The sequence below is a fragment of the Algoriphagus locisalis genome, assembly GCF_900116615.1.
Lineage (GTDB): Bacteria > Bacteroidota > Bacteroidia > Cytophagales > Cyclobacteriaceae > Algoriphagus > Algoriphagus locisalis.
The window spans coordinates 109769-225111 of record NZ_FPBF01000008.1 but is presented as its reverse complement, the minus strand read 5'-3'; the positions used below and the strand labels follow the sequence as shown (position 1 = coordinate 225111).

The window sequence follows — 115343 nt, the reverse complement described above, 5'->3', positions numbered from 1 at the left end:
TACACCCCAGAAATTGGTGTCTGACGGACAGCTCGTTTCAATGCAAATAGATAGTCAAACATCGAATGTAAGCGATGGTCTCGTCCCTTTTCAGGATGAAAATGGCAGCTGGTTATTCAAACTGAATATGATGAATAATGAGATTCAGCTGTATAATCTTGATTCAAAAACGCTGGAGAAAAAAATGATATTTAATGTAGAAGGTCCTGAAGGTGTACCCAATCTTTCGGGAATCTACGTTCAGAATATGGATAGTATTTTTCTATTTGGCTTCCCCTTAGCCAACATTCAGTTGACAGATACGAGTGGGGCAATTAAAGCTTCCATCAAATACGATGCGCCTGCTGGTCATAGTGTGCCATTTGTACACAATGCATACTTTACTGCTGATCCAGTTTGGATAGACAATCAATTGCTTGTGAAGACAAGGCCGGAAGTTGAGGTCTCCAAGGTGACTACTGAAGATCTTGCAGATAAGAAACTTACTTATTCTATCAACCTTAAAACAGGTGAAACTACCCTTTCAAAAATAGGTTATCCGGCGGATTATCTTTCAGAAGGAGTAAAGCAATTGGATTTTAGCATGGCTAGAGCGGGCGACAAACTAGTTTATTCCTTTATTTCAGATCATAAGCTCTATGTCTCAGATTTGCAAGGAAATCCAGCAGATACAGTCCTAGCTAAAAGCCAATACCTGACCGCTGGATTTGAAACCCTTACCGATGTAACAGACAGATCAGCAACCCAAAGGTTTCTCTATGCCTCAGACCGCTACGAGCGCCTATTATACGACAAGTTCCGAGGAGTTTTTTACCGCTTTGTATTTCCCAAAGTAGAAGTCGAAAGTGACGAAGATCTCAATCAGCTAAGACGGTTCCCCCGGAAGTTTGCAGTAATGATTTTGGATAAAGACTTGAATGTGCTTGGAGAAGCACTGATGCCTGAGAATACTTACTATCCAGGCAATTCCTTTGTGAGTAAGGAAGGTTTGAATATTTCAATCAACCATCCTGACAATCCTAAAAACGAAGAAGATCTGATGAGCTTTGAGGTGTTTAAGTTGGAAGAAGTGGAGTAATGTAGGATGTTTGGTGTCCGATGCCGGATGTTAGGTGCGTAATGTAGGGTGATTGATGCCCTATGCACGATGTAATCAGCTTAGGTACTTTGGGTCTGAAAAAGCTATAAGAATATAGAAAATGCTTAAAACTTAAATTGAGGCTACACCGGTCACCCGACACCCGTCATCCAACATTTACCTACTTCAACTTCACCAGCGGATAATTCAATCCATTCACCAGGTTTTTCACCAATACGTATTTATCCAGATTCTTAAATAGCTCCGTTAGGTTGCGGAAGCCATAGGATCTCGGGTCAAAACTGGGGTCTATCTTTCTCAGTGATGCCCCGATCTTGGCAATGTGGATTTCCTCTTCCTCATCTGATGAGATCTCAAAAGCCTTGTCAATAATGCTCAGATCGAGCTCTGCAGTTTCTTTTTCAGGCTGCTCTTTCTTGACTTCCTCATTTACCACCACATTTTTGCGGGTGGTGCTGACTTGGGATTTATCCGCTTTCTTAGCCGTTGCTTTTGGTTTTTCTGCCGGCAAAAGGTTTTCCGCATAGGTGAAAATCTCACAGGACTGCACAAAAGCTTTTGGGGTAATCCTGCGCCCGATTCCCATCACAAACATACCTTCTTCACGGATTCTTTTTGCCAAACCTGTGTAGTCAGAATCCGAGGAAACGATGCAAAAACCATCCACAGAACCGCTGTGAAGGATGTCCATCGCATCGATGATCATGGAGCTATCTGTGGAGTTCTTGCCGGTGGTGTAGGAGAATTTCTGGATGGGGCTGAAAGAATGCAGGTTGATCATCTCCTTCCAGCTGTTCATATGTGGCGTGGTCCAGTCTCCGTAGATTCTACGGATGGTGGCCTTGCCGTATTTGGAAACCTCTTCGAGAATTTCCTTAATTAATTTTGCTTGTGCATTGTCCCCGTCGATTAGTACGGCGATATTGAATTTGTTGTTTTCCATGTAAAAATAAAAGTTGTTGCCCTTAAGGTAGCAATTAGTACGCCGAGGTTGGGTTTTGAAAAGGAAAATTAAGGAATGGTACCATGCGCCACCGTGGTCTGCGTCCCACAGACCTGATGGTGAAGGGTACTCGATAGTTCGACACCCTTCGGGCCTGCCTGTTGCAGACAGGGTCGTCTGAAATCATTTGCTATTCATTCATCCATGGCTCTCTTTCCTTCCCGCTAGATTTATCCAAAGGGATAAATCTTACGCTCGGCCTTACCCATGGCTATTGAGAAATTCGATCCTTTCAGGATCATAAGTTGTGCAAAGGCCTATATTTCCAAAATATGACCACGAAGCGACAGTCCCGATGAGCGAAGCGATTTCGGGTTGGTCCAACTTTTCAGTAACCGCGGGTGAAAGCCGTGGATAGGAGACTTACTCGTGATAAATGCCTACCCTGAAGGGGTTGCACTGGATAAGAATTAAAATTCTAGAGGTCACAGACCACGGTGAGACAATGTTTTGTCTATCGTCAATTTCTATAATCCTTGCTCCATCTGGTTTTTCCGGTAGCCAGCAACACAATGCCGCCCCCAAAAAGCGCTCCGGTAATAAAGCCGGTGAGGTCATTTCTTGGTGCAAGAATGACCAGTATTCCTATAACTATCATTACCAATCCAATTATTCTTACTTTATTCATTTTGATAGGTTTTTTGATTTGTTTCTAGATACTTCCGAATATATATGAAAGGTCATCCTATGCAGACTAAAATCTTACATTAATTAGAGGAAATAGCTACTCACCCCTGCAACTTCTCCTTAAAAAAACCAATCGTCCTTTCCCAAGAAAGCGTTGCCGCAGCCTCATTATATCTAGGAGTGGTATTGTTGTGGAAACCGTGATTGGTATCCGGATAGATAAATGCCTGGTATTCTATTCCATTTTCTTTTAGCACTTCTTCATAGGCTGGCCAGCCGGCATTGACCCGCTCATCCAAGCCTGCGTATTGTAGCATCAGTGGCGCTTTGATCAGGGCTGCTTCTTCTGCGGAAGGCTGACCGCCATAGTAAGGAACTGCAGCACCGAGTTCTGGGAGACGTACCGCCATCATATTGGAAATCCATCCTCCGAAACAGAAACCTACCACGCCCACTTCTCCGGTGCAATCAGGGTGGTTTTTCAGGTATTCATAGGCCGCAATAAAGTCCTCCAGCATTTCATTTCTATCCCGCTGGCTTTGCATGGCACGACCTTCGTCGTCATTTCCCGGATATCCACCTAATGGCGTTAGGGCATCTGGTGCCAAAGAGATAAATCCAGCTACGGCAGTTCTTCTTCCCACATCCTCGATGTAAGGATTCAGGCCTCTGTTCTCGTGAACGACTACGACTCCAGGTACTTTTCCTGAAGTTCCTGTTGGAGTTGAAAGCAAACCTTTGATTTTGCCTCCGCCTTTCGGAGAATCGTACGTGATGTAATCCGAGGCCAGGCGGGGGTCATCGGATTTAATTGTGCGTGTATCTAGGTAATTTGGCATCATCGCACTCATAAGCGCGGCGACCGTTACGCCTCCGACAGCATAGACAGAGAGCTTTTCGATAAATTGTCTGCGCTCCAGTTTATTGTGCGCATAGGCATCGTACAGGTCGAAAACGCCTTGGTCTATGTCTTCTTTCTTTAATTCCTTCATGGTATTGGTGTTATGGGTTGTTGTATTCTTTGGTTATCCTAAATGATGTCAGCAGCATAATTTTCATTGTTTAAAGAGACCGATGACCGAAGACAGGTGACGGAAGTAGCCTCAATGCTTTATTCTAACAAATCCTAAGTTGCTTTTGTCTTTTTGCAACTAGTCAGGCAGAAAGACTTGTTTTGTAATTTAAGGAAATGAAATAAGCAATAGTACACGCTCGTGTAAATTTTGGGCGATGTTTAGATGCTATGCATTAGAATCAAGATATTAGACAGAGGAGAAACTTTACAACCTTGCCACCTCCAACCTCCCACCTCCAACCTCCCACTTCCCACCTCCCACTTCCCAACTTCCCCCTTCCAACTTCCTTTTATTCTTCCGAACTTGCACCGACAAATCATCGACTACACTCTTGGCCTCGAAAGTTCTCTTTATTACTCCGCCTTTTACCCAGCTGAATACGCCTTATCCTGCCACGGCTTATCTGAAAGGATACCTCAACCAAATCGGTGTGGCTTCCAATCAAGTGGATTTGGGAATAGAGGTGATCTTACAGCTTTTTTCAAAGTCTGGCTTGACGAGAATATTTCAGGAAATAGAAGCCCAGGAAGCGGACTTGTCGGATAATGCTGCCCGGATTGTACGATTGAAAGCCAATTACCTGCAGACGATAGATCCGGTGATTGCTTTTCTTCAGGATAGAAATCCTACACTAGCTTATAGAATTGCCGAAGGAGATTACCTACCAGAGGCAAGTCGCTTTGAGCAGTTGGATGATCTGGAATGGGCTTTTGGGACGCTGGGGATCCGTGACAAGGCCCGGTATTTTGCCACACTTTACCTGGAGGATATCGGAGATCTGATCTCAGAGCAGATTGATTCGCATTTTGGTTTCAGCCGATACGCTGAGCGTTTGGGCATGTCAGCCAATTCCTTTGATGAGATGCAGGAAGCATTGAATCAACCTTCTGGTTTGATCGATGAAATGCTCTGTGACTTGCTTGAGCAAAAAATCCAGCAGTACCAACCTACTTCTGTTGCCTTTTCTGTGCCTTTTCCCGGAAATCTATATGGTGCTTTCAAGTGCGGGCAATACCTTAAAGCGCATCATCCTGAACTAGTGCTTTGGATGGGTGGAGGTTATCCGAATACGGAATTACGTTCACTCAAAGAACCTCGGGTTTTTGACTACATGGATTTTATCGTGTTGGATGACGGAGAAGCGCCAATCAGGCTTTTGCTCGAGCATCTGGACGGGAAGATTCCGGTTTCTGAGTTGAAGCGAACTTTTACCAGAATCGATGGTCAAGTGACGTATTGCAATAGTAATCCTGCCAAAGACGTACCTCAGCGTGAAGTAGGGACGCCAGATTACGGTGATTTGCTGATCCGTGATTACTTATCCGTTATCGAAGTGGCAAATCCAATGCATAGACTTTGGTCGGATGGGCGCTGGAATAAGATGACTTTGGCACATGGCTGCTACTGGGGAAAATGCACTTTTTGCGATGTGTCGCTGGATTACATCGGAAGGTATGAGCCGATCACGGCGTCGATTTTATGTGATCGTATTGAAGAGATTATCGCTCAGACGGGTGAAAATGGGTTTCACTTTGTAGATGAAGCTGCGCCTCCGGCATTGATGCGGGATCTGGCAATTGAGATTCTTCGTAGGGAGCTTTCTGTGGTTTGGTGGACGAATATCCGCTTCGAAAGCAGTTTCACGGCTGATCTTTGTCGGCTTTTTAGGGCTTCTGGCTGTATCGCCGTTTCCGGAGGTTTGGAAGTGGCTTCAGATCGTTTGTTGGAGATGATCAAGAAAGGCGTCACGGTTTCCCAAGTCGCTCAGGTGACCAATCATTTTACCCAAGCGGGAATCATGGTGCATGCCTATCTGATGTATGGTTTTCCTACCCAGACAGCTCAGGAAACGATTGATTCTCTGGAGATGGTTCGGCAATTGATCCAGGCTGGAGTGATCCAATCAGGCTTCTGGCATAGATTTGCCATGACAGCGCACAGTCCGGTTGGGCTGGATCCCAAAGCTTTTGGAGCGGTGAATCTCATGCCGACTGCAGGTACTTTTGCCAATAATGACCTTCCGCACGAGGATCCTACGGGTGCGGATCATGAGCTTTTTGGCGAGGGGCTGCGCAAATCACTTTTCAATTACATGCATGGGGTCTGCTTCGACGTGCCGCTTCAGGATTGGTTTGATACAAAGGTTCCGAAGACAAGTATTCCGAAAAATTACATAGCCAACGAAATCAGGAATGAGCCTGCTCCTGAATATAAGGATAGAAACAGAATTCTCTGGATAGGAGCACAGCCTGAACTTCAGATTTTCGAAGAGGATGAGCTTTCGGAGTTGATTTTCTCAGGGAAAAAGGAAGACTTCGCCATGGAGCTTCCAATCGATTTGGGGATCTGGGTGGCGGAAATGCTCCAAATAGTCGGTTATAATCAAAAGCTGAATACCCTCAAACCAATCCGTGAAAGCTATGAGGAATCTTTCGGAGACTTTGAGGAAATGCTGGAATCAGAAGTTTGGGAGATTTTAAGGGAGCAGGGATTGCTGGTTTTTTGAAAAGCTGGGAGACCGGAGACGGAAGTGGCCTCAATCTTAGTTTTAACTACTCCTAGGTTGCTTTTTTCTCTAATGTCTCTGCCATTTTCCCGCAGAAAAGAACCGCGGATTTTCGCGGATTTTTAGCAGGATATTGATGCTGTAGTAGCACTACTTTCTCAAAATGGGAAATAGTTACTGTCTCAATGTGAGATTTTTTTACTCGGTAAATTCATGTGAGAATTGGTGCTTGGATATCTTGAAAAAGCAATGTCAAATTTTCCATTGAAATTTTAAGGATCAATACTTGTGGTTCAGATTTGGTAATTCCCCCTTTTTTAAAGGGGGCAAGGGGGATTTTCTCAAAAAAAGCTAAACGCAGAAGACTTGGCTCAATGGCATAGTGATAAATAAAAACAGCTATGGCACAACTTGTGAATTGTTGCCATAGCAATCATTATAACCACTAAACTTTCCCCAACATGAACAATCTTTTCAAAGGACTAATCGCAGGCTACGGAGCATATAAACTAGGTGGAGGTTGCCTAGGAACAGTCTTGGTTTTTGTAATAATCTTTATGCTCTTAGGTCAATGTAGTTAAGACGTGAAGCCTAAATTGCTTTCCCCATCTGAGGATCTGAAATGCTGTCTTTTCCGGTTTCCAGTCTTCCTGCATAAGTGATTTCCATCTTCGGATCTTCCTTGGCAGAAAGTGCAATTTGGTACCAGCCTTTGTGCTTCTTCGTGTCTATTTTGAAAGTTTTTTCTGCCCCGTCAACGAGCTTGATTTCGGTATTTAATTTCAGGTAAATAGGATCTTTTGCGAGCAAAGTTACTGTGGATCCAGAAGTGTTTTTGAATTTTAACTCAAGCTCGTCACTGACTTTCTTGTTTTTCAAAACTGGATTTGCACCAATTTCAATTTTAGAAGAAATAGGCGAGCCTTTGAATTCTCTGAAGAAACCATTTGGGCCATATACTCTCAGGTGATACAGACCATTTTCGAATTCTTCGATTGGCCATTCGTAGGTGATACTGTCTCCAGATTTTACTGCGAACGCCCAAGTTTTTACAGGTTCAAATTGGTTGCTTTCTTGATTCAAATAGTTGCCAGGTGCATACACATTGAATGCAGAGCCTAAAGCCTCTTGTTCGAATAAATCCTGAGAAGCAGTAAATGTGATGATGAATTTCTTTCCATCTGAGCTTACTTTTCCATCTGCATGAAGGTCGTATTTCAATGCATTCGAAGGCTTGGTGCCTTGTTCCTGAACTGCAAAAACCGAGGAATTTGCTTGGTTTGCAGCTTCTTTTCTGGCTTCTTCCTCTGTTAGTTTTATAAAATTGGTAGGGACGTTTTTAAACTTCGCGTTGTAAATCTGTTTGACAAATTCCTCCTGATTGACAGGGGCAGCATGCTTTATTTTCTCATCATTATATGGACGGAAAGCTGAAGTCAAATCCCCACTGACTGCTCTTCTCCAAGAACTGATATTTGTTTCTTCGATTTTCTTTCCGGTCTTTTTAGATAGGAAAGTTTCCAGAAACTGTATGGTAGAAGTAATATCACAAACTTCAGAATTCACCCATCCGCCACGCGACCAAGGAGAGGCAATGATCAGTGGAACTCTATAGCCCAAGCCAACTGGGCTGGTTCTTGCCTCATTTGGTTTGAAGCCATCTTTTAATTCTTCTTCTGCAGTCACAAATTCTCCTGCACTGGAAAGTCCTTCAGACATTTTTCCATTTGGCGTATGTGGATTTGGCGGTACGAAAGGAGGGACATGGTCAAAATATCCATCGTTCTCATCGTAATTGATGATGAAGATGGTCTTTTTCCAAACCTCTGGATCTTCAGTCAATATGTTCATGACTTCCGAAGCGTACCATGCTCCATACCAAGGTGCGCTTGGATGATCAGAGAATTTTTGCGGAGCGACAAGCCAAGTTACAGTAGGTAAAGTACCCTCTTTGACATCCTTTCTGAATTGGTGAAAAATATCTCCTTTTGGAATCAAAGTTTCACGGTCTTCTCCATTTTCCTGGTAAGCAAGGGTTTCAGTTTGATGATAATCTGGGTCTCCTGTATTGGTTTGGAAAGCCTTTCTATGAAGACTCTTTGCTTTGTCTGAGAGTTTTTCGAACTCTTCAGCATTCCATTTTTGTAGGTAAACTTCCAGATACGCTAAGCCATCTTCTTTCTCCTTCAATTCTTTTTGTAGCTCCTCTAAATTGGTCGGGTTGCTGGCCAGTTTTACTTTGACTTCCGTTATTTCAGCAGGTAGAGCCTTTTGTCTTTTCTGTAAGAACAAGTAATGCTCTGGGTGAAAACGTACTCCGAATTGTGAGAACCACTCCAGGTTATTGTCAGTGAAATTTGCCAAAAGCGATTCTGCTTCGCCTTCTAGTTCAGTCGTGAGACTGATTTCATTTTGATATACTTTCCATGAGATATCGTTTTCCTCCAGCAATTCCGGAAAAGTTCTCCAAGTCCCTTCTTTGCCGTAAGTCAGTTCGCCATTTCTGACTTTGGCTTTATCTCCTTCAGAACCATGCGTTTTTCCAGTCCAGAAATAGCTTCTATTTGTTGTCGTTCCAGTCAGGGCTGCGCAAAAGTGTTGATCACAAACGGTGAATGCATCTGCAAGTGCATAGTAGAAAGGCAAATCTTCACGACTATAGAAACCCATAGTCAGTGGGATATTATAGTGTTTTTTACCAGGTCTTTTAGCCTCTATCCAATTGTTATATTTTCCGTCATTTCTGGCATCAACTTGATTTTCCCAAGAGTGAGGCGTGCCGCCCATCCAGGTAGCATTTGTGTCCTTGATGTCAAAGCGAAAAGGGGCAAAGCGATTTCCTTCTTTATCAGGCTGAAGCCAAACTGGATTTTGGTCAGGAAGAGAAATAGCTCTGGGGTCATTGAATCCGCGCACACCTTTCATGGTGCCAAAACAGTGATCAAAAGATCTGTTTTCCTGCATCAGCATGACTACATGCTCTGCATCATAAAAAGTTGTTCCCGGAGCAGCTGGAATAGCCATCGCTCGTTGTACTGCCATCGGCATGGAGCTCCAGATGCTTGCTCCACCAGTGACTAAAGCTGCTTTCTTTAAAAATTCTCTTCTTGAATCGTTCATTATTAACTTGTATTAGGGAATAAGTATAGGCACTTTTTCCTTGAGGTTGAGGCTAGTCTATATTTCCTTTTTGTTACGATATTACAATTGATTACTAATCGAAACTCTACCAAAGACTTAGAGTGTGGGGAAGAATTATTATGTAATTTAAGTGTTTATAAAAGTTGTCAAAATGGAAGAATTTTTAGAACCCAAGAAAAGTAAGGTTGACAAAACCGAAAGAGCCCAACAGACTTTTTTCAGGGTGACTTTTATGAATAATTGCAACCTGCTCCAAATTGCGGACAACAAAGCCAATATCGTGATCAGTATCAATGCGCTGGTGATATCCTCAGTTGTGGCAATTATTGGTTATGGCACTATTTCCAATCAGATAGATTATCAGGGGACCATAACACTGGTTCCTATATTGATTTTACTTACCACTTGCCTTACTTCTACCATTTTGGCAGTTCAGGCAGCTAGGCCAAAAGTATTGGGAAGAAGAAATTATAAGGTAGAAGAAGTGAAGTCAAGTATGATGTTTTTTGGAGTTAGTTCTAATTTTTCGCTTTCGGAATACTTAGAGGAATTGGACCGTGTGTTGACTAATAAAAAGGATGTGCAGGAGCAAATGGCGATTTCGCTTTATTATCAAGGAAAAGTTTTGAATAGAAAATATACCCTTCTTGCTCACGCTTATACGGTGTTTATTATGGGTTTGGCGATAGGTGTAATTACCTTTTTTATCTACTTGATGGTCTTGTAGCCCAGAGGAAATTGGCAGAGAGGCTTATTTCATTTTGCTCATCAAAATAATCCCGGTGGACCAATTCATCTTGGTCATGTTAAAGTCCTTCTTGGCTTCTAAGGTTCTGATTAGATTTTGTGCTTTTTCGGCATGACCATCTGGCCAGTTTGGCTGAGGATTCATATCATCGATGACATAAATACCTCCGACTTTAAGTAAAGCAAGGACTTTATCCAATTCACTATACTTGCCTGGCCATGCATCAGCAAAAATCAAATCGAACTTTTCTCCTGTATAGTTATTTATCCATTCTGATCCATCCTGGCAAAGGATATTCACTCTGCTGTCAAGTTTGAAAAACTGACTCACTATCGCGGTCAGTTTAGGGTCGTTGTCTATGGAAATGATACTTCCGCAATCATCCATACCGTCAGCCATCCAGGAAAGTGAAAGGCCAATTCCAGTGCCTAATTCGAGGAAGTTGCCGCAGGGTTTACTTGCTACCAAGGTTTTCAAAAGTGATCCTACAAAGAGGTCGGATGGCATGGTGAAGCCTATTTCCTCACATTTAGCCTTGATTCTGGCATGAGCAGAAGGTTTGATTTTGATGTCTGATTCTTTCATAGTTTAAAAATTCAGATAGTTAATAAAATTGGTGATTCGAAAAAAGTAACGTAAAAATCTGCTTGCGCAGATTTCAAGTTAATAAGTATATTTTACAAATACCCTTTTCTGCAGGCTTTGTTCATCTGGATTCAGCATTGGTGGTGCGGGAGCAGCATCAGCGCTGGTACGCATCATTTCCATTTTTGCATATCCAAAGCTAATTGGCTGAGACTCCAGATTCACACGGTGTACACGGATAGATTTAATTCCTAAAGTCTGTGCAATTAGTTGGGCTCTGCTTTCAGCATTTCTCAAGGCAGCTGTCAGTAATTCATCTTCTAGAGATTTCTGAGTGGCCTCTGAAATTTGAAAGTGAAGGTTAAAGCTCATGTCTCCGGAATTTTGAATAGCCTCGACGATTTTCTGCAAGTCTTCATTCTTGCTGTTTGTGACTATTCTTAGTCCTTGGCGAGCCACATAGCCAGAATCACGTTGTGTTCCGCTTCTGTAAATTCGATTAACATCCACGGAGTAATTGTCTGCAATCAACTTATAATCCTTGATTTTAGCTTTTTTCAAGGCATCGGCGAGCAACTGAGTTTTTTTGTTTAGCACCCCGACTGCATCGTTAACTTTCATAGCCTTTTCTTCTAGATTAATCTGGAATGAAGCTTCATCTGGGGCTATTTTCTTTTCGCTAAAACCTTCCACTTCGATCAAAGGGACGGTCATGTTGTCCTGCGCAAAAACGGGTACTGCAAATAAAAGTGCAAATACGATAGTTAAATAATTTTTCATTTTTGTGTTTGGTTTAGTTCTGCTGATAGGTATTCAAAATCGAAGCCAGCTTTTAAAATAATTTTTTCTGTTAAGAGAAATTAAGAGTGCTGAGAGGAATGATCAATGGTCAAGTTTCTATTTTCAAATTTCAAATCGCATTTCCCAAATCAGAAATTCCTACTTCCATTCCAACACTTCCATGGTATTCAATTCAGGACCACCACCACGCTTTGCACTTCCTGCTGCTACATAGAGCTTGCCCTTGTAGTAAATGACGCCTGTGCCATGTCGGCCTTGTTTCAAATCCGGTAATCTTGACCAGGTGCCGGTTCTGGTATCCAACACTTCCACCTCAGCATGAGAGGCCTCTTGAACCGTACTTTCACCATTCATTACCAGTAAGTATTTTCCATTTGCTATGGAGGAAGTTCCTCCTCTTGGGGTAGGCAATCCTGCTTCTACAGTATTCCATTGGTTAGTTTTGAAATCAAAGAAATCTACTTCAGGAATCACCAAATCCAATACTTTTCCTATTTCTGCATGGGAAGTTCTGCCTCCAGCAGCATAGATTTTGTCTTCTACAAGTACTGCCCCGAAGTGATCACGTGGTCTCGGAGCATCTGGAAGGACAGTCCATTCTCCAGTTTTGGTATCATACTCATCAAACCAAGGCACAAAATCTGCATAATGACCGTCCACGATTCCGCAAACCATGTAGATTTTGTCTCCACGGGTTAGCACTCCCGCAGAACCTCTGCGTCTATTTTCTGGTATTTCAGCTCCTTCCCTCCAGGTATTTGTTTTGGGGTTGAAAATCAGAAAATGTGTCAATGGGGTTTCGTGCGGATAGCCACCCGTGAGAGCTCCGATCACATAGATTTCATTTTTGAAGGAAATGGCCTGAAAATGATGAAACTCTATTGGAGCCATGGCCAGTGTTTTCCAGGTATTAGTTTTTGGATCGTATTCTTCGATAGGCTTGATGCCTCTTCCGCCTAGGAGATAGAACTTGCCATTGTTTTCTACGAATGAGTTTTCATGGCGTGGAAGAGGGTAGTTAGTGGTTTCAACTTCGGTCCACTGATCAGAAGATTGGGAGAATCCAGTTATAGAAATCAGTAGGAGTACTAGACTGAAAAAGTATTTCATAGGGAATGGGTTTTGGTTTAATGAAGATAAAAATAAGGAATATTGAGTTGTTTTACTTTAGTTACTGATAGTATATGCTATCAATAGTTACTTGGTTAAGCTCCTTCCTGAGGAATTGGTAATTACTTCGAGGCCAGTACGTCCGGAGATTGACTAGTCGAAAAAATATCAATAATTAAAATACGGGTATCCTCTTCCAAATAGAGAATTTTGTAATTTCTGACAATAATTCTATAGTATTTTGGGTTGATTTCGTCCTTCTGATATTGTCTTGCAAATAGGATCTTTTTGGGGGCTTGAAGTAAATCCGATCTTACATTTTTTGCGCCTTGTAATGATTTGCCTTTATAGTATTCAAAAATGCTCTTTAGAGATTCCTTAGCTTGTTTTGACCAAATGATGCGTAGAGCTGGCATTACCAATTCTCAATTTCTTTTTCTAAATCCTCTTGAGACAGAAACTCTCCTGAACTAATTTGTTTCTCTGCCTTTTCTAACCGGAGATTATATTCTCGTTTGGTCAAAGGGGAGCCTCCTGAGGTGTATGCGACAATTAATTCCTCCTCGAGCAAATTATCGATCTTCTCCAGCAATGATTCTGTAGAGATGTGCATGATTTTTTGAATCACCTCAAGTTTGGCTGTTTTTAAATCCATTTTTTTGAGCTTTTGTACAAATTAACGATTTATCAGAATGAATGGGTTCATCTTCATTTGTTTTCTGTTTTGTCAATAAAAAAGTCGTCACCTGTATCTCTACAAATGGCGCTCCTTAAACCCGAGATCAAAAAACCGAAACCCGAAATCAACCTATTTTTCCAAGTCCAGAATATCGCGAATCTTATTGACTTCAGTCATTTCATCAGATAGTCCAGATCCATCACTTGCTGCAATCTTTTCGCGAAATGCAGACAGATTCGAAATGTAACCATCCAAAGCAGTCAAGATATTGTCTTTGTTTTCTGTCAATATCGGTGCCCACATTGCAGGGCTTGACTTCGCCAGACGGACAGTAGATGCAAATCCAGAACCTGCCATATCAAAGATGTTTTTCTCATCTTCCATTTTCTGCAAGACAGTTTTACCCAGCATAAAGGAAGAAATATGGGAAAGGTGAGATACAAATGCCAGGTGACGATCATGTTCCTCAGGATCCATAAATCTCAATTTAAGATTCAGCGCATCAAAAAGCTCGTAAGCCTTTTCCTTCAGACCAAGATCCGTCTGTTCCAGTTCACAGATAATCATCACCTTGCGATCTAGCAAATCCCCAAAAGCTGCTTTTGGTCCAGAATACTCAGTTCCTGCAATCGGGTGAGCAGCTAGGTATTGCTTTCTCTTAGGGTGTTCTGCTACCAAAGCACAAAGTTTAGCTTTCGTAGAACCTACATCAAAAACCAAGGTGTTTTCACCTACTTGATCTAGCGTTTTTAGCAAAAGGTCATTTAATGTGTCAGCAGGAGTTGCCAAGATTACGATATCAGTATCTGCATCTGGGGCATCTTTAGCTTCTTGGATGATTCCAAGGTTAATCGCGTCCTGGAGATTCTTCTCGTCAGCATCCGATCCTGATATCAAAATGTCAGGAAACTTTTTGGCTGCTGCCAAGCCGAATGAACCTCCCAGAAGTCCCAATCCGATAATATGTATTTTTTTCATAGCTAATTCTTAATTTTTTTTCCAGCTTCTTTAAAGGCATAATTAACAAATATGCTTATCTCTATTATTGAGGCATCTTCGGTCTCCTGTCTTCGGTCTTCCAGCCTATTAACCAAAGAAATTAAGGCCAATAGTGTACCCTTGGATAGTAATTACTTTATCCTGTTTATTGCTTCCAAGATCTTAAACTCGGGCATGCAAAGCGAAAAGCGAACATAGCCTTCGCCTTCCGAGCCAAAGATTTTTCCCGGAGTTATAAATATATTTTTCTCGTAAAGTAACTCGTCCACAAGCTGATCCGCTGACTTTCCATCCGACACTTTGCACCAGACAAAAAGCCCCGCTGCTTTGGTATCATAGGTAAGGTTAAGCTTATCGGCAAGTTTCCAAACCAATTTCCTACGACTTTGGTAGGTGCTTTCAATATCGGTAAACCAGCTTTCTCCTAAGTTCAGAGCAGCAATTGCACCCTTCTGAATGCCCAAAAACATCCCGGAATCCATGTTGCTTTTCACCTTCAATACTTTAGTAATCCAGTCCTCACGTCCCGCAAGCATCCCAACTCTCCAGCCGGGCATATTGAAAGCCTTACTGAGAGAGTTTAATTCCATGGCCACTTCTTTGGCTTCTGGAATTGACAAAATACTAATCGGTTCCTTGGTCAAAATATGACTGTATGGATTGTCATGGAGTAAAACGATCTCATGCTTTTTGGCAAATGCCACCAGCTCCTGCAAAATTGCTTTGTTGCCAGGTGCACCAGTAGGCATGTGTGGATAGTTAATCCACATAATTTTCACTTTGCTCAGATCACGATTTTCCAATTCTTCCAGATTCGGACGGCCACTTTTTTCTAAGTCAATGGAATAAAATATAGGCTTCGCTCCCAGCAAATTGGTGACTGAGGTATATGTTGGATAGCCAGGGTTTGGTACCAAAACCTCATCTCCAGGATTCAAGAAAGTCATGCTGAGATGCATAATTCCTTCCTTCGAACCCATCATTGGTAAGATTTCCTTATTTGGGTCCAGGTTTACACCGTATTCTTTTGAATAAAAATTCGCGATGGAAGCCCGAAGCTGTGGAATTCCCTGATAACTCTGGTATCCGTGAGACTGTGAGTTGTCCGCGGTGCTTTTCAGTGCATCAATTACAAGTTTGTCAGGAGCCATATCCGGGCTGCCTATAGCAAGACTTATGATTGGTTTTCCATCCGCAATCATCTGGTTTACCTCACGGAGCTTGGAGGAAAAGTAGTACTCTTCTACACTGTTTACTCGATCTGCAAAACCCTTCATCTATGTGTTCTTATTTTATTTATTCTGATTATCCGAAATGATGCCAGTGACCTCTTTTACTTTGCTTATCAGGCTGGAAGACCGAAGACGGGTGACCGAAGTACCAGCAAAGCTAGTGTTTAACCTAAATTAAGTCGCATTTTACCTTTTACTGGTGCAATTGCGGATATACATATTATTTTTTTCTGCTTTTCTATCTTAAAAGAGACTAAAGCATTCTAGGATTTGTTTAACACTGGCATTTGGGCTACTTCGGTCTTCCGTCTTCGGTCATCAAACCTAGTGAGCATAGGAATTATGGCTAATAGCATCATTGCGGCCAAACCTAATTGCACTTCCTACTTATGTATTCTCCAAAAATTTTCACCTCTCCAAAGCTAGTTCGAATTTCTTCAATTGTTTGCGAGAAGATAGCGTGATCTTCAAAAACCAAGTCGATGAAAAATGCATACTCCCAAGGTTTTTCTATTACCGGAATGGACTGGATTTTGCTCAGATCAATTCCATTTTCTGAAATTAAAGTGAGCAACTTCGCCAATCCGCCTTTTTGGTTTTGAATGGTAACTTTAATAGATGCTTTATTCGCCTCGGTAGCTGGTTTTACAGATTCTTTTTGAAGAATGATAAAACGGGTGAAATTACTTTTCACCGTCTGAATATCCGGAGCTAGAATCTCCATTCCATAAATATCCGCTGCAATGCTGGATGCGATTGCCGCCACACCTTTCCAGTTTCCAGCTGCTATATCGCGCGCCACTGAAGCAGTGTCTGTGTCTTCTTTGAGTTTGATGTGTGGGTGCTGCGCAAAAAAAGCCTTGCACTGCAAAAGCGCCATAGGATGGGAGCGAACTTCCGTAATATCTTGAATAGTCTGGCCTGGAAGAGCCATGAATTGATGGCCAATCGGCAGGTAATATTCATCGCGAATGCTCAAACCGTAGCGATCTATCAAATCATAGTTGGGCAGAATTGCTCCGGCAATGGAGTTCTCTATTGCCATCACAGCAAAGTCTGCATCGCCATTTGCCACAGCTCTCGCGACTGGCTCGAAAGTAGTGAAATCAAGAATTTCTATGTCCTCACCAAAATTCCGCAAGGCAACTTGATGGTGAAATGAACCAAGGACGCCTTGAATGGCTACATTAAGCTTGCTCATAAATTAGGATTGGCTGACGATAGAAATTCCTGTAAGCTCACAATGCTTCCAAAAACTCGGATAAGATTTATTCACCACAGATGGATCTTCTATGCTCACTCGGGTTTTGGTGATCAAAGGCATAAAAGCCATCGCCATTCTATGGTCTTCGTAAGTGTGAATTTTTACTTCAGCCGGCATAGTAACTGATGGGATGACCTGATAAACTTCAGGTTCTACTTCTTTCAAATCCGCATTGAACTTCGCCAACTCTTGTTGAAGGGCGTAAATTCGGTCGGTTTCCTTGATTTTCAGACTTTCCAATCCTGTGAAAGTAGCATTTTGACCTAAGATGGCACAAGTCACCGCAATGGTCTGTGCCAAGTCTGGACAATGCGTGAAATCCCAATGTTTTAAACCTTTTACCGGCTGCTTTTCCAAGAGAACTCCACCGTCCTTAAAAGTGCTTTTTACGCCTAGTTGCCCCATGATTTCCACCACAGCAGAGTCACCCTGAAGACTGTTTTCTTTCAAACCAGAAAGAAAAAGCTCACCGGAATCGGCGCAGGCCAATAAACTAAACCAGTATCCAGCACCTGACCAGTCACTTTCTACTGCGAAGGTGGTTGGTTGATAGGCTTGATGTGCAACAGTGATTTTATTGTCGATCCATTCGTAGCTGATTCCAAAATGAGACATGGTGTCCAAGGTCATTTCTATGTAAGATCGAGAGCCTACTTTTCCTTCCAATTCGAGCTCCAAACCTTTTGGAAGCAATGGGGCGATCATCAGCAAAGCCGAAATATATTGGCTGGAAACGTCTCCTCGGATTTTTACTTTCTCGCTTTTTTGCTCCGAAAGGCCATGAATCGCCATAGGAGGATATCCTTCCACTCCCAGGTAATGAATTTCAGCTCCAATAGTTCTAAGCGCATCCACCAAAATCCCGATTGGACGATCACACATCCGAGGAGTTCCAGTCATGACTTTGTTTTGATTGGTGATCGCAGCATAAGCGGTCAGAAATCGCATAGTAGTTCCCGCGTCCAGAACATCGAAAACCGGTGGGTTTTTCTCCAGCAAAGAGATCATCGTCTGCGTGTCACGGGCCTCAGCAAGGTTGCTCAGCTTGTTTTCCCCTTCAGTTAATGCATCGATGATAAGAACACGATTTGATTCGCTTTTGGAAGAAGGAAGTGGGATATGGGTAGCCGAAAAATCTGATTTTTGGGCCAGATGGATGGTTTCCATTGTTTCAGTGGTCAAAATATTGGTAATTAGGTCTGAGGTAAATTTTGATAATAATGGATAGCTTCCCGGATTTCCTCACGGGCAACCGGAATATTATAGGTGCAATCGCCGATAGAACTTAGCAAAGAAAACATCAATTCTTTTCCTTCGTTTTTCTTGTCTTGCAGGCAATAGTCAAGAACCTCCGGAAGATCAGTTTCCAGAATTTCTACTTTGCCATACACTTTCAAAAAGGCGGTTTGAATTTGCATCACTTCCGCCATCGAAAGGTCTAATTTCTTGTGTGAGAGCCAGGCTTCGCAAATCATGCCAACAGCGATGGCTTCTCCATGTAATAAATGTCTAGGTCCATCCAAAAAGTACGTTTCAAAAGCATGACCTATCGTATGCCCAAAATTCAAGATTTTGCGCAAGCCAGCTTCCTTAGGATCTTCTTCGACCACAGATTTTTTGATCTCAACAGAATGATGGATTAGCGGAGTCCAATAGGAATTGCTCCAGTTTTCAAAATTCAGACTTTCGAAATAGCTCTTATCCCGGATCAACCCGTGTTTGATGATCTCGGCAAAGCCTGATCTAAGCTCTTGCTGAGGTAAAGTTTTTAGGAATTCTGAGGCAACAATTACCGTCTCTGGTTCATTGAATACGCCCAAGTGATTTTTTAATCCCTCGAAATCCACTCCTAATTTTCCGCCTACACTGGCATCTACTTGCGAAAGCAGGGTAGTGGGCATATTGATAAAGCGAATTCCTCTTTTGTAAATACTGGCGCAAAAACCACCCATATCGCCCAAAACTCCACCTCCTATATTCAGGAAAAGTGCTTTTCTATCAAGTTGAGCTTCCGTCATGGCAGCCCAGATTTGCATGCAGGTGGTTATGGTTTTGTTTTTCTCGCCAGAGTCAATGGTGAAAAAGGTACTGTTGGAAGGGAAAACTTCTTCGACCAAGGGGAGGCAATGTTCCTTGGTGTTTTCATCTGTAAGTATAAAAAGACTGGAAAATTTGATCTCACCGAGTACAGCAGTCAAATCCACAGATGCATTTTCAGAAAAGATAATTGAGTTCACGAGAACGGGATTTTATAGAGTCTGAAATTTGAGTAAAAATCTGAGGAGAAATATTCTCCCCAGATTTACTATAAGCTCAGTAATTATGGATTTACTTTTTCACCGGGTCAGCTTCTCTAAGCTGCTTTTCCTGGCGCTTTACTGACTCTTCATGGATACAATAAAGCAACTCACGCATGAATTTCTCGCTAAGGTTTTTGGCTACTCCCTTTTGGGTACGTCCTTCCATTACTTCTTTCCAACGGTCAGACTGAAAAACGGACAGGTGGTGCTCTCTTTTATGGGCTCCGATCTGGTCGATCACAGCAAATCTTTCCTGAAGAATGTCCAATAATTGGTCATCTAAGTGATCTACAGCTCTTCTCAGGTCGTTCAGACGCTCACTTGGCTGCTCAGATTCCAAAGGTTTTTTGAAATCGATAGCCGAAAGAATTTCTTTCAAGCGTGCCGGTGTTACCTGCTGTTTTGCGTCAGACCAAGCGTTGTCTGGATCGTGGTGAGTTTCGATCATCAAACCATCCAAGCCGAAGTTCATCGCCTTCTGGGAGATTTCAAGAATTCCGTCTCTTTTACCTACGATGTGAGAAGGGTCATTTATTACTTCCATTCCAGTCCACACACGTTTCAAGTGCATTGGCATAGACCAATTTGGCTTATTTCTGTATCTCTTGTCGTAAGCGTCTGAGAATCCTCTGTGGATCGCTGCCAGTTTAGTAAGTCCTACCGCATGGAATCTTTCCAATGCTCCCATCCAAAGATCAAGATCAGGGTTCATTGGGTTTTTTACCATCACTGGGATATCAGAACCTTTCAATGCGTCCGCAATTTCCTGAACTGCGAAAGGGTTTACGGTAGTTCTGGCGCCTACCCAAACCACATCTACCTTGTTTCTTAGGGCGATTTCAGCATGAGCTGCATTCCCCACTTCTACCGTGATAGGGATATTCAGGTGGTGACGAACGATCTCCATCCACTTTAGTCCTTCTTCTCCTATACCTTCGAAGCTTCCCGGTCTGGTTCTTGGCTTCCAGATTCCGGCACGGAACATAGAAGGAATTACATTGTTTTCCTTCATCTCGATACAGATCTGCTCGATCTGCTCTGGAGTCTCTGCGGAGCAAGGTCCTGCGATGATGGTAGGGCCTGTAAGTCCTAGGCCCCAGTCTTTGATTTGCTTGTGTTCTTTCATACTACTGAGCTTTAAATGAAAAAAGCCCGACTCTTTCGAATCGGGCTTTATGTGTTATATTTTGTTTCTTAGTTTAGGCAAGGCAATACACAACTCCGATTCGATTTTGTCTTCGAAAGTAAAAGTAAAAGAAGCTAAAATATGTCGCTGCTGTGTTTAACATGTGCCAAATGTAAAGTGGTGATTTTTAAAATCAAAATTAATTTTTTGCCAGTCAGATTATTTAATCGGCAATGATTCAGGCTTTTTGTTGAATATTTCTAAATCTTTACGGATTCTGACATGCTTTCAGAATTATATTTTGATTTTATTCTAAAAACCTTTCTTAATATCCGGAAAAAATATTTTGGAATAATTTAAAAATGTCTGAGATGGCAAAGGAGAAAGGATATTGGTTTAAGGCATTTCAAAACATCTTGAATTTGTCTTAAATCAAAATGGAATGTTGATATATCTCTAAGATTGACTTTTGTGATTTTCAAAATCTTTTGGATAAGATGCAGGAAATATTCCCGTAGAAACTCAAGGTAAATTACTAGTTAGAAATTAGCGTCAATGAACGGTTTACTCTTCTCAACTGACACAATACCCATGTCTTGGGTCTAGTGTCTCAGGCCTATTTTCACCCATTCAATTATCCCAACAAAAGGAACCCAAAAGCAGTTTTTTTAATATCTTTGCAGCTTTATTTCTGGAATATGCCCGCCAAACCCAATATTTCTTTTGAGAACTTAAAGGTTGCCTTTGCCTCAAAAAGTAATGCAGAACTCAGGAACATGTACCTGGTTTTTGCCATGTTGAATAATAAGTTCGTGTCTGATCTGGGAATTGCCCTGACCAATATTGGCTTTAAACTTCATCTACCTATTAAAGGGATCATGAAGAAGACGATGTTTGGGCACTTCTGTGGAGGAGAAACAATCGCAGAAAGTACTGAAGCTGCAAAGAAATTAGCTGAATTTGGCGTGGAAAGCACGCTGGATTATTCGGTGGAAGGTGAGGGAGATGAAGCGAGTTATGATCTGACCTGTGCTGAGATTTTGAAAACTATTGAGAAAGCGGAGAATCAGGATTCTTTGCCTTTTGCTGTTTTCAAAGTGACTGGCTTGGGTGATTACGAGATCATGATCAAAGTGCAGGCAGGCGAGACCCTATCTAAGGATGAAAGTCTGGCTTTCGAAAGAATGAAAAACCGAGTGGATCAATTGTGCAACGCGGCTTTTCAGAAGGGAATAAAAATATTAGTTGATGCCGAGGAATCTTGGTTTCAGGATGTGATAGATGACTTGGCATACGAGGCCATGGAAAAGTACAACCGTGAAACCTGTATCGTATATAATACCTATCAGATGTATCGGCACGATATGCTTGGGCGTCTCAAAGAAGCTGAGGCTGTTGCTAGAGCTAAGGGGTATTTGCTGGGAGCCAAATTGGTTCGTGGTGCATATATGGAGAAGGAAGGAGAACGTGCAGCCGAAATGGGCTATGTAAGTCCAATCCAGCCAAGCAAATCGGCAACTGATACGGATTATAATCTCGGTGTTGAGTTTTGCATAGAAAATGGCGTTTACTTGGTAAGTGGCTCGCATAACGAAGCAAGTAATCATCTCGTGGTGGAGCTGATAGAAAAGCATGGAATAGAGAAGGATTCTGACCGTGTTTTCTTTGCGCAGCTTTATGGAATGAGTGATAATATTTCCTTTAATCTGGCGGATGCGGGGTATCGGGTATTGAAATATGTCCCTTATGGTCCAGTGGAAAAGGTAATGCCTTACTTGATCCGTAGAGCTTCGGAAAACTCCAGTATAGCGGGGCAAAGCAGTCGGGAGTTCCTTTTGATAAAAAAGGAGATGGAGAGAAGGAAGAAAAAATAATTGCTTGATGTCCGATGTCGGGTGACCGGTGTTAGATGATGATAGTAAAATAGTGTGAGATAGAAAGCTGAAAGGTGATAAAGTTGCAAAGAAGTGGCTTACATCGGACATCGGTCACCTGACACCCAACAAAATAAAAAGAACAACAAATCTCAAATTAAAAAGAATGCAACTTTTGAGCGAACAGGAAATAGAAAGACGTAAAGATCGGGAAGAACTGATGAAACTGGGGATCAATCCCTATCCAGCTGAGTCATTTCCGATCAATGTCACTGCGGAGGATATTCAGCGTAACTATGAAAATCGCAAAAATGACTACAAGAGCATTTCGATAGCAGGTCGTTTGATGAGCCGTAGAATCATGGGTTCGGCTTCTTTTGGAGAAATTCAGGATGCCACTGGTCGTCTGCAATTCTATGTCCGCCGGGACGATATCTGCGAAGGCGAAGACAAAACTTTATATAATTCAGTATTCAAAAAGCTCTTGGGAATCGGTGATTTCCTTGGCTTGAAAGGCTATATTTTTACTACTCAGACTGGCGAGATTTCTCTTCACGTAACGGAATTGACCGTGCTTTCTAAGTCGGTGAAGCCACTTCCTGTGGTGAAAAGAGACGAGGATGGCAATGTGCACGATGGATTTACAGATCCTGAGCTAAGATACCGACAACGCTATGTGGATATGACGGTGAATCCGGAGGTGAAAAAGACTTTTATCACCCGCTCCAGAATCATCACCCAGATGCGTCGCTATTTCGACGACCATGGATGGCTGGAAGTGGAGACTCCTATCCTTCAGGCTGTGCATGGAGGAGCTGCCGCAAGTCCTTTCAAAACCCATCACAATAGCTTGGATATGCCGCTTTACCTGAGGATTGCGAATGAGCTGTATCTGAAGCGATTGATTGTAGGTGGTTTTGATGGGGTGTATGAGTTTGGGAAAATGTTCCGAAACGAAGGCATGGACCGCACGCACAACCCTGAATTCACTTCCATGGAAATCTATGTGGCCTATAAGGACTACATCTGGATGATGGAAATGGTGGAGGAAATGATCGAGCAGGTTTGTCAAGCGATTCATGGCAAAACAAAAATCAAAGTAGGTAAGAGCGAGATTGAATTTGCAGGGCCATACAGAAGATTGACCATGTACGATTCCATCAAGGAATATGCTGGTGTTGACGTCAGTAAGCTGGATGAGGAAGGACTTCGTCAAGTCTGCGCGGACTTGGGTATAGAGACCGATGCTTCTATGGGCAAAGGCAAACTGGTGGACGAGATCTTCTCTGAGAAGGTGGAGGCCAACTTGATCCAGCCAACCTACATCACAGATTATCCTATAGAGATGACGCCTTTGGCGAAAAAGCACAGAACGGAGCCAGGTTTGGTGGAGCGTTTTGAGCTGTTTGTGAATGGAAAAGAAATAGGAAATGCTTATACCGAGCTTAACGATCCTATTGATCAGCGTGAGCGTTTCGAGGATCAGTTGAAACTTGCTGAGCGTGGTGATGATGAAGCGATGGCGATGGATGAGGACTTCCTTCGTGCCTTGGAATACGGAATGCCTCCAACCTCAGGTTTGGGAATCGGTATTGACCGTCTAACTATGCTGATGACAAATAATACTACCATTCAGGAAGTATTATTCTTCCCTCAGATGAGACCAGAGAAAAAGCAGGTGGAAATGACTGAGGAGGAAAAAGGAATCTTCGAATTGCTGAAAGCAGAATCTCCAGTGGCTATAGCTGACCTGAAAGGAAAAGCTGGACTAAGCGGGAAGAAATGGGATGTAGCGATGAAAGGCCTTACGGGCAAGGGAGTTGCGAAAGTGACGAAGGATGGTGATGCGATTACTGTATCGCTAATAGATTAATTCCTGACTGATAGATAAGTGAAAACCGGGCTGAAAGGCTCGGTTTTTTTTATTGCCAACGTGAGTGTCCTCACTCACGACTTCCTATCTCCTTATTCATACCCTTCACTAAAGCCGATCAGCTTTCAAACCTATTCCTCTCACCCTTCCACAGGGAAATATATACTGATCTCCGTTCCTTTGCCCACTGAACTTTTGGCAGTGATATAGCCCCGATGGTTTTTTACGATTTTCTTACACAGCGCTAATCCCACACCAGATCCACTGTACTCTGTGGCAAGATGAAGTCGGGTGAATACATTAAAAATAGACTCAGCGTATTTCTGCTCAAAGCCAATTCCGTTGTCAATCACTTTTATCAAATAATACGACTCATCTTTAGTAGTGGGGTAGGCCACGGGTTTTTGCTTTGCCTTTATTTGGATTTCAATCGGCACATCCGTTTTTGAATATTTGATGGAATTGGAAATCAGGTTAGAGAAAAGTTGCTTCAGGAAAAAAGGTACACCCATTATCTGAGGCAGGCTTCCTACTTTTAATTCGATTGCTTCTGAATCTTCTGTAAGTTCATCCGCTACTAGTCCTACCAGTTGATTTAAACCGACAAGCTCAAAATCCTCCTCAGAATATTTCAGACGTGTATATTTCAAAATATCTTGAAGTAAAGTCTGCATACGCTCCGCAGAAATATTGAGACGTTTCAGCGATTTTTGCGCAGCTTCCGGTATCTCATCTTCGTAGAGCAAGTGCGATGAAATGAGTTGCATCTTACGAAGTGGCTCCTGCAAGTCATGCGAACTGATCCAGTTCATATTCTCAAGTTCGGCATTTGCCTCTTTGAGCATTTCACTGAGCTTGCGATATTTTTGCTCTTCCTGGGTGATTTTGATCAAATTGATCTGTCTCTGCAAGCCATTTGAATAGGCGGCGGCAGTATCCAGTTCAGGCTGAAGCCATGGCTTACTGGTACAATTCACTATTTCCTTCCACAATTCAAAGGAGTTTCTCGGAGACAATCCTTTTTTGTCCAGAATGATCGATTTGCTTGGATCGCCTGCCCAGTTTACTTCTGTCTTGGTCTCTGATCTATACCAAATGATGCAATTGCTGCCTTCCATGTCTAAGGAGTGATAGACTGCTCCTGCGGTGTTTTCGCAAAGGCTAGCGTAATCAGGTAAAATATCCAGAAGCTTGCTCGTACTGATACTTGAGTTTTCGGTGTATTCAGCAAAGTAGCCAGCAAGAAATTTCACTTCATCTTCTGATGGAGTCACACCATTTAGATAGACTTTGCCTTCAAAAACAAGCGAAACACCATTTGCATTGCAAAGTCCCAGTAGTTCTGGTTTTTTGATCAATTCGGCAAATGACGCTGGGTTATCAGAAAGTTCGAAAGCATCCATTTTATCAAAAGCCGCATTTACTTTTCTGGATACTTCATATTCCTCATTGGATTGCCTAACGTCGATCTGAGAAGTGATGAAATGTCCCTGAAGCTGAGCGGCAAGTCTCATTTCAGGCGTTAGATTTTTGGGTGAATAATGATGGCAAGCGATCAGTCCCCAAAGTCTTTGCTTATAAATCAAAGAAATGGTAAGCGTAGCCCCTACACCCATATTGTGTAGGTACTGCACGTGAATAGGAGAGGTGCTTCGTAAAATAGAGAGGCTAAGGTCTAGGGTTTTGTCCTCTTTATCGTCTAATGTATAAATCGGTACTGGCGAATAATCAATATCTGTGATTATCCTCAATAAGTTTTTCATGTAAAGCTCCCTTGCCTGAGGAGGGATATCCGTATGCGGATAGTGTAATCCCAAAAATGGCTCTAGGTCTTCGCGGCAGCTTTCCGCAAATACTTCCCCGTTGTAATTTCCATCAAATCTATAGATCATCACCCGGTCATAGCCTGTAATTTCACGAGTTCCTTTGGCCACTAGGCCACAGAGATCTTGGAGACTCTGGGTGGTGTGCATATAAGAAAGGAATTGGGAGGTATGATCATATACCTCATTTACTTGCTTCGCTACAGAATTGATAGGCTCAGCCTCTACGATAACGGTAGCGTTACTTTTGTGTACCGTGCAGAGAAATTCCTTTCCCAATAAGATCGTTTTGAGAAGGAGAGATGACAGCATTCTGTCCTTGGAGATGTAATCCAATAATTCGGTTTCCGCATCCTCTCCGAAGGCATCTCCAAAGGTTTTCCCCAATAAATCAGTATGGGTTTTCCCAATAAATACAGACGTATTGGCACTACAGTAGTCAATCAGAAGTGAATCTTCCTTAAGCCCCATAAGAAATCCGTTGGGCTGGATGCTTCCCGGAATGTGTATAGGTTCCTGCTCACAATTGGTTAGGTTAACTATTTCCCGGTTGACAATGTCTTTTACCTTCATAGATACTAAGGCTTGATTCCCCCTTCAAAGTGATTTTTTATTGCCTGAAAAGTATAGTTAGCTCCTGCGATTATCTCGTCGGGATTTGCATTATATTTTTCATAGGTTACGAGCGTAGTCATGAAATTTTTCCACAATAAGCCAGTTTCCTCTCCATATCCTGAGAAATAGGCTGCACCAGAATCTTTATCATACCCGAGTTGCTTATGAATGTGTTTGTAAATTACGCGTCCGCCGAGCGATGATCCTTCGATCACATAAAGTACTCCAAGTGCAAAAGCGGTGGAGATGTTCATTGCTAAGTTCTTGAAAACTGGAGTGCAGCAAGGCTTAGCGTAACCAAGCTGCATGAAATCTAGCTCGATTAGCTTTGTTTTGTGGCGCTTTTCCAAATCCTCAATCTCTGAGCTGAGCAGTGGGAATACGGTGGTTTCCACCTCCCTAATCACATCATGCATGAGATCCATATACTTCAGATAATCCTCTCTAGTGACCCCTGGCTTCAGAATGGATTGGGGAATTTGGAGATCTTCCAGTTCCTGATGCAGCCTGGCCGTGGCCTCTTTTAGTCTTTGGGGAAAAGAACTAGTGGAAACTGCGTTACTCATGCAGGCAAGCGATTAATTGTTATTATAAAGGTAATTGCTGTGATCGGCTATGAAATCACTCCAGTTAATATTGAGCGTGTGCTCAATGGATTTACGAAGAAGCTTAAAATTCTCTGCTTTAGGCAAGTAATAGTTCGCTCCCAACTCCCTCGTCTTTTCGATGATTAATTCATCTTTGGTGGTAGAAAACATAATTATGGGCAGTGTAGCATGTCTTTCTGACCTTCTTAAGGTCTGTAGTACTTCTAAGCCACTCATACCGGGCATGTTAATGTCCAAGAAAAGCAGGTGAGGATTCGGAGGAGGATTGTCTAGTGCATAGAGCAATTGATCACCGTTCATATGGGTCACTACGGCATAATCATCCGTAATCATCTTCACGATGGACTTGAAAAATTCCAAGTCATCAATGTCGTCATCTGTATAAAAGATTGTGAGCTTTTCGTTCATGGGCAGGTTTTACAGTACACACCTTACTGTACTGTAATGCAAAGATATTAGAAATAATATAGATATACTTTGGTATTGTGATCGATGGTTACTAAATAAACTAAACTTTGTTTAATCTATAAAATCAGTGAATTAGGCATTTTATTAACGAAGCTTAGTCGCCTTTAGCCTATCAAATCTGGAATTCCATCAATTAAGAACCTTGGGAATCAGCATAGCCAAATACTTTTTGCAATAAAAGTGTACTTCTGGCAGCTGCATTTTCACGGATTTTCAACTCCTCTTTTGCAATCTCATAGAAAAGTCCGTCGATTGCCTTTTGCGTAACATACTTGGATAGATCTGCTTCAATAGGAGTCATCAGCGGGATCTTATTGTATCTGGTGATCACATCAGACCAGTATTTGGTAGCGCCTACTTTAGTCAGGCTACTTTCGATGATCGGCTTGAATTTGCCCTCCAGCGAAGAAGTGGTTTTGTTCTCAAAGTATTGCGTAGCTGCATTGTCAGCACCTAATAGGATGTTCTTGACATCGGTAATACTCATGTCTTTTATGGCTGCTACAAATATCGGTTTTGCCTCGATAGCAGCATCTTCAGCAGCACGGTTTACACTAGTAATGACTTGATCACATAGACTGCCAAGTCCTACCGAACGAAGCGTGTTTTCCACTTTTTTGGCTTCCTCAGGAAAAACGATCTTGATAGCCAAATTGCCTAAATACCCATCTTCTTTTGATAGTCGATCTGAAGCGTAGCTGGTGCCATATTCCAGCGCTTGTTTCAGTCCGGAATTGATCTCAGAATCTGTAGGAGTGCCCAAGTCCAAAGATTTACTTATTTGGGTTAGCGTCTCGCAGCTTCCCAGGAAAAGCGCGCTGGTAATGGCAAAAATACAGGAAAGTTTTTTGAATATAGTATTTTCTAATTTCATTGGATTTGGCTTAGGTGATGCTACCTGTCTTCAACAATGATACCCAATTAAGATTTGGGGTTTTAATAGCTAAACTATCTGTTAATATGATGGAAAAAACACATGCTATTGTTTTTCATTTTTTTAATAAATAGCTTTTAATTTTTGAGATATGACAATAATTACTTAAAATAGATGCTAAAGTGTTAATAAAATGAATTTAAGACTTAATTCCGAATTCGGCACGCTCAAAGCTGTTTTGATGCATAGACCAGGGAAAGAAATTGACCGATTGACTCCCTACAACAAGGAGTTTTTGCTGTTTGATGATGTGCCTTATCTGGAGGCGTTGCAGCAGGAGCACGATACTTTTTCAAATTTAATCAAGGAATCTACCGGAGCAAAAGTCTATCAGTTGCGTGAGCTGTTGATTCGTGTGCTTTATGATCAGAAGATTTTACTCCAGCTGATGCAGGAGTCCTTGAAGCGCTCTGGGATGGTGCATCTGGCTGAGGATATTTTGGAGCGTTATTCCACTGCAGAATGTGCTGGGATTTTAACAGCAGGACTAAAGGTGCACGAACTGCGTCGGAAATTGCCCAAACTGAACGCAGGTGAACTGATGGAGTTTGCGTTTGTGATTTCGCCTTGTCCCAACTTGTATTTCCAGCGGGATCCAATGGCAATAACCCCTGGTGGGATTATTTTTTCCAGTATGCAAAAAGAAGGAAGGCAGCGGGAGGCAGATCTGCTTCGGACTATTTTTGAGAATCATATGGATTTTAAAGATAATATCCATCAATTGTATCCAGTCTTGGGACATGATAATCCGCCAAGTATAGAAGGCGGAGATGTGATAATCTTATCTCAGAAGGCAGTAGCAATCGGAAACTCAGAGCGTACCGAAGAAAAAGCAATCTATCATGCCGCTAAAGCATTGCTAGCTGAAGGGACTGTGGAGCGAGTTTATGAAGTGCATCTTCCTCAAAAGCGGCAATTTATGCACTTGGATACGGTGTTTACTATTCTGGATGAAAACTTGGTGCTCACCTATCCAGATGCGATGAATGCTGTTTTGCAAACCTCCCTATATACTCTAAAAGAGATCAAGGATGATAAAGTCCACATCAAGCGGGAGGTGCTAAAGGAGTCTCTTTTGACGATTTTGGAACGAGAAATTCCTCATTTGGAAATCCTGCATACTGCCGCGGGCAATCCGGATTATGCTATGCGTGAGCAGTGGTTTGATGGAGCGAATGTTTTTGCCATCGGCCCGAGAAGGGTGATTTCTTACAATCGAAATATCCACACAAACAGGGCTTTACGGAATATGGGTGTGGAGGTATTGGAGATTCCTTCTTCTGAACTTTCCCGAGGTCTGGGAGGACCTAGGTGCATGACGATGCCGATTAGTAGGTCGAGAGTTTAGGGATTAGTTGTCAAAAAACGACCTTCTCCTAGACACCTTCAAATCCTGTAGGATCGTGGACTTCACCCGAATGTCAATATTGTAAGAAGTAAATGCTCCGAAAGGAACCCAGTTGACATTCATCTGCCAGCAGTGAAGATCCCTGGCGATACCCACCATGGTCTGTGTAAGTTTTTTCGTTTGGGCATCAAAGCCCGTGTTGAAGTTTACCGCCCATTTCTCAGATAGTTTAAAATCGCCTCTCACGCTGACTGTTTGAGTGATTCTTTTGGTTCCTGAAACCTGATTGCTATAGGCTAGGACGTAGCCAAAAGACATATTCCAAGGGATATCCCAGTCTATGTACTGACTTGGATCAGTTGCAATTCTGTTGATTTCACTTTCTACAAATTCATTCATTACTCCACCTTGCTGCATAAATTCACTTGTCAGTTCATCTTTTACTTCTCCCGGGTTTTGCGCGTTGCTAGGATTGATGGATGCATTCATATTTAAAGAAGCAGTTCGTATAGTCCCGATTCCCTGTCCACTTTTCCAGGCATATTCGTTGATAGAACGGGTAACTTCCGCTCCACTTGAATTGATAAATCTGCCTGTAGCATAAGGGTCAAGTGAAGTGCTCATGTTTACAGAAAGCTTTCTGTCAAAAAAGCTAGTTCGGGCGCTGATCCGGATAGGAGCCAGGTTAAATGAATCTGCTGCGAAATTATAGCTGGAGTTCAGATCGATGTTTTCAAGGATTGGGATCTTTTTAGTGGCGTTTTCCTCAGTAGAATCGTTTTTGTCTAGGACTTTTGCTTCCAGTACATTTCGGATGCTGAATGCCATCGACCTGCTTTCTCCCAGCCGGGCACCTCCATAAGAGAACCCTTGGTAGCGGTCAAATAGCCGTGTGTCCCCTTCATTGTTGATTTGCACCTCTTGGAAATATCCCAAAGAAGGATCAGAGAAATCAGGCGAAAAGTTAAAACTTAAAGTAGGCTGAATGTGCTGTCGTATGGTTTGAATTTTACCTTTCTTGAAGTTGAAAAAACCATAAATATTCGTGTTCATAGCGAAGGAGGTGGAATACGACGTGACCCGATGAAATCCATCCTCCATGATTTTATCAACTCTTTCTTCAGCTGGATTGTAGAAATAATTTATTCTCTTGAGATACCATAGTTCGGTAAGATCGAAGGAGGTAGTAGCAGTGAAGTATTTGAATAACCTGAAACTAGAATTTAACGGAACTCTATTTCTTGCCCCATTATTCGCATTCTGCAAAAGGTAGCCAAAATTCGAAGGCGTAAATGGTACCAGTTCCGGTTCTTCTGTATTGTCCACCAAGTCAGGATCCACACCGAATTCCTGCGTCACTTTGTTGGTAATGGAATTTTGAAGATCAAAAGTGTAGCCGATGTTTAAGTTTTTCAAAGGCTCAAAGTTCATGTTTTTGAACGGACTCTGCCTATTCATACTTAGATTCATGCTAGGCAAGGTCAGCTGAACTTCTCCGGTCTGCACACTTTGCGAGTGTCTCATGCTAGCGCCAAAGGAGAAAGGGGTGCCAGTGAAAGTTTTGGAATAGGTAATAGTAGAAGATAAATCCGAGGTCACATTATTAGTGAAGTTATTCGGGTTTACGATGTTGTTGAAATAACTTGTGGAGCCTGCATTCACTGTGGCAGAGAACCGGCTGTTTCCCCGTGTTTCAGGATTATGAGACCACTGTATTCGGAAGGTATTGTAATCGACGGGATTCAGTTCTGTTTCTGGGGACCTGAACTTTTGAAAGTCAATATTAAAAGAACCGGCAAATCTGTACCGCTTTTTATACACAGCCTGTGACTTGAGTCCCCAGCCACCATTTGAATAAATATCGCCAGTAACTCTAGCATGAATATAATCGTTGATGGCAAAATAGTACCCTAAATCACGGAGGTAAAGCCCTCTTTTTTGCTCCTGACCATAGGAAGGAAAAATCAATCCCGAGGCCTTCTCTTCCGGTGTATTTGGTAAGATCCCAAAGGGCAAGCCTAGCGGGGTAGGAATGCCATTGAAGTAAAGGTTAAATGGCCCCGCAACTACCTGTCCGCCTTCTACAGATTTGATTTTATTAGCAGCTACATGATAATGAGGGGTAGTGAGTGTACAGGTAGAGTAGTAGCCGTTAGCTAAATAAACACTGCCATCTTGTGTTTTCTTGATGGTTTCACCACGCAGGATTCCGTCTTGCTGCTCAGTGACTACATCCTTGATGATGGCTTTCTGGGTTTTGAAATTATACTTCATTTCCTTTCGGATCTCATAACTGGAATTTCCATCCTTGAAGAATGGATTTCCGGTTATATTTCCCAAGCTATCGGTGACCCCGGAAGCATAGAGTTCGGAGTTTTTCCAATCAATGATAATCAGATCAGCTTCCAAGCGCATGGTCCCGTACTCAAACCAGGCTTGCTTGTGGAGATAGACTTTGTTCTCAGTGAAATCCGAGACGATACTATCTTCACCGTAATAAGTAATATCTGTGGTGATATCACTGCTGGGCATAATTTTTGTCGAATCAGAAAGTGCGAGCGTATCTGAAGGATTTGGGATAGTATCCAAATTGATCAGATCTCGCAAAGGCGGCATCAATGTATCGGGAAGCGTCAACGGTTTCTCCTCCGCTTTGCGAACGGGGTCTTGTGCAGTCGCTAGTAGCGGAACAATCAATAGCCCAAAAAAGCAAAATAAAAAGAGCCTGAATCCCTGCACTGTTGCTTACGCTTTATTTAATTTGAGTGAAATTTCGTGTAAAGTTAATTTTATTGCCCTCATGGAACGGTCCAAAAACAAAAAAATTCTTCTTAGTCTGATTTTATCTATTCCCTTTGTATTTGGCGGATTTATTACAAATGATTCAATGACGCCCTCTTTTAAAATGACAAAGATAGTTCTAGATGCTGGCCACGGAGGTAAAGATCCTGGCAATCTGGGGTCTAGGTCAAAAGAAAAGGACATTAATTTAGCAGTCACTCTATTAGTTGGTAAATACATTAAGGAAAATCTTCCAGATGTAGAAGTTATCTACACAAGGGATGACGACAGTTTTCCGACATTGAAAGAGCGACCTATGATCGCTAACAATAACAAGGCACATCTCTTTGTTTCCATCCACTCCAACTCTGCAGCAAATAAATCAGCGTTTGGGACGGAGACTTTTGTAATGGGTACAAAGCATTTTGATGCAAACTTCGATATAGTTAAACGAGAAAACTCGGTGATCCTTTTGGAAGATAACTACGAGGAAAATTATGAAGGGTTTGATCCCAAGTCTCCAGAATCTTACATGATGTTCAATTTAATGTCAAAAGTGCATTTCGAGAACTCTGTTACTCTGGCTGATCACGTGGAAACACAGTTCAAAGATCGGGTTGGTCGTAAAAGCCGAGGAGTGAAACAAGGGCCTTTCTATGTACTTTGGACGCCATCTATGCCCTCTGTATTAGTGGAATTGGGTTTTTTGTCTAATTCAACTGAGGAGCAATTCCTAATGAGCCAACAAGGAAAAGAATACATGGCTTCGGCGATTTATCGCTCTATTAGAGATTACAAAGAGTCAATTGAGAAAAATTGATTTTCATAATATTTAACATTTCAGAGCCCTTTTCTTTTTAGGAGAGGGCTTTTTTATGAGGTTTTCAAAATTCTGTTCTGAGACTGAATACTGAGACTGTCACCTTAAATACCACAACTGTTAGCTTTTTCTTTTTTAACTTGGAAGCGTAACCATTTGCAAAAAGCAAGGGTTATGATTTCTAAACCCAAATTTGACTGAAGACAATGACTACCGGAAATTCTAATCCAACGATGGACAGTTTACTCCATGATTTACAGGCAAAATATGAGCAAGTAAAGCTCGGTGGAGGTGCCAAAAGAATAGAAAAAGAACATGCCAAAGGCAAGCTTACCGCCCGTGAACGAATTGACTACCTGCGAGATAAGGGTACAGATTTTTTAGAAGTTGGAGCTTTTGTCGCTGATGGAATGTACCAAGAAGAAGGAGGATGCCCTTCGGGCGGAGTGGTCACAGGGATTGGCTATGTAAGTGGGAGAATGTGTATGATTGTAGCCAATGACGCGACGGTGAAGGCTGGAGCTTGGTTTCCAATGACTGCTAAGAAAAACCTACGTGCTCAGGAAATAGCCATGGAAAACCAGCTTCCTGTGATCTACCTAGTTGATAGTGCAGGCGTTTTCCTTCCCATGCAAAATGAGATTTTTCCAGACAAGGAACACTTCGGAAGACAGTTCAGAAATAATGCTAAAATGTCCGCGATGGGAATAGTGCAGGTGGCAGCGATAATGGGAAGTTGTGTGGCTGGAGGCGCGTATTTACCCATTATGTCTGACGAAGCGATGATTGTGGATAAGACCGGCTCAATATTTTTGGCAGGTTCTTATTTGGTCAAATCAGCGATAGGAGAGACAATAGATAATGAGACCTTGGGAGGAGCGACTACACACTGCGAAATCTCTGGTGTCACAGATAATAAATACGATACAGATCAGGATTGCCTGGATGCTATTCGAAAGATTTTTGATAAAATAGGGCATAATCCTACTGCAGTTTTTGACCGGGTGGAAGCTCAGAAGCCAGGATTAACTGGCGAAGATCTAATAGCTTCGTTTCCCACTGAGCGAGTAAAGCCTTACGATATGCTGCAAATTGTGAAGGGGCTTGTCGATGCTGGTGACTTCGATGAATATAAAGAAGAATATGGTAAAACATTGATTTGTGGAACTGCCAGAATTGATGGTTGGGCAGTAGGAATCGTAGCAAATCAGCGGAAGATCGTCAAAACTGCGAAAGGCGAAATGCAAATGGGAGGAGTGATTTATTCTGACTCTGCCGACAAAGCTGCCCGTTTTATTATGAATTGCAACCAGCGTAAAATCCCACTGGTATTCCTTCAGGATGTCAGCGGATTTATGGTCGGAAGCAAGGCAGAGCATGGAGGAATCATCAAAGACGGAGCGAAGATGGTGAATGCTATGGCTAACTCTGTGGTACCAAAATTCACTTTTATCCTTGGTAATTCGTACGGTGCTGGCAACTATGCCATGTGCGGCAAAGCCTATGATCCACGTCTGATTTACTCTTGGCCTACAGCTCAGATGGCAGTGATGTCTGGAGCGGCGGCGGCAAATACTTTGCTGCAGATCAAAGTAGCAGGATTGAAGAAGAAAGGGTTGGAGATCACTCCTGAAGATGAAAAGGAATTGCTGGACGAAATTACTTCAAAATACAATGAGGAATTAAGCCCTTTCTACGCAGCATCGAGACTTTGGGTGGATGGGGTAATTGATCCCAGAGAGACTAGGAAGGTGATCAGCATGGGAATAGAAGCTGCGAATCATGCGCCGATTACAGAAAGATTTAACGTCGGCGTGATCCAAACTTAAGCCGATTTTTAGTATCTTATTTTACAATTTTAAGCCATTATCCGTAGCCTTTTGACTATGAGTGAATTGACACCCGGAGAATTAAATGCCTTGGTTTCCTTATTGGATGATTCCGATCGGGAAGTGAGAATGCATGTACGGGATAGGATTATTTCCTTGGGGAATGACATCATTCCTTTTCTGGAGAAAAAATGGGAGAATAGTTTCAATCCTGATATTCAGAAAGAGATAGAGGAATTGGTTCACGATCTCCAGTTTTCTCTTTTGAAAGAAAGGCTGATAGACTGGAGAGATACCGATGATCGGGACTTGCTCACGGGGCTTTGGATCATCAATACCTACCAGTATCCTGATCTGGAATACGCCAAGTTGAATGCAGAAATGCATCAGATTTACTTCGACGTTTGGACAGCTTTCAAAAATGACCTGACTCCTTATGAGCAGGTGCGCGCGATTAACAATGTGCTGTTTAATACGCTTCGGTTTTCCGCAAATACCAAGAATTTTCACTCCCCCGCTAATAGCATGCTTTCCTCTGTGTTGGATTCCAAGCGTGGAAATCCACTCACACTTTGCTCTATTTACTTGCTTGTGGCAAAGAAGCTTGGGTTACCGATTTACGGGGTGAATCTTCCAAATCTTTTTGTACTCACCTATAAATCCGCAGATGTCACCTTTTACATCAATGCGTTTAACAAGGGTTTGATTTTTAGCCGAAAGGATATTTTTAATTACTTGGAGCAGCTGAAAATCGAGCCAAAGGATGATTATTTCGAGCCTTGCGCGCATTTGCAGATGATGCTTCGTATGTTCAGAAATCTGGAGAATTCATTCGATAAACTAGGGGAGTTGGATAAAGTAGGAGAAATCAAAGAATTAATCGCATTGCTGAACGATCAATAAGTACGCACATTACAGCCTACAGCTCGCACTTGACTTGGAGTTGGAGCTTCATCTTTTAAGATAGAATCAATAGCTCTGTCAAGGTAATTGGATGATGCCGCACTTTCGGCTTGAGGATTGTTGTCTATTGCCCCTCTGTAGCTAATTACTGCTCCGCTTGTGCCAGGAGTAAGTAAGATGACTTCTGGGATTTTGGTGACTTTCAGGAATTTGGTCAATACCTGATCTTCATCAATTAGGTATGACATATTGATGCCTGATTGATCGATGTAGTTTCTAAGTTCAGTTTTTTCTTCTTCCTGTACCCTCACTTCTGGATTGACCAGCATAAAAGTAAATCCCTGACTTTGGTATTTGCTTCGCAAAGCAATAAGTCGAGCCTCATACATTTTAGCAAAAGGGCAAGCTAAGCTATGAAAAACAAGCACCAAACCTTTGCCTTTCACCTCAGACTGCAAATTGAGAACCTTGCCGGTGACGGCATCAGTGAGATTAATCGTTTCCAGACTTTGAGCAGAAAGCGAAAAAGTCGCAGATAGAAGTATAAGGATTACTAAGCTTAGTTTTTTCATTTACCAAATGGTGTAAGTAAGTACGACATCCGAGATCACCCGAACTTGTACAGTGTAATGATGGTCGGTAAAATCCGTACCTCGGATTTTACCCTTGATGATTCCTGTGTTTTTGTCAAATGGATCCAATAGTATGTTTTCCCGGAATGAAACGCCTCTTTTTCCCTGACATTTAAAGATAGACTCCTTAGCCGACCAAGCCATGGTGTAATGTAATGGATCCTTTTCCAAAAAGTCTAATTCTGATTGATCCAGAAAGCGGAATCCTATTCTCAGGATTTTTTCCCGTATCAAATCCATATCAATTCCGACTGGATTTTCTCGGTGATAAATAGCTCCAGCAAATCCCATGGTATGGGAAAGTGAAATATATCCGTGGCCATTCATCGCTTGGGATTTGCCGTGCTCATCTTTGAAAAAACCAGGATAAGGAACATGAAGAACATCCAACGCATCTTTGATGGCAATGCGTGCAGTGGCCCATTCCCGTTTTTTCACCTGATGGGAAATATTGGCGTACCCAAGTTTTTCACGGAAGCTGAGGAAATCCAGTGCGTTTTCATCTTGAGTTTCGATAATCTTGATGGCCAAAGCCGAGGAAGAATCTATTTTTTCTATTTTTGTTTGCATAGCCAGCAGGGCAACCAAAGTCTCCAATATATGTCAAAAATAGAAGTTAATAAATTACAAACACTAACCGGTCACAATGACTGTATCTATGCGCTGGCAGAAGGTTGTGATCCTAGATTTTTTTACACTGGAGCTGGCGATGGAATGGTAGTCGAGTGGGACCTTGATCAGCCTAAAGACGGTAAACTGATTGCCAGACTTCCACATTCAGTCTATGCTCTGGCAACTGATCCGATTAGAAACTTGCTTTTCATTGGTCATAATTTCGAAGGAATTCACGTCATAGATCTGAATGAAAGTAAAGAGATCTGGTCTCTGAAGTTGACGGATCAGGCGATTTTTGATATCAAAGTCTTCGGCGATGAAGTCTATGTGGGCACTGGCAATGGAGTGCTGATTGTGGTGGATATCAATTCCAAAACGGTAAAAAAACATATCAAACTTAGCGAGAAAAGCATTCGAGTAATGTCTCTGGCAAAAGACAAGCGCCACTTAGCAATTGGCTTGAGCGACCATACGGTGAAGGTTCTGGATTTAGCTAATAATTTCCATCCTATTGCAAATTTGACAGGACATATTAATTCAGTATTTGCACTTTCTTATTCTCCGGACGAGTCCATTTTGGTAAGTGCGGGAAGGGATGCGCAGATGAAATTTTGGGAAACTGACAGCTATTCTTTACAAGAAAACATTGTGGCCCATATGTATGCCATTAATTATTTATATTTCAAGGAGGACGGGAATCTCCTAGTCACCTGCTCTATGGACAAGTCGATTAAGATTTGGGATGCAGGTGAAAAGAAACTCCTCAAAGTCATAGACAAAGCAAGGAATGCAGGTCATGGCACTTCAATAAACAAGGTAATTTGGAGTAGCTATCAAGGCAATGTAATTTCTGTGTCGGATGACCGTACTATTTCTATTTGGAAAATTGAAGCGAATTAACCCATGAAGATCACACCAGCAGCCATTCGGCAAAAAACCTTTGAAGTTGGATTCAGAGGATATGAGAAAAAAGAAGTAAGCCTTTTTTTAGATGAGATTTCTGAAGTCGTAGATCTACTTCATAAAGAAAATATGGAGCTGAAAACCAAGCTTCAAAACACAGAAGCCGAAGCAAAGCGATTGAAGGATGTGGAGGAGTCACTTTTCCGTACCCTCAAAACAGCTGAAGACACTGGTGCAGCAATTATCGTGGAAGCGAATGAAGCTGCTGATCTGATCATCGCTGATGCCAATGAAACTGCTGACAATGCGACAAAGCATATCGATCAGTTGGTAGCTGACTCAAGAAGGCAAGCTGAAGAGCAGGCTGCTGCGATAATTGGCGCAGCAGAAACTAAGGCGAAAGAGACAATTGTCGAGCTAAGAGAAAGCATGCAAGGGCTAGTACGATCTTATGAAGGGCTAGCTGAGCAACGAGAATCAATGGTGAAAAGTCTGAAGAGAATAGCTCAGGATACCTTAAATCAAATAGATCTTTCGGAGGCACATTACTCAAGAATCGATGCAAAGGCACATGCAAGAGCGATTGATGAACTGAGTAGATCGCAGACCTTTACCTTTGCAAACCTGGAGAATCTCGGATACGAGGAAGATGAGCTTGCCGCCGAAGAGATAGATGATAATCCTTTAGCTGAAATGGAAGTGATAGAAGAAGACTTGGAGTTAGAAGGACATGATTCGACTCCTGATTTGGAAATGGAAACTGAGCCGGATCCAGAGGAAGAGTTGGAGTTAGAAGATACCAAGATGGAGCTCGAAGATGAGGTTCTTGAAGAAGATATAGAAGAACTTGAAGCAGAGAAAGTAAAAAAGCCTTTAGAAGAACCTATGAAGCCTCAGGCATCTCAACCGAAATACACTGATGATTCAAAAAACCAATCAGGGTCATTTTTTGACCAATTTGACTAATGGGAAAAGTAAGTCTAGAAGGGATAGAATTCCATGCTTATCACGGTGCATATCCTGAGGAATCTATCCTTGGAAATCGCTTTACCTTGGATCTTGAATTGGAGACGGAATTTAGGCAAGCCATGCTTCACGACGATCTCAGTGCTACGGTGGATTACTCCAGGTTGTACAAACTCATCAAAGCCAGAATGGATGTGAAGGTGAAATTGCTAGAACATCTCGGGCATATGATTGTAACCGATATTCTGGGAGCGTATCCCAAAACCACAAAAATCAGATTAACGCTCAAAAAACATCACCCAGCATTGGGGGGATTAGTAAGTTTCTCCTCTGTACAGATTCAATATCCTGAAGATTATGCGTAATTCTATGATTCTTGCGTCAATAGGAGTTATCAAAGCTCATGACGAGGCTGAATAGTTTTTCACTAATAAAGGTAAAAAATTAGAGTTTCTGGACCTGGCAATTATGTATATTCACAGGGCGAGTCAGGATCAACTAGACGAGCTGGATGAAGAATATTCCAACGCCGACTAAATTATTCTTGTCCTTCCCAGCGACAGCCATACGACCTATTAAACGTGTACAACAAAGCTGAAACATCGAGAATCCGTTCGGAGTTTTGGATTGCCTTTGGGCAATACATGAAACCAATTCCGAATTCGGAAGGAAGACGAATCAACTGGCCGAATTATAAAACAGGTGTTCGCAACATCTATTTTAGAATGAAAGCAGAGCGCGACTTTGCATCAATTGGAATCGAACTTGGGCATCAGGATGAGGAGCTACAAGAATTGTATTTCGATCAATTTGCTCAATTCAAAAAAATGCTGGAGGCAACCATGGGTGAGGAATGGAGCTGGAAACTACATCAGGAAAATGAATTTGGACAGGCAGTTTCAAGGATTGAAAAGATATTGCCAGCTGTAAATGTGATGAATGAAAACGATTGGCCAGAGATCATTTCATTTCTGAAGCCAAGAATCATTGCCTTGGATGAATTTTGGAGTAATGTAAAGCCTGGGTTTGAGAGTTAAAGTTGGGTGTTTTTCCCTTTTATGTATTGATTCAAAGCAAAAACTTGACTTATAACAGTCGTGTCCAGTTATCTTGTTTTAGTCTAATTTTAGAGCAAAAATTTTATTTTAGAATTTCGTGAGGTTCTCAGATTTTCAAGTCAGCCCTGAAAGGGCTATATACCTAGCGATGGGTGAAGCCCATCAGCCTAATTGGATAGATATTTATCTAAGCCCTGAAAGGGCGTGATTAACCCATTATCCCCAAACATACCTCTCGTCAAAGTCCACCTTATATTTTTGCAAGAATCCTCTGTATTCATCTTGAAATGACTTTTTTGCGTGGTGTTCATGTTGTCTTTGAATATAGTTGACTACAGTATCTACTTGGCTAGGGTTAATAGAAAATGCACCATAACCGTCCTGCCAATAGAATTTACTCAGTTCAACTGCTCGCTTTTTCATCCATTTTGAAGAATCAGTTTTTAATTCTTCCAATAAACCTGCAACTGTCATCCTGCTAGAGATAAGACAAAGAATATGTACATGATCTAGATGCCCTCCAACCTGAATAGGAGTGCAATTATGTGCTTTGCAAACTCCGCCAAGGTATTTATAGAGTTCATCTTCATAGTTGCGATGGATAAATGGCTCTCTGTTCTTCGTGCTAAAAATGATGTGTACATAATTCTTTACGAGTGACTGTCCCATAGTTTATTACGCCCTTTCAGGGCTTTAAAAATTGATATTTCTTAAAACTTACAACGGCCTTGTGACCGTTGCTTAGTTATCTTGCCCTTACAGGGCAAGTAAATTGTTTTTGAACTTCCTGAGATCCTATGGATTTTAGGAAAGCTTAGATTATGCTAAATAACCTAGAGATGGATGGCCATGCAAATAAGCCCTGAAAAGGCATGTTCATTTAAAATTAAAACTCTCGCTTCACGTATTTCAATTCCTCAATTGTCCGAACACCATCTTCAGTCAAAGCCAGCCATAGGTTGATTTCATCACCCACTCGCTTCATGGTCAAGCCATGAAAATACACAGCGTCCTCAGCAACTTCCACCAAACGAAAGGTGGTCCACTTGTCTTTTTCCTCCCATGGAGATAGGTCTGCATTGAAATGCTTGAGTTTCAAAGAGAAGGTTTCTCCTTCCTGGACTATGTTCATGAATTCGGAGAAGACAAGTTTTCCCTCGCTCCAAAAGCGAAAAGTCCCTATCATATTTCCATCTACTGCTGGCATCCAAACTTCCTCACATTCGCCGCCAAAACCAGTGCCAGTCCAAAATCCTTCCAGCCAGTCAAGATCCTCGACATTTCCTTTGCCTGGTTCCTGATCTTTATCGAGTTGCTTCACTTGGGAAAAAGCGAAGAAGCAGGTGAATAATAGTATGGAGGAGAGGATGAACTTTTTCATAAAAGTGGGGTTTGAATTGTATGAATTTATTGAAAATTCTGTGGATAATCCTCCGATTACGAAGAGCTATATTATTCCAGCTTCTGGGGAAGCAGAACAACTTTTTCAATTTCGTCCTCTGCGAAAACCTTCGTGTCCTCCGCGGTTAAAAAAGAAAATTAAACATCATGACGTTTCGGGATCTCGGGATTCACGAAAGTAAATCCTCGCGCTTCGTCGCCTTCAAAAAAATCTATCTGCATGCCCATCAGAAACATGTAGTGTTTTTTTTCAATCAGTACAGGGATTCCCGCTAATTCAAATTTCTGATCTTCCTCCTTTGGTTTGTCAAATCCCAAAGCATAAGACATCCCGCCACATCCACCGCCTTTTACACCCACCCGCAAATGGTAATCGGCAGGAATGTTTTTATTGGCCATGATATTTTTGATCTCGGCTTCGGCCTTTTCTGTGATCTGGATAGGAATAATCATGTGGTGAAAATGATTTTGGCAGGGAATTGGTTCGCGAGAATACAAATTTACATTACCCCGAAGTTTTCTAACGGGGATAATTTGTGCAAATTCGAGTTTAATCCCCAAAAATGGAATACGCAGTCGATTTATTGAAAATTCTTTTGCCAGCTGGCATCGTCCTTTATGGCATGTATCTCGTGGTTGTTTCTTTCCTTTCCAAGGAAAGAGAAAAAACACTGGTAGAGCTGAAAACCCAAAATTCTCAAACTATTCTTCCCATTCGGTTGCAAGCTGCTGAGCGAATTTGTCTTTTTCTGGAGCGGATTACCCCAAACAATTTGGTGCGAAGATCTAATCCTGGAGGATTAACATCCGGCGAACTGCATTCGCTTTTGCTGGCAGAAGTACGTGAGGAATTCAACCATAATTTTTCACAGCAGGTATATTTTTCTGAGGAAACTTGGGAAGCGGTAAAAAGAGCTGTGGAAGAAGTGACGACGATCATTAATCAGAGTCGTCAACTGCTAAATGATGAGGCTACAGGGATCGATATGGCAAAGGCAATTTTCGCTCAGGCATTGGAGAGAAAAAACGATCCTATAGGTTATGCGTTGAAACAAATAAAATCAGAGATTCAGATCTACTTTTGATAATGAGCTCCTTCCAGTCTAAAACCTCCGCCACTATCGATAATGCCAAAGCGCTTTTTGGCAAGCAAGTAAATGCGCTCGGAAAGCAAAAGGATAAAGTCACAGAGCTGATCGCTGGTGTGGGAAATAAGATTTTGAGATTTGGAGATAATCCACGAGTAAAAAAACTCATTGAACCTGTATCGGTTTTTATCCGCATGATCAAGGCGCATTTTAGTGGCACGCATAAAATGACCAATAGCACACTAGGCTTGGTGCTTTTGGCATTGGTTTACTTTGTCTCGCCCATTGACATCATTCCGGATTTCTTGGGATTCTTTGGCTTCGCGGATGATCTAAGTGTTGTTTTAGCCATTTATGCCAAAGTAAAAGATGAGATTGATGATTTTTTGGATTGGGAGAGAACTCAAGATTAATTAGGTCTGTTACCTGCCAAAATCAAGAGCAATGCAAGAACTACAAGCTTTAGTAATTACAGATGAGCTCATCGCATCTGGCCAGACCTATTCGGAATACAGGGGGATGATTGATGCGCTTTTGGCAGAAAATAAAACCACTGGGAACAATCATTCCGAAAGCTATCTCGATTATACCAAAATGAATGTGCAGCGCATGAATCGCTGGGATAAGACGGCTAAAATCACTCCTAAACTAGTAGAATTGCTAGTTTCAATTTCCTCACCACAAGTGTGGCTGGTGATCACAGAGGCTTGGTGTGGGGACGCTGCGCAAAGCTTGCCGTTCCTTGCTAAGCTGGCTGAATTGAATCCTTTGATCAAGCTAAGATTTGTATTGCGGGATGAAAATCCAGAATTGATGGATGCCTACTTGACAGAAGGGGCTAGATCCATCCCCATTTTGATAGCTTTAAGTGCGGATCTGAGCAAGGAGCTTTTTGTATGGGGGCCTAGGCCAATATTTCTTCAAGACAGATTGAAAGCGTATAAACTCGATCCCCAGAATATTACTTCCAAAGAGTTTGCTGACGGCACGCATCTTTGGTACGCAAGGGATAAAAACAAAGCAATAGCAGAGGAATTGACCCCCATGATTGCTTCAACTGTATAAATTATGCGAATCGCACTGATATCCGGAGGTTCCGGTCTTGTAGGCAAGGCTATTCTTCACCAGCTTTTTAAAAGTGAAGACTACGATTATGTACTGAGCGTTGGTCGAAGGAAGTTGGCCATTAAGCAGCAGAAGCTTGTACAGATTGAAGGCGATATGGCGAAAATTGACTCTTGGGATTGGGAAGGTAAAATATCCTCACAGAGTTTGAGTGGAGAATATTTTCCTCTGATAGATGCTATTGGAAATAAAACTGCTGAAATACATGCTTTTTCCTCATTAGGAACCACAATCAAGCAAGCAGGTTCCAAGGAGAAGTTTTTTTCCATTGATCATGATTTGGTAATTGAATTTGCGAAGTGGGCTAAGACCCTGGGTGCATCTAAATTTCTTTATGTTTCTTCTTCTGGTGCAGATGCGGGTTCATCCATTTTTTACAGCCAAACCAAAGGCAAAACAGAAAGTGACTTGAAATCAGTTGGATTTGATTATCTGGGGTTATTCAGACCATCTCTATTATTGGGGAACAGACATGAATTCCGCTTGGGTGAGCAGGTGGCGACCATCCTCATGAAGCCTCTCGTATGGTTGAAATTGTTTAAAAACATCCGCCCGATTTACGACTACCAAGTAGCTAAAGCGCTAGTAAAAACTTCGCTGGGGCAAAAATCAAATTCTATAGAAATTATCTCCTCTGGAGAAATGCAAGATCTAAGCAAATGATAGTAGTTATCCAGCGAGTATCCGAAGCCTATGTAAAAATTGATGGACAAGTCAAAGCCGAAATAGGAAGAGGATTGATGATTTTGCTGGGAATAGAGGAGGCTGACACGGATGAGGACATCAGCTGGCTTTCCAAGAAAATCACAAACCTGAGAATTTTTCCAGATGAAAATGTGGTGATGAATAAAAGCCTTTTAGATATAGCTGGAGAGATTTTGCTGATCTCTCAGTTTACACTTCATGCAAGTACTAAAAAAGGCAACCGTCCTTCATATATCAAAGCGGCCAAGCCAGATATTGCTATTCCTATGTATGAGAAAATGATTGTAGCCTTGGAATTGGAACTTGGTAAAGCCATTGGAACCGGTGAATTCGGAGCTGATATGAAAGTGGCTTTAGTAAACGATGGGCCAGTCACTATCGTCATTGATAGCAAGAATAGGGTGTAAATAATTACTCAGTTTTCAATCCTTCATAGCGGACACATTCATCCAATTTTGTAATCTTTTAATCCCCACATTTTGCAATCCCTCATAAATATCTCATCCGCCAAAGTTGTTACCAAGGGAAAACAAGTTTTCGAGTCTCTGAATTTTAATTGGGAGAAAAGCCAAAACTGGGCGATCATTGGTACTTCAGGAGCGGATATGACTGCATTCATTGAGACTATTCGAGGGAATTCTGTAATTCCAACTGGTGAGATCGTTCGTCCTTTTGCCAAGGGATATACTGGGGAGAAAACCAGCTCCGGTGAAATCAACTCTTTCCGAGATCTGATTGCCTACGTTTCTCAGCGCTACGAAATTCGCAATAAATCCAATCAACAAAACTTCTATTTCCAGCAGCGATTCAACTCCTCAGAGTCAAATGACACCGCTACAGTTAGAGAATATTTACTGGAGGTGAACCCGAAAGTATCTGGACCGTGGACTTTGAAAAATGTATCTGAATTGCTGCATCTGGAGCACTTGCTGGACAAGTCTGTTCTTTTGCTTTCGAATGGGGAAACCCGTAGGCTTGCATTGGGCTTGGGGCTGATGAGGCAGCCGAGAATTTACCTGATGGATCAGCCAATGACAGGTTTGGATGTGAAAAGCAGGGCAGAGTTTGGAGAGATTTTGAAGGTTGTTATTTCGAAAGGAGTGCAAGTCCTATTGACCACTTCGGCAAATGAAATTCCGGAAGGAATCACACATGTTGCCAAGTTAAGTGGAAAAGGAATCGAGAAGAGTTGGGAGGTGGCTGACTTTCATTTGACTGCCAAGCATGAACAGAAGCTTTCCTACGATTGGGAGTTACTAGATTCTCTTTTGCCAAAAAGGCCAAATGAGAATGATGAGGTAATTCGCCTTGAAAACTTATCAATCAAATATGGGGAAAAGCAAATTCTAAAGAACCTGAACTGGGAAGTGGGATCGGGTGAGCGCTGGCTGCTGAAAGGTGCAAATGGGTCTGGGAAATCTACGTTGATCAGTTTGCTGATTGGGGAAAATCCTCAAGCTTATTCTCAGAACCTCTGGCTCTTTGGACGAAAGCGCGGAACTGGGGAAAGTATCTGGGATGTGAAGCGGCCTACTGGTTTTGTAGCTCCCGAGCTTAGCCGATTTTTTCCTGCGAACCAAACCTGTAGAAAAGTGATTCTTTCGGGACTTTTTGATACCATGGGCTTATTCAAAAAGGTGAGTGCGGAACAAGAGAATTTAGCTCGGGAATGGATGACATTGTTTCATCTAGAGGCTGTAGAGAATATTCCCATCAACCGACTTTCACTGGAAAACCAACGCTGGACTTTGCTAGCCCGTGCGCTGATCAAGCAACCTAAACTTTTGATCTTAGATGAGGCTTCTCAGGGCATGGATGAATTTCAGAGGAGACTTTTTAAAGAAACAGTGCAGCAAATCTGCGAACGAAGTGCCATAACTTTGGTTTATGTTAGTCATTATGCTGAGGACGTGCCTGAGGCGGTCGGGAAGGTGATGGAGTTGGATTAGGGAGATGAATTATGATAGTCCTACAAAACCTTCAAAATTTTCTCTTGAGATTATCGAAGTTTCATTGTTGGGATAAGCTTCAAGAAAAGAAGATGGGAACCTGACTTTTCTTTCTTTCCATTTGAATTCATATGCCTTTAAGATACCGTCGGTTTCTTCTAAATAATCTATTTCCGCTTGGTCATGTGTACGCCAAAAGTAGGTGTTAGCAAATCTGCCCTGGTATGCATTGGTTTTTAATCGTTCTGAAATCAGAAAATTTTCCCACAGGGCACCTTTGTCTTGACGCATTTCCGGAAGAGTGAAATTGCTGATCAATACATTTCGGATACCGTTGTCTGCGAAGTAATATTTTTTACCTTTTTTGATTTCGTTTCTCAAATTTCGGCTAAAGGCAGGGAGTTTGAAGATGACAAAAGCCTTTTCTAGCAGATCAAGGTATTTTTCTACCGTGGCAGTATCAATATTTCCGATGGTTTGAGCAAGTTCATTATAAGAGACTTCTGAGCCCACTTGAAAAGCAAGTGCCTTCAACAACTTTTCTATATGGTTAGGCTTTCGGATATAATCGAGCTGCAAGACGTCTTTATACAAATAGCTTTGGGCAATTTCCACGAGGATTTCCTTTTCATGACCGGGGTTATTAAGCACTTCGGGATACAGTCCATAAGTGAGTCTTGTGTCTAGCAACCGCTTTGCTTCCAATACTGATGAGGATTGGACAGTTTCTTTGAAACTCACGGGGTACAAATGGAAAGTCTTTTTCCTTCCAGTTAAAGGTTCCGCAGTTTGATCTTGAAGGTCAAAAGCAGAGGAACCTGTGGCAATAACCTGTATATCTGGTCGGGTGTCGTAGATTAATTTGAGCTTCCTTCCTATATCAGGTATTTGTTGGGCTTCGTCAATAAAGACCAACCTCTTGTCTTTGCCAATAAGTTGCAGTAATTGGGTGCTTGTAACAGCTGAGTCAAATGCCTGTAAGATATCAGCCTCATCGGCATTAAACCAAGAATAGGGAACTTGGGTCTGTTTTATGACTTCCCGAAGTAAAGTTGTCTTGCCTACTTGTCGTGCACCTAGTAACAGAATTACCTTTCCTTGGGAACAGGCATTTATTATCGTTTGACAGAGATCTCTGGAAATCATTTTATTGATTTTAGCTCCTTAAATCTATCAATTCTCAATAGTTAATCGAAAAAATAAGCTAAATATTTCGATTGTAATCGAAAAATTAGGCCTAAATATTCGATTACAATCGAAAAATTAGGTCTTATTATGGGGCTTTGGTGTGAATGGTCGATTAAAAATTGGTTAAATAGGACTGCCTTTGCTGACACAAAGCCTGATGTACTACTTTAAATTATTGCAGGAAAGTAGTAGTTGAAGTGGGTTAATTTCTTACAATTTTAATCCCCTCAAACATCACCTCATTCTCACTAATTCTCAATTCTTTTCCGATCGAAGTAGTCACATTCTTCAGAGTCACTTCTTTGGTAAGGACATAAGGGTATTTTTCTTTGTAAGAATCATCTGTTCTATCAGGATTGAAATTCCCAAAGATTGCTGGGCCTTTGTACTTTTCAGGATGATTGGAGTCATCGATTTTGAGGTTTTCAATGATGATTTGCTCCGGCATATAGCAGGTGTAGCCAAAGTCATGCTGTCCGGAATTGAAGCCATTGATCAAGGAGGCGCTGTATGTTTTTCCACCATTGGGAACAAATGTGCAGTTTCTGATAATGAGTTTTCCTTCCCAGGTACTACCATAATCTGAGCGAAGGTTGATTAGGCTTCTTCCTCTGATTTCTGAATTTTCCACGATGAATGTTCCAGTACCAATAGCGTTGATCCCCATGTGTCCAAGTGTGGAATTTCGGATGGTTGCATTGGCCACGCCCATGTGGGCATCAAATCGGGAAAAAGAGCACTTATCGAAGAGCAGATTCTTGCTGAAATTCGATCCCATAATTCCCCAAAAGGAGCTATCGTTGATGTCATTGGTTTGGCTGCAATTGATAAAGGATACATTCAAGGCGCGATTCACGATGATGTCATAAGTACCCATGGAGACGGGCTTTCCTGCATTGCCTATCTTTTTATAAATTCTATGTCCCGTCAGTACGGTATTCTGTACAGTCACATTGGTACAGGTACTTATGGCCAGAAACCCTCCGTAGGGAGATCCAAATTCACCCTCGCCTGTAATGCGATGTTCCAAACCATCTACAATTACATTTGATCTCTTGATGGCGATATTTCGCTGGTAATACTTATAAGTGGCGTCTTCCTGATTCGCAATGGTCGTAAATCTGCCACCAGTGATTTTTAGAGGAATTTCATCAATTGGTAAGGCGGTGATTTCTGTAATCTGATCAAAGTCCCAGATGATGGGCGCATTTTTATCCACATTTCCATTTTTGTCAACCAGGAAAATATCGGTTTGAGCAGCTCCGTTGTTTTGGTTTAATCCCATTCGGATGTATCGCTTTGTGGTCGAGTCTGTCACCGTAATTAATAATGGGCCAGGCAATTGAAAATCGATTTTCTTTTGATTTCTTTTCAGAGAGTTTACACCTTTTACCGGGTAAGGTGCTAAGCCTGATCGGACTAGAAATACGGGTGAGTTTCGGTTTTCTACGGCTCTGTCATCTATGATGAAATTTGCAGTGCCAAAGTCGGTATCGGTCTGGATAATCGCTGAAAGGTCTTTTCCACTGATGTAGTAAGTGGCACCATCTTCAGCTTTTACCGGTAATTGATGTCCATTGGCAAATTTATGAGCTGCCACGATAGCCTCTATGTCGTCGGTTTTGCCATCTCCTTTGGCACCAAAATCACTGTACTTGACTTCTTTTCTAACTGGATTTTGGTTTGCTATCTCATTTTGAAAATTTGGAAGCGAGCCTTCAGGTGCTGAGATAAAAAGTAGTGCTAGGATTAAATGGAACATGTTTATTACTGGGGTGATTAATTGCAATGAGGGACTAAGATGCAATTTAATCCACGTTTTTGAAAGCTAATCCCTTTTCCTCCAATGCGGCTTTCAATTTAGGAATGGAGCTTTTTCCCATACCGTGAAGTGATAGAATCTCTTTTTCGGTAAATGTGGATAGTTTATCTACACTATAAATTTGCTTTGATTCAAGAGCTCTTCGTGCCGGAGCGGAAAGTTTAGCCATAAATCCTGTGGTAGGTTTTCGCTCTTTTTCGCAAATGGGGCAGGTGGGACAATCGCTTGTTTTAAAGAATTGGTGGCCCTTTTCGCATATTTTTAGAGTCATGAAAGTAAAATTTCTCTTTAAAAATAACAATCTAAATGAAATAGTATGGTTTAATCTATCAAGCCAGTTTTTTCTCGAAGGATCATAAGCTTTGGGATTGTGGAATAGGCCTAATCGATACGGTAATTATTCATACTGCTGAAGAGTTCGATTTGCAAATCTGGACTTTGGTATAAGAAAATCATCAGCTTTTTAGGATATAGCCGTATTTATTAGCCGTAGCTTTATTCTCCGATCAACCTATTTTTTGACTTATTGGTATTATTTCAATTGATTTTTTCGTGATCATTTTCTAACTCATAAGACAGCCACAAACCTTATGAACAGTAGAAGATCATTTATTCAAAAACTAAGTGCCGGAATAGCTATTCCAGGATTGGTTTCATTTAATCCTCCAGCACCGCGTTCGAAAACCATTAATCACACGTTGCAGGGAGAGGAGTTTTGGGATGATGTGCGAAAGAAGTTTCCGCTGAAGGACAACCGGGTGTATCTAAATAACGGAACTTTTGGACCCTCTCCACAAGTGGTTTTGGATTCATTGCAAAGCTCTTTTGTAGAAACAAATACTTCTGGAGAATATGGTCATATTGGACCTGAACGGGAGAAGTTGGCTGAATTCGTCGGAATCAAAACCTCCGAGATTTCACTTACTCATAATACTACGGAAGGAATAAATATCATGTGCTGGGGACTACCGCTGAAAGCAGGGGATGAGGTGATTATCACTCTTCATGAGCATGTGGGAAATGCGTTGCCCTGGCTGAATCGAGCGAAACTGAATGGTGTCGTCTTGAAGCCTTTTGAACCTAAACCTACGCAAGAGGAGAACTTAGATCTGATCAAATCTCTGGTGACTTCCAAAACGAAAGTCATCGCCATTCCCCATATCACCTGCACGACTGGATTGGTTTTTCCAATAAAAGAAATTTCAGGGTTTGCGAGAAGCAAAGGGATATTCACAGCCATAGATGGAGCACATGGAGCTGGAACTTTTGATCTGAACCTTCACGATTTGGGCTGTGATTTGTATGCAAGCAGCTATCACAAATGGATGTTAGGTCCAAATGGAACAGGATTTTTATACGTTCGAGAGGAAATTTTGGAACAAGTTCAAGCCTACCAAGTTGGGGCGTATTCTGATTTAGGCTGGGATATGTATCAAAACCCACCAGAGTTGAAAGGCTATGTTCCTACTGCCCATCGCTTTGATTATGGGAGCCAAAGTTTGCCTATGATGCGGGGAGCACTGGCAGCTGCTGATTTCCATAAGGAAATAGGGAAGGGAAAAATAGAGGCCAGAATTAGGGAATTGAATCAATATCTTTTTGATGGTCTTGCTGAAATGAGGTCTCAATTAGATGTGTTGACTTCCAGTGAAGCAGCCTCTCGAATTAGCATGGTTACTATTAAACCGAAGAACATGAACTATCAAAAAGCTGCTACTTTGATCAGCAAGGAAGGGTTTCGAATCCGTCAAGTTCCTGAAAGCAAGTTGGACGCTATTCGTATTTCAACTCATATTTATAACAGCAAGGCTGAAATCGACAGTTTTCTAGAAGCTACTGAAAGAGTTTTGGGATAAGCTTTTTCCGAAAGGAGATATGATCCCCGCAAATGACCGCTGAAAAGGATGCAGATGTACGCAACTTGCATTTTGCTAAAGTTTCACTTTCCTCTCCGTTTATAAAGTTCTAATTCACGATTATTTTTTCTTTTTGTGATCCGCTTTTACCTCGGCTTCCAAATATCGGAACTGGCAAATGGCAGCAATCAGCTCAAGTGGCAATGGTTTATCCAAGTGGAATTGGATCGCCCCCTTGGAAGTTACGTAATTCTTAAGCTCAGTTTTAAATTCACTTACACCGCTGTTAGTCGGATAAAAGCCAATGTGTTTTTTCGCAGCTGCAAAGTAAACCAACACTTCTGTGGTTCTGTAAGCAGGCATACTGTAGCTGATGACCTCTTTTGATTTCGGAATGGCTTTCTGGATTGTCTCACGCATCTGTTGGAGCTTTTCTTTTACTTCGGGGGAGCACCAGCTAAGATATTCCTCTACAGAAGATGGTTTTGCGTTCATCATACTCTTGAGATTTTAGACGTTAGACACAAGATTTAAGACTTTTCTTCCATTACATATCAGTCGAGCTTATTAGCTGCAGGTACTAATTTAGCTTTCAAATCCGGTTCTGCCATATCCTTATCCAAGGGAAACATCGGGCGATTGATTCGCTTATAGCCTAGTCGCTCTAAATCCTGATCTACGCCGCCTGGAGTCAAAGCCATAATCCAATCTGCTCTCATGTCATAGAGTTCAGGTACCAGATACCCGATTTTCACAACTACTATATCAGCTTCTCTTGGCTTCAATCCAAGGTTTGTGAAATCGCTTTCATTATGATATGGCTTGCGCTTTTTGCTCACAATCACGTGTACAGAACCTACTTTCACCACGACTTCAACTTCAGCCGCACCATCACCTTCTTTGATTGCTTCCACAGTGCCTTTTAGCATTACCGGTGGAGCAAATCTATCATCGATTGCTGCTCCAGCTGTTCCTTCTACTTTTCCTCCTACACCTGCAGCCAATGCTTTCTCTACAAACTCAGGACCTGGAATAGAAGCATAAATCAAAGTAGGGCCATTTTCAGATTTGAATTCTGGTCTCTTTAGTATTTCGGTTAAGGTCCAAGTAACATCTCCAGCACCACCTGCGGTTGGGTTGTCACCCATATCAGATATCATGAAAGGCTTCTTGTCGCTGGCGATTGCCATGTCCAGACTTTCTTCCAAAGTAGCTACTGGAGCCACGAATTCAAACTCGTTTCTAACATCCCAAAAGCTCTGGGCAAGTGACTCAGCAGACTCAGTTACTGCTTTTTCGTCATCGCCAGTCACCATTACTACTGCGTGATTTCTTGGTTCATCTGCCCACGCATATCCAATCCAAATAGCTGCATCGATCACACCTTCTTTTTTGGTCATAGGATCCACTTTCGCATAGAGACTTTTTCCTGGGTCAATTCTCGTACTGGTCTTTTCGCCAGGCAGCAAAATTGGAACAGGAATCCAAGCTTTGTAAGCAGGCTTTCCTTTGCCACTTTCCAAGCGATCCAGCATATTTTCTACTGCCCGCTGTTTGGACTCCAAAGCATCCTCATGTGGAGCCATTCTGTAGCAAGTGATCAAATCTGTGTTTTCTGCCAATCTCCAAGAAACATTCCCATGTAAATCCATGGACGTGGAAATCAAAGTTTCCGGCCCAACTATCTCGCGAACGCGGATTATAAAATCACCCTCAGGATCATCCAAACCTACCACACTCATTGCTCCATGGATATCGAAGAAAAGCCCATCGTAGGGCAGGTTTTCTTTGAGCATTTCTAAAGTCTTTCCCACAAGCTCTTCATAGGCTTCTCTCGTAACGATTCCGCCTGGAATGGCATGTCCACGCAAAGTGGGGAACCATTCGGCTCTACCTCGGTCTTCCGAAGCAGAATCTAAAAATGGGTAATAATTGAAAATTTCCTTGCCTTCTCTAGTTCGGAAAGCAGCCACGTCACTAGTAGCTGGAGAAAAAGTGCTGGATTCAATCGCCAATCCTGCGATGGCTATCCTAGGAAGCGGTTTTGATTGCTCTTTTGGAGCGCAAGAAAGGTTGACTAAAATTGTGAAAAGTACTGCGATAAAATTTCTCATAGCGATGGCTAGTTTTTGTTTCAAGTGAAAAAGGCATATGCCATTAACAGCTTTCAATTTAAACTAACATCGCGAAACATTTCATAAATTTTTTAGAAATGGTCTTTTATTAACCCTAAAAAATTTAAAAAGAAGATTTATCTACCCCCTTCCTTTTTAGCAAGCACCTGTGTGGTATGGGCAAATCTATCTAGCCAGCCACGATGATCTTTTCTAATAAATGTGACCATAACTGTACCAACGAACCATATTGCCAAGAAAAGGAAGTAAAGGAATAGGTACAACCTGTCATCAAATCGCGTATCAATAAGGAATTTCGATACTTCTCCGACCAAGAATGGCAATATCAAAAAGATGCCATATCGAGCGATAAGATCTTTGTAGGTCAATGGTAGCCCATCCATTCTGATAATCCGAATACCTAGGAGCTTTTTGCCTATAGTCTGTCCGTTTGTCTTTTTGCTGACAAAAATAAAATAGAAGAAAATCACCCCAACTTTTAGTGCTGAAAGGATCCAAATATTATCACTTAGTCCCTCAATAATGTAGGAGGTGAAAAGAATTACAAGTAAGGAATCCAGGAAAATCGCCAAAAATCGCTGAGTCAAAGTCACACTGCTGCGATTCAAAAGCGGCTTGCTGGATATGTTTGGAAGAAAAACTGCATAAGAAGCTATTACAAAACCGATGTAGCATCCAAACGTATTTGTGATCAAATCATCCACTTCAAAATGTCTAAATCTGCAAGGGTACAATCCATAAATTGAGGTAAGCTGTGTGATTTCGAAAAAGAGTGAAGTGATGAATCCTATCAAAGTTGCAAGTGCTGCATTTCTCACTTGGAAAAGATACCTGAGAAAAAAGCCCAGTGGCATCAGCAGCAATACATTGAAAGCAGTAACCTTAAAAGTGGTGCTTTTCACTATGCTGAAAAGAGAAATATTACCCTGAACTTCTCGAAAAGTGTCTTTTACAAAGCGGAAGGGAAAATAGCTTGGAATAAATCTGCCTGACCTTACCTCACAGAAATCCGGTGTGATCTCAGGCAATGGTAACAAGGTCAGAAAAAAGGCCGCCATAGAATAGAATACAAACGTGTAGAAGACCAAGCTTCTATTGATTTGCACATAGCCAATTTTCCTATACTGAATAAACGCATAAGGAACCATGCTTAATAAGGCAATAAGCGGAAAATAAAGAATTGCAGTTCGTATTGCTTCGAAATAATCACCCATAAAAGTTGTGTCAATTCAATACTAAATCGAAATGGAAATGCTAAAGATTATCATAAAATTAAAAATGCTTTTACACAAGAACCGAACCTATTAACTCAGCATTTGCCAAATTGCATTCTTATAGATTGTTAATTTTAACTAATCAACCCAGTATTTATGAAGGACGAAATCACCATAAAGGAAGCTCAGGAGCAAGTCGATCATTGGATCAAAACAGTTGGAGTCCGATATTTCAATGAACTTACCAATATGACCGTCCTGATGGAAGAAGTAGGGGAATTAGCCAGAATCATGTCCCGAACCTATGGAGAGCAATCCTTCAAAGAATCAGACAAAGGAAAAGATCTAGGTGATGAAATGGCGGATGTGCTTTGGGTGCTCATATGTCTTGCCAATCAGACGGGTGTGGATTTAACTTTGGCTATGAAGAAGAACTTCGAAAAGAAGAACATTCGAGACATCGATCGACACAAGAATAATGAGAAGTTAAAGTAAACATATATTCAGTCGAATAATCCGGTATTTCCATTTTCCAGCAAAGGCATTAATTCAGCTACGATTTTAGGGTTTTCTGCTGCGATATTAATGGATTCCAGCGGATCATTTTGATGGTCAAAGAGCTCAATAGTTGGCTCGGCATCTCTGAAATATTTTGTTAATCGGTACCGATCAGTGCGCAGGGAAATTCCTTTGTGATAGTATGAGTAGGCAACATTTCCCACTTTAGAATCCTTCGATTTCAATAACCCTGCAAAGCTTTCACCATCCAAACCATTTGGACTTTCAATGCTCAATAACTCCATTAAGGTTGGGTATATATCCACGGACTCAACGATTGAATCGTCAATTTTGGAAAGCTTTGAACCTGGTATTTTAAAGATTAGAGCTGAGTTTAATGCATATTCAAACAGCGTATGTTTGCCCCAAATTTGCTGCTCACCCAGGTGCCAGCCATGATCTCCCCAGACGATCACGATGGTGTTTTGATCCAATTCAAGTGCCTTCAACTCGTCTAGAATCAACCCAATCTGTGCATCTGAATAGCTGGTAGCCGCATAGTAAGCATGCTTGATTTTTCTTGCATAGTCATCAGAAAGTTGATTATCCAAGCTCGCCTTTTCCTCACCTAAAGCATATTGATTAAACTCTCCACTTTCTAGTAAGCTTTGACGAGCTACATTTTGAGGTTTTGTTGGGTTTTTTGGCAAAGGAATTTGGTCTTCTTCGTACAGATCCCAATATTTTTTTGGAGAGGTAAAAGGCAAATGTGGTTTGAAAAAGCCCACTCCTAAAAAGAATGGTTGTTTCTGATCTTTCAGCTCCCGAAGCTTCTTGATTGCTAATTGTGTAGTCAGTCCGTCAGGATATCCCAAGTCATCCACATCCCCAGCTTCGTAAGGTTTGACCTGCTTTTTCATGCTTTGGCGGTTTTCACCATTAGCAAATCCAAAGAAAGCATTCCATCCTGTTCCCCATTTTCCACTGTCAAATAAAAACTCATCCCAGCTATAGGGCAGTTCTTTTTTATCCGAAACCTCCTCTTCGTATCCATAGACGTAGCCATCGACAGAGTGAGATATTTTTCCTATTCCTACTGTGTGGTAACCATTTCTTCTCAAGTGATGGACAAATGTTTCAGGTATTTCAGTTTCAGGTTTTGTGGAGAATTCATCCTGCATGATGTTGTTACCCAATTCAGCAGTTCGCCTGGGTCTTTTTCCTGTGAGAAAAGCAGCACGGGAAGCACCGCAGGTAGGTACTTGGACAAAATGATTGGTAAAACTTACGGCTTCAGCTGCTAGCCTGTCAAGGTTAGGAGTAATGATCGCACTATTTTCAAAATGGCCTAGTTCTGCTCTCAAATCATCCACTGCTATGAATAGCACATTAGGTTTATTTGATTGTGCAAATCCAAGAGAAGTGCTGCATGTAAAAAACAAGAATAAGAATGTGGGTTTGAAAAACTTAAATTTCATGGAAGGGTTATTTCAGACAGTTAATCTAGGCCGATTGTTCTACTATTAAAAATATTCCTGAGATGTTGTTATTCAATTAAAAGAAATGAGCTGACAATTACGGTCAGCTCACGAGAATTTAATTCACTTCAGTCCAGACAGATACTGAGCCTGGAGTGCAGTGGAATTCTGCCCAACCGGAGTCGTTTACCCAGACTTCATCCTGGATTTTACCCAGCATATCTTTGAAGCTTTTTCCAGCATAACGAGTCCCGATCTCCATAGAAATGGTAGCTCCATCCCCATTTGACAAAACCACGGCGCAACCGCTGTGTTCTTCATCACCCTCTCTAGTCCAGCCGATGGCATTGGCACTTTCGAAGTAATCGCGTTGCGTACCAAATGCAAAGTCCTTTCTGGCATAGAGCATAGGTTCTAATTCGTCCACCCGATTGATAAATATCTCATAGTCTTGTCCGTCTTCCCCTTTGTCCCAATAGCTGGCACCAAAAAGATCGGGATAAAAGACACATGGATAACCATCTTTGCGAAGCAAAATCAGAGCATAAGCCAAAGGTTTAAACCAAGATTCCACCGGTGCTTCCAGTGATTGTAGTGGTTGCGTGTCATGATTGTCCACTAAGGTTACTGCCAGCTCAGGACTATTTGCGACAAGTGAATTTTCAAATATTTTCCGCAGGTCATAATCACTTCCTGAGTTGGAAGCGTGATGCAAACTATGGTGTAAGGCTGAATCGAAAAGACTCATGGTTCCATCTGTGGCTTCCAGATATCTTGTCAATAATTCCAAATTACCTGGAGCCCAGTATTCACCTACTGCGAAAATATCTTTGCCAGTACGCTCTCGAAGTAAGTAAAGGAAGTCCTTAAAATAATGTGGAGGAATGTGCTTCACTGCATCCAGTCTGACGCCATCGTAATAGGTTAGCTCATGCAGCCAAGTAGCATGTTTGAGAAGCTCATCACGGACAGCTGGGTTTCTAAATTCAATGTCACAAAACATCAGGAAGTCATAATTTCCCTTTTCATCATCTATCATTTCCTCCCAATCATCGCCATACTCGCTCATTAGATTGAATACACCGTGTTCCTGATTGCGATGGTCATAATCCACTCCGCTGAAGCAATGCTTGTCCCAGATGAAATCAGAGTATTTGCCATTTCTTCCTGGAAAAGTAAAGCGGGTAAATGACTCGATTTCGTAGGGCTCTGAGAGGTTTTCAAGCCTATTTTCTTCATTCACCTTCACTACTTGCATGAGTTCGGATTCATCACCTCCTGTTTTGTGATTGAATACAAAATCTACTATCACCTGCACTCCTCTATCATGTAAGGCTTGGGTTGCTTCTATGAATTCATCCTTGGTACCGTATTTTGTCCGTACAGATCCTTTTTGATCGAACTCTCCCAGATCAAATAGGTCGTATGTGTCATATCCTGTACTCATTCCTCCTCTTTCGCCTTTAGATGCTGGCGGTAGCCAAACGCTGGTAATGCCAAGGTTTCCCAGATATTCCGCTTTTTCTTTTACTTCTTTCCATAGTGTGTCTTCCGGGGAATACCAATGGAAAAATTGCATCATTGTTCCGTTTTTCATAATTAAAAGTTGCTTAGTTAGTGGTTTAGATTAAACGGTAAACGCCAAATTCTAAAGATGGTTTAAACTATTTTTAAGCGGGATTTTGTGATTCAAAATGGGGAGAAATAGCCCTTAAAAACATCAAAACCCGATAGGATTTCTATCGGGTTTTTGAAGGTTTTTTAAAATGATGAAGAGAAGTTTTACCAATTCTCCACAGCTACTAATGTTTCATTTTCTACTTTTCCCACAAGAGAAAAAAGATCGAGTGTAAGACAAAAATCAATATCAGAATCTATGTTGTGATTTTGCAGTCGCTTGGCATGGGAAGCCTGAGAAAGAAATCCTTTCAGATCGTGGCCTTCTTTTTCAAATAGCGACTTCATCGCAATTGCACCGTCATCTTCAGCCTCATGAGTTGCTTCGAGTGCTTTTACCAAAGCTCCCGCATAAAGGGAATCTTCCAGGTTGAATTTGGCTTTCCAGCCAGCACAATGAATAAGTACATCTTTATCACGGGATTGGATGTAGCTTACAGTGGCTTGAAGATTTGGAAAAGCGCCAATCAGAATCTCGTCAGCTCCAGCAGATTTTGAAATTGCCAATGTGCCATTAGTGGTAGTCATCGCCAGCTTTTGGTTATGATAATCGCCAGAAAGATAGGCTAAAGGTGAATTTCCTAATTGAAAACCTTCTGCTTTAATTCCATTTCTCTCTCCGGCAATCAAATAGCCTGAAGATGCCATGGTTCTACACTCTTCAAGATCAGCACAGGTTTTTATTTCCGAGATTCCATTTGCCAAAGCTGCGACCATAGTGGAGGTAGCGCGAAATATATCGACTACGACCACAATTTTGCCCTGCAATTCGTGCAGTTGAATCAAGTCTGGGCTGAAACAGATTTCTACTTGTTGCATTTATTTTTTCAAAAGTGGAAGTTTTTCCACCTGCGCTTTAAGGTTCTTGTTTCTTACTTGGATGAAAATTTCAGTTCCAGCTTTGCTGAAATCAGTTTTCACATATCCCAAGCCAATACCAACTCCCATGCTTGGGGATTGAGTGCCTGAAGTCACTTCTCCGATCACTTCTCCAGCAGCATCCACAATAGGATAATGTCCTCTTGGAATACCTCTTTCCTGCATGATAAAGCCAACTAATTTCTTGGAAACTCCAGTTTCTTTTTGAGCTTTTAAAGCTTCGGAATTGGTGAAGTCTTTGGTGAATTTGGTGATCCAGCCTAGTCCAGCTTCAAGGGGAGAAGTGGTGTCAGTGATGTCATTTCCATAGAGACAATAACCCATTTCCATTCTGAGCGTATCTCTTGCACCTAGACCGATTGGCTTGATATCAAAGTCTTTACCAGCTTCGAACACAGCGTTCCAAACTTTCTCTGCATCTTCGTTTTTCACGTAGATTTCAAATCCTCCAGCTCCGGTATAGCCAGTTCCAGATATGATGACATCCTGAACTCCAGCAAATTCACCAACGGTGAAATGATAGAATTTTATTTCAGATAGATTCACAGGAGTCAAGGCCTGTACTGCTTCGATTGCTTTTGGGCCTTGGATTGCAAAAAGAGAGATCCCATCAGAGATATTGGTGAGCTTAGCGCCCATAGTATTATGCTTATTTACCCAATCCCAATCCTTATCAATGTTGGAAGCATTGACTACGAGCATATACTTATCATCTTCAAATTTGTAAACTATCAAGTCATCAACTATTCCACCTATTTCGTTGGGAAAGCAAGAATACTGCGCTTGTCCATTGACGATTTTGGAAGCATCGTTGGAAGTTACTTTTTGGATCAGGTTGAGCGCCTCAGGGCCTTCTACCATAAATTCACCCATATGGGACACATCAAAAACGCCAACGCCATTCCTCACGCAAAGGTGCTCTTCATTATCAGAACTGTAGCGTACAGGCATGTTATATCCTGCAAAAGGCACCATCTTACCACCAAGGGCAACGTGCAAGTCATTGAGTTGGATTTTTTTGATTTGCTCTTCCATAATCTGGGTTAATTTTCTAGTGGGCAAAGGTAAGGATTGAGGCGAAAAATGCACTAAAAAAGGCAACCTGATCAGGTTGCCTTTCAATGATTATCAAGATTTAACGCTTATACAGAGAAGCTTTCTCCGCAGCCGCAAGTTCTGCTCGCGTTTGGATTGACGAATTGGAAGCCTTTTCCATTTAGTCCGTCTGTGAATTCCAGTGTAGTTCCTGCTAAATAAAGTAAACTTTTTCGGTCCACTAGAATTTTCACTCCTTTATCTTCAAATACGTGGTCAGTTTCCACTTGAGCGCCATCAAACCCCAAGTCGTACATTAGACCTGAGCAGCCGCCACCTTTCACTGAAACGCGAATATTCTCATTTTCTGCGCGTCCTTCCTCTTTTTTGAGCTCCAGGATGCGCTCTTTGGCTTTGTCAGAAACGATTATCATATCTTTATTTATTACTTTGTCTTAAGTTGAAGTATTGGGAAAACATCCGTTTGCCCAAAAAGATTCAGTGCAAATATAGCAAATTTAAACATGAGGAAAATCGAGCATATAGGCATAGCAGTGAAGGATCTGGAGAAATCCAATGAGCTTTTCGCCAAGCTGCTGGGAAAAAAGCACTTTAAAACCGAGGAAGTGGATGGAGAGAAAGTAGCTACTTCATTTTTTCAGGTTGGGGAAACGAAAGTGGAACTGCTTCAGGCAACTGATGAAAGTAGCCCGATTGCCAAATACCTGGAAAAAAAGTCAGAAGGAGTTCATCATATAGCATTTGATGTGGAAGATATCAATGCTGAAGTTGAGCGATTGAAAGCAGAAGGGTTCGAAATCCTGAATGAAACGCCAAAACTGGGTGCAGACAATAAATTAGTGGTATTTTTGCACCCTCGAAGCACTAATAGTGTTTTGATTGAGTTGTGTCAGGAGATTTAGATACTTCATTATTCGATATCCTTTATTGAAATATTGGAAGATTGAAAAATTCAGCATAACGCAGGTTTTGTGTTGTAAGGTTGGAAAGATGAAAGGTGGTAAGGTTAGTAAAAGACATCGACTCTACTGTGCCTCTCGTAAATCGTACTTCGTAAATCCCAATTTCAGGATTTGCCTAAAAAGATAATAGAATTTTAAAATAGCGCCTTTGCGCCTTGGCGGGAGGTTATCAATATTATGTCAGAAAAGAGAACAGAAATAAGCGATTTGGGTGAGTTCGGTTTGATCGATCACTTGAATGAGAAAGTAATAATTAAAAATTCCAGCACATTAAAGGGTATTGGTGACGATGCTGCAGTGATTGAAGCTGGAGACATGGTCAAAGTTGTGACTACTGATTTATTGGTAGAAGGAGTTCATTTCGATCTTTCCTATGCGCCTCTACCTCACTTGGGTTTCAAAGCTGTGGCAGTGAATGTGTCCGACGTGGCGGCTATGAATGCAGTTCCTAAGCAGATCACTGTAAGTATCGCACTATCCAACAGATTCTCAGTAGAAGCTATTGATGCGCTCTATGAAGGTATTCATGCGGCATGTGAGCATTACGGTGTGGATTTGATTGGGGGTGATACCACGGCTTCCAGAAGTGGTCTGGTAATTTCGGTTACTGCTATCGGAGAAGCTAAGCCAGGGCAAATTTCCTATAGATCCGGGGCCAAAGAAAATGATATTCTTTGTGTGACTGGGGATTTAGGAGCAGCTTTGGTCGGGTTGCAGATTTTGGAGCGTGAAAAGGAAGTTTTTCTAGCCAATCCAGAAATGAAGCCTGACTTAGGGAAATACACCTTGGTGACTGCTCGGCAATTGAAGCCAGATGCTCGTGTGGATATTATCCATGAACTTCGAGAGATGGAAGTCGTGCCTACCAGTATGATGGATATTTCTGACGGTTTGGCTTCGGAGATTTTCCATATCTGCAAAGCATCTGGAGTAGGAGCGACGATCTATGAAGATAAGTTGCCAATAGATAAGCAAACTTTCGATACTGCTGTCGAATTGAATCTCGATCCGATTACCTGCGTGATGAATGGAGGAGAAGATTATGAATTGCTTTTCACGATTGATCAGAAGGACTTTGCGAAGCTGGAAAAGCATCCGGATATCCACTTCATCGGTCATATCACCAAATCAGAAGAAGGTAAGTTCTTAGTAACGAAAAGTGGAACTGCCGTACAAATCAAAGCACAGGGTTGGAAGCATTTTTGAATCAACCGTAACTCTTGGCCCAAAGTCTTCGGACCTGTCCGACGCCAGGCGGGCTTGGACCTTATTAAAAAAGCAAAAACCTCTTCAAAATCAATTGAAGAGGTTTTTTTATGATTAAGAATCTTTTCGGATAGTATCCAGGATTAAAGTTAAAGGACTATTTTTTTAGCATTAACCAACCCCTTGGATCCACAGTTGGCTCGTTGATGCTATTAATTAGCAGTGGTTTCTTGCCTAGCTTAAATTTCTCGATTCCCTTCTCTGTTTCCAGTTCTACAGGCAGTTCGAAATCGATTCCCTGTAGTGAAACTTCAAAGCCTTTGTTTCCCTTTTTAGAGATTTTTACCTCTGGAATATCAGTGGTGTAAAGATAAATCTGGAAAAAACCTTCCAAATCTTTTCCAGTATATGATTGGACAAATTCAATAAAATCGCGCGTGTTAACTTGGTTTTCGTAAGTAAATCTAGGGTCATTTGCGAAAGCTTTCAACATGGGGAAGAAAACCTCATCACCTAAAACCCCGCGTAAGGAATGCATGATAAATGCTCCTTTTGTATAAATTTCTGAGTGATAGGCTTCCTCTTCAGTACTATTTATGGGGCTGGCTACTGGCTTGGAATGACTGATAGATTTCAAAGTCCCATCTACTTTTTCGAAGTAAGCCTCTTCACCACCATGCTCTAAGTAGAACAACCAGTCTCCGTAGGCAGTAATTCCCTCGTGGATCCAGAAATCCGCCCAATCACTCACTGAAACCTTATTCCCGAACCACTCATGACCTAGTTCATGGTGCAATAAATTATCATAGTTGACTGAGCCCATCTTTACGAATCGATAATTGTTTCCATACGCATTGATGGTCTGGTGCTCCATTCCGAGATAGGGAGTTTCCACGATCGCAACTTTGTCTTTTGGCCAAGGGTAGGCTCCAAAATATTTCTCATGCGTTTGGGTGGATACGTCTAGCACTTCTAAAATATCCTGTGCCTTGTTTTTGTTTTCTTGCAAAACCCAGACATGCATCGGGATTTGTTCACCCGAAACAGAAGTGAAGTTTTTCTTTTCTTCATGAAAAACACCCATGGTAAAATTGATTCCATAATTGTTGATCGGGTATTCCGTAGTCCAATGATAAGTAAGTTTTTCGCCGTCCTGCTTGACTTGGTCTAGGATTCCGTTAGCTGCTACGAAATACGGTTTTGGAACGGTAATCAAAAGATCAACGCCCTCTTCGGCTTCTGAAGAAGGGTGATCCAATGCAGGCATAAATATCTTTGCCCCTTCTCCTTGCGATGATAGCCCCATCCAATCATTTCCTAATTGATCTTTTTTCCAAGTAAAACCGCCTTCCCATGGTGGATTTATCGCAATCGGGGTTATTCCCTCATAGAAAATATCCACCGCATCACATGAACAAGAAGTGATTAGAATATCTATGAGATCATTGTTATGTGAAAACTCCAGATCAGCTCCATTGGCCTGGACGCTTGTCACTTGATACTCATCGATAAGGTCTAGACGAAGAGTATCTAATTGATTGTTGGAGGAAAATGTGACCGTGCTTTTACCTTTGATTGATTGGCTCTCCGGGAGAATCTCAAATTCCAGCCGGTAATGTTTTACCTCAAACTTTGCTTGCAACGGATCAATCGGTCCTCCCCAATCCCAGTTTTGACCAAAACCTAAAGAGATCGAGGCAAAAAGGATTGTAATAACTAAAAGAAATTTTTTCATAAAATCTGGGGTATCGGTTTCAGGAGTAAAAGCTAAGATATTCTAATTTATTGCTTTTGGATTTAAGTGGTTAAGTTTTGTTTCTATTAAAAGGGATGAGATTTGTATGACTTTTCTATAGTGATGAGTCTAAAACCAAAAAACCTCTTCAAAATCAATTGAAGAGGTTTTTTTATGATTAAGAATCTTTCGGATTAACCGATAGAAACTCTTTTGAAAGCAGAAACAGTCATTCCCTTGCTTACTGAGTCAAGGTATTGAGCGATAGTTTTGTTGTTGTCTTTCACAAAAGACTGGCTCAACAAAGTGTTTTCTTTGTAGAACTTGTTCAGTTTACCCAAAGCGATTTTCTCAAGCATTTCTTCAGGCTTACCTTCAGCTCTTGCTTGCTCTTTGCCCACTTCGATTTCTCTTTCTACTACAGAAGAGTCAACTCCGTCTTTATCCAAAGCAACTGGGTTCATCGCTGCAATTTGCATTGCTACGTCTTTTCCAGCTTCTTCTACGTCAGTTCCGCTTGTGTTAGTTAATCCAACCAATACACCTAATTTACCATTAGAGTGTATGTAAGGAACAACAGTTTCAGCAGAAATCACTTCATAATGAGAGATCTCAAGTTTTTCACCGATCTTACCAGTCATCTCAGTGATTTTCTCAGCTACAGTGATGTTTTCGAAAGGAAGCGCAAGAATTTCTTCTACAGAAGTTGCTCCGTTTTCTACTGCAAGGTCAAGTAGTGTGTTTGCAAATGCACCGAATTCTTCATTTTTAGCAACAAAGTCAGTTTCGCAAGTCAAAGTAAGCAATGTTCCTTTAGCGCCATTTTCAGTCACTTTAGTTACAGCTACACCTTCTTTAGTCTCACGATCAGCTCTGGAAGCAGATACTTTTTGACCTTTCTTTCTGAGGATGTCAACAGCTTTTTCGAAATCGCCTTCTGATTCGGTAAGTGCTTTTTTGCAATCCATCATACCGGCACCGGTCATTTGTCTCAATTTGTTTACTTCTTGTGCAGTAATTGCCATTGTATTGTCAGTTTAAAATTAAACGGATTATGTTTTGTCTAAAAAACTTCGAAGTTCAAGAGAAGACCTTCGAGGTTTTTTCACTTTATAATTAGGAGCATTATCCTTACGGAGAAACCTCAAAGGACAAATGCAGGTAAAACAAAAAAATTGAACATAGGCCGAAACCTGATGTTCAATTTTTAATTTATTTCAAATCAAGGTGTGGATTATTCTTTTGTTTCAGCGTCCACAGCTTTCTTAGCTTCTTCCTCTTCAGAAAGTTTAGCTTCTTCTTTGTCTTTCTTACGCTCTGAAAGACCTTCTTCGATAGCTGTACCGAACGCTTTAACTAGTAAAGAAACGGACTTGAAAGCATCGTCATTAGCGGGAATTGCGAAATCAACCTCGTTCGGGTTTGAGTTCGTATCCACCAATGCGAAAACAGGGATACCAAGCTTTTTTGCTTCAGCAATTGCAATGTGTTCTCTTTTGATGTCCACTACAAAAAGCGCTGCAGGGAGTCTGCTTAGGTCAGCGATACCGCCTAGGACATCTTCCATTTTGTCTTTCTGACGGGAAACCATCAAACGTTCCTTCTTCGCAAGGTTCTTGTAAGCTTCCTCTTTCATCAATTTGTCCAAACCGGACATTTTCTTCAATGATTTACGGATAGTAGCGAAGTTAGTCAACATACCACCTAACCATCTCTCGGTTACGTAAGGCATGTTAAGTCTCTTTGCTTCAGTAGCTACAAGGTCTTTCGCTTGCTTCTTGGTAGCAACGAACATCACTTTTTTGCCGGAGCGTACGATTTGCTTGATAGCATTAGATGCTTCGTCGAGGCTAGCAAGCGTTTTGTTTAGATCGATGATGTGGATACCATTTTTCTCCATGAAAATGTATGGAGCCATTCTCGGATCCCACTTTCTCGTCAAGTGTCCGAAGTGAACACCAGCATCTAGTAAGTCTTTATATTCTAATTTGGCCATAATATAATTTGTATATTCTGAAGTAAATCCAGATTAACGTTTTGAGAACTGGAATTTTCTTCTTGCTTTTCTACGTCCTGGCTTCTTACGTTCCACCATTCTAGGGTCACGGGTAAGGAAACCTTCTTTTTTCAATGCAGGTCTGTGTTCTGCGTCGAATTCGCACAAAGCTCGGGAGATAGCCATACGGGCTGCTTCTGCCTGACCTTTGATTCCTCCTCCATCTACATTGATCTGGATGTCGTAGTTGCCTTCCACGCCTACTAGGGCAAGTGGCTGCTTCACTACGATCTGGTGAAGATCAAAAGGAAAGTAAACTTCCAGAGATCTGTTGTTTACGGAGATTTCGCCTTTTCCTGGAGCCATGTAAATTCTGGCTACAGAGGTTTTTCTTCTACCGATTTTGTTGATCATTTCCATAATAGACGATTAAAGAGTGATGGCTTTAGGCTGCTGTGCAGTATGTGGATGCTCAGATCCTTCATACACGTACAAGTTGCCGTATAATTTTCTTCCTAATCTGTTTTTAGGCAACATGCCTCGTACAGCTTTCTCGATCAGGATAGTTGAAGATTTGTCCTTCAATAATCTTGGCGTAGAAATACGCTGTCCGCCTGGATAGCCAGTGTGTCTCACATAAACTTTGGAGTCCCACTTGTCACCAGTTAGTCTGATTTTGTCTGAGTTGATTACGATGACATTGTCACCACAATCAGCGTGAGGAGTGAAGCTTGGCTTCGTCTTACCTCTCAAGATTTTCGCTACCTCACTAGCCAATCTACCCAAAACTGCTGCTTGGGCATCCACTACCACCCATTGCTTATCTGCAGTCGCGGCATTGGCTGATACGGTCTTATAGCTCAAAGTATCCACTGTGTAACTGTTTAATATTTAGCTTGTTAAATTTATTTCACCCTCAAAAAGGGACACAAAGATAGGAGTATTTTATTTTCGATGCAAAATATTTCCAATACTAAGTCCTAATTTTCACAGGCTTAGCGTTTTACTACCAATCAAAACCGGTCGTTTCTTACTCTTTTTCGATCTAAATTTCTTAGCTGGTTTTCTCTAGTTGATTGACCAAAACCTTGAAATCCTTCGGATAAGGGGCATTTACGAAAATTTCTTTGTCGTCCAAACCCTTAAATCCAATCGAATAAGCATGAAGCGAAACCCGCTGCATAATCGGTAATTCTTCTGTCTCTTTTTTTAAATTGAAGCGGCGCTTGATAGAAGAAAGGTATAAAGGGTTGCCTCCGTATAAGGTGTCACCACAAATAGGTGACTTCAGGTAAGCCAAGTGAACCCTAATCTGATGCAATCTCCCAGTGATGGGTTTGCACTCGACTAAGGTGTGCGCATAGTAAGTCTTCAATGTAGTGAAAACTGTCTGCGCCGGCTTGCCGTCTTTACTTACTTTGGCGATTCCTTTGTTGTTGGCCAAGAGATTCCTGTCCACCAGCTCATCGCTGAATTCCTTGATCCCTTCCACCACTGCATGATAGACCTTGTTTACTTTTCTGCTTTCAAACTGCATGGCCAAATGCCTGTAGGCCGCTGGATTCTTGGCAATCACTAGACATCCTGAAGTTTCCTTATCCAATCTATGGCACAGTTGGGCATCGGGGGTGTGTGCCTTGGCAAGGTCTAGGATGTTCTGCGCTTCGTGTCTGTCGTCTAAGCTTGATAGATACGGCGGTTTATTGATTACCAGGTAATCCTCGTTTTCAAACAGAATAAGATTATCAAAATCTACTTTCTTCATGGATTCTCCTGCCTCTTCAATTGAGGCTGCAAAAGTAAGGAAAAAAGGATGGGTAAAAAACTTCTCTGGGATTTATTCTTAGTGAGTTATCACTTTAAGTTTATCTTCTGGAGTATCTATTTTCACCAAAGGCAAAGAAAAACTAAAAATCGAACCCTTACCCACCGTTGAGCTAACGGAAATCTTGCTTTTATGGCCTTCCAGAATGTGTTTGACTATGGCTAAACCTAATCCCGTACCTCCATCTTTTTTGTTTCTGCTCTTCTCCACTCGATAGAATCGTTCAAATATCCGCTTCAGATCTTCCGGAGGAATTCCCTGTCCATCGTCTTTGACATCCACCTGAATGCTGTTTTTGTGGGTCGTCATGGATATTTTTACTTCTCCACCGTTGTGGTTATACTTCATGGCGTTGAAAATCAGGTTTTGGCACACCCGGTAGATTTTCTGTCTATCGCCATTGGTCAGGTAGGTTTTGCCAGGATCTACCTCGAACTCTAGGTTCATGTCCCGCTTGAAAGCTTTGTGTTCCAGCTCCTCCATCACTTCCTCTATCAGTTCCTTCAAGTCAAATTCTGTAAACGTGAATTTAATCACCCCGCTTTCCATCTGATTCAGCGTGAGTAGGTCCTGTACCAAAATGTCCAGAGAGTCTAAGCTTTTGGCAGCCCGCTTTAGGAAACGCATTCGGACTTGTTTGTCGTCGATCGCGCCATCTAATAGCGTATGGATATAGCCTTGAGTTGCGAAAATCGGCGTTTTCAGTTCATGGGAAATGTCCGCGATAAATTCTCGTCTGAACTCCGCATTTTTTTGCAGTGTATCGATTTCCTTTTGCCGTGCAATGGCGTAGGAATTGATGACTTTGTTGATTTTGCGAAGCGGGGAGATTGATCCCTTTCGGCTCTTTTCACTGATCTCGGACAGGTCTTTTCGCTGGATTTTCTCCAGAAGGGAATAGATGTCTCCGATTTCTTTGAAAATCAAAAACTCCAACATAAATGAGATCAGCAAATAGGCTGAGGAAAAGGAAACTCCCCAAGCAACTAAGAGCAAGAGCAGACCTGCTCCATCCATTAACGATAAAAATGCCACCACCAGAGCTGAGATAGCTAAAGCCAGGATCAAAGAAATACCTCTGGAAGTGGTGAACATTTATTGCCCTAATTCGAATTTATAGCCTACACCTTTGACAGTAGTGATATATTCTTCTCCGATTTTCTCACGCACTTTCCGTATATGTACATCGACCGTTCTTGCCAATACAAACACATCTGCGCCCCAGATATTCTGAAGAAGTTCATCTCTACTGAAAACGATATTAGGGTTTTTGGCTAGAAAATACAACAACTCAAACTCCTTCTTAGGTAAGGTGATCGTCTTGCCTGACTTGTCGATGGTGTAGCTCCCTCGGTCGATCACCAGGTCTCTGATTTTGATTTGGATCTGCTCTTGTTCCTTTTTTGACTCACGTCTGAACAAGGCTGAAATCCTACTCATCAGCGCTCTTGGCTTTATCGGCTTGGTGATGTAGTCATCTGCTCCCACATCAAATGCCGCCACTTCGGAGTATTCTTCCATACGGGCCGTAAGGAAGATAATAAAAGTATTTTTTAGCTCGGGGATTTGTCTAACCTGCAAGCAGGTTTCCACACCATCCTGATTCGGCATCATGATGTCCAGAAGGATCACATCCGGCAAAAATTTGGCAGCAACTTTTACTGCTTTAATTCCATCCTCGGCAGTAGCTACGTCGTAGCCTTCCTTTTGAAGATTGTATTTCAGGATTTCAACAATATCAGGTTCGTCATCAACTACCAGAACTTTGATTTTTTGCTTGTCGCTCATCAGTGGTTTCTTAATGTTTAGCTCAAAATTAAGGAATATTTAAGGATAGAAGCCAAATAAAAGATTGTCTTTGCTGCATGTTATTGCTTGAAATGATAGGATTATTTGGCAAATGCAACCGTATGTTACCGCTATGTTATGTGATTTTAGATTAATTGTTTTTCAACCCCTTTGCTGAGATGATGTCCAGATTCAATGAACCTATGAAGAGGTTTGCTTTGATTTTTACAGGTATTTTGTTCTGATCCTTTGTGACCCACACCTTCACCGGGAATTCCCCTCGGAAGAGTTTATTCTTCGGTAGCTGTGGAGAGAAAATATAGGTTTCTTTCTTGCCAAGGTTTGTTTCCAGTGTCTCGGTGCCCTCGTAGATTAACTTTATGTTATATATTTCTTTGTCAAAGAAACCTCTGATCACGATGGATTCTCCGGGCTTCAGATCCTTTAATTCTTGTAATCTCAAATAGTAAAACCCACTTACCAGGTCTTGAACTTGTCCGGGTAGATCGAAATCTTTCGTCTCTTTCAAGTTTCTATTCTCCTTGTCAAAAAGCTTCATGGTCGCTTTCTTGTTTTTCTGGTCAAAGTGAACGAACTCATGCTTTCTGTATTTTCCCTCCTCAATATGGCGGTAGGAAACAGAAGGCAGCTTAGTCTCCATATCTAAGTAGGTGCCCCAGTTATCATTCACTTTCCCAAAAATGGTAGCTGCACCTTTCGTCTTTCCATATACATCTATTTTATAGTGTGGTTTGTCATTCTGCTCTTGAGCTCGCTTGGAAACCTGCATTTTTGCGTCAGCAAGGTTCAGCCATCCATAAGACACCTCAAAGGATAATTCCTCTCCGAAAGTAAAGGGAGCATTGCCTGCAAAGCCCTGTGCCGAAAGATCAGAGAGGGTGAAGAATACTAAAAGAAGAAGTGATCCGAGGATTCTTTTCATAAATTACAATGACAATACCTGACGAAAAGGGTAATATTCTATAGGTATTACGAAAAAACGTGCCGAAAGGCGATTAAAATTACGAATTTAGGGTTCCGAAACAATAGACAAATCCACCTTGGTAATGGTCTGTTGTTTATTTACTTTCATTATACAATTGATTTTACAAATACAAAACACATGAGTAATAACGCCGAAAAACTAAAAGCCTTGCAGCTTACCATTGATAAGCTAGAGAAAACTTACGGGAAAGGCACCGTAATGAAGCTTAGTGATAATAAAGTGGTAGATATACCTGCCATCTCTACTGGTTCATTGGGTTTGGATATTGCCTTGGGCGTAGGAGGGATACCTCGGGGCCGTGTTATAGAAATCTACGGACCAGAGTCTTCGGGAAAAACTACGCTGACTTTACATTGCATCGCTGAAGCCCAAAAGGCAGGTGGCTTAGCAGCATTCATTGACGCGGAACATGCTTTTGATAAAAGCTATGCGGAGAAATTGGGGATCGATACAGAGAATCTTCTGATTTCCCAGCCGGACAATGGTGAACAGGCTCTTGAGATTGCTGAGCATTTGATCCGTTCTGGCGCGATTGATATCATCGTGATAGACTCTGTGGCAGCTTTGGTGCCAAAAGGCGAACTGGAAGGCGATATGGGAGATAGCAAGATGGGCTTGCAGGCTCGTCTGATGTCCCAAGCTTTGCGAAAGCTCACTGGAGCTATCAACAAGACTGGCTGTTCCTGTATTTTCATCAACCAGCTTCGTGAGAAAATCGGCGTGATGTTCGGTAATCCTGAGACGACGACTGGTGGTAATGCACTAAAATTCTATGCTTCTGTCCGACTTGATATTCGGAGAATTGGCCAGATCAAAGAAAGTGCTGACAATATTCTGGGTAATAGAACTAAGGTGAAGGTGGTGAAAAATAAAGTTGCTCCTCCGTTTAAAGTGGTAGAGTTTGATATCATGTATGGGCAAGGAATCTCCAAAGTAGGGGAGGTCATTGACCTAGGCGTGGAACTGGATATCATCAAGAAGGCAGGCTCCTGGTTCTCTTACAATGGAGAAAAGCTTGGTCAAGGTAGAGAGTCTGTGAAAACGCTGCTTTTGGATAATCCTGAATTGATGGAAGAACTGGAAGTGAAGATCAAAGCTGCCTCAGGTTTGTCAAAAGGTGCTAGTCCAAGTGAAGTAGTGGTCGAGGAATAACTCCTGTCACTTTTAAACAAAAAAAAGCGGTTGCCAATATTTTGCAACCGCTTTTTTTTGGATGAACCTATTATGTCGTCCGGATTGCTTCTACCGGGTCCATTCTTGCTGCTAAAGTCGCTGGGACAATTCCTGAAACTACTCCGATAATAGTAGAGACTCCAAGTCCCAGTATAATGTTGCCGATGGATAGTATGATTTCTAAAGTGCCCAATTGGATGAAGGTTAGGAAATAGACAATAATTATCCCCGTTATTCCACCAATCAAACTGAGGCATATGGATTCAAATAGAAACTGGAACAGTATAAAGTAATTTTTTGCTCCCAATGACTTTTGAATACCAATAATATTAGTTCTCTCTCGAACAGATACAAACATAATATTAGCAATACCGAATCCGCCTACAAGAATTGAAAATCCGCCTATTACCCAGCCTGCAATAGAAATGACATCAAATACAGAACCAATGGCATTTTGAATAAACTCAGTTTTGTTCAAAGCGAAATTGTTTTCATCTCTTGGTTTCAGACCTCTTTTTGCTCGAAGCAATCCAGTCAATTCGTTTTCTAGAGCGACTAGTCCTATATCTTCTTCCAAGCCTTTAACCGCGATTTCCGGCTCAAGGCCGTTTCTACCGGTGTAGTACATTTTGCTGAAAGCGCCATAAGGAATCAGGCAGGCTTCATCCTTGGAAGCACCACCAAATAATCCCTCTCCCTCTTCCTCAAACACACCGATTACGGTGAATTTCATCCCCCTGATTTTAATGGGTTTCCCAAGTACTTCTTGTTGAGGATAAAGAGTGTTTGCAATTTCCCTGCCTATGATAGCTAAGTTTCTGGAGGCATTGATTTCTGAGGCGGTAAAATACCTTCCTTCCTCTATAGAAAGTTCATACACATCCTGGTAGGTGTAAACGGCGCCGGTGAGAGCCATGCCTTGGTAAGCATTACTTCCGGCTTTTACAGTAGTAGATGCAGATGCTGAGATCGTTACTGCCTCCGCGGAGGTTAGTCTATCCTGAAGAAATTCATATTCGTCCAAGGTTCCTGGGGGTCTTCTGAAATATTTCCACCAAGGATAGTCCTGTGGGCCGCTGGCAAAGGGGAATCTATCCACCCGCATGACATTTGTGCCTAAAAATGAAAAGGAAGATTTGATATTATTTTCTAAGGAATCAACTAATGTGAAAACCGCAATGATGGCGAAAATACCAATCGTAACCCCCAGAAGGGATAAAATAGTGCGTGTAAGATTAGTTTTTAGTGCTGCAATCGCGAAGCGAAAACTTTCCCATGAGAGTTTGAAAAAGAGCATGCGTGTCTAGTTGGTTTAAAACAATTTGTCAAGTTAGCTGAAATTGCCTGATTTTGTTAGTATCTTTGCATTTTTTAGAGTTATTCTAAATCACTCAAGACATCTAAAACTTACATATGAAATTATCTGATTTCAAATTTGACGTTCCTAAGAAACTAGTAGCTCATTATCCAGCAGCCAATCGGGATGAATCCAGGCTGATGGTTGTTCATCGAAAAACTGGTGAAATTGAGCACAGAGTTTTCAAAGATATTATAGAATACTTTGGTGAAGGTGATGTATTCGTTACCAATGATACCAAAGTATTTCCTGCTAGACTTTATGGAAACAAAGAGAAAACCGGTGCTGAAATCGAAGTTTTTCTCTTGAGAGAGTTAAATGCGGAATTGAAACTTTGGGACGTGTTGGTAGATCCGGCCCGTAAAATCAGAGTAGGCAACAAGCTTTATTTCGGAGATTCTGATCTGGTAGCTGAGGTGATTGATAATACCACTTCTCGTGGACGTACGATTCGCTTCCTATTTGATGGTACTGAAGAAGAATTTCATAAGACTATTGATACCCTAGGTGAAACACCCCTTTTGAAGGAATTTATTGAGCGTAAAGTAGAGGCTGAAGATAAAGAAAGGTATCAGACGGTTTTTGCAAAAAACGTAGGAGCAGTAGCAGCACCCACTGCAGGACTTCATTTTACCCCACATTTGTTAAAAAGACTTGAACTTCAAGGTGTGGATGTGACTCCTATTACACTTCATGTGGGGCTGGGAACTTTCCGTCAGGTGGACGTAGAAGATCTTACCAAGCACAAAATGGATTCGGAGAATTATGAAATCCCTACTGGAACGGTGAATTTGGTCAATAAATCTCTGGATGCTAAAAAGCGTGTGGTGGCAGTAGGTACCACAGCATTGAAAACGATAGAATCATCAGTGACAGCGAATGGTCGTCTGAAAGAGAGCAGCGGTTGGACAGATAAGTTTATCATCCCACCCTACGAGTTTAAGATTGCAAATTCACTGATCACCAATTTCCATTTACCTGAATCTACTTTGCTGATGACAGCAGCAGCATTCGGAGGATATGATTTGGTGATGAAAGCATACAAAGAAGCCATCAAAGAAAAATATCGATTCTTCTCATACGGAGACGCGATGTTGATCCTTTAATACTGAAAGCTCCGAAAGGAGCTTTTTTTATGTTCACACAGATATAACTTTACAGTAAAATCAGAGCAGAATCGAATCTTTACTTTTGCCGAAAATTAATATGACCAAAAAAGCTGCAATCCTGGTAGCAGGAGGAAGAGGAAGTAGAATGGGCGGGCCAGTGGCCAAGCAATATTTGCCTGTAGCCGGAGAGCCTGTATTGATGCGCACACTATCTGTTTTTTATCATGTTGATCCCGCTATCGATTTAATTCTGGTTTTGCCTCAGAATGATTTTTTATACTGGAAGGAATTGTGCAAAGATTATCAATTCACTATTCCTCATCGCCTTGTCGCTGGGGGCAATTCTAGATTTCAGTCTGTTAGAAATGGTTTGAATTCCCTAAAACCTGAGACAGAATTGGTTGCCATCCATGATGGAGTCAGGCCATTTGTGAAGCAAGAAGTGATTGAGGAAAGTTTTGAAGTAGCTGCCCGCGCGGGTAGTGCGATCGCGGTGATTGCATTGAAAGATTCTATCCGAAAACTGAGGGACGACGGGAAGTCGTTTTATGAAGAACGTCAATATTTTCGCTTGGTACAGACTCCGCAGACTTTTCTGGTAGAGAAAATCAAGAAGGCATTTGCCGTCACAGAACTTCAGCAATTTACCGATGATGCTACCGTCTATGAAAATCAAGGCTGGCAAGTGACCTTGATCTCAGGAAATGCTGAGAATATCAAGATCACCACTCCGGAGGATATGGATTATGCGGAATTCATTGCGGCTAAGCAATTGTCAGATCGGTAAGATTTCTGACTGAATTTTTACCGACTTTTTAGCGGCCTTCACCGACTTTTAGGTTGAACTGACCTTTTTCGTATTTCAGGAATTAGGGTGTCAGTGTACATTCGATCATCTTTTAAATTAAACAGATGAACTGATGAAAAGAAATCGCATAAACAACAATGATGGAGGAATGATCTTCGGATTTATAATCCTCGCTGTAGGTGTCCTGATTCTACTTAGAAAGCTCGACGTATTTTACCCGGACTGGCTACTTTCCTGGCCAATGATTTTGATTGCCGTCGGGGTGATTACCCTGGTTAAGCATGAGTTTAAAAGCCTCTTTGGGCTACTTATGCTAGGTTTGGGAGTCTTCTTTTTGCTGGAGCAGGAATTTGATTTCCATTTTGGTCTGCAGCGATTTGTATTCCCCATCGCACTGATAATGCTAGGAGTGTATTTAATTACCAAAAAACGAAAAGAACAGCAGGTGCTTGAAGATATTCAGGAAAAAATCCGGAATAAGTCCACACTTTCCTCTGCCGCTAATCCGGAGCCTAAACTGGGTGAAGAGTACAATAAGGGCGAAAAGTCCGGCTTTTCCAGTCAATACACCAGCTCAAAATCCTATTCTGGAATGTCGGGTATCTCAGGAACTAGCTATTCTGATACAGTGTCTATTGATTCTATCATGAGTGGTATCAATAAAAGGATGTTGACAAAGAATTTCCAAGGCGGGAAATTGACCGCTGCTTTTGGTGGCATCGACCTGGATCTCACGCAATCCGATTTCTCTGGAATGGTGAACCTGCAAGTGGATGTGATCTTTGGGGGAATAAAACTGGTGGTGCCTCCACATTGGGATGTCCGTGTGGAAGTGACCAATATAGCCGCGGGAGTGGAGGACAAACGTGTCTATCGTCAATCAGAAGTAGATCAAGATAAAGTTCTAGTGATACGGGGAACTGTTTTCTTCGGAGGTTTGGAAATCAAATCATATTAACGAAATTCCTTATTCAAACCCCCTGACTGTTGTTTTCCAAAGCATTTTCTAACCCATCTAAAGGTAATTGGATCGTCCAGGGAGCCGGAGTAATCTGGTTCCTTGGCTCCTTTGGTCTGCTTATCTACTATGGGATAAACCAATCAACAGCGATTGTAGATGCCTTGATTTTTGCTTTGATTTTTGTCCTTGGAGTGAATATCATCGATCGTACATTCGATTTCTACGTTCCCACAGGACGCAACAACGGGATGCTTTTGGTTTTTCCATTACTCTTTAGTTGGGCAGCAATTTACTTCCACTACCAGCTTTTGAAGTGGATTTTTGATGAAGATGAACTCTATCTGCTTTTTCTTCGGGAGCACCTACTTCTACGCTGGACGATAATAGGAATAGCTGAGATTTTTGTAGCGATTTTGGCTTTGGCAGTATCCAAACTTGAGGAGCAGAAGGAGGTCAAAGTCAGGGAAACGATGATGAATGAGCTTTCACGGGAAGCAGAATTGACTCAACTACGCCAACAGCTTCAGCCTCATTTTCTTTTCAATAGTCTGAATTCGATCAGTGCGCTGACTGTCTCCCAGCCTCAAAAGGCCAGAGAAATGGTGCTGCAGCTTTCGGATTTTCTGCGAGGAACCATCAGGAAGGATCATCAGCATTGGGTTAGTCTGGAAGAGGAATTGAGTTATCTGAAAATGTACCTGGACATAGAGCGTGTGAGATTTGGGCATAGACTGGAGGTGGTGTTTGATTTGGAAGAAGAAGTCCAACATATGCGTCTGCCACAATTATTGATTCAGCCACTGCTCGAAAATGCCATAAAACACGGGCTGTATGGGATCACAGAAGATGTTAAGATAGTAGTTAGGGCCTACAAAGAGCAAAACTATTTAATACTGAAAATCAACAATCCTTTTGATCCGGAAACTTCAGCACCGAAAGGAACAGGTTTTGGATTGAGTTCAGTGGATCGGCGGTTGTTTTTGCTTTTTGGCAGAAAAGACCTTTTGGAATACACTGCTATAGACGCACTTTTTACAGTAAGTTTAAAAATACCCCAGCAAAAATGATCAAAACTTTAATCATAGATGACGAGCCTCTGGCGGCGAGTATTTTGCAGGAATTTTTGGAAAAATTCTCTCAGTTTGAGTTGGTGGGAGTTTGTCAAAATGGATTTCAGGGACTCAAAGCCATACAAGAGCACAATCCGGATTTGATTTTTCTTGACGTACAGATGCCCAAAATCACAGGTTTCGAAATGCTGGAATTGTTAGACGAGCCACCCGCAGTGATCTTTACCACGGCTTTTGACCAGTATGCGCTAAGTGCGTTTGATGCCAAGGCAATTGATTACTTGCTCAAGCCATTTTCGCAGGAGAGGTTTTCGCAGGCAATAGAACGCTTTTTAGCGCAGCAAAATGGGAAAGAAGAATCAAATCAGAAGCTGAATGAACTGGCTGAGAAACGAAATCGGTTGGTAGTCAGAGTAAAGAATGAGATCAAAATCATTCCAACCCATGAAGTGAGTTTCTTTGAAGCTGAGGACGATTACATCGCTATTCATACTGGTGATGGGAAATACCTCAAAAAAATGACGATGAAATCACTAGAAGAGGCACTGGATCCTGTCAAGTTTGTCCGAGTGCACAGATCCTACTTGATCAACTTGAACGAAATCACCAAAATAGAGCCTTATGAGCGGGAAAACTACTTGGTCTTGCTGCGCGGTGGGGAAAAAGTCCCTGTAAGTAAGACTGGGTATTCAAGGCTGAGGCAGGTGCTTGGGCTGTAGAAGGCGAAAGTAAACAGTTGTCAGTCGCAGGATTTAGTCTGAGCTGGACTCGTCTTGACTCTAGATTCTAAAATCTAACCTCTTATATCTAACGTCTTAAATCTTCTGTCTTCAACTTCCTTCCCACCTAAAATTCCAAAAAACCATCAATGTGTTCATTTACGCACACTTTTCTATATTATTTCTCTGTTAAGACCGAATATTGTTCGTTGTTGAGACGTAGGAAACTTTGGTGTTGGCTAAAGTTTCCATAGTTTTGCGAACTGAAAATCAATGCGATTGGAGTAGATGAGAGAGAAGATTATAGAGATAGCCAGTGAGCAGTTTAGCCTGTATGGGGTGAGGACTATTACTATGGAGGATATTGCACGATTGGCAGGTGTGTCAAAAAAGACCATTTACCAAGAATTTAAAGACAAGAAGGAACTTGTAAAGGAGGCATTCTCTATGTCTTTGAAGCAAGATCAACATCGTCTGGAGGAAATAATGGATGTAGAAGATGGGGTAATTGAGCATTTGCTACATACCTCCAAGATGGTAAGAGAGCGCTTGGCTACCTTGAATCCCATGGTTTTGCTTGAGATCCAAAAGTACTTCCCGGAAGTGTGGGAGATGTTTACTGAATTTAAAGAAAAAGTAATTGTGACAGATATCGTCAATGTCATTGAGAAAGGCAAAAGACTTGGTTACTTTCGTCCTGAAATAAATGCCAAGATCCTGGCAATTATGCGAGTAAACCAAATCACTGCAGCTATGAATCCAGCTAATTTTGACAAAGAAGTGGATAATATAGTCACCTTACATATGTCCATGATGGATCATTTCTTACATGGGATTTTCACCGAAAAGGGGAGGCAGGCTTATTTTGAAAAACAAAATGCCAATTAATTCACCTTTTGAACACCCAAACTAAACTAACATAGCATAGATCCTTTTTAGAATTATATCATGTTTAAATCAACGTATTATTTACTGACGTTTTTAGCCTTGGGCTTATTCAAGCTAGAGGCAGATGCGCAAGAAATTCCGCCTACTGAAACCCTTCAGCTTAACCTCAAGGAGACCCTGGAGTTTGCCTTGGAAAACAATGTGGATGCCAAAAATGCCCGGTTGGAAATCCTGGTTTCTGAGACTACGATAAAAGAAGAGACTGCTGCGGGACTTCCTCAGGTCAATGGATCTTTTGGTTTGAACTACAACCCGTTGGTTCAGGTGATGTTTGTTCCAAATGAAGGCCCTTTTGCTGATCCTAATAACCCTTCTGATGTTGTGCCACTTCGTTTCGGGGTGAGATATAATAGTAATTTGGGAGTCACTGTAAGCCAGATGATTTTTGACGGCTCGTTTTTCATCGGTTTGCGCGCAGCGAAGACCTATAAAGCATTGACGGAGTTTGACAGGGTGAAAGTAGAGAATGATGTAATTGAGAATGTGAAGAAGGCCTATTTTGGAGTGCTGGTAAATGCCGAACGGATCAAGCTTTCGGAAGCTAACCTATCGAGGATTGATTCCCTGCTCGAAGAGACTACAGCGATGTATGAGGCTGGGTTTTCGGAGAAGTTAGATGTGTCGCGTATTAAGGTGCAGCGCAATAATACTTATTCTCAGTATGAGCGAAGCAGAACAGCTTATGAGATTTCCAAAGAGCTATTGAAAATCCAGATGGGGCTTCCTGAGCAATATGATATCGTCATCACCGAGACACTTCGTGAGTTGAATCCTGAGCAGGAATTAAGAGATCTTCTGGCTCAGGAAGGGGTGAATAGAGTGGAAATGGATCAATTGAACACCAATATAGAATTGACAGAATTAGACCTGAAAAACAATACCGTGCAGTACATGCCCACCTTGGATTTCAACGGTAGTTTCTCTCGTTCTGGAGCTGGGGATTCTTTTAGTACCACGTTTGACAGTCAAAACTGGTTTAGTTCATCCATGCTTGGGATCGCATTGAACATTCCGATTTTTGATGGTTTCTCGAAAAGTGCCAGGATCCAACGCAACAGATTGCAGCTACGGCAGCTTGAAAATCAGCGCTTCTTTTTAGATCAGAATATTGAGCTGGAAATCTTTCAGGCTAAACAAAATCTAGCGAATGACCTAAAAGTTCTATTGGTACAGCGAGAGAGCATGGAATTGGCTCAGGAAGTCTATGACATGTCTAGAATTAAATACAACGAAGGTGTAGGGTCCAACTTCGAAGTGGTGGAGGCTGACTCCGATCTGATTGAAGCTGAGATCAACTACCTGAGTGCGTTATATGATGGGCTGATTTCCAAAATAGATTTGGAGAAAGCCTTAGGCATCATATACGATGAACTAGCAAAACCTTCATTACCTACTAGATAATCTTTACTACCACTGGTCAAACTACCTCGAAATCTAGTCCAAGGAAACCGTCTCAAACTGGGATGATTGTACAACTAGAGATTTTATTAGCTCAAAAATGACACGAAATACTATGAAAGCAATCTATAAATTTTTACCCCTCGCAGTTCTTGTATTTGCAGCTGCCTGTGCCACTGACGATAGTGTGGAGGCCAAAAAAGCTGAGTTGGAAAAGCTTAAAGCTGAATCGCAGGAAATAAATACCCAAATCACCGAGCTTGAGGCGGAGCTGGTGCAGCTTGATCCAGAGTTTGCCAAGCAGAATCAGAAGTCTCTTTTGATCACCACCGTGAAAGCCCAGAAGGGGGAGTTTGAGCACTATGTGGAAGTGACTGGTTCTGTGCTTTCTAAGAAAAATGTGATCATAAGTTCAGAGACCGTGGGAAGGATTTTGGAGATTCCGGTCAATGAGGGGCAGGTAGTGCCTAAGGGTGCTGTCATGGCTAGATTGGACGCAGAGTCCATTCAGAACAGCATCGATGAACTTCAGAATTCCCTAGATCTGGCTACTACACTTTTTGAGAAGCAGGAGCGTCTTTGGAATCAGCAGATCGGCACAGAAGTGCAGTATTTAGAAGCTAAAAACAGAAAGGAAGGCCTGGAGAGAAATCTTGCCTCTGCCCGCACCAATTTGGATAAAACCATAGTTAGAGCACCGTTTTCAGGCACTATTGAATCTGTGGAAGTAAGGTTAGGCGAGTTGGTTCAGCCAGGCATGTCCATGTTCCAGTTTGTAGGAGAAAGTGACCTGTTTATAGAAGCGGATATTTCTGAGAGTTATGTAGGAGTCTTGGAAAAAGGCGATTCGGTAAATGTGAATTTCCCATCAATCAATAAGGATCTGAGTACACGAGTATCTTCAGTGGGAGCGATAATCAATCCTGACAACAGAACGTTCAAAGTAGAGGTGTTTTTACCAAACCTTCCCATGGTTAAGCCTAATATGATCTCAGTATTGAAGATTCAGGATTACGAAAACCCAGAAGCTGTTACCATACCTAGTCATTTGATTTTAAGTGACAACAGAGGCGATTATGTCTTTGCTGTGGTAGAAGGTAAGGCAAAGAAGACTTACGTTACCAGGGGGAAGACATTTGAGAGGCAAACGGAAATACTGGAAGGTCTTACAGGTACAGAAACTTTGGTAGATAAGGGATTCCGTGAGGTAGGGGATAATTTCAACGTGAATATAGCTCAGCAGTAAAAAGATGTCAGAAATTCAAAAGCAACAAAAAACACGGGAATTTGGATTGTCCAGCATGTCTGTGGACAATTCTACTTCTGTGGTAATACTCACCCTGATCATCACTGTTTTAGGTCTGAGTGCTTACCGTAATATGCCGAAGGAGAGTTTTCCGGAAATTGTCATTCCTACAGTATATGTGGGAACGCCCTATCCAGGCAACTCTCCGGTGGATATGGAGAACCTCATCACCAGGCCAATTGAGAAGGAGCTGAAGTCTATCAATGATGTGAAAGATATCACTTCCACCTCGGTACAGGATTTTTCATCCATTGTAGTAGAGTTCAATCCCGGCGTGGAGATATCCAAAGCAATACAGGATGTAAAAGATGCAGTGGATAAATCCAAGAGCGAGCTGCCTACGGACTTGGATCAGGACCCAAATGTATTGGAGGTAAATACTTCCGATTTCCCGATAATGAATGTGAATATTTCGGGGGATTACTCGGAGGCAGAACTGAAGAAATTCGGGGAATACCTAGAGGATGAGATTGAAAAACTAGCGGAAATATCGAAGGCTGATCTAGCTGGGACAGTAGAGCGGGAAATACAGATCAATGCCGATCCTTACAAAATGGAATCCACCGGCGTTACTTTCAATGATATCGCCCAGGCGGTACAGACAGAAAATGTGACTATTTCCGGAGGTAATATTCGTACTGGGGAGTTTCAACGTACCCTGCGGGTTGACGGTGAATTCTCCGACCCTATGGATCTACTCAATATCATCGTAAAAACTGATAATCAGAAAATTGTCTATCTGCGTGATGTAGCTGAGGTGAAAGATACTTACAAAGAGAGAAGCAGCTACGCACGCAGCAAAAACCTCCCTGTGGTAACCATTAACGTGGTCAAAAGAAGCGGGGAAAACCTGCTCAATGCAGCCGACAAAATCAAGGAGATTATAGACAAAACGAAAGCTAACCGTTTCCCTCCTGACCTGGAGATTTCCATCACCAATGATCAGTCCAAGGCTACTAGACTTCAGGTAAGTGACTTGGAAAACTCGATCATTTTTGGGGTAATTCTCGTAGTGCTGGTATTGATGTTTTTCTTGGGATTCAGAAATGCCCTTTTTGTAGGTATTGCTATTCCCTTGTCGATGTTCATATCATTTTTGATACTGAATGCATTTGGGATCACGCTGAATCTGATGGTGCTTTTCTCTCTGATTCTTGCATTGGGTATGCTGGTGGATAACGGAATCGTGGTGGTGGAGAATATTTACCGCTTGATGTCCGAGGGAAAAGATGCCGTGCAGGCAGCCAAGGAAGGTGTGGGAGAGGTAGCCTGGCCTATTATTACCTCTACGGCAACTACATTGGCGGCGTTTCTTCCGCTGGCTTTCTGGCAGGATACGGTTGGGGAGTTTATGAAATTCTTGCCGATTACCCTCATCATCGTACTTTCTTCCTCACTTTTTGTGGCTTTGGTGATCAACCCTGTGTTGACCGCGATGTTCATGAAAGTGGAGGATGTGACGAAAAATAAGCCAAAGCAAAAATCCATTATCATAGCTGGGGTATTTCTGATTCTTTCCACGATTTTTTATCTGGTAGGATTGACGGCTTTCGGTACATTGATGTTGGTGGCATGCCTCCTGACTTTCTTCAATACCTTTGTTTTGCGAAAAGCTATCCGCTGGTTTCAGACTGTCTTTTTGGTCAATCTTGAGAATAGATATGAGTCCATTTTGAAATATGCACTTAGTGACAAAAGACCATACTTCTTTGTTGGGGGCACAGTTTTGCTTTTATTCTTATCTCTGGTTTTACTTGGCGTAAGAGCACCTAAAGTACTGTTCTTCCCAGACAATCAGCCTCAATTGGTGAACGTATTTATAGAATTTCCGATAGGAACAGACATAGAAGCAACCAATGAATTTGTGGATGGAATGGAAGATGAGCTGATGGTAGCTCTGGATGATTATAAAAACATCCTAGAATCGGTCATTACTCAAGTGGGCGAAGGCACGGGAGATCCTTTGGAGGGGCCAAGCAATCAGCCAACTCCCCATAAAGCAAAAATCACTATTGGTTTTGTTGATTACATCGACAGGCAAGGCATTAATACCAATGGGGCTATGGAAGAAATCCGCCAACTGGTAGAGAAGTACCCTGGCGTCTTGATCACCGTGGATAAGCAGCGAAACGGCCCACCTACTGGCAGGGCTGTCAATCTGGAATTTGTTGGGGAAGACTATGAGCAGCTGATCGCCTTTACCAACAAAACCCGCGAGTATCTGGTCAATCAAAATATTGCAGGAATTGAAGAGTTGAAGTCAGACCTTTCTCTGGGTAATCCTGAGGTGATTTTGGATATAGACAGAGAGAAAGCCAGAAGATTTGGACTTTCTACCTCAGAGATTGCCACTGATCTGAGGACGGCGCTTTTTGGTTTGGAAGTTTCTAAGTATAAAGAAGGGGAGGACGACTATCCGATTCAGTTGAGATTGAAAGAAGGATTCAGATACGATATCAATACCTTGGTAAACAAGAAAATAGGTTTTCGGGATAAATTTGGTACGAAGCGCGAAGTGCCGATTTCTGCTGTTGCCGATGTGCAGTATGGCTCGACTTACGGTTCGGTGAAAAGAAAGGATCTGGAGAAGGCAATCACGGTTTACTCGAATGTACTGGACGGGTTCAACCCCACCGAAGTCAATGCCAAAATCCAGCAGGCCTTGCAATCATGGGAAGTGCCTGATGGCATCTCGGTGAAATATACCGGTGAGCAGGAGGAGCAGCAGAAATCTATGGACTTCCTAATGGGTGCATTGGGGATAGCTGTAGCCTTGATTTTCCTGATTATTGTAGCTCAATTTAACTCTGTGACCACTCCATTTATTATCATGGCATCAGTAGTCTTGAGTACGATCGGTGTATTCTTGGGACTGGTGATTTTCAATATGGATTTTGTGGTGATTATGACAGGAATAGGCATCATCTCCCTTGCTGGTGTGGTAGTGAATAATGCGATTGTACTGATAGATTATACTAATCTTGTTCGTGAGCGGAAAAGAGAAGAGCTGGGACTAGGGCCTAAGGAGCGATTAGAATTCTCGTTACTCATCTCCAGTATCGTGGAGTCAGGTAAGACCAGATTACGCCCTGTGTTACTTACAGCTATCACCACGGTACTTGGATTGATCCCTTTGGCGATCGGGATGAATATTAATTTCGGGTCTTTACTGAGTTCGTTTGACCCGCAATTCTATGTAGGAGGTGACAATGCCGCGTTCTGGGGACCTATGGCCTGGACAGTAATATTTGGGTTAACCTTTGCTACCTTCCTTACGTTAATCATCGTACCAGTCATGTATTTATTGGCAGATAAACTCTCTTTGAGAATCAGCAAATTAAAATCTTGATTGGATTAAGGTTGGTGGTTTTTTTTGTTAAAACCTCCGGGGCAATGTCTCGGAGGTTTTTTGTATTAATACAGGCGAATCTTCTCTTTAAAGCACGGAATTTGTAAGTTCGCCATCCCGAAATTATACGAGTACAATGGAAGAATTAAAGTGGTTTGTGATGTACACAACTTCGCGATCAGAGAAGAAGGTAGCGGATCGATTGATAGAGAAGGGTTTTGAAGTTTACTTGCCTATGATAGAGGAGCTTCGTCAGTGGTCAGATCGAAAAAAGAAAGTGAAGCGGGCGATGTTTAATGGGTATGTTTTTGTGAAAACCCGTAGAAATCAACTTTGGGAATGCTTGCAGGTTCCCGGCGCAGTTAAGTTTGTGCATTTTTCAGGGCAGCATGCGACTGTACGTGAAGAGGATTTGGAAATCATCAAACGTGTAGTGGAAACGGGAGTGAGTGTGGAATCAGATGGATCTACTATAGATCCTGGGGAAAAAGTAAAGGTAATCGGTGGGCCGCTTCAGCATATGACCGGTGAGGTAATAGAAAAGGGGAATCAGGATTACTTTATGATCAGAATTCCAGGAATCTACCAAAACCTGCTAATCTCAGTTCCGAGGAAATTCTTAGAAGTAATCAGTTAATACTTTTAGTATGATCCCAACTAAAGCTTAAAATTAGAAAGCTGTAGTAAGATTATTAATCCGCTGAGTGGTGTGAAATCAGTCTTTGAACTGAGAGAAAAAATATCTTCTATAGACGATTTGTCCTTGTACTAAATGGTCTCCAAATTTATTGAAACCTACATTTCCGTCTAGATTATCTGTGAAAGTGGCGAGCATGGTACCTTCTAGCGCGATGTCAGAAAATGGCCCAAGAGTATAGCTAATTCCACCTCTAATTGGGATATAACCAGTGGTGATTTTTTCTTGGGTAGGTATCTCGTCCTCGCTGAAGGATTTGGTTTGATCGGTGCTTGCATGCATCACTCCAAGTCCTAGTCCGATGTAAAAATTGAACAAACTTCTATTCATGTGATTTCCAAAAGGTACTACATACATACTCGGCATGATGTCAAAATAGTAAGCAGATCCAACCGCTGTAAATGAAGCATTGTTAGCCGCCCACATGTTTGTAACTTGAGTGCTTGGGTCGCCACCACTAGAGATCCACTGCGCCCCAGCTGTCGCCCTAATTTCAAATCTATCCGTTAGTCTTTTGGTCAGGGAAGCAGAGATGGATGGCTTTATTTCAAAATTTATCGCTCGATATTGTCCTCCATTATCTAAATAGGCGAAGGAGGGTCCGATTCCTATACTGACAATATTATCTCGTGATTGCTTCTCTTTATAGAAACTTTGAGCAGACAGATTCATGCTTGCGTAAATAAAAAAAAGAAGGGTAGAGAGTTTGAAGAGAGTTGACATAATAATAGATCCTATATAAGTAAAATGACCTTAGGGTAGGACTTGATTGCAAATTTGGCAACAAATATGCCAATCCCCTGTATGGAATTATATTTAAAACAGAGAAAAGCCAAAAAAAGTATAGAATGAAAATTATTTTAAGCCCCTTCGAATGCTTTTTTAATGTCTTCTTCTGTGGTTTTCAACTTGCTTCTACAAGATTTTACTAGCTCAGCAGCTTCCTTTACCAATTCAGAAAGTTCGTCAACACTCTTCTTTCCTTCTTCTAGTTCGGCCAATATTGTCTCCAATCGGCTCATCGCTTCATTGTACTTTAGTTCGCTCATTTTTCCTCAATTTGTGTAATTGTGCTACTGATTTTTTGCTTGGAAGTATGCGTCTGCAATTCATCTCCAAGTTGGATTTTTGCAGTATTAATTGGCTTTCCGTTTATTTCTGTTCGTGTGTAGCCTCTGGCTAAAATAGCTGTTGGATTCAGCTGGCGAAGTAATGATTCCTTTGAGTCTAGATTTTGACTTTGCTTTTGCAAAAAGCTATCCAATCCTCGTTTCAAATTTTTCTCAAGAGAATCCAAGGCATTTTCCTGAATCTGCAAGATGTTTTTGCCAGAAATCCGAATTCTGTTGATGGAGGAATTTAATTTCTCAGCTTCCAGTTTGAGGCGACTTTCTGATAGTGCTTTGACTTGATGGGCTATTTGATGTATCCTAGTTTGCTCTTCACTTAGTTTTTGACGGGTAGCCCGATCTAGTCGAAGCATAGCCAAGCCAAGATTTTCTTCAAACTCCCGAAAACCAGATAGTAAAAATTCAGCAACTGCCGTCGGAGTTTTGAGTTTGGTGTGTGCTACTAAATCTGCAATGCTCTCATCCCGCTCATGTCCGATTCCCGTGAGAACTGGCAAAGGAAAATTGGCTATTTTGGCAGCAAGTCTATAATCATCAAAGCAATCCAAGTCCAATTGGGCACCACCGCCGCGTATTAACACCACGGCTTCTACTCCCAATTCCTCTTTTACAGCATCTATTTCTTCCAAACTTCTGGTCAAGGATGCTACTGCTTCATTTCCCTGCATTGCTGAAGGAAATAGCTTGTGATAAACTTGGTACCCGTAGGCGTTATTTTCCAATTGATTGACAAAGTCACCGTATCCGGCCGCAGTTGGACTACTGATAATTGCGATTTTCTGTATGACTGCTGGAAGTAGATGTCTGGCATTTAGCCTAATTATGCCTTCTGTCGTCAGTCTATCTATGGTTTCCTGGCGAATTCTCGCTCTTTCCCCTAATGAAAAAGAGGGATCGATATCCTTTACATTGATGCTTAGGCCATAGACTGGATGAAAATTGACAGCTACCTGTGCGAGTACTTTCATGCCGTTTTTGATGCTGGATCCTGTGATGGATTCAAATCTTGCTGCTACAGCTCTGTAGGCAAATGACCAAAGATTGGCTTTAATCTTAGCCTGAACCTGATTTCCCTGCTTTTCTACCAGTTCAAAATAGGCATGACCTTGAGGTGCTTGACGGAAATCTGCAATTTCACCAATCACCCAAATCACCGGATCTAATTCCGTCTCCAAGGCCTGTTGGATCAGCCGGTTGAGTTCGGATATGGACCTGGCATTTTGCATGCTTACTTCAGTTTTTGGAATTCAGCTTTGATCTTTTGGTTCAGCGTTAGGCTGGCACGAAGCATAGGAAGTCTCACTTGGTCATCACAGATTCCCATGTGGCAAAGCAAGTTTTTGATCCCTACAGGATTGCTTTCTTCATACATTAGGCCGTTCATAGGCAATAGGGAGAATGCCGCTTGCAGACTTTCTTCTTCTGAGCCATGGCACAAGGCTTTGAATGTAGCAGGAAGTGCATTTGCCATCACAGAGATAATTCCCGATCCACCAATGCTATACAAAGCTTTGGTCATCAAGTCATCACCAGAAACCAGCAAGAAATCTTTCGGCATTTTCGCAGCGATCTGCATGCACTGTTCTAAGTTTCCACTTGCCTCTTTCATTCCGATAATATTAGAATGTTCAGCAAGGCTCAAGGTAGTTTCTGCAGTGATATTAGACATAGTTCTGCCCGGAATATTGTAAAGAATTACCGGCACTGGACATGCATCGGCAATCGCTTTGTAATGAGCAATTATCCCAGCTTGGGTAGGCTTATTATAGTATGGACTTACTGAAAGAATAGCAGTGATACCTGAGAAATCTGTGTTTGCAATATCACTTAAAACGGACATGGTATTGTTTCCTCCCATACCGTAAACTACCGGCACACGTCCCGCATTATATTCCAAACATGCAGTTAACACTTGTTTTTTCTCAGCAGATGAAAGAGTTACTGTTTCTCCAGTAGTCCCCAAAACCACCAAATAATCCACTCCACCGTCGATTACATGATCGATAAGACGTTTTAGGCCTTCGAAATCAATAGAGTAATCATCATGAAATGGGGTGACAAGGGCTACGCCGGTTCCTTTAAGTTGCTGCATTGTTATAAGGTTTGGGAGGCTAAAGATAATGGGATGATAGGAATTGACATTCTGTTTTTGGAAAAAAAGGGGTTTCCAGAATTCAGTCACAGTTACCAGTCGCAGTTTTTGGAGATCGCCACTGAGACTGGCACAGATTACCGAAAGCCCTACCCGCCTATAATCTTCAAAAATTCCTCTTCTGAAATCATTGGAACGCCGAGCTTTTGTGCCTTTTCCTTTTTGCTAGGACCCATGTCTTCACCTTCGATGATAAAATCCAGATTTTTGGAAACAGAAGAGATGTATTGTCCACCATGAGCGATGACAGCATCTTTGATCTCGTCCCGTTTGAAATGCAACAGTTTGCCACTGGCCAAAATCCGCTTTCCTTCCAGGGAATTACCAAGTTGTCTGGACTCAGATTCGTCCACTTCGAATTTCAGTCCGAAGCCTTTCAGTCTCGCGATGATCTCTTTGTTTTTTGGCTGAGCAAAAAAGTCATGAATAGAATGTACCAATGTTTCGCCCACGCCATTGATATCAAGTAATTGTTCTGAAGTAGCCGCCTCTAGTTTTGCTATGGTTCCAAAATGTCTGGCAAGTAGTTGGGCAGTGTTCTCTCCAATATTTCTTATGCCTAATGCGAATAGCACTTTTTCGAAGGGTTGGTTTTTTGAAGCGGCAATTCCTTCCATCATGTTTTTGATGACACCATCTTGGAAGGTGTTGGCTTTGAGTTTTTTGATTCGATCTGTTAACTCTTGGTTGAGGTCTGGGTTGAGCTTAAGCAAAATACCGTGAACGGTTCCTTCCTTTTTACTGACCTCCAGCACCTGTTGGAAATCCACTTTTCTGCTTAGAAAAAGATCCAGAACTACAGCTACTGGGACGTAATCTTCGAGTTTGGGAAGGTTGTGATCTTTGAGATTCGAAATCAGGTAATCAATCATTGCCGTATTGGAGGGTACTTTTTTCTTCCATTTTCTGATTTGCTCCTGAAAAGCACGAAGTGTTTCTGCTAAAGGCAGTGCAGCCTTCTCGATCAAGAAATCATGAATCTGCTTGAAGGAAATTTGCTCGGTTAAAGCAAATAAAGCCTTTTCTAAAGTGATATAAAGAATACCATCTCCTTCGGTCTCGTATTGATCTTGAGACATCTCTAGACCAAGCAATTCCTCTTTTCTACTTTCCAACTCATAAATATCTGCTGGATCAGTAATGAAGCCTTGATCGATGAGTGCTCTGATCCGCTCCGTGCCCATGGAGTCGATGTCCATCGCTCTCTTGGATACAAAATGTTCTATTCTTCCCAGCACCTGCGGTGGGCAGGTTTCCGCATTTGGACAGTAGTGCTTGGCTTCAGATTCTTTGCGCTCTAGTTCGGTTCCACATTCTGGACAATGGGTGATGTAGGCAATAGGTTTTGCTTCCGTATTTCTTCTTTCGGGATTAACTGCAGTGATTTTGGGAATGATTTCTCCCCCTTTTTCCACGAAGACAAAATCACCCTCATGCATATCCAAGCGCTCAATTTCATTTGCATTGTGAAGAGAAGCGCGTTTCACCGTGGTGCCAGCCAAACTCACTGGAGAGAGGTTCGCAACTGGGGTGATCGCGCCAGTTCGCCCAACTTGATAAGTCACAGACAGGAGCTCGGTTTCAGCGCTTTCTGCTTTGTATTTATACGCAATCGCCCATCGGGGATTCTTAGCGGTAAAGCCCAGTTCCTCGCGTTGATCGTAATTATTGACCTTTAAAACCACTCCGTCAGTATCGACCGGAAGTGAAAAACGCTTTTCTTTCCAGTCCTCTATATATTGGATTACCTCCTGAATGTTTTCAACTTTTCTATACGTTTGGGAGACATTGAATCCCCATTTTTCTATCAGTGAAATAGCTTCTGAATGAGTTTGAACACCGATGTCATCTCCGAGTAATTGATAAAAATAGCAATTCAATCTACGCTTAGCGACTACCGAGGAATCCTGCATTTTCAGTGTTCCAGAAGCTGCATTTCGGGGATTTGCCAGAAGTGCAGCTCCTGCTTCTTCTCGCTCAGCGTTGATTTTTAAGAATTCTTTTAGGGGCAAAAATATTTCTCCCCGTACTTCGAAATTTGCAGGAATGTTGTCTCCTTTGATGTAAAGAGGGATGTTTCGGATCGTTCTTACATTCTCAGTGACGTCATCGCCCCGATACCCATCGCCTCGGGTGACAGCTCGGACCAATCGGCCATTTTCATAGACCAGGGAGATGGCCACACCATCGAATTTCATTTCGCAGAAGTACTCGAAATTGGTATGACCAAGGCCTTTGACTACGCGCTCATCGAAGGCGATCAGCTCTTCTACTGAATAGGTGTTTCCCAGGGAAAGCATTTTAGTGCTATGCTCCACGGTTTGAAACTCCTTAGTGATTGTGCCGCCTACACGCTGGCTTGGGCTGTCAGGGTCGAGTAAATCAGGGAAGCTGGTTTCTAAAGCAATCAGTTCCTCCAAAAGCTTATCGAACTCAAAGTCAGAGATCTCAGGATTACTTTCCTGATAATACAGGTTGTTGTGGTGGTTTATTTCCTGGCTCAGTTGGGCAATTCGCTTTTCGGCTTCCTGTGGATTCATGGGCTTTGTAGAAAAATTAGGGCTTGTAAAAATAATAGATACTTACCGCAAAGTCACAGAGATAAAGAAGAAAGGAAGGAAGAGAATTTAGAATTTACAGCAAAGTTGCAAAGTGAAGCAAAGAAAGGCTTAGGAGTTGCTGCCTAAAAAATATTTATTAAAAAGGATGTAGTTTAAAAAAAGGTTCTACCACGAATTTGATGAGGATATGGCCAAATTAGTCAGATCAACAGAAATAATCTCAAATGGAGTAACCGCGATTTAATCCTTGAACTCCTTTATCGGAATAGTATTTTTATACATACAGGGATCTATGTTTTCCACTAACTTAAGGGTAGAACCATAATTGAAATATTAAGTGATGAAGTGTTATTTATTCACCACCAATTTCTCATCTGCTTCATATTGATGCAAAAAATCTGGGCAAAAATCAAAATCATTTGGCCAGTAAATCCCCCTGCCATTTTCATACAGGCTGACTTTTTGAAAAAAGGCATGATCAGAAAGTGGTTTACTTAAATCGTCATTTCCTATAAAAGAATCAAAATCAATAGTTTTTTCAGAGCCATCACTGAAGTTGAAGTGGATCTTTTTGTCTCCTTTTAAGCGGTAGTTGGTTATACTTATCATGGCTATACTGTTTTAATCTAAAGGTTCAATTTTGTCCAATGGTTCACGATCAGTAGCTTTTTGCCAATTATTCATCAATTCATCCCGGTGCTCAATTGCCCATTCAATGGCCAATGTTTTTGCTCTTTTTGGCAGGTGACCTTCCAATATTTCTAAAGTCTTAATATCAACTAGAGCTTCATCGTCTTGGTATATCACATGAAAGTGCGGAGGATTATGATCGTTATAAAACATCCTGATGATAATTCCATAGAACCTGCTTATTTCCGGCATTGGTTAGGAGGATTTATTCGTTTTTATAGCCTAGGGCATTCCGATTTGAACATTGATTTAGCTGTTAGCTGAATCTAAAATAAGAATTTCGTCAAAATGAATCGTTTATTTATGAGTATTTTCTTTAATCTTCGAACCTCAGCAATTCCTCTCTGCAGGTCGTCATCCCTCCAAATCCCATAAGCTTTCGAATTCAAATTAATACCTCAAATCGCTGCACCTTTGCTTCGCCGCGTGAAACAAGTTTAACTCGAAACAGGATTAACCTGAAGTTGCCCACCTAATGCTTTTAAGACTTTCACTACGGTAGAGAATTGAGTTTTGGCACCTTCTGAAAGTGCTTTGTAAAGACTTGGCCTACTAAGCCCTGTTTCTTCAGCTATTTTGTCATTCCGATTGCCTTTGCTACATGGCCAATCGCATTTATCACATCAGCATTATCGCCTTCTTCTAAAGCAGTATTAAGATATTCGGCTATCATTTCTTTACTGTCCAAATAATCAGCTATGTCAAATTTTGAAGTGTCCATATTGTCATTTTCAACAAGATTACAAAATAATCAATTTCCTTCTTTCATATGATTATGATTTGATTTTTAAAGGCCATATGGAATCTCGCAGCGTTTATAATCATGCCAGTGTGTGACTTTTTAGTCATGCTCGATTTCATGTTTTGATGTTTGAATAATTTCTTGAGAAGATGCCATTTCATATGGTGCCTTAGCAGGAGACTTTTTTTGCCCAATCCTTCAAGGTTAGAAAATTCTTGAAATGTTAATCTGCTACGCCGCTGCGTCGCCGCGAGCCAAACCAAATACTGGGATTCCACTCCAATTATTCTAATTGTTTATCCTCTCATTATTTTAAATCTTTGCATTCTGTTTATCCCCACTTCCCAATGCCCAATAAAGCCAATATAGAAAGCAAGATTCTAGATGCTGCGTACAAACTTTTTCTAGAGAAGGGCTATCGTCATACGACTATGGATGATATCTCGCAGTTGCTGGGGATGAGCAAAAAAACACTTTACAAGTATTTTCCGGGCAAGTTTGAATTGCTGGCGGCTTCTTTTGAGGTGACCAAAACCAAGCTCACGGCCAAATTGGAGGCGATTGTGGAGAATCGATATATTTCCTTTCCGCTAAAACTCAAATCTACTTTAACTGTGATGGCTTCCTTGCTTGGGCCAATTAACCCAGAGCTTTTCGAAGACTTGCGGGAGCATGCTCCGGAAATCTGGGAGGGGTTAGAGCAATATATCAATGAATCTGCCTATACTCGTTTCAAACAATTATTGGATCAGGGGATAAAAGAAGGCTTGGTCAATCCATCCGTAAATGTAAGTTTGGTGGTGATGCTTTATGCGGCAGCTGTAAAATCTCTTATGGATCCCAAATTCATAGGACAGTTTCCAGAGACTCTTCAAAAAGGAATGAAAGTTCCGCCTGCCGATATCTATGATCAGGCAATTACTATTATATACAATGGCATTTTGACAGAGGAAGCCCGCAATGAATTTGCGAATGCCTAAGGCTTGCTTTGCCTGATTTCCCTATCTTTGCGCCCTGATCCTGCATCGAATTTTATATTTCAATGCAGGGTTTATTATTTCGAATTTTAGATTGATCATGAGCAATACCAATTTCAAAAGATATACAATCACTTCTGCGCTTCCATATGCTAACGGCCCACTTCACATAGGTCACTTGGCTGGATGCTACATTCCTTCAGATATATATGTGCGCTATTTGCGTAGCCTAGGTAAGGACGTAGCCTACATATGTGGCTCAGATGAGCATGGTGTAGCGATTACTATCAAAGCAAAAAAAGAAGGAAAAACTCCGCAGGAAGTGGTGGATCATTACCATGAGATCATGAAGGGTAGTTTTCAGGAATTCGGGATCAGCTTTGATCATTATTCCCGTACTTCTGCGACTATACATCATGAAACTGCTCAGGGATTTTTTAAGGATTTGTATGAAAAAGGTGAGTTTCTAGAGCAAAGTACCGAACAATATTACGACGAGGAAGCCAATCAGTTTTTGGCGGATCGGTATATTGAAGGTACGTGCCCGAAATGTGGAAACCCAAATGCCTATGGAGATCAATGTGAAAAATGTGGCAGCTCGCTCAGCCCAACTGAACTTATCAATCCTAAGTCAAAACTCAGCGGCAGAACGCCAGTATTGAAAGAAACTAAGCATTGGTTTTTAGACTTGGCTAGGTATCAGAGTTTTCTGAAAAAATGGATTCTCGAAGACCATGCAGAGGATTGGAAAAACAATGTGCTAGGACAGTGCCGCTCCTGGCTGGAAGCTGGGGAAGGTCTGCAAGCTAGATCCATGACCCGGGATCTGGACTGGGGCATCAAGGTTCCTTTACAGGATGCGGAAGGCAAAGTACTTTACGTGTGGTTTGATGCGCCTATAGGATATATCTCTTCGACAAAGGAGTGGGCGGCAGAAAAAGGAATTGATTGGGAGCCCTATTGGAAAGATCAAGATACCAAGTTGGTGCATTTTATCGGAAAGGATAATATCGTTTTCCACTGCATTATTTTCCCTGCGATTCTTAAAACCCACGGTGAGTACATTCTTCCGGATAATGTGCCAGCAAATGAGTTTTTGAACCTGGAAGGAGATAAGATTTCTACCTCAAGAAACTGGGCTGTATGGCTTCACGAGTATTTGGAAGAATTCCCTGGCATGCAGGATGTGCTTCGCTATGTGCTTACTGCCAACGCCCCTGAGACTAAGGATAATGATTTTACCTGGAAGGATTTCCAGACAAGAAATAACTCAGAACTTGTGGCCATTTACGGTAATTTCGTGAATCGTGCCGTGGTTTTGACGCATAAATACTATCAGGGAATCATCCCTCAGCGAGGCGAATTGACTGGTTATGATCAGGAAGTATTAGACGCTTTGGCTGAATTTCCTGAGAAAATTGCTGCATCAATTGAGAGATATCGCTTCCGTGAGGCGCTTGGAATTGTGATGGATTTGGCTCGCTTGGGCAATAAATACCTTGCCGATACCGAGCCTTGGAAAGTCATTAAAACGGATGAGACTCGCACTGCAACAATCCTCAATATTGCTTTGAATATTGCTGCAAATTTGGCGATTGTATCAGAACCGTTTTTGCCATTCACTGCCGGAAAACTGGTAGATCTTTTTGGAATAGAAAAGATAGATTGGTCTGAAGCTGGTCAGGGTGAAATTCTGAATGCAGGAACCTCACTGGGGGAGATGGGGTTGCTTTTCGAGAAGATCGAAGATGTAACTGTAGAAAAACAAGTACAAAAACTATTAGATGCCAAGAAGATGAATGAAGCAGAAAATGCACCAGTGACGCCAATGAAGGAGATTATTACCTATGATGATTTTGCGAAACTGGATATGCGGGTGGTGACTATTTTGGAAGCAGAGAAAATGCCAAAGTCTAAGAAACTGCTTAAACTGAAAGTTGATATAGGTTTGGGAGAAAGAACTGTCCTAAGTGGTGTAGCAGAACATTTCGAACCAGAGTTTTTGGTTGGCAAGCAAGTGACTATGCTTATTAACCTTGCTGCACGTAAGATGATGGGCATCGACTCTGAAGGCATGATCCTAATGGCCGAAGATAAAGATGGTAAACTGAAGCTGATGGTGCCGCATGAAGCCACTGCAAGTGGATCGGGAATTTCTTAAATTATCAATGTTCAAATTCAAGTTTCAATGATCAAATGCGGGAATCCGTTTCTTGAACTTTGATCATTAAAACTCAAAAATTGGCTCAATTGGATTATATTCGATTGGGCTTTTTTAATGAATTTTTATGGATAAGAATTATGATTTAGAAGAACGCTTGGTGCGTTTTGCAGGTGAGGTAATAAAATTTTGTAACATGGATATACGGAATGATGCCAGTAACCAATATTTCTTCGCTCACCTGGTCAGAAGACCGATGACCGAAGACCGAAGTGGCCTCAATTCTAAAGTTTAACATATGCTATATTGCTTTAGCCTCCTTACTGGCAGAAAAGCGTATATACATATTTTGTAATTCTCTTGGAGATACTTTTGCTGAAACTCATCTGAGGAATCAGTTAATCAGATCCGCAACAGGCTCTTGTCTTAATTATGGAGAAGCCCAAGGAGCCGAAAGCAAAAAGGACTTTGTCCACAAAAATGGGATAGTATTAAAGGAATTAAAAGAATTGAGATCGACGCTTAAAATAATGACATACTCCGAATTTGGTGATGCGATCCTCCGCACTCTACTATTGAAGGAATCAGAAGAACTTTGCGCCATTTTTGGCAAGATTATTTTCAACACGAAGAAAAATATGATCACGTAAATTATCAATGTTCAAATTCAAGTTTCTATGATCAAGTGAGCCAACCCTTGATTATTGATATTTGAAAATTGACAATTGAACATTCTAATGCAACGGTCTCTTCTTAATCATTCCGCCCTTCGTATCCTTGATAGGGTATTGGATAACGAAGGCTTTGGGGTCGATTTTATTGATTTCAACCAGCATCTTGGTGACTTCCAATCGGGTGATTACGCAGAATAACACTTTACGATCAGGAAGTTGGTTGGCTTTATCTCCATATCCTCCATCCGATTTCAATACAGTCACGCCACGTCCGAGATCAAAGGAAATCATCTGTTTAATGTCTTCGTTGTGAGGAGACATGATCATCACCCCTAGGTATTCTTCCACGCCATTGATGATGAAATCGACTGTTTTAGAAGCGGAAAAGTAGGTCAGCATGGAATACATTGCTGTTTCCAGATCAACGAAAATCGCTGCTACGATAAATAAACAGACGTTGAATACGGTAATAAAATCGCCTACAGTCAAGCTGGATTTTCTACTCACAGAAATAGCCAGTACTTCGGTGCCATCGATCACCGCACCGCCTCTGATCGCAAAACCAATCCCGGATCCTAAAAAGAACCCTCCAAAAACCGCAATCAATAATTTGTCGGCAGTGATGGCTGGGACTTCTATGTAGTGCACCAAAAATGCTAAACCAAAAATGGCTATCGTACTCTTGATGGCAAATGGTACTGAAACCTGCTTTGCCCCAAGTAAAATGAAAGGCAAATTGACCAAAATGATCAGCACAGAAAGATTGACTGGGGTGAGCATTTCCAATAGCAGGGACATACCCATTGCTCCGCCATCGAAAAACCCATTTGGTAATAAAAATCCTTTCAACCCTATGCTCGCCATCACAACACCTATGGCTATGAAAATACCATCTTTGATTTGTCTCCAAATCGTGATTCGTTTCACTAAGGCGTTATCCTGAATTTTTAAAAGTCTCTTTACCATGGCTCGAAAATAGAGTTTTTTAACCAACTGTTCGGTTTATTAATTCTTCCAACGCAAGAATATTTACTTAACTTATGTGGGAAGAAATTTTAAAAATCCGTAATAGTGGAATTGATAGATTGCTAATTATTGTATTGTATTTCTAATGATTTGTGCAAAAATTTTGGTTTTAGGTAAAAATATCAACCTATTTTCATATTTTTTTTGACAATTACTGTTTTTAATCTATCTTTTTGAAGCTTGTTTTATTTTAGATAAACTTATGAAGACCGAAGGATACAACGCAGGGGAGCACTACGATGAGATGATCTCTGGGGACGGGAAAATCAGAGAACATTACAATGAATTTTATCATCATCTGAAAAAGACAAGTTCTAGAAAGATGAATCATCTGCAGCATTCTGCTAATCAGACGCAGCGATCGATGGGGATGACTTTCAACGTCTATCATGATAATCAGGGAATGGAGAAAATTCTTCATCTGGATATTATTCCCAGGATTATTCCCAATTCAGAATGGCAAAAACTTGAGGCTGGTCTAAAGCAAAGGACACACTCCCTTAATCTTTTCCTTCAGGACATTTATAATGAGCGCAATATCCTTAAAGATGGAATTGTGCCTTCGGAACTGATTTTGAAAAGTAAGGACTATCTGGAGCCGTGCATTGGTCTCACGCCGCCAAAAGGTATATGGTGTCATATTACTGGAACTGATTTGGTGAAGGCTAAAGATGGGGAATATTACATTTTGGAGGATAACCTTCGGTGTCCTTCAGGAGTGTCCTATATGTTGGAAAGCCGAGAAATCATCAAACGAGTGTATCCGGATATTTTCAATCAGAAAGGTGTGATGCCGGTTTCAAATTATCCGACAAAACTTCTGAGAATGCTTCAGAATCTTTCGGATAAACCAAAGCCTGTGGTAGGAGTTTTGACTCCTGGGATTTATAACTCTGCCTATTACGAGCATTCATACCTAGCTTTACAAATGGGTGTTGAGCTGGTGAATGGGGTAGATTTGATTGTAGAGAATAAGAAAGTCTATATGCAGACTACAAAAGGCTTGCAACAGATCGATGTACTTTATCGCAGAATAGACGATACATTTTTAGATCCTGAGACTTTCAATCCAGAGTCAATGCTTGGAGTTCCGGGGCTTTTCGAAGCGTATAAAGCTGGGAATATTGCAATGGCAAATGCACCAGGAACAGGTGTGGCAGATGATAAAGCGGTCTATGCTTACGTCCCAAAAATCATCAAATACTATCTCAATGAAGAACCGATTCTTAATAATGTACCTACTTATCTCTGTAGAGAAGAAGAAGATAGAAAGTATGTCTTAGATCATATTGAAGAGCTGGTCGTGAAAGAAACCAATGCTGCAGGTGGCTATGGGATGCTTATTGGCCCAAAAGCAACAGAAGAGGAGCACGCTAAATTTAGAGAGCTTGTGAAAAACAATCCTTCAAACTACATAGCACAGCCAACTTTGTCACTTTCCACCGTACCGACGTTAACAGATGAAGGAATCAGTGGAAGACACGTGGATTTGAGGCCATATATTTTGTATGGAGAGGAAATAGAAGTGATTCCTGGCGCATTGACCCGAGTGGCGCTGAAAAAAGGGTCACTGGTAGTGAATAGCTCTCAGGGTGGAGGAAGTAAGGATACTTGGGTTTTATATTAAAAAATCTAAAATTCCGCTATGATGCCATTCGCAAGAAATGCTTTGCTTATCAGGTCGTCCCGATAGCTCGAAAGACCGATGACGGGTGACCGAAGTACCAGCAATGCTAGTGTTTACCATACTTTAAGTCGCTTTTTACCTTTTACTGGTGCAATTGCGGATATACATATTAAAAAATTGAAATAACATGCTTAGTAGAGTAGCAAATAGTATTTATTGGTTGGGAAGATATCTGGAGCGTGCGGAGAATTATGCGCGGTTCATTGATGTGAATTTCAATCTCATGCAGGATCTGCCTGTAGATCTTAAAGAACAATGGCACCCATTGATTGCTGCTACAGGAGATTTGGATCTTTATGAGAAGAAATGCAAAGGTTATGAAAGAAATCAAGTGTTGTTCTTTTTAGGTTTTGATGCCGAAAATCCCAATTCCATGCTTTCTACCATCAAAAATGCCAGAGAGAATGCGCGTATAATTCGTGAGAATCTAAACAAAGAGACTTGGGAAAAAGCCAATGAGCTTTATTATATGATGCAGGATGGCTTGGAAAAGAAGGTGTGGAAAAAAGAAGATCCAAGACCGTTTTTCGAGAAAGTGAAAAATCAGATTCTATTGATTTATGGGATTGCCGACAGTAGTGTTGCTAGAGTGGAAGGCTGGTACTTCAGACAACTTGGCCAATACTTAGAGCGAGCGGATAAAACTTCCAGGATTTTGGATGTGAAGTATCATATTCTACTTCCTTCTGACCAGCAAGTGGGAACTCCGCTTGATTTTCTTCATTGGATGGCATTACTTAAATCAGTGACAGCATTCAATACCTACCGACGATTGTATGGAAACATAGAGTCTTCGAATGTTGTGGAGTTTTTGGTACTGAATAAGTATTTTCCAAGATCAATATATTATTGCCTCAAAGAAGCAGAGAAATGCCTTCACAATATTTCTGGAAACTTGGGAGGCGGATATATGAATTCAGCAGAAAAAGCAATGGGAGAGCTTCGTTCAAAGTTAGAATTTGCGGAAGTAGGCGAGATTATCGGATTTGGCTTGCATGAATACTTGGATAACCTTCAATTGAAAATCAATGGTATTTCCAATCTTATTGACTCCAATTTCTTTACTATTAGAGATAATCAATCGGTTCAAACACAAAGCCAAACGCAGAATTAAGTTACAATTTGAGAATTTGACGATTAACAAAAAAAGCCCAGGCAAAACGCCTGGGTTTTTTGATTATTAAACCTATCTTTTGTTCATTAACCTATTAAATTATTATTCTGCTGGACTGTCTTTTAACACTTTCTCTCTTAAGCTATCAAAACTGAAATCTGCATTTTTCACTAATTGAATTACTTTAGGCACTAATGCTGTTCCTATCAACAACCCTCCAATTGAGATTACATGAAGTGGGGAGGTGAAGTAGCTGCCAGAAGTAAACACACCAAGTATTAGCAAAGTGCTGAACGGCATAGAGACGGCTAAAACGTTTATCCCCAGTTCAAGATCAAAAGTTGGATTTTCTTTTTGAGAGTCATTTTCATATTCAAACTTTCGAATTGCAGACATATGTGCAAACGGCCAAAAACTCACTGCGCTCTGAGGAAATACTACTGCAAGTAATATTGCTGCCTCAGACGGCATAGGAACTAGCCAAATGAACAGGCCGCTTAATAAGAAGGTAAAACCTGCTCTGAACGTGAGTATAGAAGTAATCATGCGTAACTGATCCCATTTGAATATCACGGCGATTCCGATGAACAGTAATACCAGTGGTGTCATCATATCCTTCATCATTAGTATGGAGGAGCTTAGAAATGCCGGCATACTTTCCATGTTGAATCCAAAACTGAGCAAACCTATGGCGATAAAAATCACCAGGTTGATCGGCTCACTTACCATCGCTATCAGCAATTCTTTAACCTTTTGACCATTAGACTTGGCTTTGAGGTTTTGATTTTTGTAATACCAAGACATAGCTAATAAATAGGCTAGGACTAATACGAAAAGCTTATTTCCAATATCAGCAAGTGCTGCCCATGCCAGTACATCATCTCCTAGATATTCTACTATAAATGGGAAACAGGTTAGTCCTGGCGCAAGAGAAGGTAGAAGCAACATCAGTGTCCGCATAGCTGGAGTATTTCCCTTGATGCCAAAAAATGGCAGGGAGTACTTTGTAATGAAGATCATCACAATATTGAAGATCAATGCCAAAACCGGTAGAATCAGTAGATCCGGGTTGATTTCGATTTTCAACAAAGCCACAAAGATCATTGCAGGTAAGGCTATGTTAAGAATTATGGTTTTTAACCCTTTTTTCTGATCCTCATTCTGTAGTTTTTTCTGGAGAAATATCCCGATAACTATCAAAAGAATCAGCGATAGGGTCTTCTGAAGTGCAATACTCATAGTTGGTTATAGTCTTAGGCCGTCACTTTTTTGAAAGCATCGACGAAAATTTCCATTTCCTCTTTCGTACCCATGCTTACTCGGCACCAAGGTTTGTTGTCGATATTGAAAACTCGAATACCAACTCCGCTGTCATACATGCCTTTCATGAATGGCTGTCCTTCCATTTTAATAGGGAAGATCATGAAACTGGTTTCAGAAGGAATAATGTCATAACCTAGAGATGCGATTTCCCCCTTAGTGTATTCTCTACATTCTGTATTCATATTTCTGCAGTTAGTAATGAAGCTAGGGTCTTTCATACTTGCGATAGCTCCGTTTAGAGAAGTGACACAAAGTCCCATGGTACTTCTAACTTTCGAAGTGATACTTTCAATTCTTTCTGGAAGTGCAACCATATAGCCGATTCTTAGTCCAGCCATCCCGTGTACTTTAGAAAAGGTTCTTGCTACGATTACATCTTTGCCTTCAGCTATCAGTCCTACCATAGTGCTTTCCTCTGGCTTTTCCAGGAACTCTAAGTAAGCCTCATCTACGAATACCGGTGTTTTCTCAGACACTTTTGAGCAGAATGCCTTAAGCTTGGTAGCATCAGTGATTGAGCCGGTAGGGTTGTTAGGATTACAGATGTAAACCAAGTTGGTTTCTGAGTCAACAGCTTTTTCCATGGCGTCCAGATCATGCTGAAAATCTCCCGTCAAAAGAGTAGGCTTCCATGTTGCGCCAAGCTTCTGGGCAGTATTCATCAATGACATGTAAGATGGATCTGCAGAGACTACATTACCGCCATTCATGAATTGGACGAAGGCTACTTTCTCCAGAATGTCTGAAGAACCAGGGGAAAGCATGATGTGGTCAGGAGAAACGCCTTCTTTTTCTGCAATCATGTCAAGGAGAACTTTTGCTTCGCCATGGCCATATCTATTTCCTAAAGAAATAGAGTCAGAAATGGCTTTAATCACTTTCGGAGAAGGACCGTAAGGGTTTTCATTAGCATTTAGTTTCGCTACAAGACGAGCTTCATCATATCTAAATGCAGGAATGTGCTCGTTTAATATAGAATCAGGCTGATATGCAGCCAATGCTTTATTTTTTGGAAGGGCAAATGCCGGAGCCATTGCCATAGTACCAACAGCCATAAGGCTGGATTTGATCCAAGTTCGTCTGTTAATAGAGTTGTTCATGATGATTTAATAAGGTTGTTAATAGATTTTTTTGATATTATGAATAAGGTTAGTTGACTCTTACTGTATGGTATTTTCTAAAAGGAACATCTTTGTAGGTTCCTGCGAATTCAAGTCGGACTTGATTTCCTGTTTCTGCATCAGGCAAACCTAGATCTGCCCAAGAAATGACTAAGTCAGCACTTCCCTCAGAGTCAGTTACCAGCTTTGCTACTTCATTGGTGTTATTGATGAAGACCGCGATATTAAGGTTAGGCACTGGTATAGAGTCAATACCCTTGGTGTGATCAAGGATATTGGTTTTGTCTAGTTCTAAGAATTGGGATCCTACTGTCACTGAAGAAGTGGCACTGAATGAAGTTCCATTAAGTAAAACCAATACAGGGGCAGCTACATTTGGCGTGACCAAATCCTCTGCTTCTACACAAGATTGAGAGAAAGCAAGTGTGACGAAAGCTGCCACTACTATGTATATATTGAATGACTTTTGCATATAAAATTGAGTTGAGTGATTAGAGATTGATTGTTTATTCTACCCACCAAAGTGGAGTTCTCATATTGTCGGATCCGCCTAGTTTGCTGACCCCATCGTCCAGATTTGTTTTGTTCAGAGAGTATTCTGAAGTAGGGTATTCAATTCTAGTAGGTAGGACTCCATCGTTCGAAAACACTGAATTTGGATGTGGAGCTGGCATAACTGGGTAGCCTGTGCGACGGTATTCATTCCAGGCTTCTACACCTTGTCCGAAAAGAGCAATCCACTTTTGAGTCATGATGCTCTCTTTGGTCACACCGCCAATTCTACTCATATAGTCACTTGGCATTGTCAGGCCTTGCTGGCTGAAAGATGCTTTGATGGCACTTTCAAGGAATTCTGAGGCATCACCTGTGATATCTCCTTCTAAAGCAGCTTCAGCTTTGATGAATTCTACTTCTGCATAGGTCATCAAGACACTTGGAGCAGTAGGATCCAAATATTTAAGACCAATTCGAGAAGCATTGAATGTTCCAGCTGCCGCATCCGTAAGTCCATTTGGCAAACCGGCATAGGAACCATCTGCTAAAGGTTGAGCGTAAACGCTGATTCTTTCGTCATCAAGATCAAGTAGCTTTTCTATAAGAGTAGTGCTGATGTTCCAATCAGATCGAGTGGAGAACACATCAAACATCTTATTTCTGCTGCCTATCACATCGAAATGGATCAACTCTGCCGCTTGGTCGTTACTTTCGATCACAGGATATTTGATAGGATCAGAAAGTATCTGAGTCATGATAGCTCGGGATTCTGCAGGTTTTTTGGCAGCTTGTCTGTTAGCGATTCTCAATGCAAGAGAGTTGGTGAATCGCTTCCATTTCATGATATCTCCATTGAATAGGATATCTCCCACTACTGCCGGTCCTGAAGTTGAGAGCAAGTCATTTGCCTCCATTAGATCAGCAAGTATTCCGGCATATACTTCTTCCATGGAATCGTATTTTGGAGAGTTTATAGCTTCTTCTGCTGTGCCTTTCAGTGCTTCGGAGTAGGGGATAGGGCCAAAAACATCCGTGAGATAAGCAAATGCGAATGATTGCATGGTCATTGCTATGCCTTTATAATTTGCATTTTCGAAGTCTGCTCCAGTTTCGGAAAGTACTTTGATTCTTTCGAAATTGATCAGCGATTCATTGTAAATACTGTTCCAAGTGCCTGATGAAATAGTAAGCGGAATCTCATAGCTATCTCCTTCAGCATTGATGTATATGTTTCTAGAAAGATGCTGAATCCAGCACATAGCAGCGTCTATATTCAATCGCTGATATCTAGTACTATGTCCCCAATATCTATCGACAACAACTTGAATGGCATTTGGCAGAAGCAAGGATGGAGATATAGAGACAGGGTTGTTTGGATCTGTATTGATTTCTTCAAAATCATTGGTACAAGAAGTGATCGTGCCGAAGGTTAGAAGAAGTATGGCTATGGTTGATTTGTATAGTCTGTTCATGATAAGTTCTTAATAGGTAGAAGATAAGATCAGAATGTCACGTTAAGATTGAATCCCAGATTACGAGTGGAAGGCATCTCGCCGTAGGAAAACCCTTGACCGTTTCCGCCTTTGCCATCTACTTCAGGATCCATGTGAGGATGGTTCTTGTATAGAATTGCTAGGTTTCTTCCCACGAAAGAGATTTTCATGCTTTGGATAAACTTATTGCCCAGAAAACTTTTTGGAAATACATAGCCCAAAGACAGCTCACGAAGCTTTACATAAGTCCCGTCAAAAATTCCTGATTCATGATAAGTACGTGGGTTCTGAGAGTTCCAGAATGTAGTTGCACTTGCGATCACATCATTCGGAACGTACACTGGCTCCTCGGCTGTACCTACATTTATTACACCTTGCCCTATCACTCCTTCTTCTCGTCCTGCAGCTGTTTCTGCATATTGCCCCGTTTTTCTAGCTAGGCCAGTACCTACGTCGAAAATATCGCCACCCATTTTCACATCGATCAAGGTATTCAGCTCAATACCCTTGTAAGCAAAGGAGTTTGTCCATCCCCCTATCCAATCAGGCTGAATATTGCCTAGTATGTGAGTGCCTTCTTCGAGTATAGGAAGGCCATTGTTGTAAACTAGCTCTCCTTCTGGGCTTCTCAAATATCTTCTTCCATAGAGTGAACCATAAGGCTGACCTACTCTGGCTTCAGATGTAAGGGAGTTTTGGGTGCCCAAAATGTAGTTTTCCAAACCTTCTGCCAGCTCTACTACTTTGTTTCTGTTTCTGGCAAAATTCACTGCAGTGTACCAGCTAAAGCCAGATGCGGTATTGAATGGAGTTGCATTAATTGTCAACTCAACCCCTTGGTTTGTGATTTCACCTGCATTGAGGATTTGGCTACTATATCCAGAAGCTGTGGAAATAGATACGGCAAGGATTTGATTTACTGTTGACTGGTGGTAATAAGTGAAGTCGATGCCAACACGTCCTTCTAAAAATCTCAAGTCCAAGCCAACTTCTTTACCAGTGGTGATCTCCGGTTTAAGTGATCTATTTGCAATTTCATTTGACTCTGCGTAAGTAGGAGTTGTGCCTGCCCAAAGCCCTTCCGAAGAATACACCTGGTTAAGTAGATATGGATCAGCATCGTTACCAACTTGTGCTATACTACCTCGGATTTTTGCGAATGAAAGGAACCCAGACTGGACATCAAAAATATCTGTCAGAACCGCACTCATCGCAACTGAAGGATAGAAGAAAGAGTTGTTGTTGGTTGGTAGTGTACTGGACCAATCATTTCTACCGGTCACATCTAGGAATAGGTAATTGTTATACCCGAACTGTGCTGATCCGAATACACTATTCACTGTTTGTTTTCTGATTGTACTGGATGGTGTGACCGGGCTAGCGTAGTTTCCTAAGTTATACAGTCCATCTATAGTCAATTGCCCTACATTTACAGAAGTACTTTTGTAATTGTTTACTCTGTTGTTTGCTCCAGCTTGGATTTTCAAAGAAAGTCTTGGGAATAAGTTCTTGTCAAAAGTCAAGATTACATCACTGTTTGTTTCTTGACTGTTTAGAACAGACTCTGTATATGAACCAAACCTCTTTACATTGTTTTTGAAGCTTTCCGCACTATTGATGTTAATGCGCGTGTCTGACCAGTAATCAGTTCCTGATCGAGCCATGATACTGAAATGCTCATTGATGTCATAGTTCAGTGCAATGCTTCCGACTAAGCGGTCTTTTTCGTTTGAGTTAGGTAGATACTTTTGGTTGAAAAAGGGGTTTGAAAAGTATTCATGCTGCCAGTTGGCATAAGGGTAGTCGTCTCCTGGGCGGAAAGTCTGCCTTTGTATTTCGTAATAATCCTCCCAGTTTTTAAGCTTGGTATAATCAGTATGTCTGTGTGCCCAGATAAAATCCTGGCTACCTGTAAATCCTCTGTTATCCGATCCTGATTTAATATATTCAGCATTTACACTCATTTGAAGTTTCGGAACGAATTTGTATGAGGTGTTGAGCTTAAAATTATTTCTGAAATAATCATTGTCAGCCATGATACTGGTCTGATCCAGTCTGCCGATGGCTACCCGGAAACTTCCTTGCTCATTTCCTCCAGAAAGTGCGATAGTATTTGAAAAGCTTTTGCCCGTCTCCCAAAAATCAGCAAAGTTGTTGGGCTGAGGTAAAAGGGCAACTTTCTCAGGAGCAGAATACCATAGTGGTACCATACTGCCATCCATCGGAGCTCCCCAGCTTTCATCCACACCAGCGGTACCTCTAATGCCGTCAGCATCAAATCCATTTCTACCATCTACATACCAAGTTCTGTAGCCTGCCCCGCCTCCATAGGTGTTTTGGAAGTCTGGAGTTACCAATGGATTGTCCATTGTCATGTTGCTATTGAACTCAATGCCAATTCCTTTCGTGCCGGAACCATTTTTAGTAGTAACCATGATGACACCATTTGCCGCTCGGGAGCCATACAAGGCAGCAGCTGTGGCACCTTTTAATATGGTCATTTCCTTAATATTGTCTGGGCTGATTTCAGAAAGTCCGTTCCCATATTGTCTGCTGGAAGTTTGCTCGAGAGGTACTCCATCTACTACAACAAGCGGCTGGTTATTTCCTGCTACAGAAGATGAGCCTCTGATTACTACATGTGCTCCACTGCCTGGCATGGAGTTACCTGTTACTTGAACACCAGCAACTCTTCCTGACAAGCTGTTTGCTACGTTAGTTGGTCGTGATTCTGTAAGGGCACTTCCGTCAACGCTTTGAGTAGAGTAGCCTAAGGCTTTTTTATCTCTTTCAAGTCCAAAAGCAGTTACTACTACTTCGTTCAAGGCTAAATCAGAAGAAGCTAGCTCTATAGTGAACATTGAGTTTGCTCCAACTTTTGTTTCATAAGTGGTAAATCCAATAAAAGAAACCACCAGAATAGCATCGGTATTCTCATCTTCCAGGGAAAGAGAGAATTTGCCATCAATGTCAGTCACTGTGCCATTCATCGTTCCTTTGATCAGGATGCTAGCCCCAGGAATAGGAACTTGATCTTCATCTAAAACCACCCCCTCAATTGTTCTTTCTACTTCCTCGACAGCTTGAGTCGGTATTTGATAGGTGAAGTTATTGGCGGTTGGAGCTGTAGTCGATTGGGTTTCCGACTTTTCCAGCATATAAAAGTCTCCAGCGCCTTTTCTGTAATTAATCTGACTTCCTTTTAAAATGCGCTGTAAGTTCTCCTCTGCTGTAAGTTTGGAGTTAATAGCCGCTGGGATTTTGGCTTCAGATTCTACTAAAGAAGATGGATAGGCTATGGAGATGGCATACAAGTCTTCCAGTTCTTTTAGCGTTGACTCTAGGTTCTTACTAACCAACTTCTCATTGGAAGTCGGACCTTTGGCAAATTGTGTGAGATTTTGGCCATTCGCGGAGATTGGGAGTGCAAGCACTCCAGTGACCCCTGCAACCAATAGATAACGGGTAAATTTGATGAGCATAAATGAATAGGTTAGTGGTTGAATGATTACTCGCGTTTATTTTGGGCTGATTGCTAATCATTCATATGTCTAGGTATGGTATGTACCTAGGTTTCACTAGTGTACTGTTTCAGCTTCCGGTTTTACCCATGGCTGTTGCTCGAACTAAATTTTCTATGGTAGTTGGTTTTGCTTGCAATCCGGCCGAAAGGCAAGCTTTGTATTATGGTATTCTTATCGAATTTTTTTCTAGGTTGATTTTTGTGTTGAATAATACTTCGATGTTGTTTATCACTTCATTAGCGTTGTCGGTTAGAGGTAAGCTTCCTGAGATAAGTTGGTTGGTTGGTGGTATTTTTTGATCAATTATTTCTAAGTCATACAATTCGGTCACGACTTCAAGTACTTCTTCAAGACTTTCATTCTGCATTCTTAGCTTACGTTCCTGCCAAGCGAGAAGTCTTAGTGGATTCGGTACAGTTTTGGATTCAATTTGATGGTTGTCTAGGTTTAGTTTTATGGTCTCTCCAGGCACTACCATGCGATTTTCATTTCCTCCATCTCCTTGGTATCCCAGCTTCACGCTGCCTTCCAAAAGTGTTAATTTGTGTACTGGATGCTGATTTTTGAAATTGAACTCCGTTCCAAATACTTCCACTTCCATTACTTCCCCTTCGTTGATGATAAATTTTTTGATACCATCATTTTTGGCAATATCAAAAAAGGCTTCTCCAGTCAATTCTACTTTTCTATCAAATCCACTTACCCTGTTATAGCTATAAGACAATGATGAGTTGGAATTTAGCATAGCGATGGATCCATCAGGTAAGTTTATTTTCAAAGTCTCATTTGAGCCAGTGCTATAGCGTACTTGTTCTTGTTTTACTGAATGCCATAGTCCAAAGCTCAGTGCGATTAGTAGTAAAAACGAGGCAGCAATTTTTGAGAAGTAAAGTGCTCTTTCTTTTTGCTTAGCTTTTTCCTCTCGTTCTCTGATTCCTGATTTTATTCCTACTAATATTCTCTTTCGTAAGGCTTGTTGCTCTGTCTCATCTAGTTGGTCTATATAGTTCGATTCATGAGTAGGTTCCGACTCTGAATTTTCACCTTGAAATATTTTGGAATTGTTTTCCATCATGAATTTCCTTTTATACTATATATGTCAATTCATACAGGATTATCCTCTATTCAAAACTGAAAAAAAACCAAGTTTTTTATAAAAGACATTTTTTGAGTCCAAAAATGATAAAAAAAATACCCTGTGTTTCAATTTTTATCAATTGTGGTATTTCGAAAGTCGGCTGGAAAATCTTACAATGATAAAGCCGATTCTGCTTGATACTGCAGGAGGCTAGGGGATAATTATTGGGATCGGTAATTCAAAAAATGGCGCTAAACCCTGATAGGTGAAAGCTTACAAACTGAGTTCTCGAAGGCTGATCCTGATATCTTTTAATGCACGCATGAGATGTTTCTCTACGGTGCTTACAGATATTTCCAGGTTTTGGGCGATTTCAATATAGCTTAGTCCTTTGTTGAAGCGGAGTTTATATACTTTTTGTCTTTGGGGAGGGAATCCGCCAACTACTTTTTTGATGTTTGATTTCAAATCATTGTAGAGGACTTTCTCTTCTGCGGAAGAACTGCTTCGTTCTCCTTTGGATTTTTCCATTTCGGAGAATTTATCGCGTATGCTTTGAGATTTATATTGGTTTATGATACGATAAGTGACTGCGCTGAATAAATAGGAGGAAAGTGAAGTATGGATTTCAAGTTTTTTTCTCTTTGACCAAAAATCAATAAATACCTCTTGAACGATGCCTTCAACTATCTCTTTTTTCCCTAGTTTTTTGAAACCAAAGTTGAACAGCCTTTTCCAGAAAAGATCATAAACTTCGATGAACGCTGATTCATCATCGTTTTTGATTCTTTCAACTAATTCGCGTTCGATTATTTCTTTTTCTGACATGAGTGATTTAGTAGATCTTCGGGGTGATTAAATTGATCATTTTATAAATTTAGGGTTAAAAGAATCAGTAAAATCTAGTATTTGATGTCAAATTATCAATAAGTGGGTTTATTTTAAACATTATTGATAATTTTTTTTGATATAAATCTAAAAATAGGGTATAAACTTATTCATAGTTCATAGATCTACATCTGCTATTTAGTAAGTAACTGAAAATCAGATATATGAATCGATTCCAGTTTTTTGATACGAAAAAAGCTGTGACGGAGAGCCTGCATAGCTTTTCACTATGCTAGCAAGGATAAAGGAAGCCTGAAAATTTTCTCGTTTTTTCTTTAGATTAAATCTAAATAATAGATTTCTTTTTTTATTTTTGCCCTTGAATCAAGACTTATTTCCTTAGAACGCACCATTTTATGCAGCCGAAAAAAACATCTGTCTGGAAAAGTATCCGTAATATTTTTGACCAAATACACTTGTATGCTGGTTTGATCTCTGGTTTGGTGGTGATCGCCGTTTGTCTCAGTGGGACAATATATGTGTACAATACTGAGATCCGTGAGTTTATGGATTCCGAGCTGTATTTTGTGGAAGAGGCTGGAGAAAGAATGTCCGCCGACGAATTAAAATCCGAGCTTGAGGTAGCGTCCGAATCCAATGTGGTGGGAGTGATGTGGAATGAAGAGGCCGATCGTAGCGTTCAGTTTACATTGAAAAAGGAAGGTGAAGAAGGAAGAGGGAATACTTTTTACGTGAATCCCTACACTGCAAAGATCTTGGGCAACAGTTCTGACAAAACTGCCACAGGAGAATTTATGGGCTATATGTTCAGCCTGCACAGATGGCTATTGCTGGATAGAATTGAAACGCCTATACTGGAAAGTATGGGTAACCGTGATCTGGGTAGGTTTATAAATGGTGTCGCTACACTACTATTCCTTTTAGGAGTGATTACAGGAATTGTGATCTGGGTGCCAAATAAAGTAAAAAGTTGGAAGCAAGGTTTGAAAATCAAATGGGATGCTAATTGGAAGCGTGTCAACCATGATATACATAATACTTTGGCGTTTTACTCGCTGATCTTTCTGTTTATCATGGGAGCGACTGGACCTTTTTGGTCATATTCATGGTATAGAGAAGGATGGCAAAAAACTTGGGATACCTATCAGGAGCCAGCTCCCAGAGGAGAGAATGCAGGTAAGCCAAAGGCTGAGCCTAAGCCTGAGCTTTCGACTCCAGCAGTAGAAGGTAGCCTTGCTGTCCTTTCCTTGGAAGATATTTTCGCAAAGACTAATGAAGAGCTTTCTTACCAAGGAAATATCCGTGTGTCGCTACCATCAAAAGCTTCAGATCCAATCAGCGTGAGTAAATACAGAACAGGTTTTTTCGCCAGAGCAGGAGCAGATCAATTGACTTTGTCTTCAGCCGACTTGTCAGTGACTGAGGCTAATTTGTTTTCAGATTTGCCTTGGCGTCAGCAGGTGGGCAGATCGGTCAAATCACTTCACGTTGGAGATATCTTTGGTCAGTTTTCAAAGTTCCTCTGGTTTGTAGCCTGTTTGATCGCTACTTCCTTGCCAATTACAGGAACCTTGATCTGGTGGAATAAGAGAAAGAAAAAACCATCCAAGAAAAAGCCAACTCAGACAAGAGTCGCTGAAATGGCTTAACCTTTTGAAGACCTTCTGAAAGTGGAAGGTCTTTTTTTGATTTCTACTTTAACCGCAGAGGGCACGGAGGATGACGCGGAGAGCACAGCTTAGAATTTGGTGTCCTGCTTCTCCAGAAGCTGGACTTATGGGTTTTAGGACACAATCCAAGGTGACAAATTTGTCCCTTTATGGACAGACTATAGGTAGCGTTAATTTATTACGTTTTTTTCTGTGCCTTTTGGTACAGATCTATTTGTAAATATTTTAAAGGGCCGTACCTAGTGGCACAGCAAGCTTTAAATACGTTTTCCTTTCTACCCAGATTTAGTCCCTAGCGGGACATTTGCTTTTTTCTACAAACTTTAAGAGAATCTTAAGCCGCAGAATTACCGACCTTGATTTGATTTGCTAACTTTTGCGAAGCAAAAACAATAACAAGAGATTTGAAGAGAAATCAGCCATATCACATCATTTCCCTTAATGTGATTTTAGCTGCGACCTTTGCGTGACCTTCGCGCTCTCTGTGGTAAATAAATAATCATGCGAATTTTAGTCGTAGAAGATGAACCGGGAATTTCCAGCTTTTTGAAACAAGGGCTGGAGGAGGAATCCTATTCCGTGGACGTAGCTGAAAACGGTGTGAAGGGCCTTGAACTTTCGCTTACGGGAAACTATGATCTTTTGCTGCTGGATTGGATGCTTCCTTTGAAAAGTGGAGTTGAAGTCTGTAAGGTGTTTAGAAAGCAATTTTCGGATACTCCGGTTATTTTTCTTACAGCAAAAGATACAGTAGAGGAAACTATCTCTGGACTGCAATCAGGGGCTAATGACTACATCAAAAAGCCATTTCATTTCGAAGAATTGCTAGAACGAATTCGAGTGCAATTGAGAACAAAGGCTGTCTCTGAAGAAAAATATACGCTTGGGCCTATTACGCTTTTCACTGACAGGCATCAAGTTATTAAAGACGAGGAAGAGATTCAGCTGACTCAAAAAGAGTTTGCTTTGCTGGAATACCTCATGAAAAACAAGAATCAGGTTTGCCGACGTACACAGATTATAGAGAATGTTTGGGATATTCATTTCGACTATAATACCGGAGTAATTGACGTTTTCATGAATTCACTAAGGAAAAAGTTGAGTTTCAACACCAACGAAGATTACATTCAGACCATCCGTGGAGTTGGCTACATTGCTAAAGATCTATGAATGTTTCTTATAAAGAACGTATAGCTAGAAGATTGACCTTGGTCACAGCATTGATTGTGCTGGTGGTATTTGCGATTATCTATCTCGTCGTAGATTTCACTGTTATCCAAAGCATAGACCGGGAGTTGAAGTTGGAAACGGATAAGCATGTAGGCCAGATTTTTTTGGTGAATGGAGAGATTCGTTTTGTGCACAAAGATGAATGGCTGGAGCAGGAACATAGTCAGATTCAGCTTAATCCCATCTTTATTGAGATTGTAGATATGCAGGGCATTTCCATGGATAGATCTCCCAATCTGGGAGAGAATCATCTTAGCTTTTATCCTGACCGCGCAAAAAACCATGAGGCTTGGACGCTAAAGACGGGAAGCAGGGAAGTGCGACAAATGCAGATTCCACTTAATCATGCCGGCAAACAGGAGGGCTATATGCTGGTAGCGAAGTCATTCGAAGATGCCCGACAATTGCTCAATAACCTCCGGAATATACTTCTGATTTTATACCCTGGGATTCTAATTTCCTTGTTCTTGGCCATGCGCTTTTTAGCAGGAAAAAGTATTCAGCCTATCAAGAAGATCATTCAGAAGACTAATCTCATTTCACAAAGTAACCTGAATGAACGAATTCCCGTCGCTGAGCCAAATGATGAAATTGCTCAGCTCACACGATCTATCAATGACTTGCTGGCCAGGCTGGAACAATCGCTTATTCGGGAGAAGCAGTTTACCTCGGATGCTTCGCACGAATTGAGAACGCCGCTGGCAGTGATGCGGGGAACGCTTGAAGTGTTGATTCGTAAGCCCAGGACTTCGGAGGAATATGTCGAGAAGATCAAAATGGCTTTGGTGAGCATAGATCGCATGTCTGAGATGATTGATCAGCTGCTATCGCTGGCTAGAGCAGGGAAGGGTAAAATGAGTAGGGAAGAGGTTGAGCTAGTTTCTTTTACCCAGAACTTTGTGAAGCAACTACAGAAGGATTCTGGCCGGGAAATCACATTTGAAACCAATCTTTCTACACCACTTTTTACACATGTAAATGAAAAGTCCCTGCAAATGATCCTAAATAACCTAGGTCAAAATGCAGTGAAGTACTCCGATCAATTGACGGGAATTCAGGTACAGGTTGGCAGCCACGAAGGAGCTCCTTTTATAGCAATTAAAGATGAGGGAAAAGGAATAGCGACTGAATCATTAGATAAGATTTTTGATCCATTTTATAGAGAGATTTCCGATTCCAGCAGTTCGATTCAAGGCCTTGGTTTAGGGCTGGCAATAGTGAAAAAACTTGCGCTTGAATCGGATATTCAGCTAGAAGTGGATAGTGAAAAAGGAAAAGGCTCCGAGTTCAGGTTGATTTTTATGCAAGAGATTTAAGGTAATCTTAAGGGAGTTTTTCAGGCTTTGAGAAGCCGTTCGTCCATTTTTGTTATTCAATTTGTTTTCCACTTGAGTGCCAGTTTTAAAGATTAAAGCATCATAAGTTTAGCGAAGCCTCAGCGAAGAGGCAACTTCGGTCATCGGTCATCGGTCTTCCGTCTGCTAAAACAAAGAATGTAGATCTCTGGCATAAATGCGGATAATCATTTTCAATTACAACCCCTCGCATGTTAGATCGAATTATACAATGGAGTATAGGGAATAAGCTTATCATTTCCATTTTTATAGCCACTTGGATAGGTTTTGGACTCTTTGCTCTGAGCAATCTTCCTATTGGCGCGGTGCCTGATATCACTTCCAATCAGATTCAGGTGATCACTACCTCCAGAAATCTTGCAACGGAGGATGTGGAGAAATACCTGACCTATCCGGTGGAACTGGAGATGGCCAACCTTCCTGGAGTCGTCGAGATTCGCTCTATTTCCAAATTTGGACTT

104 protein-coding genes and 1 pseudogene (2 of these 105 running past the window's edge) are annotated in these 115343 nt (G+C 41.5%); 43 read left to right on the top strand and 62 right to left on the bottom strand.

All coding sequences use genetic code 11. The features are described 5' to 3' along the window. Positions 1–1078: the 3' portion of a DUF4221 family protein gene (locus tag BM386_RS20180; protein WP_091697509.1), read on the top strand. 83 nt of this gene lie to the left of the window's left edge; 1078 of the gene's 1161 nt are visible here — the last part of the coding sequence; its start codon lies off the left edge, out of view; it ends in the stop codon at positions 1076–1078. Positions 1079–1259: 181 nt separating this feature from the next. Here the strand turns inward: BM386_RS20180 and BM386_RS20175 are convergent, their stop codons facing one another. From BM386_RS20175 to BM386_RS20170, 3 genes are all read right to left on the bottom strand, one after another. Continuing rightward, positions 1260–2042 carry an NYN domain-containing protein gene (locus tag BM386_RS20175; RefSeq protein ID WP_091697508.1) on the bottom strand — a complete coding sequence of 261 codons (783 nt, stop codon included), beginning with the start codon at positions 2040–2042 and terminating at the stop codon, positions 1260–1262. A 520-nt stretch (positions 2043–2562) separates the two neighbouring features. Continuing rightward, on the bottom strand, positions 2563–2730 hold the full coding sequence (locus BM386_RS23725; protein WP_170857138.1) for a hypothetical protein: 168 nt from the start codon (positions 2728–2730) through the stop codon (positions 2563–2565). Between the two features lie 100 nt (positions 2731–2830). Further along, entirely contained in the window at positions 2831–3721 is an 891-nt protein-coding gene (locus BM386_RS20170) for a dienelactone hydrolase family protein (RefSeq protein WP_091697506.1), read from the bottom strand. Between the two features lie 415 nt (positions 3722–4136). On the opposite strand from BM386_RS20170, the gene BM386_RS20165 reads away from it, so the two are divergent. Next, complete coding sequence (locus tag BM386_RS20165; protein ID WP_091697504.1) at positions 4137–6311, top strand: B12-binding domain-containing radical SAM protein; 2175 nt, start codon at positions 4137–4139, stop codon at positions 6309–6311. Between the two features lie 591 nt (positions 6312–6902). Here BM386_RS20165 and BM386_RS20155 read toward each other — a convergent pair. Continuing rightward, positions 6903–9431, bottom strand: coding sequence for a phosphocholine-specific phospholipase C (locus BM386_RS20155; RefSeq protein ID WP_091697501.1), 2529 nt, complete (start codon positions 9429–9431; stop codon positions 6903–6905). Positions 9432–9603: 172 nt separating this feature from the next. Here BM386_RS20155 and BM386_RS20150 point away from each other — a divergent pair, with 172 nt between their 5' ends. Next, complete coding sequence (locus BM386_RS20150) at positions 9604–10179, top strand: Pycsar system effector family protein (protein ID WP_091697500.1); 576 nt, start codon at positions 9604–9606, stop codon at positions 10177–10179. A gap of 24 nt (positions 10180–10203) precedes the next feature. On the opposite strand, the gene BM386_RS20145 is transcribed toward BM386_RS20150, so the two are convergent. The 11 genes from BM386_RS20145 to BM386_RS20095 all read right to left on the bottom strand — a co-directional run bounded on the left by BM386_RS20145 (position 10204) and on the right by BM386_RS20095 (position 20296). Further along, positions 10204–10785 (bottom strand): O-methyltransferase, encoded by a 582-nt coding sequence (locus tag BM386_RS20145; protein ID WP_091697498.1) that lies wholly within the window; start codon positions 10783–10785, stop codon positions 10204–10206. A gap of 78 nt (positions 10786–10863) precedes the next feature. Continuing rightward, positions 10864–11565 carry an SIMPL domain-containing protein gene (locus BM386_RS20140; protein ID WP_091697497.1) on the bottom strand — a complete coding sequence of 234 codons (702 nt, stop codon included), beginning with the start codon at positions 11563–11565 and terminating at the stop codon, positions 10864–10866. A gap of 159 nt (positions 11566–11724) precedes the next feature. Further along, positions 11725–12696, bottom strand: coding sequence for a Kelch repeat-containing protein (locus BM386_RS20135; protein WP_091697495.1), 972 nt, complete (start codon positions 12694–12696; stop codon positions 11725–11727). 122 nt (positions 12697–12818) lie between these two features. Continuing rightward, positions 12819–13112, bottom strand: coding sequence for a type II toxin-antitoxin system RelE/ParE family toxin (locus tag BM386_RS24160; RefSeq protein ID WP_091697493.1), 294 nt, complete (start codon positions 13110–13112; stop codon positions 12819–12821). Further along, entirely contained in the window at positions 13112–13351 is a 240-nt protein-coding gene (locus BM386_RS20125; RefSeq protein WP_091697492.1) for a hypothetical protein, read from the bottom strand. The genes BM386_RS24160 and BM386_RS20125 overlap by 1 nt, the downstream gene beginning before the upstream one ends. A gap of 153 nt (positions 13352–13504) precedes the next feature. Continuing rightward, a complete protein-coding gene (locus BM386_RS20120; RefSeq protein WP_091697490.1) occupies positions 13505–14353 on the bottom strand; it encodes a prephenate dehydrogenase in 849 nt (282 codons plus the stop codon). Between the two features lie 152 nt (positions 14354–14505). Beyond that, complete coding sequence (locus BM386_RS20115) at positions 14506–15651, bottom strand: pyridoxal phosphate-dependent aminotransferase (RefSeq protein ID WP_091697488.1); 1146 nt, start codon at positions 15649–15651, stop codon at positions 14506–14508. 325 nt (positions 15652–15976) lie between these two features. Continuing rightward, positions 15977–16807: a prephenate dehydratase gene (locus tag BM386_RS20110; RefSeq protein WP_091697487.1), complete on the bottom strand. Its 831-nt coding sequence runs from the start codon at positions 16805–16807 to the stop codon at positions 15977–15979. Positions 16808–16810: 3 nt separating this feature from the next. Continuing rightward, positions 16811–18037 carry a 3-phosphoshikimate 1-carboxyvinyltransferase gene (locus tag BM386_RS20105; RefSeq protein WP_091697485.1) on the bottom strand — a complete coding sequence of 409 codons (1227 nt, stop codon included), beginning with the start codon at positions 18035–18037 and terminating at the stop codon, positions 16811–16813. Positions 18038–18063: 26 nt separating this feature from the next. Beyond that, positions 18064–19107 carry a 3-dehydroquinate synthase gene (gene aroB / locus BM386_RS20100; RefSeq protein ID WP_091697483.1) on the bottom strand — a complete coding sequence of 348 codons (1044 nt, stop codon included), beginning with the start codon at positions 19105–19107 and terminating at the stop codon, positions 18064–18066. Between the two features lie 91 nt (positions 19108–19198). Next, positions 19199–20296, bottom strand: coding sequence for a chorismate mutase (locus BM386_RS20095; RefSeq protein ID WP_091697482.1), 1098 nt, complete (start codon positions 20294–20296; stop codon positions 19199–19201). A 698-nt stretch (positions 20297–20994) separates the two neighbouring features. Here BM386_RS20095 and BM386_RS20090 point away from each other — a divergent pair. Next, a complete protein-coding gene (locus tag BM386_RS20090) occupies positions 20995–22170 on the top strand; it encodes a proline dehydrogenase family protein (RefSeq protein WP_091697643.1) in 1176 nt (391 codons plus the stop codon). 166 nt (positions 22171–22336) lie between these two features. Beyond that, positions 22337–24043 (top strand): lysine--tRNA ligase, encoded by a 1707-nt coding sequence (lysS, locus tag BM386_RS20085; RefSeq protein WP_091697480.1) that lies wholly within the window; start codon positions 22337–22339, stop codon positions 24041–24043. Positions 24044–24183: 140 nt separating this feature from the next. Here lysS and BM386_RS20080 read toward each other — a convergent pair whose 3' ends face one another. The 4 genes from BM386_RS20080 to BM386_RS20065 all read right to left on the bottom strand — a co-directional run bounded on the left by BM386_RS20080 (position 24184) and on the right by BM386_RS20065 (position 28431). Continuing rightward, complete coding sequence (locus tag BM386_RS20080; RefSeq protein ID WP_091697478.1) at positions 24184–26439, bottom strand: ATP-binding protein; 2256 nt, start codon at positions 26437–26439, stop codon at positions 24184–24186. Positions 26440–26444: 5 nt separating this feature from the next. Beyond that, positions 26445–27047: a biliverdin-producing heme oxygenase gene (locus tag BM386_RS20075; protein ID WP_091697477.1), complete on the bottom strand. Its 603-nt coding sequence runs from the start codon at positions 27045–27047 to the stop codon at positions 26445–26447. A 12-nt stretch (positions 27048–27059) separates the two neighbouring features. Then, positions 27060–27497, bottom strand: a complete 438-nt coding sequence (locus BM386_RS20070) for a response regulator (protein ID WP_091697475.1) — start codon at positions 27495–27497, stop codon at positions 27060–27062. Between the two features lie 193 nt (positions 27498–27690). Beyond that, a complete protein-coding gene (locus tag BM386_RS20065; RefSeq protein ID WP_091697473.1) occupies positions 27691–28431 on the bottom strand; it encodes a DUF4197 domain-containing protein in 741 nt (246 codons plus the stop codon). Between the two features lie 193 nt (positions 28432–28624). On the opposite strand from BM386_RS20065, the gene BM386_RS20060 reads away from it, so the two are divergent. Then, positions 28625–29839 (top strand): arginine deiminase, encoded by a 1215-nt coding sequence (locus BM386_RS20060; protein WP_091697471.1) that lies wholly within the window; start codon positions 28625–28627, stop codon positions 29837–29839. A gap of 3 nt (positions 29840–29842) precedes the next feature. On the opposite strand, the gene BM386_RS20055 is transcribed toward BM386_RS20060, so the two are convergent. Beyond that, positions 29843–32578, bottom strand: coding sequence for a putative LPS assembly protein LptD (locus BM386_RS20055; RefSeq protein WP_244545582.1), 2736 nt, complete (start codon positions 32576–32578; stop codon positions 29843–29845). Between the two features lie 61 nt (positions 32579–32639). Between BM386_RS20055 and BM386_RS20050 the strand changes: the two genes are divergently transcribed. The 3 genes from BM386_RS20050 to BM386_RS20040 all read left to right on the top strand — a co-directional run bounded on the left by BM386_RS20050 (position 32640) and on the right by BM386_RS20040 (position 36172). After that, positions 32640–33440, top strand: a complete 801-nt coding sequence (locus BM386_RS20050; protein WP_091697470.1) for an N-acetylmuramoyl-L-alanine amidase family protein — start codon at positions 32640–32642, stop codon at positions 33438–33440. Between the two features lie 233 nt (positions 33441–33673). Beyond that, a complete protein-coding gene (locus tag BM386_RS20045; RefSeq protein WP_425285317.1) occupies positions 33674–35269 on the top strand; it encodes an acyl-CoA carboxylase subunit beta in 1596 nt (531 codons plus the stop codon). 57 nt (positions 35270–35326) lie between these two features. Further along, positions 35327–36172 (top strand): transglutaminase-like domain-containing protein, encoded by an 846-nt coding sequence (locus tag BM386_RS20040; RefSeq protein ID WP_091697467.1) that lies wholly within the window; start codon positions 35327–35329, stop codon positions 36170–36172. Here BM386_RS20040 and BM386_RS20035 read toward each other — a convergent pair. Together BM386_RS20035 and BM386_RS20030 are read right to left on the bottom strand one after the other, a co-directional pair. Beyond that, positions 36166–36744: a redoxin domain-containing protein gene (locus tag BM386_RS20035; protein ID WP_091697465.1), complete on the bottom strand. Its 579-nt coding sequence runs from the start codon at positions 36742–36744 to the stop codon at positions 36166–36168. The genes BM386_RS20040 and BM386_RS20035 overlap by 7 nt on opposite strands. After that, positions 36745–37374, bottom strand: coding sequence for a 4'-phosphopantetheinyl transferase family protein (locus BM386_RS20030; RefSeq protein ID WP_091697463.1), 630 nt, complete (start codon positions 37372–37374; stop codon positions 36745–36747). A gap of 30 nt (positions 37375–37404) precedes the next feature. Between BM386_RS20030 and BM386_RS20025 the strand changes: the two genes are divergently transcribed. The 4 genes from BM386_RS20025 to BM386_RS20010 all read left to right on the top strand — a co-directional run bounded on the left by BM386_RS20025 (position 37405) and on the right by BM386_RS20010 (position 40325). Next, positions 37405–38319 (top strand): WD40 repeat domain-containing protein, encoded by a 915-nt coding sequence (locus BM386_RS20025; RefSeq protein ID WP_091697461.1) that lies wholly within the window; start codon positions 37405–37407, stop codon positions 38317–38319. Positions 38320–38322: 3 nt separating this feature from the next. Beyond that, positions 38323–39288 (top strand): DivIVA domain-containing protein, encoded by a 966-nt coding sequence (locus BM386_RS20020; RefSeq protein WP_091697460.1) that lies wholly within the window; start codon positions 38323–38325, stop codon positions 39286–39288. Then, on the top strand, positions 39288–39653 hold the full coding sequence (gene folB, locus BM386_RS20015; protein ID WP_091697458.1) for a dihydroneopterin aldolase: 366 nt from the start codon (positions 39288–39290) through the stop codon (positions 39651–39653). The genes BM386_RS20020 and folB overlap by 1 nt, the downstream gene beginning before the upstream one ends. A gap of 216 nt (positions 39654–39869) precedes the next feature. Continuing rightward, positions 39870–40325 carry a DUF4268 domain-containing protein gene (locus BM386_RS20010; RefSeq protein ID WP_091697457.1) on the top strand — a complete coding sequence of 152 codons (456 nt, stop codon included), beginning with the start codon at positions 39870–39872 and terminating at the stop codon, positions 40323–40325. Positions 40326–40562: 237 nt separating this feature from the next. On the opposite strand, the gene tnpA is transcribed toward BM386_RS20010, so the two are convergent. The 3 genes from tnpA to BM386_RS19995 all read right to left on the bottom strand — a co-directional run bounded on the left by tnpA (position 40563) and on the right by BM386_RS19995 (position 42200). Continuing rightward, on the bottom strand, positions 40563–41015 hold the full coding sequence (gene tnpA, locus BM386_RS20005; RefSeq protein WP_091697455.1) for an IS200/IS605 family transposase: 453 nt from the start codon (positions 41013–41015) through the stop codon (positions 40563–40565). A 217-nt stretch (positions 41016–41232) separates the two neighbouring features. Beyond that, a complete protein-coding gene (locus tag BM386_RS20000) occupies positions 41233–41727 on the bottom strand; it encodes a DUF6265 family protein (RefSeq protein ID WP_091697453.1) in 495 nt (164 codons plus the stop codon). Positions 41728–41885: 158 nt separating this feature from the next. Beyond that, positions 41886–42200 (bottom strand): HesB/IscA family protein, encoded by a 315-nt coding sequence (locus tag BM386_RS19995; protein ID WP_091697452.1) that lies wholly within the window; start codon positions 42198–42200, stop codon positions 41886–41888. Between the two features lie 110 nt (positions 42201–42310). Here BM386_RS19995 and BM386_RS19990 point away from each other — a divergent pair, with 110 nt between their 5' ends. From BM386_RS19990 to BM386_RS19965, 6 genes are all read left to right on the top strand, one after another. Then, the gene (locus BM386_RS19990) at positions 42311–42832 is read left to right on the top strand and encodes a DUF7935 family protein (protein ID WP_091697450.1); all 522 of its coding nucleotides are present in this window, start codon (positions 42311–42313) and stop codon (positions 42830–42832) included. A 2-nt stretch (positions 42833–42834) separates the two neighbouring features. Beyond that, positions 42835–43248, top strand: coding sequence for a YkvA family protein (locus BM386_RS19985; protein ID WP_091697448.1), 414 nt, complete (start codon positions 42835–42837; stop codon positions 43246–43248). 31 nt (positions 43249–43279) lie between these two features. Next, positions 43280–43900 (top strand): thioredoxin family protein, encoded by a 621-nt coding sequence (locus BM386_RS19980; RefSeq protein WP_091697447.1) that lies wholly within the window; start codon positions 43280–43282, stop codon positions 43898–43900. Positions 43901–43903: 3 nt separating this feature from the next. After that, on the top strand, positions 43904–44623 hold the full coding sequence (locus BM386_RS19975; RefSeq protein WP_091697445.1) for an NAD-dependent epimerase/dehydratase family protein: 720 nt from the start codon (positions 43904–43906) through the stop codon (positions 44621–44623). Continuing rightward, on the top strand, positions 44620–45072 hold the full coding sequence (dtd, locus tag BM386_RS19970; RefSeq protein ID WP_091697443.1) for a D-aminoacyl-tRNA deacylase: 453 nt from the start codon (positions 44620–44622) through the stop codon (positions 45070–45072). Before BM386_RS19975 ends, dtd begins: the two co-directional genes overlap by 4 nt. A gap of 72 nt (positions 45073–45144) precedes the next feature. Beyond that, the gene (locus tag BM386_RS19965) at positions 45145–46614 is read left to right on the top strand and encodes an ATP-binding cassette domain-containing protein (protein WP_342029152.1); all 1470 of its coding nucleotides are present in this window, start codon (positions 45145–45147) and stop codon (positions 46612–46614) included. Positions 46615–46623: 9 nt separating this feature from the next. On the opposite strand, the gene BM386_RS19960 is transcribed toward BM386_RS19965, so the two are convergent. The 3 genes from BM386_RS19960 to BM386_RS19950 all read right to left on the bottom strand — a co-directional run bounded on the left by BM386_RS19960 (position 46624) and on the right by BM386_RS19950 (position 49895). Continuing rightward, a complete protein-coding gene (locus BM386_RS19960) occupies positions 46624–47760 on the bottom strand; it encodes an ATP-binding protein (protein ID WP_091697440.1) in 1137 nt (378 codons plus the stop codon). A 244-nt stretch (positions 47761–48004) separates the two neighbouring features. Next, entirely contained in the window at positions 48005–49564 is a 1560-nt protein-coding gene (locus tag BM386_RS19955) for a hypothetical protein (protein WP_244545581.1), read from the bottom strand. 46 nt (positions 49565–49610) lie between these two features. Beyond that, entirely contained in the window at positions 49611–49895 is a 285-nt protein-coding gene (locus BM386_RS19950) for an RNA polymerase alpha subunit C-terminal domain-containing protein (RefSeq protein ID WP_091697439.1), read from the bottom strand. Between the two features lie 319 nt (positions 49896–50214). Between BM386_RS19950 and BM386_RS19945 the strand changes: the two genes are divergently transcribed. Beyond that, positions 50215–51480 (top strand): aminotransferase class V-fold PLP-dependent enzyme, encoded by a 1266-nt coding sequence (locus tag BM386_RS19945; RefSeq protein ID WP_091697437.1) that lies wholly within the window; start codon positions 50215–50217, stop codon positions 51478–51480. A gap of 120 nt (positions 51481–51600) precedes the next feature. Here BM386_RS19945 and BM386_RS19940 read toward each other — a convergent pair whose 3' ends face one another. The 3 genes from BM386_RS19940 to BM386_RS19930 all read right to left on the bottom strand — a co-directional run bounded on the left by BM386_RS19940 (position 51601) and on the right by BM386_RS19930 (position 54829). Further along, on the bottom strand, positions 51601–51978 hold the full coding sequence (locus BM386_RS19940; protein ID WP_244545580.1) for an iron chaperone: 378 nt from the start codon (positions 51976–51978) through the stop codon (positions 51601–51603). A gap of 56 nt (positions 51979–52034) precedes the next feature. After that, the gene (locus BM386_RS19935) at positions 52035–53594 is read right to left on the bottom strand and encodes a M81 family metallopeptidase (protein ID WP_091697436.1); all 1560 of its coding nucleotides are present in this window, start codon (positions 53592–53594) and stop codon (positions 52035–52037) included. Between the two features lie 137 nt (positions 53595–53731). Then, the gene (locus tag BM386_RS19930) at positions 53732–54829 is read right to left on the bottom strand and encodes a VanZ family protein (protein ID WP_091697434.1); all 1098 of its coding nucleotides are present in this window, start codon (positions 54827–54829) and stop codon (positions 53732–53734) included. 156 nt (positions 54830–54985) lie between these two features. On the opposite strand from BM386_RS19930, the gene BM386_RS19925 reads away from it, so the two are divergent. Then, a complete protein-coding gene (locus BM386_RS19925; protein WP_170857137.1) occupies positions 54986–55324 on the top strand; it encodes a nucleotide pyrophosphohydrolase in 339 nt (112 codons plus the stop codon). Between the two features lie 8 nt (positions 55325–55332). On the opposite strand, the gene BM386_RS19920 is transcribed toward BM386_RS19925, so the two are convergent. The 5 genes from BM386_RS19920 to BM386_RS19900 form a co-directional block, all read right to left on the bottom strand. After that, positions 55333–56805, bottom strand: a complete 1473-nt coding sequence (locus BM386_RS19920) for a sulfatase (RefSeq protein WP_091697433.1) — start codon at positions 56803–56805, stop codon at positions 55333–55335. Between the two features lie 118 nt (positions 56806–56923). Further along, positions 56924–58402, bottom strand: a complete 1479-nt coding sequence (locus tag BM386_RS19915; RefSeq protein WP_211482935.1) for an alpha-amylase — start codon at positions 58400–58402, stop codon at positions 56924–56926. 185 nt (positions 58403–58587) lie between these two features. Then, the gene (locus BM386_RS19910) at positions 58588–59301 is read right to left on the bottom strand and encodes a 2-phosphosulfolactate phosphatase (protein ID WP_091697431.1); all 714 of its coding nucleotides are present in this window, start codon (positions 59299–59301) and stop codon (positions 58588–58590) included. Then, a complete protein-coding gene (gene gcvT, locus BM386_RS19905) occupies positions 59302–60396 on the bottom strand; it encodes a glycine cleavage system aminomethyltransferase GcvT (RefSeq protein WP_091697430.1) in 1095 nt (364 codons plus the stop codon). It lies immediately after the preceding gene. Between the two features lie 107 nt (positions 60397–60503). Then, on the bottom strand, positions 60504–60830 hold the full coding sequence (locus tag BM386_RS19900; protein ID WP_091697428.1) for a HesB/IscA family protein: 327 nt from the start codon (positions 60828–60830) through the stop codon (positions 60504–60506). 90 nt (positions 60831–60920) lie between these two features. Between BM386_RS19900 and mce the strand changes: the two genes are divergently transcribed. Both mce and thiL read left to right on the top strand, forming a co-directional pair. Next, positions 60921–61319, top strand: a complete 399-nt coding sequence (gene mce / locus BM386_RS19895) for a methylmalonyl-CoA epimerase (protein WP_091697427.1) — start codon at positions 60921–60923, stop codon at positions 61317–61319. Between the two features lie 237 nt (positions 61320–61556). Next, positions 61557–62585 carry a thiamine-phosphate kinase gene (gene thiL / locus BM386_RS19890; protein WP_091697425.1) on the top strand — a complete coding sequence of 343 codons (1029 nt, stop codon included), beginning with the start codon at positions 61557–61559 and terminating at the stop codon, positions 62583–62585. Positions 62586–62742: 157 nt separating this feature from the next. Here the strand turns inward: thiL and BM386_RS19885 are convergent, their stop codons facing one another. The 9 genes from BM386_RS19885 to BM386_RS19845 form a co-directional block, all read right to left on the bottom strand. Next, complete coding sequence (locus tag BM386_RS19885) at positions 62743–64320, bottom strand: M1 family metallopeptidase (RefSeq protein WP_091697423.1); 1578 nt, start codon at positions 64318–64320, stop codon at positions 62743–62745. Positions 64321–64514: 194 nt separating this feature from the next. Next, positions 64515–65345, bottom strand: a complete 831-nt coding sequence (gene tsf / locus BM386_RS19880) for a translation elongation factor Ts (protein WP_091697421.1) — start codon at positions 65343–65345, stop codon at positions 64515–64517. Between the two features lie 209 nt (positions 65346–65554). Then, positions 65555–66316 (bottom strand): 30S ribosomal protein S2, encoded by a 762-nt coding sequence (rpsB, locus tag BM386_RS19875; protein WP_057937432.1) that lies wholly within the window; start codon positions 66314–66316, stop codon positions 65555–65557. 33 nt (positions 66317–66349) lie between these two features. Beyond that, entirely contained in the window at positions 66350–66736 is a 387-nt protein-coding gene (gene rpsI / locus BM386_RS19870; RefSeq protein WP_091697419.1) for a 30S ribosomal protein S9, read from the bottom strand. A 9-nt stretch (positions 66737–66745) separates the two neighbouring features. After that, positions 66746–67189: a 50S ribosomal protein L13 gene (gene rplM / locus BM386_RS19865; RefSeq protein ID WP_091697417.1), complete on the bottom strand. Its 444-nt coding sequence runs from the start codon at positions 67187–67189 to the stop codon at positions 66746–66748. Between the two features lie 181 nt (positions 67190–67370). Further along, on the bottom strand, positions 67371–68081 hold the full coding sequence (locus BM386_RS19860) for an RluA family pseudouridine synthase (RefSeq protein ID WP_091697415.1): 711 nt from the start codon (positions 68079–68081) through the stop codon (positions 67371–67373). A 78-nt stretch (positions 68082–68159) separates the two neighbouring features. After that, positions 68160–69236, bottom strand: coding sequence for a sensor histidine kinase (locus BM386_RS19855; protein ID WP_091697413.1), 1077 nt, complete (start codon positions 69234–69236; stop codon positions 68160–68162). Then, a complete protein-coding gene (locus tag BM386_RS19850; RefSeq protein ID WP_091697411.1) occupies positions 69237–69929 on the bottom strand; it encodes a response regulator transcription factor in 693 nt (230 codons plus the stop codon). It abuts the gene before it with no gap. 151 nt (positions 69930–70080) lie between these two features. Continuing rightward, positions 70081–70872: a DUF3108 domain-containing protein gene (locus tag BM386_RS19845; RefSeq protein WP_091697410.1), complete on the bottom strand. Its 792-nt coding sequence runs from the start codon at positions 70870–70872 to the stop codon at positions 70081–70083. A 180-nt stretch (positions 70873–71052) separates the two neighbouring features. Between BM386_RS19845 and recA the strand changes: the two genes are divergently transcribed. Continuing rightward, positions 71053–72087 carry a recombinase RecA gene (gene recA / locus BM386_RS19840; RefSeq protein ID WP_091697408.1) on the top strand — a complete coding sequence of 345 codons (1035 nt, stop codon included), beginning with the start codon at positions 71053–71055 and terminating at the stop codon, positions 72085–72087. A 70-nt stretch (positions 72088–72157) separates the two neighbouring features. On the opposite strand, the gene BM386_RS19835 is transcribed toward recA, so the two are convergent. Further along, on the bottom strand, positions 72158–73405 hold the full coding sequence (locus BM386_RS19835; protein ID WP_091697407.1) for an ABC transporter permease: 1248 nt from the start codon (positions 73403–73405) through the stop codon (positions 72158–72160). A gap of 116 nt (positions 73406–73521) precedes the next feature. Between BM386_RS19835 and queA the strand changes: the two genes are divergently transcribed. The 10 genes from queA to BM386_RS19785 all read left to right on the top strand — a co-directional run bounded on the left by queA (position 73522) and on the right by BM386_RS19785 (position 85770). Beyond that, positions 73522–74571, top strand: coding sequence for a tRNA preQ1(34) S-adenosylmethionine ribosyltransferase-isomerase QueA (gene queA, locus BM386_RS19830; protein WP_091697405.1), 1050 nt, complete (start codon positions 73522–73524; stop codon positions 74569–74571). Positions 74572–74671: 100 nt separating this feature from the next. Further along, on the top strand, positions 74672–75361 hold the full coding sequence (locus BM386_RS19825; RefSeq protein WP_091697404.1) for a 2-C-methyl-D-erythritol 4-phosphate cytidylyltransferase: 690 nt from the start codon (positions 74672–74674) through the stop codon (positions 75359–75361). Between the two features lie 133 nt (positions 75362–75494). Further along, positions 75495–76340, top strand: coding sequence for a LiaF transmembrane domain-containing protein (locus BM386_RS19820; RefSeq protein WP_091697402.1), 846 nt, complete (start codon positions 75495–75497; stop codon positions 76338–76340). 29 nt (positions 76341–76369) lie between these two features. Continuing rightward, a complete protein-coding gene (locus BM386_RS19815) occupies positions 76370–77410 on the top strand; it encodes a sensor histidine kinase (RefSeq protein ID WP_244545579.1) in 1041 nt (346 codons plus the stop codon). Beyond that, complete coding sequence (locus tag BM386_RS19810; protein ID WP_091697401.1) at positions 77407–78132, top strand: LytR/AlgR family response regulator transcription factor; 726 nt, start codon at positions 77407–77409, stop codon at positions 78130–78132. The genes BM386_RS19815 and BM386_RS19810 overlap by 4 nt, the downstream gene beginning before the upstream one ends. Before the next feature lie 288 nt (positions 78133–78420). Beyond that, positions 78421–79020, top strand: coding sequence for a TetR/AcrR family transcriptional regulator (locus tag BM386_RS19805; RefSeq protein ID WP_170857136.1), 600 nt, complete (start codon positions 78421–78423; stop codon positions 79018–79020). 60 nt (positions 79021–79080) lie between these two features. Beyond that, complete coding sequence (locus BM386_RS19800; RefSeq protein WP_091697399.1) at positions 79081–80481, top strand: TolC family protein; 1401 nt, start codon at positions 79081–79083, stop codon at positions 80479–80481. Positions 80482–80593: 112 nt separating this feature from the next. After that, positions 80594–81724, top strand: coding sequence for an efflux RND transporter periplasmic adaptor subunit (locus BM386_RS19795; RefSeq protein ID WP_091697398.1), 1131 nt, complete (start codon positions 80594–80596; stop codon positions 81722–81724). A 4-nt stretch (positions 81725–81728) separates the two neighbouring features. Continuing rightward, positions 81729–85133, top strand: coding sequence for an efflux RND transporter permease subunit (locus tag BM386_RS19790; protein ID WP_091697396.1), 3405 nt, complete (start codon positions 81729–81731; stop codon positions 85131–85133). Between the two features lie 136 nt (positions 85134–85269). After that, entirely contained in the window at positions 85270–85770 is a 501-nt protein-coding gene (locus BM386_RS19785; RefSeq protein ID WP_091697395.1) for a UpxY family transcription antiterminator, read from the top strand. A 78-nt stretch (positions 85771–85848) separates the two neighbouring features. On the opposite strand, the gene BM386_RS19780 is transcribed toward BM386_RS19785, so the two are convergent. The 8 genes and pseudogenes from BM386_RS19780 to BM386_RS24055 all read right to left on the bottom strand — a co-directional run bounded on the left by BM386_RS19780 (position 85849) and on the right by BM386_RS24055 (position 93036). Next, on the bottom strand, positions 85849–86502 hold the full coding sequence (locus BM386_RS19780) for a hypothetical protein (RefSeq protein ID WP_244545578.1): 654 nt from the start codon (positions 86500–86502) through the stop codon (positions 85849–85851). Positions 86503–86690: 188 nt separating this feature from the next. After that, entirely contained in the window at positions 86691–86879 is a 189-nt protein-coding gene (xseB, locus tag BM386_RS19775) for an exodeoxyribonuclease VII small subunit (RefSeq protein WP_086543450.1), read from the bottom strand. Beyond that, a complete protein-coding gene (gene xseA, locus BM386_RS19770; protein ID WP_091697391.1) occupies positions 86876–88186 on the bottom strand; it encodes an exodeoxyribonuclease VII large subunit in 1311 nt (436 codons plus the stop codon). The genes xseB and xseA overlap by 4 nt, the downstream gene beginning before the upstream one ends. Positions 88187–88188: 2 nt before the next feature. Next, on the bottom strand, positions 88189–89052 hold the full coding sequence (gene dapA, locus BM386_RS19765; protein ID WP_091697389.1) for a 4-hydroxy-tetrahydrodipicolinate synthase: 864 nt from the start codon (positions 89050–89052) through the stop codon (positions 88189–88191). Positions 89053–89201: 149 nt separating this feature from the next. Next, positions 89202–91652, bottom strand: a complete 2451-nt coding sequence (gene ligA / locus BM386_RS19760) for an NAD-dependent DNA ligase LigA (RefSeq protein ID WP_091697388.1) — start codon at positions 91650–91652, stop codon at positions 89202–89204. A gap of 369 nt (positions 91653–92021) precedes the next feature. Continuing rightward, the gene (locus tag BM386_RS19755; RefSeq protein ID WP_091697386.1) at positions 92022–92282 is read right to left on the bottom strand and encodes a DUF2442 domain-containing protein; all 261 of its coding nucleotides are present in this window, start codon (positions 92280–92282) and stop codon (positions 92022–92024) included. Between the two features lie 12 nt (positions 92283–92294). Further along, positions 92295–92555, bottom strand: coding sequence for a DUF4160 domain-containing protein (locus BM386_RS19750; protein ID WP_091697384.1), 261 nt, complete (start codon positions 92553–92555; stop codon positions 92295–92297). Positions 92556–92800: 245 nt separating this feature from the next. Further along, a pseudogene (locus BM386_RS24055) lies at positions 92801–93036 on the bottom strand (addiction module antidote protein). A gap of 416 nt (positions 93037–93452) precedes the next feature. Here BM386_RS24055 and BM386_RS19735 point away from each other — a divergent pair. The 3 genes from BM386_RS19735 to BM386_RS24155 all read left to right on the top strand — a co-directional run bounded on the left by BM386_RS19735 (position 93453) and on the right by BM386_RS24155 (position 96893). Then, positions 93453–94085, top strand: a complete 633-nt coding sequence (locus BM386_RS19735; protein WP_091697381.1) for a TetR/AcrR family transcriptional regulator — start codon at positions 93453–93455, stop codon at positions 94083–94085. A 97-nt stretch (positions 94086–94182) separates the two neighbouring features. Further along, positions 94183–96243: a methionine--tRNA ligase gene (gene metG, locus BM386_RS19730; RefSeq protein WP_091697379.1), complete on the top strand. Its 2061-nt coding sequence runs from the start codon at positions 94183–94185 to the stop codon at positions 96241–96243. A gap of 272 nt (positions 96244–96515) precedes the next feature. Continuing rightward, the gene (locus BM386_RS24155; RefSeq protein WP_211482934.1) at positions 96516–96893 is read left to right on the top strand and encodes a four helix bundle protein; all 378 of its coding nucleotides are present in this window, start codon (positions 96516–96518) and stop codon (positions 96891–96893) included. An 84-nt stretch (positions 96894–96977) separates the two neighbouring features. On the opposite strand, the gene BM386_RS19720 is transcribed toward BM386_RS24155, so the two are convergent. Further along, positions 96978–97883 (bottom strand): YitT family protein, encoded by a 906-nt coding sequence (locus BM386_RS19720; protein WP_091697378.1) that lies wholly within the window; start codon positions 97881–97883, stop codon positions 96978–96980. Between the two features lie 262 nt (positions 97884–98145). Here BM386_RS19720 and BM386_RS19715 point away from each other — a divergent pair, with 262 nt between their 5' ends. Continuing rightward, a complete protein-coding gene (locus tag BM386_RS19715; RefSeq protein ID WP_091697376.1) occupies positions 98146–99570 on the top strand; it encodes a circularly permuted type 2 ATP-grasp protein in 1425 nt (474 codons plus the stop codon). A gap of 187 nt (positions 99571–99757) precedes the next feature. Next, entirely contained in the window at positions 99758–100744 is a 987-nt protein-coding gene (locus tag BM386_RS19710; protein ID WP_091697375.1) for an alpha-E domain-containing protein, read from the top strand. 102 nt (positions 100745–100846) lie between these two features. Here the strand turns inward: BM386_RS19710 and BM386_RS19705 are convergent, their stop codons facing one another. The 7 genes from BM386_RS19705 to BM386_RS19675 form a co-directional block, all read right to left on the bottom strand. After that, on the bottom strand, positions 100847–101983 hold the full coding sequence (locus BM386_RS19705) for an AEC family transporter (RefSeq protein ID WP_091697373.1): 1137 nt from the start codon (positions 101981–101983) through the stop codon (positions 100847–100849). A gap of 14 nt (positions 101984–101997) precedes the next feature. Next, positions 101998–103167, bottom strand: coding sequence for a pyridoxal phosphate-dependent aminotransferase (locus BM386_RS19700; protein ID WP_091697372.1), 1170 nt, complete (start codon positions 103165–103167; stop codon positions 101998–102000). 49 nt (positions 103168–103216) lie between these two features. Continuing rightward, the gene (locus BM386_RS19695) at positions 103217–103660 is read right to left on the bottom strand and encodes a hypothetical protein (protein ID WP_244545576.1); all 444 of its coding nucleotides are present in this window, start codon (positions 103658–103660) and stop codon (positions 103217–103219) included. A 34-nt stretch (positions 103661–103694) separates the two neighbouring features. Then, positions 103695–105155 carry a SusD/RagB family nutrient-binding outer membrane lipoprotein gene (locus BM386_RS19690; RefSeq protein ID WP_091697370.1) on the bottom strand — a complete coding sequence of 487 codons (1461 nt, stop codon included), beginning with the start codon at positions 105153–105155 and terminating at the stop codon, positions 103695–103697. A 29-nt stretch (positions 105156–105184) separates the two neighbouring features. Next, a complete protein-coding gene (locus BM386_RS19685; RefSeq protein WP_091697368.1) occupies positions 105185–108658 on the bottom strand; it encodes a SusC/RagA family TonB-linked outer membrane protein in 3474 nt (1157 codons plus the stop codon). 202 nt (positions 108659–108860) lie between these two features. Then, the gene (locus BM386_RS19680; RefSeq protein WP_091697366.1) at positions 108861–109775 is read right to left on the bottom strand and encodes a FecR family protein; all 915 of its coding nucleotides are present in this window, start codon (positions 109773–109775) and stop codon (positions 108861–108863) included. A 276-nt stretch (positions 109776–110051) separates the two neighbouring features. Beyond that, the gene (locus tag BM386_RS19675) at positions 110052–110606 is read right to left on the bottom strand and encodes an RNA polymerase sigma factor (RefSeq protein ID WP_091697364.1); all 555 of its coding nucleotides are present in this window, start codon (positions 110604–110606) and stop codon (positions 110052–110054) included. A gap of 416 nt (positions 110607–111022) precedes the next feature. On the opposite strand from BM386_RS19675, the gene BM386_RS19670 reads away from it, so the two are divergent. From BM386_RS19670 to BM386_RS19655, 4 genes are all read left to right on the top strand, one after another. Next, positions 111023–112276: a PepSY-associated TM helix domain-containing protein gene (locus tag BM386_RS19670; RefSeq protein ID WP_091697363.1), complete on the top strand. Its 1254-nt coding sequence runs from the start codon at positions 111023–111025 to the stop codon at positions 112274–112276. Positions 112277–112798: 522 nt separating this feature from the next. After that, positions 112799–113467, top strand: coding sequence for a response regulator transcription factor (locus BM386_RS19665; protein ID WP_091697361.1), 669 nt, complete (start codon positions 112799–112801; stop codon positions 113465–113467). Then, positions 113464–114843, top strand: a complete 1380-nt coding sequence (locus tag BM386_RS19660) for a sensor histidine kinase (protein ID WP_091697359.1) — start codon at positions 113464–113466, stop codon at positions 114841–114843. The genes BM386_RS19665 and BM386_RS19660 overlap by 4 nt, the downstream gene beginning before the upstream one ends. A gap of 230 nt (positions 114844–115073) precedes the next feature. Beyond that, a protein-coding gene (locus tag BM386_RS19655) for a CusA/CzcA family heavy metal efflux RND transporter (protein WP_091697357.1) crosses the window boundary here: on the top strand, positions 115074–115343 show its start. Its footprint extends 4056 nt past the window's final position; 270 of the gene's 4326 nt are visible here — the first part of the coding sequence; it begins with the start codon at positions 115074–115076; the stop codon falls past the right edge of the window.

Excerpts from the sequence above, each read along its gene's own strand:
- BM386_RS20045 (WP_425285317.1), top strand. The coding sequence starts at position 33,674 with ATGGACAGTTTACTCCATGATTTACAGGCAAAATATGAGCAAGTAAAG.
- BM386_RS19835 (WP_091697407.1), bottom strand. The coding sequence starts at position 73,405 with ATGCTCTTTTTCAAACTCTCATGGGAAAGTTTTCGCTTCGCGATTGCA.
- BM386_RS20095 (WP_091697482.1), bottom strand. The coding sequence starts at position 20,296 with ATGAAAGAACACAAGCAAATCAAAGACTGGGGCCTAGGACTTACAGGC.
- recA (WP_091697408.1), top strand. The coding sequence starts at position 71,053 with ATGAGTAATAACGCCGAAAAACTAAAAGCCTTGCAGCTTACCATTGAT.
- BM386_RS23725 (WP_170857138.1), bottom strand. The coding sequence starts at position 2,730 with ATGAATAAAGTAAGAATAATTGGATTGGTAATGATAGTTATAGGAATA.
- BM386_RS19925 (WP_170857137.1), top strand. The coding sequence starts at position 54,986 with ATGAAGGACGAAATCACCATAAAGGAAGCTCAGGAGCAAGTCGATCAT.
- BM386_RS20060 (WP_091697471.1), top strand. The coding sequence starts at position 28,625 with ATGAATTTAAGACTTAATTCCGAATTCGGCACGCTCAAAGCTGTTTTG.
- BM386_RS19850 (WP_091697411.1), bottom strand. The coding sequence starts at position 69,929 with ATGAGCGACAAGCAAAAAATCAAAGTTCTGGTAGTTGATGACGAACCT.
- BM386_RS20075 (WP_091697477.1), bottom strand. The coding sequence starts at position 27,047 with ATGAGTAACGCAGTTTCCACTAGTTCTTTTCCCCAAAGACTAAAAGAG.
- BM386_RS19695 (WP_244545576.1), bottom strand. The coding sequence starts at position 103,660 with ATGCAAAAGTCATTCAATATATACATAGTAGTGGCAGCTTTCGTCACA.
- BM386_RS19705 (WP_091697373.1), bottom strand. The coding sequence starts at position 101,983 with ATGAGTATTGCACTTCAGAAGACCCTATCGCTGATTCTTTTGATAGTT.
- BM386_RS20040 (WP_091697467.1), top strand. The coding sequence starts at position 35,327 with ATGAGTGAATTGACACCCGGAGAATTAAATGCCTTGGTTTCCTTATTG.
- BM386_RS19810 (WP_091697401.1), top strand. The coding sequence starts at position 77,407 with ATGATCAAAACTTTAATCATAGATGACGAGCCTCTGGCGGCGAGTATT.
- BM386_RS19675 (WP_091697364.1), bottom strand. The coding sequence starts at position 110,606 with ATGTCAGAAAAAGAAATAATCGAACGCGAATTAGTTGAAAGAATCAAA.
- BM386_RS19710 (WP_091697375.1), top strand. The coding sequence starts at position 99,758 with ATGCTTAGTAGAGTAGCAAATAGTATTTATTGGTTGGGAAGATATCTG.
- BM386_RS19990 (WP_091697450.1), top strand. The coding sequence starts at position 42,311 with ATGGAATACGCAGTCGATTTATTGAAAATTCTTTTGCCAGCTGGCATC.
- metG (WP_091697379.1), top strand. The coding sequence starts at position 94,183 with ATGAGCAATACCAATTTCAAAAGATATACAATCACTTCTGCGCTTCCA.
- BM386_RS19665 (WP_091697361.1), top strand. The coding sequence starts at position 112,799 with ATGCGAATTTTAGTCGTAGAAGATGAACCGGGAATTTCCAGCTTTTTG.
- BM386_RS19735 (WP_091697381.1), top strand. The coding sequence starts at position 93,453 with ATGCCCAATAAAGCCAATATAGAAAGCAAGATTCTAGATGCTGCGTAC.
- BM386_RS20120 (WP_091697490.1), bottom strand. The coding sequence starts at position 14,353 with ATGAAAAAAATACATATTATCGGATTGGGACTTCTGGGAGGTTCATTC.
- BM386_RS19845 (WP_091697410.1), bottom strand. The coding sequence starts at position 70,872 with ATGAAAAGAATCCTCGGATCACTTCTTCTTTTAGTATTCTTCACCCTC.
- BM386_RS20135 (WP_091697495.1), bottom strand. The coding sequence starts at position 12,696 with ATGAAATACTTTTTCAGTCTAGTACTCCTACTGATTTCTATAACTGGA.
- xseA (WP_091697391.1), bottom strand. The coding sequence starts at position 88,186 with ATGCAAAATGCCAGGTCCATATCCGAACTCAACCGGCTGATCCAACAG.
- BM386_RS20090 (WP_091697643.1), top strand. The coding sequence starts at position 20,995 with ATGCCCGCCAAACCCAATATTTCTTTTGAGAACTTAAAGGTTGCCTTT.
- BM386_RS19820 (WP_091697402.1), top strand. The coding sequence starts at position 75,495 with ATGAAAAGAAATCGCATAAACAACAATGATGGAGGAATGATCTTCGGA.
- BM386_RS19755 (WP_091697386.1), bottom strand. The coding sequence starts at position 92,282 with ATGATAAGTATAACCAACTACCGCTTAAAAGGAGACAAAAAGATCCAC.
- BM386_RS19955 (WP_244545581.1), bottom strand. The coding sequence starts at position 49,564 with ATGTTCCATTTAATCCTAGCACTACTTTTTATCTCAGCACCTGAAGGC.
- BM386_RS19930 (WP_091697434.1), bottom strand. The coding sequence starts at position 54,829 with ATGGGTGATTATTTCGAAGCAATACGAACTGCAATTCTTTATTTTCCG.
- BM386_RS20020 (WP_091697460.1), top strand. The coding sequence starts at position 38,323 with ATGAAGATCACACCAGCAGCCATTCGGCAAAAAACCTTTGAAGTTGGA.
- BM386_RS20035 (WP_091697465.1), bottom strand. The coding sequence starts at position 36,744 with ATGAAAAAACTAAGCTTAGTAATCCTTATACTTCTATCTGCGACTTTT.
- BM386_RS20030 (WP_091697463.1), bottom strand. The coding sequence starts at position 37,374 with ATGCAAACAAAAATAGAAAAAATAGATTCTTCCTCGGCTTTGGCCATC.
- BM386_RS19945 (WP_091697437.1), top strand. The coding sequence starts at position 50,215 with ATGAACAGTAGAAGATCATTTATTCAAAAACTAAGTGCCGGAATAGCT.
- BM386_RS20110 (WP_091697487.1), bottom strand. The coding sequence starts at position 16,807 with ATGAGCAAGCTTAATGTAGCCATTCAAGGCGTCCTTGGTTCATTTCAC.
- BM386_RS19975 (WP_091697445.1), top strand. The coding sequence starts at position 43,904 with ATGCGAATCGCACTGATATCCGGAGGTTCCGGTCTTGTAGGCAAGGCT.
- BM386_RS19935 (WP_091697436.1), bottom strand. The coding sequence starts at position 53,594 with ATGAGAAATTTTATCGCAGTACTTTTCACAATTTTAGTCAACCTTTCT.
- BM386_RS19915 (WP_211482935.1), bottom strand. The coding sequence starts at position 58,402 with ATGAAAAACGGAACAATGATGCAATTTTTCCATTGGTATTCCCCGGAA.
- BM386_RS19900 (WP_091697428.1), bottom strand. The coding sequence starts at position 60,830 with ATGATAATCGTTTCTGACAAAGCCAAAGAGCGCATCCTGGAGCTCAAA.
- BM386_RS20105 (WP_091697485.1), bottom strand. The coding sequence starts at position 18,037 with ATGGAAACCATCCATCTGGCCCAAAAATCAGATTTTTCGGCTACCCAT.
- BM386_RS19985 (WP_091697448.1), top strand. The coding sequence starts at position 42,835 with ATGAGCTCCTTCCAGTCTAAAACCTCCGCCACTATCGATAATGCCAAA.
- BM386_RS19995 (WP_091697452.1), bottom strand. The coding sequence starts at position 42,200 with ATGATTATTCCTATCCAGATCACAGAAAAGGCCGAAGCCGAGATCAAA.
- BM386_RS19715 (WP_091697376.1), top strand. The coding sequence starts at position 98,146 with ATGAAGACCGAAGGATACAACGCAGGGGAGCACTACGATGAGATGATC.
- BM386_RS19805 (WP_170857136.1), top strand. The coding sequence starts at position 78,421 with ATGAGAGAGAAGATTATAGAGATAGCCAGTGAGCAGTTTAGCCTGTAT.
- tsf (WP_091697421.1), bottom strand. The coding sequence starts at position 65,345 with ATGGCAATTACTGCACAAGAAGTAAACAAATTGAGACAAATGACCGGT.
- BM386_RS19920 (WP_091697433.1), bottom strand. The coding sequence starts at position 56,805 with ATGAAATTTAAGTTTTTCAAACCCACATTCTTATTCTTGTTTTTTACA.
- BM386_RS19825 (WP_091697404.1), top strand. The coding sequence starts at position 74,672 with ATGACCAAAAAAGCTGCAATCCTGGTAGCAGGAGGAAGAGGAAGTAGA.
- BM386_RS19795 (WP_091697398.1), top strand. The coding sequence starts at position 80,594 with ATGAAAGCAATCTATAAATTTTTACCCCTCGCAGTTCTTGTATTTGCA.
- BM386_RS19885 (WP_091697423.1), bottom strand. The coding sequence starts at position 64,320 with ATGAAAAAATTTCTTTTAGTTATTACAATCCTTTTTGCCTCGATCTCT.
- BM386_RS20070 (WP_091697475.1), bottom strand. The coding sequence starts at position 27,497 with ATGAACGAAAAGCTCACAATCTTTTATACAGATGACGACATTGATGAC.
- dapA (WP_091697389.1), bottom strand. The coding sequence starts at position 89,052 with ATGCAGCAACTTAAAGGAACCGGCGTAGCCCTTGTCACCCCATTTCAT.
- BM386_RS19860 (WP_091697415.1), bottom strand. The coding sequence starts at position 68,081 with ATGAAGAAAGTAGATTTTGATAATCTTATTCTGTTTGAAAACGAGGAT.
- BM386_RS20080 (WP_091697478.1), bottom strand. The coding sequence starts at position 26,439 with ATGAAGGTAAAAGACATTGTCAACCGGGAAATAGTTAACCTAACCAAT.
- BM386_RS19690 (WP_091697370.1), bottom strand. The coding sequence starts at position 105,155 with ATGAACAGACTATACAAATCAACCATAGCCATACTTCTTCTAACCTTC.
- rpsI (WP_091697419.1), bottom strand. The coding sequence starts at position 66,736 with ATGGAAATGATCAACAAAATCGGTAGAAGAAAAACCTCTGTAGCCAGA.
- BM386_RS19950 (WP_091697439.1), bottom strand. The coding sequence starts at position 49,895 with ATGACTCTAAAAATATGCGAAAAGGGCCACCAATTCTTTAAAACAAGC.
- BM386_RS19960 (WP_091697440.1), bottom strand. The coding sequence starts at position 47,760 with ATGATTTCCAGAGATCTCTGTCAAACGATAATAAATGCCTGTTCCCAA.
- dtd (WP_091697443.1), top strand. The coding sequence starts at position 44,620 with ATGATAGTAGTTATCCAGCGAGTATCCGAAGCCTATGTAAAAATTGAT.
- BM386_RS19685 (WP_091697368.1), bottom strand. The coding sequence starts at position 108,658 with ATGCTCATCAAATTTACCCGTTATCTATTGGTTGCAGGGGTCACTGGA.
- BM386_RS19790 (WP_091697396.1), top strand. The coding sequence starts at position 81,729 with ATGTCAGAAATTCAAAAGCAACAAAAAACACGGGAATTTGGATTGTCC.
- gcvT (WP_091697430.1), bottom strand. The coding sequence starts at position 60,396 with ATGGAAGAGCAAATCAAAAAAATCCAACTCAATGACTTGCACGTTGCC.
- BM386_RS19660 (WP_091697359.1), top strand. The coding sequence starts at position 113,464 with ATGAATGTTTCTTATAAAGAACGTATAGCTAGAAGATTGACCTTGGTC.
- BM386_RS24160 (WP_091697493.1), bottom strand. The coding sequence starts at position 13,112 with ATGCCAGCTCTACGCATCATTTGGTCAAAACAAGCTAAGGAATCTCTA.
- BM386_RS19855 (WP_091697413.1), bottom strand. The coding sequence starts at position 69,236 with ATGTTCACCACTTCCAGAGGTATTTCTTTGATCCTGGCTTTAGCTATC.
- folB (WP_091697458.1), top strand. The coding sequence starts at position 39,288 with ATGGGAAAAGTAAGTCTAGAAGGGATAGAATTCCATGCTTATCACGGT.
- BM386_RS19800 (WP_091697399.1), top strand. The coding sequence starts at position 79,081 with ATGTTTAAATCAACGTATTATTTACTGACGTTTTTAGCCTTGGGCTTA.
- BM386_RS20000 (WP_091697453.1), bottom strand. The coding sequence starts at position 41,727 with ATGAAAAAGTTCATCCTCTCCTCCATACTATTATTCACCTGCTTCTTC.
- xseB (WP_086543450.1), bottom strand. The coding sequence starts at position 86,879 with ATGAGCGAACTAAAGTACAATGAAGCGATGAGCCGATTGGAGACAATA.
- BM386_RS19910 (WP_091697431.1), bottom strand. The coding sequence starts at position 59,301 with ATGCAACAAGTAGAAATCTGTTTCAGCCCAGACTTGATTCAACTGCAC.
- mce (WP_091697427.1), top strand. The coding sequence starts at position 60,921 with ATGAGGAAAATCGAGCATATAGGCATAGCAGTGAAGGATCTGGAGAAA.
- thiL (WP_091697425.1), top strand. The coding sequence starts at position 61,557 with ATGTCAGAAAAGAGAACAGAAATAAGCGATTTGGGTGAGTTCGGTTTG.
- BM386_RS19670 (WP_091697363.1), top strand. The coding sequence starts at position 111,023 with ATGCAGCCGAAAAAAACATCTGTCTGGAAAAGTATCCGTAATATTTTT.
- queA (WP_091697405.1), top strand. The coding sequence starts at position 73,522 with ATGAAATTATCTGATTTCAAATTTGACGTTCCTAAGAAACTAGTAGCT.
- rpsB (WP_057937432.1), bottom strand. The coding sequence starts at position 66,316 with ATGGCCAAATTAGAATATAAAGACTTACTAGATGCTGGTGTTCACTTC.
- BM386_RS20170 (WP_091697506.1), bottom strand. The coding sequence starts at position 3,721 with ATGAAGGAATTAAAGAAAGAAGACATAGACCAAGGCGTTTTCGACCTG.
- BM386_RS20025 (WP_091697461.1), top strand. The coding sequence starts at position 37,405 with ATGTCAAAAATAGAAGTTAATAAATTACAAACACTAACCGGTCACAAT.
- BM386_RS19780 (WP_244545578.1), bottom strand. The coding sequence starts at position 86,502 with ATGAATCTGTCTGCTCAAAGTTTCTATAAAGAGAAGCAATCACGAGAT.
- tnpA (WP_091697455.1), bottom strand. The coding sequence starts at position 41,015 with ATGGGACAGTCACTCGTAAAGAATTATGTACACATCATTTTTAGCACG.
- BM386_RS19940 (WP_244545580.1), bottom strand. The coding sequence starts at position 51,978 with ATGATGAACGCAAAACCATCTTCTGTAGAGGAATATCTTAGCTGGTGC.
- lysS (WP_091697480.1), top strand. The coding sequence starts at position 22,337 with ATGCAACTTTTGAGCGAACAGGAAATAGAAAGACGTAAAGATCGGGAA.
- BM386_RS20115 (WP_091697488.1), bottom strand. The coding sequence starts at position 15,651 with ATGAAGGGTTTTGCAGATCGAGTAAACAGTGTAGAAGAGTACTACTTT.
- BM386_RS20175 (WP_091697508.1), bottom strand. The coding sequence starts at position 2,042 with ATGGAAAACAACAAATTCAATATCGCCGTACTAATCGACGGGGACAAT.
- BM386_RS19750 (WP_091697384.1), bottom strand. The coding sequence starts at position 92,555 with ATGCCGGAAATAAGCAGGTTCTATGGAATTATCATCAGGATGTTTTAT.
- BM386_RS20150 (WP_091697500.1), top strand. The coding sequence starts at position 9,604 with ATGGAAGAATTTTTAGAACCCAAGAAAAGTAAGGTTGACAAAACCGAA.
- ligA (WP_091697388.1), bottom strand. The coding sequence starts at position 91,652 with ATGAATCCACAGGAAGCCGAAAAGCGAATTGCCCAACTGAGCCAGGAA.
- BM386_RS19700 (WP_091697372.1), bottom strand. The coding sequence starts at position 103,167 with ATGAACAACTCTATTAACAGACGAACTTGGATCAAATCCAGCCTTATG.
- BM386_RS19720 (WP_091697378.1), bottom strand. The coding sequence starts at position 97,883 with ATGGTAAAGAGACTTTTAAAAATTCAGGATAACGCCTTAGTGAAACGA.
- BM386_RS20145 (WP_091697498.1), bottom strand. The coding sequence starts at position 10,785 with ATGAAAGAATCAGACATCAAAATCAAACCTTCTGCTCATGCCAGAATC.
- BM386_RS20050 (WP_091697470.1), top strand. The coding sequence starts at position 32,640 with ATGGAACGGTCCAAAAACAAAAAAATTCTTCTTAGTCTGATTTTATCT.
- BM386_RS19980 (WP_091697447.1), top strand. The coding sequence starts at position 43,280 with ATGCAAGAACTACAAGCTTTAGTAATTACAGATGAGCTCATCGCATCT.
- BM386_RS20155 (WP_091697501.1), bottom strand. The coding sequence starts at position 9,431 with ATGAACGATTCAAGAAGAGAATTTTTAAAGAAAGCAGCTTTAGTCACT.
- BM386_RS19785 (WP_091697395.1), top strand. The coding sequence starts at position 85,270 with ATGGAAGAATTAAAGTGGTTTGTGATGTACACAACTTCGCGATCAGAG.
- BM386_RS20125 (WP_091697492.1), bottom strand. The coding sequence starts at position 13,351 with ATGGATTTAAAAACAGCCAAACTTGAGGTGATTCAAAAAATCATGCAC.
- BM386_RS20065 (WP_091697473.1), bottom strand. The coding sequence starts at position 28,431 with ATGAAATTAGAAAATACTATATTCAAAAAACTTTCCTGTATTTTTGCC.
- BM386_RS19680 (WP_091697366.1), bottom strand. The coding sequence starts at position 109,775 with ATGATGGAAAACAATTCCAAAATATTTCAAGGTGAAAATTCAGAGTCG.
- BM386_RS20140 (WP_091697497.1), bottom strand. The coding sequence starts at position 11,565 with ATGAAAAATTATTTAACTATCGTATTTGCACTTTTATTTGCAGTACCC.